The organism is uncultured Pontibacter sp. (assembly GCF_947502515.1).
GTDB lineage: Bacteria > Bacteroidota > Bacteroidia > Cytophagales > Hymenobacteraceae > Pontibacter.
In genome coordinates this window covers 57,672-173,014 of record NZ_CANNAI010000006.1, presented here as the reverse complement: position 1 = coordinate 173,014, position 115,343 = coordinate 57,672, and the positions used below count along the sequence as shown (strand labels likewise).

At 47.9% G+C, this 115,343-nt stretch carries 98 protein-coding genes and 1 riboswitch (1 of these 99 only partly in view); of the genes, 53 read left to right on the top strand and 45 right to left on the bottom strand.

What is annotated here, in order from left to right:
- Positions 1–45: 45 nt before the first annotated feature.
- The 3 genes from metH to rplU form a co-directional block, all read right to left on the bottom strand.
- Positions 46–3,753 carry a methionine synthase gene (gene metH / locus Q1A54_RS15620; RefSeq protein ID WP_299990092.1) on the bottom strand — a complete coding sequence of 1,236 codons (3,708 nt, stop codon included), beginning with the start codon at positions 3,751–3,753 and terminating at the stop codon, positions 46–48.
- A 72-nt stretch (positions 3,754–3,825) separates the two neighbouring features.
- A riboswitch (SAM riboswitch) is annotated at positions 3,826–3,935 on the bottom strand.
- Between the two features lie 320 nt (positions 3,936–4,255).
- On the bottom strand, positions 4,256–4,525 hold the full coding sequence (gene rpmA / locus Q1A54_RS15615) for a 50S ribosomal protein L27 (protein ID WP_076421363.1): 270 nt from the start codon (positions 4,523–4,525) through the stop codon (positions 4,256–4,258).
- 68 nt (positions 4,526–4,593) lie between these two features.
- Positions 4,594–4,902 carry a 50S ribosomal protein L21 gene (rplU, locus tag Q1A54_RS15610; protein WP_007657183.1) on the bottom strand — a complete coding sequence of 103 codons (309 nt, stop codon included), beginning with the start codon at positions 4,900–4,902 and terminating at the stop codon, positions 4,594–4,596.
- Between the two features lie 660 nt (positions 4,903–5,562).
- On the opposite strand from rplU, the gene Q1A54_RS15605 reads away from it, so the two are divergent.
- The 4 genes from Q1A54_RS15605 to Q1A54_RS15590 all read left to right on the top strand — a co-directional run bounded on the left by Q1A54_RS15605 (position 5,563) and on the right by Q1A54_RS15590 (position 12,093).
- Positions 5,563–6,522, top strand: coding sequence for a ribonucleoside-diphosphate reductase small subunit (locus tag Q1A54_RS15605; RefSeq protein ID WP_196116792.1), 960 nt, complete (start codon positions 5,563–5,565; stop codon positions 6,520–6,522).
- A gap of 349 nt (positions 6,523–6,871) precedes the next feature.
- A complete protein-coding gene (locus tag Q1A54_RS15600) occupies positions 6,872–9,253 on the top strand; it encodes a ribonucleoside-diphosphate reductase subunit alpha (RefSeq protein WP_299990088.1) in 2,382 nt (793 codons plus the stop codon).
- 134 nt (positions 9,254–9,387) lie between these two features.
- Positions 9,388–10,338: a restriction endonuclease gene (locus Q1A54_RS15595; protein ID WP_299990086.1), complete on the top strand. Its 951-nt coding sequence runs from the start codon at positions 9,388–9,390 to the stop codon at positions 10,336–10,338.
- Between the two features lie 318 nt (positions 10,339–10,656).
- Positions 10,657–12,093 (top strand): amidohydrolase family protein, encoded by a 1,437-nt coding sequence (locus Q1A54_RS15590; RefSeq protein WP_299990084.1) that lies wholly within the window; start codon positions 10,657–10,659, stop codon positions 12,091–12,093.
- A 12-nt stretch (positions 12,094–12,105) separates the two neighbouring features.
- On the opposite strand, the gene Q1A54_RS15585 is transcribed toward Q1A54_RS15590, so the two are convergent.
- From Q1A54_RS15585 to Q1A54_RS15570, 4 genes are all read right to left on the bottom strand, one after another.
- Positions 12,106–12,549, bottom strand: a complete 444-nt coding sequence (locus Q1A54_RS15585; RefSeq protein WP_299990332.1) for a hypothetical protein — start codon at positions 12,547–12,549, stop codon at positions 12,106–12,108.
- Between the two features lie 89 nt (positions 12,550–12,638).
- A complete protein-coding gene (locus Q1A54_RS15580; RefSeq protein ID WP_299990082.1) occupies positions 12,639–13,061 on the bottom strand; it encodes a hypothetical protein in 423 nt (140 codons plus the stop codon).
- A gap of 239 nt (positions 13,062–13,300) precedes the next feature.
- Positions 13,301–13,963, bottom strand: a complete 663-nt coding sequence (locus Q1A54_RS15575; RefSeq protein ID WP_299990080.1) for an OmpA family protein — start codon at positions 13,961–13,963, stop codon at positions 13,301–13,303.
- Between the two features lie 161 nt (positions 13,964–14,124).
- Positions 14,125–15,813: a T9SS type A sorting domain-containing protein gene (locus Q1A54_RS15570; RefSeq protein WP_299990078.1), complete on the bottom strand. Its 1,689-nt coding sequence runs from the start codon at positions 15,811–15,813 to the stop codon at positions 14,125–14,127.
- A 473-nt stretch (positions 15,814–16,286) separates the two neighbouring features.
- On the opposite strand from Q1A54_RS15570, the gene Q1A54_RS15565 reads away from it, so the two are divergent.
- The 6 genes from Q1A54_RS15565 (at position 16,287) to Q1A54_RS15540 (ending at position 20,241) form a co-directional block, all read left to right on the top strand.
- Positions 16,287–16,673 (top strand): Hsp20/alpha crystallin family protein, encoded by a 387-nt coding sequence (locus Q1A54_RS15565; protein WP_299990076.1) that lies wholly within the window; start codon positions 16,287–16,289, stop codon positions 16,671–16,673.
- Positions 16,674–17,522: 849 nt separating this feature from the next.
- Positions 17,523–17,828, top strand: coding sequence for a hypothetical protein (locus tag Q1A54_RS15560; RefSeq protein WP_196116750.1), 306 nt, complete (start codon positions 17,523–17,525; stop codon positions 17,826–17,828).
- Positions 17,829–17,868: 40 nt separating this feature from the next.
- Complete coding sequence (locus Q1A54_RS15555; RefSeq protein ID WP_196116748.1) at positions 17,869–18,618, top strand: hypothetical protein; 750 nt, start codon at positions 17,869–17,871, stop codon at positions 18,616–18,618.
- Positions 18,619–18,626: 8 nt separating this feature from the next.
- Positions 18,627–19,325, top strand: a complete 699-nt coding sequence (locus Q1A54_RS15550; RefSeq protein ID WP_299990073.1) for an alpha/beta hydrolase — start codon at positions 18,627–18,629, stop codon at positions 19,323–19,325.
- 39 nt (positions 19,326–19,364) lie between these two features.
- Complete coding sequence (locus tag Q1A54_RS15545; RefSeq protein WP_196116745.1) at positions 19,365–19,766, top strand: septal ring lytic transglycosylase RlpA family protein; 402 nt, start codon at positions 19,365–19,367, stop codon at positions 19,764–19,766.
- 118 nt (positions 19,767–19,884) lie between these two features.
- Positions 19,885–20,241, top strand: a complete 357-nt coding sequence (locus Q1A54_RS15540; RefSeq protein WP_299990071.1) for a hypothetical protein — start codon at positions 19,885–19,887, stop codon at positions 20,239–20,241.
- Positions 20,242–20,386: 145 nt separating this feature from the next.
- Here the strand turns inward: Q1A54_RS15540 and Q1A54_RS15535 are convergent, their stop codons facing one another.
- The 6 genes from Q1A54_RS15535 to Q1A54_RS15510 all read right to left on the bottom strand — a co-directional run bounded on the left by Q1A54_RS15535 (position 20,387) and on the right by Q1A54_RS15510 (position 24,438).
- Positions 20,387–21,142: a ZIP family metal transporter gene (locus Q1A54_RS15535; protein ID WP_299990069.1), complete on the bottom strand. Its 756-nt coding sequence runs from the start codon at positions 21,140–21,142 to the stop codon at positions 20,387–20,389.
- Positions 21,143–21,148: 6 nt separating this feature from the next.
- On the bottom strand, positions 21,149–21,883 hold the full coding sequence (locus tag Q1A54_RS15530) for a class I SAM-dependent methyltransferase (RefSeq protein WP_299990067.1): 735 nt from the start codon (positions 21,881–21,883) through the stop codon (positions 21,149–21,151).
- 174 nt (positions 21,884–22,057) lie between these two features.
- On the bottom strand, positions 22,058–22,357 hold the full coding sequence (locus tag Q1A54_RS15525; RefSeq protein WP_196116728.1) for a hypothetical protein: 300 nt from the start codon (positions 22,355–22,357) through the stop codon (positions 22,058–22,060).
- A gap of 101 nt (positions 22,358–22,458) precedes the next feature.
- Entirely contained in the window at positions 22,459–23,040 is a 582-nt protein-coding gene (locus tag Q1A54_RS15520) for a hypothetical protein (protein ID WP_299990064.1), read from the bottom strand.
- Positions 23,041–23,091: 51 nt separating this feature from the next.
- Positions 23,092–23,949, bottom strand: a complete 858-nt coding sequence (gene nadC / locus Q1A54_RS15515) for a carboxylating nicotinate-nucleotide diphosphorylase (protein ID WP_299990062.1) — start codon at positions 23,947–23,949, stop codon at positions 23,092–23,094.
- Positions 23,950–24,015: 66 nt separating this feature from the next.
- The gene (locus tag Q1A54_RS15510; protein WP_196116722.1) at positions 24,016–24,438 is read right to left on the bottom strand and encodes a DUF4783 domain-containing protein; all 423 of its coding nucleotides are present in this window, start codon (positions 24,436–24,438) and stop codon (positions 24,016–24,018) included.
- A gap of 318 nt (positions 24,439–24,756) precedes the next feature.
- On the opposite strand from Q1A54_RS15510, the gene gpmI reads away from it, so the two are divergent.
- The 3 genes from gpmI (at position 24,757) to Q1A54_RS15495 (ending at position 28,496) form a co-directional block, all read left to right on the top strand.
- Positions 24,757–26,289: a 2,3-bisphosphoglycerate-independent phosphoglycerate mutase gene (gene gpmI, locus Q1A54_RS15505; RefSeq protein WP_299990059.1), complete on the top strand. Its 1,533-nt coding sequence runs from the start codon at positions 24,757–24,759 to the stop codon at positions 26,287–26,289.
- Entirely contained in the window at positions 26,273–26,866 is a 594-nt protein-coding gene (locus Q1A54_RS15500; RefSeq protein WP_299990057.1) for a hypothetical protein, read from the top strand. The genes gpmI and Q1A54_RS15500 overlap by 17 nt, the downstream gene beginning before the upstream one ends.
- 136 nt (positions 26,867–27,002) lie before the next feature.
- Positions 27,003–28,496, top strand: coding sequence for a M43 family zinc metalloprotease (locus Q1A54_RS15495; RefSeq protein ID WP_299990055.1), 1,494 nt, complete (start codon positions 27,003–27,005; stop codon positions 28,494–28,496).
- 13 nt (positions 28,497–28,509) lie between these two features.
- On the opposite strand, the gene Q1A54_RS15490 is transcribed toward Q1A54_RS15495, so the two are convergent.
- From Q1A54_RS15490 to prfA, 4 genes are all read right to left on the bottom strand, one after another.
- Positions 28,510–28,935 (bottom strand): secondary thiamine-phosphate synthase enzyme YjbQ, encoded by a 426-nt coding sequence (locus Q1A54_RS15490; protein WP_299990053.1) that lies wholly within the window; start codon positions 28,933–28,935, stop codon positions 28,510–28,512.
- A 240-nt stretch (positions 28,936–29,175) separates the two neighbouring features.
- Positions 29,176–30,546, bottom strand: a complete 1,371-nt coding sequence (locus Q1A54_RS15485) for a hypothetical protein (protein ID WP_299990051.1) — start codon at positions 30,544–30,546, stop codon at positions 29,176–29,178.
- A gap of 137 nt (positions 30,547–30,683) precedes the next feature.
- The gene (locus Q1A54_RS15480) at positions 30,684–31,085 is read right to left on the bottom strand and encodes a hypothetical protein (protein WP_299990049.1); all 402 of its coding nucleotides are present in this window, start codon (positions 31,083–31,085) and stop codon (positions 30,684–30,686) included.
- Between the two features lie 149 nt (positions 31,086–31,234).
- A complete protein-coding gene (prfA, locus tag Q1A54_RS15475; RefSeq protein WP_196116699.1) occupies positions 31,235–32,311 on the bottom strand; it encodes a peptide chain release factor 1 in 1,077 nt (358 codons plus the stop codon).
- A 186-nt stretch (positions 32,312–32,497) separates the two neighbouring features.
- Between prfA and Q1A54_RS15470 the strand changes: the two genes are divergently transcribed.
- The 3 genes from Q1A54_RS15470 (at position 32,498) to Q1A54_RS15460 (ending at position 33,834) form a co-directional block, all read left to right on the top strand.
- The gene (locus tag Q1A54_RS15470) at positions 32,498–33,121 is read left to right on the top strand and encodes a DUF3365 domain-containing protein (protein WP_299990047.1); all 624 of its coding nucleotides are present in this window, start codon (positions 32,498–32,500) and stop codon (positions 33,119–33,121) included.
- 146 nt (positions 33,122–33,267) lie between these two features.
- On the top strand, positions 33,268–33,588 hold the full coding sequence (locus Q1A54_RS15465; protein WP_196116695.1) for a thioredoxin family protein: 321 nt from the start codon (positions 33,268–33,270) through the stop codon (positions 33,586–33,588).
- A gap of 3 nt (positions 33,589–33,591) precedes the next feature.
- Positions 33,592–33,834, top strand: coding sequence for a hypothetical protein (locus Q1A54_RS15460; protein WP_007659864.1), 243 nt, complete (start codon positions 33,592–33,594; stop codon positions 33,832–33,834).
- An 87-nt stretch (positions 33,835–33,921) separates the two neighbouring features.
- Here the strand turns inward: Q1A54_RS15460 and Q1A54_RS15455 are convergent, their stop codons facing one another.
- From Q1A54_RS15455 to rbfA, 9 genes are all read right to left on the bottom strand, one after another.
- Positions 33,922–34,530 (bottom strand): TetR/AcrR family transcriptional regulator, encoded by a 609-nt coding sequence (locus Q1A54_RS15455; RefSeq protein ID WP_299990044.1) that lies wholly within the window; start codon positions 34,528–34,530, stop codon positions 33,922–33,924.
- Positions 34,531–34,687: 157 nt separating this feature from the next.
- Positions 34,688–35,371, bottom strand: coding sequence for a carotenoid biosynthesis protein (locus Q1A54_RS15450; protein WP_299990042.1), 684 nt, complete (start codon positions 35,369–35,371; stop codon positions 34,688–34,690).
- Entirely contained in the window at positions 35,364–36,860 is a 1,497-nt protein-coding gene (gene crtD, locus Q1A54_RS15445) for a 1-hydroxycarotenoid 3,4-desaturase CrtD (protein ID WP_299990040.1), read from the bottom strand. Before crtD ends, Q1A54_RS15450 begins: the two co-directional genes overlap by 8 nt.
- Positions 36,861–36,997: 137 nt before the next feature.
- The gene (locus Q1A54_RS15440) at positions 36,998–37,408 is read right to left on the bottom strand and encodes a hypothetical protein (protein WP_299990038.1); all 411 of its coding nucleotides are present in this window, start codon (positions 37,406–37,408) and stop codon (positions 36,998–37,000) included.
- A 433-nt stretch (positions 37,409–37,841) separates the two neighbouring features.
- Positions 37,842–40,775, bottom strand: a complete 2,934-nt coding sequence (locus Q1A54_RS15435; RefSeq protein WP_299990036.1) for a DEAD/DEAH box helicase — start codon at positions 40,773–40,775, stop codon at positions 37,842–37,844.
- A gap of 180 nt (positions 40,776–40,955) precedes the next feature.
- The gene (locus Q1A54_RS15430) at positions 40,956–41,633 is read right to left on the bottom strand and encodes a hypothetical protein (protein WP_299990034.1); all 678 of its coding nucleotides are present in this window, start codon (positions 41,631–41,633) and stop codon (positions 40,956–40,958) included.
- 41 nt (positions 41,634–41,674) lie between these two features.
- Complete coding sequence (locus tag Q1A54_RS15425) at positions 41,675–42,898, bottom strand: FtsX-like permease family protein (RefSeq protein ID WP_299990032.1); 1,224 nt, start codon at positions 42,896–42,898, stop codon at positions 41,675–41,677.
- Positions 42,899–43,117: 219 nt separating this feature from the next.
- Positions 43,118–43,927 carry a class I SAM-dependent methyltransferase gene (locus tag Q1A54_RS15420; RefSeq protein WP_299990030.1) on the bottom strand — a complete coding sequence of 270 codons (810 nt, stop codon included), beginning with the start codon at positions 43,925–43,927 and terminating at the stop codon, positions 43,118–43,120.
- A gap of 17 nt (positions 43,928–43,944) precedes the next feature.
- On the bottom strand, positions 43,945–44,340 hold the full coding sequence (gene rbfA, locus Q1A54_RS15415) for a 30S ribosome-binding factor RbfA (protein WP_007652963.1): 396 nt from the start codon (positions 44,338–44,340) through the stop codon (positions 43,945–43,947).
- Positions 44,341–44,485: 145 nt separating this feature from the next.
- Here rbfA and Q1A54_RS15410 point away from each other — a divergent pair, with 145 nt between their 5' ends.
- Positions 44,486–45,850 carry a hypothetical protein gene (locus Q1A54_RS15410; protein ID WP_299990027.1) on the top strand — a complete coding sequence of 455 codons (1,365 nt, stop codon included), beginning with the start codon at positions 44,486–44,488 and terminating at the stop codon, positions 45,848–45,850.
- Between the two features lie 15 nt (positions 45,851–45,865).
- Here Q1A54_RS15410 and rpiB read toward each other — a convergent pair whose 3' ends face one another.
- The 9 genes from rpiB to Q1A54_RS15365 all read right to left on the bottom strand — a co-directional run bounded on the left by rpiB (position 45,866) and on the right by Q1A54_RS15365 (position 61,610).
- Positions 45,866–46,303: a ribose 5-phosphate isomerase B gene (rpiB, locus tag Q1A54_RS15405; protein ID WP_299990025.1), complete on the bottom strand. Its 438-nt coding sequence runs from the start codon at positions 46,301–46,303 to the stop codon at positions 45,866–45,868.
- A gap of 4 nt (positions 46,304–46,307) precedes the next feature.
- Positions 46,308–47,150 carry a twin-arginine translocase subunit TatC gene (tatC, locus tag Q1A54_RS15400; protein WP_196116673.1) on the bottom strand — a complete coding sequence of 281 codons (843 nt, stop codon included), beginning with the start codon at positions 47,148–47,150 and terminating at the stop codon, positions 46,308–46,310.
- A 35-nt stretch (positions 47,151–47,185) separates the two neighbouring features.
- On the bottom strand, positions 47,186–48,460 hold the full coding sequence (glyA, locus tag Q1A54_RS15395) for a serine hydroxymethyltransferase (protein WP_299990022.1): 1,275 nt from the start codon (positions 48,458–48,460) through the stop codon (positions 47,186–47,188).
- Positions 48,461–48,677: 217 nt separating this feature from the next.
- Positions 48,678–54,506: an IPT/TIG domain-containing protein gene (locus Q1A54_RS15390; RefSeq protein ID WP_299990020.1), complete on the bottom strand. Its 5,829-nt coding sequence runs from the start codon at positions 54,504–54,506 to the stop codon at positions 48,678–48,680.
- A gap of 1,070 nt (positions 54,507–55,576) precedes the next feature.
- Positions 55,577–58,837, bottom strand: a complete 3,261-nt coding sequence (locus Q1A54_RS15385; RefSeq protein ID WP_299990018.1) for a T9SS type A sorting domain-containing protein — start codon at positions 58,835–58,837, stop codon at positions 55,577–55,579.
- Between the two features lie 397 nt (positions 58,838–59,234).
- Positions 59,235–59,930 (bottom strand): metallophosphoesterase family protein, encoded by a 696-nt coding sequence (locus Q1A54_RS15380; protein ID WP_299990016.1) that lies wholly within the window; start codon positions 59,928–59,930, stop codon positions 59,235–59,237.
- Between the two features lie 94 nt (positions 59,931–60,024).
- On the bottom strand, positions 60,025–60,264 hold the full coding sequence (locus tag Q1A54_RS15375) for a hypothetical protein (RefSeq protein WP_299990014.1): 240 nt from the start codon (positions 60,262–60,264) through the stop codon (positions 60,025–60,027).
- Between the two features lie 97 nt (positions 60,265–60,361).
- On the bottom strand, positions 60,362–60,673 hold the full coding sequence (locus Q1A54_RS15370) for a hypothetical protein (protein ID WP_076421339.1): 312 nt from the start codon (positions 60,671–60,673) through the stop codon (positions 60,362–60,364).
- A 76-nt stretch (positions 60,674–60,749) separates the two neighbouring features.
- Complete coding sequence (locus Q1A54_RS15365) at positions 60,750–61,610, bottom strand: SDR family oxidoreductase (RefSeq protein ID WP_299990010.1); 861 nt, start codon at positions 61,608–61,610, stop codon at positions 60,750–60,752.
- 124 nt (positions 61,611–61,734) lie between these two features.
- Between Q1A54_RS15365 and Q1A54_RS15360 the strand changes: the two genes are divergently transcribed.
- The 6 genes from Q1A54_RS15360 (at position 61,735) to Q1A54_RS15335 (ending at position 65,813) form a co-directional block, all read left to right on the top strand.
- Positions 61,735–61,980: a 4a-hydroxytetrahydrobiopterin dehydratase gene (locus Q1A54_RS15360; RefSeq protein ID WP_299990008.1), complete on the top strand. Its 246-nt coding sequence runs from the start codon at positions 61,735–61,737 to the stop codon at positions 61,978–61,980.
- A gap of 94 nt (positions 61,981–62,074) precedes the next feature.
- Positions 62,075–62,767, top strand: a complete 693-nt coding sequence (rsmI, locus tag Q1A54_RS15355) for a 16S rRNA (cytidine(1402)-2'-O)-methyltransferase (RefSeq protein ID WP_299990006.1) — start codon at positions 62,075–62,077, stop codon at positions 62,765–62,767.
- Between the two features lie 153 nt (positions 62,768–62,920).
- Positions 62,921–64,159: a DUF4105 domain-containing protein gene (locus tag Q1A54_RS15350; protein ID WP_299990004.1), complete on the top strand. Its 1,239-nt coding sequence runs from the start codon at positions 62,921–62,923 to the stop codon at positions 64,157–64,159.
- A complete protein-coding gene (locus tag Q1A54_RS15345) occupies positions 64,156–64,959 on the top strand; it encodes an inositol monophosphatase family protein (protein WP_299990002.1) in 804 nt (267 codons plus the stop codon). Before Q1A54_RS15350 ends, Q1A54_RS15345 begins: the two co-directional genes overlap by 4 nt.
- A 122-nt stretch (positions 64,960–65,081) precedes the next feature.
- Positions 65,082–65,258 (top strand): FeoB-associated Cys-rich membrane protein, encoded by a 177-nt coding sequence (locus Q1A54_RS15340; protein ID WP_299990000.1) that lies wholly within the window; start codon positions 65,082–65,084, stop codon positions 65,256–65,258.
- Between the two features lie 216 nt (positions 65,259–65,474).
- Positions 65,475–65,813 (top strand): hypothetical protein, encoded by a 339-nt coding sequence (locus Q1A54_RS15335; RefSeq protein WP_196116639.1) that lies wholly within the window; start codon positions 65,475–65,477, stop codon positions 65,811–65,813.
- A 56-nt stretch (positions 65,814–65,869) separates the two neighbouring features.
- Here the strand turns inward: Q1A54_RS15335 and Q1A54_RS15330 are convergent, their stop codons facing one another.
- From Q1A54_RS15330 to Q1A54_RS15305, 6 genes are all read right to left on the bottom strand, one after another.
- Positions 65,870–66,796 (bottom strand): mechanosensitive ion channel family protein, encoded by a 927-nt coding sequence (locus tag Q1A54_RS15330; protein WP_299989998.1) that lies wholly within the window; start codon positions 66,794–66,796, stop codon positions 65,870–65,872.
- Between the two features lie 39 nt (positions 66,797–66,835).
- Entirely contained in the window at positions 66,836–67,858 is a 1,023-nt protein-coding gene (locus Q1A54_RS15325) for an SPASM domain-containing protein (RefSeq protein ID WP_299989996.1), read from the bottom strand.
- An 88-nt stretch (positions 67,859–67,946) separates the two neighbouring features.
- Complete coding sequence (locus Q1A54_RS15320; protein ID WP_299989994.1) at positions 67,947–69,134, bottom strand: hypothetical protein; 1,188 nt, start codon at positions 69,132–69,134, stop codon at positions 67,947–67,949.
- A gap of 205 nt (positions 69,135–69,339) precedes the next feature.
- Entirely contained in the window at positions 69,340–70,755 is a 1,416-nt protein-coding gene (locus tag Q1A54_RS15315) for a TlpA disulfide reductase family protein (protein ID WP_299989992.1), read from the bottom strand.
- Between the two features lie 194 nt (positions 70,756–70,949).
- Positions 70,950–72,335: a DNA repair protein RadA gene (gene radA, locus Q1A54_RS15310; protein ID WP_196116620.1), complete on the bottom strand. Its 1,386-nt coding sequence runs from the start codon at positions 72,333–72,335 to the stop codon at positions 70,950–70,952.
- A 64-nt stretch (positions 72,336–72,399) separates the two neighbouring features.
- A complete protein-coding gene (locus Q1A54_RS15305; protein ID WP_299989989.1) occupies positions 72,400–75,336 on the bottom strand; it encodes a CHASE domain-containing protein in 2,937 nt (978 codons plus the stop codon).
- A gap of 267 nt (positions 75,337–75,603) precedes the next feature.
- Here Q1A54_RS15305 and Q1A54_RS15300 point away from each other — a divergent pair, with 267 nt between their 5' ends.
- The 12 genes from Q1A54_RS15300 to Q1A54_RS15245 all read left to right on the top strand — a co-directional run bounded on the left by Q1A54_RS15300 (position 75,604) and on the right by Q1A54_RS15245 (position 84,686).
- A complete protein-coding gene (locus Q1A54_RS15300; RefSeq protein WP_299989987.1) occupies positions 75,604–76,320 on the top strand; it encodes a hypothetical protein in 717 nt (238 codons plus the stop codon).
- Between the two features lie 111 nt (positions 76,321–76,431).
- Positions 76,432–77,829, top strand: coding sequence for a class II fumarate hydratase (gene fumC / locus Q1A54_RS15295; RefSeq protein WP_196116604.1), 1,398 nt, complete (start codon positions 76,432–76,434; stop codon positions 77,827–77,829).
- A 515-nt stretch (positions 77,830–78,344) separates the two neighbouring features.
- The gene (locus Q1A54_RS15290) at positions 78,345–79,277 is read left to right on the top strand and encodes a hypothetical protein (protein WP_299989984.1); all 933 of its coding nucleotides are present in this window, start codon (positions 78,345–78,347) and stop codon (positions 79,275–79,277) included.
- A gap of 114 nt (positions 79,278–79,391) precedes the next feature.
- The gene (locus Q1A54_RS15285; RefSeq protein WP_299989982.1) at positions 79,392–80,258 is read left to right on the top strand and encodes a GIY-YIG nuclease family protein; all 867 of its coding nucleotides are present in this window, start codon (positions 79,392–79,394) and stop codon (positions 80,256–80,258) included.
- Between the two features lie 19 nt (positions 80,259–80,277).
- Positions 80,278–80,799: a YdeI/OmpD-associated family protein gene (locus Q1A54_RS15280; protein ID WP_366915833.1), complete on the top strand. Its 522-nt coding sequence runs from the start codon at positions 80,278–80,280 to the stop codon at positions 80,797–80,799.
- 50 nt (positions 80,800–80,849) lie between these two features.
- The gene (locus tag Q1A54_RS15275; protein ID WP_299989980.1) at positions 80,850–81,380 is read left to right on the top strand and encodes a GNAT family N-acetyltransferase; all 531 of its coding nucleotides are present in this window, start codon (positions 80,850–80,852) and stop codon (positions 81,378–81,380) included.
- Positions 81,381–81,518: 138 nt separating this feature from the next.
- Positions 81,519–82,295, top strand: coding sequence for an SDR family oxidoreductase (locus Q1A54_RS15270; RefSeq protein WP_299989978.1), 777 nt, complete (start codon positions 81,519–81,521; stop codon positions 82,293–82,295).
- A 105-nt stretch (positions 82,296–82,400) separates the two neighbouring features.
- On the top strand, positions 82,401–82,796 hold the full coding sequence (locus tag Q1A54_RS15265) for a methionine-R-sulfoxide reductase (protein WP_299989976.1): 396 nt from the start codon (positions 82,401–82,403) through the stop codon (positions 82,794–82,796).
- 23 nt (positions 82,797–82,819) lie between these two features.
- The gene (locus Q1A54_RS15260; protein WP_299989974.1) at positions 82,820–83,131 is read left to right on the top strand and encodes a peptide-methionine (R)-S-oxide reductase; all 312 of its coding nucleotides are present in this window, start codon (positions 82,820–82,822) and stop codon (positions 83,129–83,131) included.
- Between the two features lie 87 nt (positions 83,132–83,218).
- Entirely contained in the window at positions 83,219–83,605 is a 387-nt protein-coding gene (locus Q1A54_RS15255) for a diacylglycerol kinase family protein (protein ID WP_299989972.1), read from the top strand.
- 200 nt (positions 83,606–83,805) lie between these two features.
- Complete coding sequence (locus Q1A54_RS15250; protein ID WP_299989970.1) at positions 83,806–84,207, top strand: hypothetical protein; 402 nt, start codon at positions 83,806–83,808, stop codon at positions 84,205–84,207.
- Positions 84,208–84,209: 2 nt separating this feature from the next.
- Complete coding sequence (locus tag Q1A54_RS15245; RefSeq protein WP_299989968.1) at positions 84,210–84,686, top strand: DinB family protein; 477 nt, start codon at positions 84,210–84,212, stop codon at positions 84,684–84,686.
- Positions 84,687–84,823: 137 nt separating this feature from the next.
- On the opposite strand, the gene Q1A54_RS15240 is transcribed toward Q1A54_RS15245, so the two are convergent.
- Both Q1A54_RS15240 and Q1A54_RS15235 read right to left on the bottom strand, forming a co-directional pair.
- Positions 84,824–85,615, bottom strand: a complete 792-nt coding sequence (locus tag Q1A54_RS15240; RefSeq protein WP_299989966.1) for a DUF4382 domain-containing protein — start codon at positions 85,613–85,615, stop codon at positions 84,824–84,826.
- 149 nt (positions 85,616–85,764) lie between these two features.
- Entirely contained in the window at positions 85,765–88,788 is a 3,024-nt protein-coding gene (locus Q1A54_RS15235) for an AsmA-like C-terminal region-containing protein (protein ID WP_299989964.1), read from the bottom strand.
- Between the two features lie 107 nt (positions 88,789–88,895).
- Here Q1A54_RS15235 and Q1A54_RS15230 point away from each other — a divergent pair, with 107 nt between their 5' ends.
- Positions 88,896–89,912: a PorP/SprF family type IX secretion system membrane protein gene (locus Q1A54_RS15230; protein ID WP_299989962.1), complete on the top strand. Its 1,017-nt coding sequence runs from the start codon at positions 88,896–88,898 to the stop codon at positions 89,910–89,912.
- Positions 89,913–89,975: 63 nt separating this feature from the next.
- Positions 89,976–91,211 carry a gliding motility lipoprotein GldJ gene (gene gldJ, locus Q1A54_RS15225; RefSeq protein ID WP_299989960.1) on the top strand — a complete coding sequence of 412 codons (1,236 nt, stop codon included), beginning with the start codon at positions 89,976–89,978 and terminating at the stop codon, positions 91,209–91,211.
- A gap of 74 nt (positions 91,212–91,285) precedes the next feature.
- Here gldJ and Q1A54_RS15220 read toward each other — a convergent pair whose 3' ends face one another.
- Positions 91,286–91,879, bottom strand: coding sequence for a phosphoribosyltransferase family protein (locus Q1A54_RS15220; RefSeq protein WP_299989958.1), 594 nt, complete (start codon positions 91,877–91,879; stop codon positions 91,286–91,288).
- Between the two features lie 194 nt (positions 91,880–92,073).
- On the opposite strand from Q1A54_RS15220, the gene Q1A54_RS15215 reads away from it, so the two are divergent.
- From Q1A54_RS15215 to Q1A54_RS15160, 12 genes are all read left to right on the top strand, one after another.
- Complete coding sequence (locus Q1A54_RS15215; protein WP_007656658.1) at positions 92,074–92,427, top strand: carboxymuconolactone decarboxylase family protein; 354 nt, start codon at positions 92,074–92,076, stop codon at positions 92,425–92,427.
- A gap of 105 nt (positions 92,428–92,532) precedes the next feature.
- Complete coding sequence (locus Q1A54_RS15210) at positions 92,533–92,883, top strand: hypothetical protein (RefSeq protein WP_007656657.1); 351 nt, start codon at positions 92,533–92,535, stop codon at positions 92,881–92,883.
- 97 nt (positions 92,884–92,980) lie between these two features.
- The gene (locus tag Q1A54_RS15205) at positions 92,981–93,742 is read left to right on the top strand and encodes an exodeoxyribonuclease III (RefSeq protein ID WP_299989955.1); all 762 of its coding nucleotides are present in this window, start codon (positions 92,981–92,983) and stop codon (positions 93,740–93,742) included.
- A 157-nt stretch (positions 93,743–93,899) separates the two neighbouring features.
- Positions 93,900–97,208, top strand: coding sequence for a DUF4175 family protein (locus tag Q1A54_RS15200; RefSeq protein ID WP_299989953.1), 3,309 nt, complete (start codon positions 93,900–93,902; stop codon positions 97,206–97,208).
- 31 nt (positions 97,209–97,239) lie between these two features.
- Positions 97,240–97,665, top strand: a complete 426-nt coding sequence (locus tag Q1A54_RS15195; RefSeq protein WP_007656655.1) for an ATP-binding protein — start codon at positions 97,240–97,242, stop codon at positions 97,663–97,665.
- Positions 97,649–98,077: an rRNA maturation RNase YbeY gene (gene ybeY, locus Q1A54_RS15190; protein WP_299989950.1), complete on the top strand. Its 429-nt coding sequence runs from the start codon at positions 97,649–97,651 to the stop codon at positions 98,075–98,077. Before Q1A54_RS15195 ends, ybeY begins: the two co-directional genes overlap by 17 nt.
- 67 nt (positions 98,078–98,144) lie before the next feature.
- Positions 98,145–100,007 (top strand): tRNA uridine-5-carboxymethylaminomethyl(34) synthesis enzyme MnmG, encoded by a 1,863-nt coding sequence (gene mnmG / locus Q1A54_RS15185; RefSeq protein ID WP_299989948.1) that lies wholly within the window; start codon positions 98,145–98,147, stop codon positions 100,005–100,007.
- On the top strand, positions 100,008–100,895 hold the full coding sequence (locus Q1A54_RS15180) for a class I SAM-dependent methyltransferase (RefSeq protein WP_299989946.1): 888 nt from the start codon (positions 100,008–100,010) through the stop codon (positions 100,893–100,895).
- Positions 100,896–100,971: 76 nt separating this feature from the next.
- Positions 100,972–102,582 (top strand): Ig-like domain-containing domain, encoded by a 1,611-nt coding sequence (locus tag Q1A54_RS15175; RefSeq protein ID WP_299989944.1) that lies wholly within the window; start codon positions 100,972–100,974, stop codon positions 102,580–102,582.
- A 1,584-nt stretch (positions 102,583–104,166) separates the two neighbouring features.
- The gene (locus Q1A54_RS15170) at positions 104,167–106,245 is read left to right on the top strand and encodes a cation:proton antiporter (RefSeq protein WP_299989940.1); all 2,079 of its coding nucleotides are present in this window, start codon (positions 104,167–104,169) and stop codon (positions 106,243–106,245) included.
- A complete protein-coding gene (locus Q1A54_RS15165; RefSeq protein ID WP_299989937.1) occupies positions 106,217–106,723 on the top strand; it encodes a DUF4385 domain-containing protein in 507 nt (168 codons plus the stop codon). The genes Q1A54_RS15170 and Q1A54_RS15165 overlap by 29 nt, the downstream gene beginning before the upstream one ends.
- A 92-nt stretch (positions 106,724–106,815) precedes the next feature.
- Entirely contained in the window at positions 106,816–107,274 is a 459-nt protein-coding gene (locus tag Q1A54_RS15160) for a hypothetical protein (RefSeq protein ID WP_196116521.1), read from the top strand.
- A 309-nt stretch (positions 107,275–107,583) separates the two neighbouring features.
- Here the strand turns inward: Q1A54_RS15160 and Q1A54_RS15155 are convergent, their stop codons facing one another.
- Positions 107,584–108,720, bottom strand: coding sequence for a hypothetical protein (locus tag Q1A54_RS15155; protein ID WP_299989933.1), 1,137 nt, complete (start codon positions 108,718–108,720; stop codon positions 107,584–107,586).
- A 228-nt stretch (positions 108,721–108,948) separates the two neighbouring features.
- Here Q1A54_RS15155 and Q1A54_RS15150 point away from each other — a divergent pair, with 228 nt between their 5' ends.
- The 4 genes from Q1A54_RS15150 to ileS all read left to right on the top strand — a co-directional run.
- Positions 108,949–110,451, top strand: a complete 1,503-nt coding sequence (locus Q1A54_RS15150) for a glycine--tRNA ligase (RefSeq protein WP_299989930.1) — start codon at positions 108,949–108,951, stop codon at positions 110,449–110,451.
- Positions 110,452–110,898: 447 nt separating this feature from the next.
- Complete coding sequence (locus tag Q1A54_RS15145; protein ID WP_299989927.1) at positions 110,899–111,060, top strand: hypothetical protein; 162 nt, start codon at positions 110,899–110,901, stop codon at positions 111,058–111,060.
- 522 nt (positions 111,061–111,582) lie between these two features.
- Positions 111,583–114,075, top strand: coding sequence for an MMPL family transporter (locus Q1A54_RS15140; protein ID WP_299989924.1), 2,493 nt, complete (start codon positions 111,583–111,585; stop codon positions 114,073–114,075).
- Between the two features lies 1 nt (position 114,076).
- Positions 114,077–115,343, top strand: the 5' portion of a protein-coding gene (gene ileS, locus Q1A54_RS15135; protein WP_299989921.1) for an isoleucine--tRNA ligase. It continues 2,087 nt past the right edge of the window; the window shows 1,267 of its 3,354 coding nt (coding positions 1–1,267); it begins with the start codon at positions 114,077–114,079; its stop codon lies beyond the right edge, outside the window.

The window sequence follows — 115,343 nt, the reverse complement described above, 5'->3', positions numbered from 1 at the left end:
TAGTAAATTGTTAAATTGCTGTATTGTTAAATTGTTGGTGGGGTTCTACACCGCCTGCTGTGCTACTGGTTTCGGCTCGTAATTCAGGTTTGGCGAGAGCCAGCGCTCCAACTCCTCTTTGGCCATCCCTTTGCGCTGGGCAATGTCAGCCACTTGGTCTTCGCCTATCTTGCCAAGACCAAAGTAGCGGGAGTCCGGATGGGAGAAGTAAAGTCCGCTCACGGACGATGCCGGATGCATGGCTAGGTTCTCCGTCAGGATTACACCCGTTTCTTCTGCCTTGAGTAAGTTGAACAGCGTGATCTTTTCGGTATGATCCGGACAGCCGGGGTAGCCCGGGGCCGGGCGTATACCTTTGTATTGCTCCTTGATCAGGCCCTCGTTATCCAATTGCTCTTCCGGTGAGTAGCCCCACAGCTCTTTACGTATCTGCTCGTGCATGTGCTCAGCAAAAGCCTCAGCCAGGCGGTCAGCCAGCGCCTTGACCATGATAGACTTATAATCGTCATGCTCCGCCTCATATTGCTCCAACAGCTTCTCGATGCCAAAGCCCGCCGACACCACAAAACCGCCAATGTAGTCTGCTATACCTGTTTCTTTCGGTGCCAGGAAATCGGAGAAAGCAAGGTTAGGCACGTTGGCTCCTTTCTTGCCCTGTTGGCGCAAGGTATGGAACTCGGTGAGCACGTTTTCACGTGAATCATCGGTGTATACCTCGATCGTATCGTCGGCCGCCACGTTGGCCGGGTAGAAACCAACTACAGCACGGGCTTCAAGCAATTGCTTGTCCACAATCTCCTGCAGCATGGCTTGTGCATCAGCAAACAGCTTGGTGGCTTCCGCACCCAATTCCGGATCGTTCAGAATTTTCGGGTACTGTCGCTTGAGCTCCCAGGTATGGAAGAACGGCGTCCAGTCGATGTACGGGATGATCTCTTCTAAAGGGTAGTTGGTGTATACCTTGTTGCCCGTGAAGCTTGGCTTGGTTACTTCTGTTGCCGTCCAGTCTACCTGATACTTGTTTGAACGGGCTTCTTCTATGGTGGCGAAAGCGCGGTCTTTGGTGCGGTTCAGGTGGTCTTCGCGCAGCTTCTCGTACTCGGACCTGATCTCGGAAATGTAACTCTCGCGGTTGCCGCCCAAGAGGTTACTCACTACCGTTACGCTGCGGGACGCGTCGTGCACGTGCACGACCGGTCCGCTGTACTGAGGAGCGATCTTCACGGCGGTGTGCACCCGGGAAGTTGTCGCGCCTCCGATCAGTAGCGGAATTTTCATGCCCCGTCGCTCCATCTCCTGCGCCACGTAGACCATCTCGTCCAGCGACGGCGTAATCAGTCCGCTCAGGCCCAGTACGTCCACTTGCTGTGCTTCGGCCTCTGCCAGGATCTTATCCAGTTGCACCATTACGCCGAGGTCTATCACCTCGTAGTTGTTGCAGGCCAATACTACGCCTACAATGTTTTTGCCGATGTCGTGCACGTCGCCCTTCACCGTGGCCATCAGGATTTTGCCCTGTGCGGAGGCAGAAGAGCCGGCTTTTTCGGCTTCCATGAACGGCAACAAGTAAGCCACTGACTTTTTCATCACGCGGGCGCTCTTCACTACCTGCGGCAGGAACATCTTACCAGCTCCGAACAGGTCGCCCACTACCTGCATACCTGCCATCAGCGGACCTTCAATTACGTCCAGGGTTTTAGTGGCTTTCTGTCGTGCCTCTTCGGTGTCTTCTTCTATATAGTCGACGATGCCTTTTACCAGCGCATGCTTCAGTCGTTCTTCTACCGGAGCCTCACGCCAGGCATTGTCAGCGGCAGTAGCTGTTTTGCCCTTGCCCTTGATGGTCTCAGCATAGTTCACGAGCTTCTCAGTGGCGTCTGGGTGTCGGTTGAAAATCACATCTTCGATCAGGTTGCGGAGTTCAAGCGGCACTTCTTCGTAAATGCCCAGCATACCAGCGTTCACAATGCCCATGTCCATACCTGCCTGCACAGCGTGGTATAGGAATATCGTATGCATGGCCTCACGCACCAGATCGTTGCCACGGAAGGAGAAGGAGAGGTTACTCACCCCGCCACTTACCTGTGCATGCGGCAGATTGGCTTTTATCCATTTCACCGCTTCGATATAATCGACGGCATAGTTATTATGCTCTTCTATACCTGTGGCGATAGCGAGTATGTTCGGGTCAAAAATGATGTCCTGCGGCGGGAAGCCCACTTCGTCAACCAGAATGCGATAGGAGCGCTCACAGATCTCAATGCGCCGAGGCAAGGTATCTGCCTGCCCCTGTTCGTCAAAAGCCATCACAACTACAGCCGCACCATACTGGCGTACTTTGCGGGCAAGCTTCTTGAAAGCCTCTTCGCCTTCTTTCAGAGAGATCGAGTTTACAATCGATTTGCCCTGCACACATTTTAAACCAGCCTCAATCACGCTCCACTTGGAAGAGTCGATCATGATAGGCAGTTTGGCTATGTCGGGTTCGGAGGCAATCAGGTGAAGGAAGTCCGTCATGGCCTGCTCTGAGTCGAGCATGCCCTCGTCCATATTTACGTCGATGATCTGAGCGCCGCCTTCTACCTGCTGCCGGGCAACGGAGAGCGCTTCTTCAAACTTGCCATCGACGATCAGGCGGGAGAATTTCTTAGAGCCGGTGACGTTAGTGCGTTCACCGACATTCACAAAAAGGGTATCTTGGGTGATGGTGAGGGGCTCGAGGCCGCTGTAGCGAGGGAGGGGAGCTACGGGAGTGGGAACGTGCGGTTTATACCTGCGCACAAGGTCTGCGATAACTTTGGTGTGTACTGGCGTCGTGCCACAACAACCACCCAGTACGTTCACTAAACCTTCGTTCAGATACTCTTCCACAATGGCACCCATCTGCTGGGCTGTTTCGTCGTAGCCGCCAAAGGCGTTTGGCAGACCGGCATTCGGGTAAGCGCTGATATAACAGTTGGATATGCGCGACAGCTCCTGAATGTGCGTCTTCAGTTGTCGGGCGCCCAGCGCACAGTTAAAGCCCACGCTCAGGATAGGCGCATGTGAGATCGAGTTCCAGAAAGCTTCTACCGTTTGCCCGGACAAAGTACGTCCGCTGGCATCAGTGATCGTACCGGACACCATGATCGGAAGCTCTTTGCCACCATCGTTCACGTGCTGCTGTATGGCAAAGAGGGCTGCTTTACAGTTGAGGGTATCAAATACCGTTTCTACCAGCAATAAGTCTGAGCCGCCGTCTACCAGGCCGCGCACCTGTTCGTAATAAGCCTCCACCAACTGGTCGAAAGTAATGGCTCGAAAGCCCGGGTTGTTTACATCGGGGGAGAGGGAAGCTGTGCGGTTCGTCGGGCCGATGGCACCTGCTACGAAGCGTTTGTGCGCCGGATCGTTGGCCTCGGCTTCGTCCGCTGCCTCACGTGCGATCCTTGCAGACTCGTAGTTGAGTTCATAAACTATGTGCTCCAGCTTATAATCCGCCATCGCAATGCTGGTACCGCTAAAGGTATTGGTTTCGATGATGTCGGCGCCGGCTTCGAGGTACTCGGTGTGGATAGCCTTGATAATATCGGGCCGGGTAATGGAGAGCAGATCGTTGTTGCCTTTCAGGTCGGACGGATGATCCTTGAAGCGCTCGCCACGAAAATCGGCTTCGGAGAGCTGGTAGCGCTGGATCATGGTGCCCATGGCGCCATCGAGCACGAGAACGCGCTCCTGCAGCAAAGTATGGATCGGATGATGTGGTGTGGTCATGTTTGGTGTTCCCCCTCTTGGTTAAGTCTACATACGCGCTTATCAAGAAGGACACCCAAGGAAGGATATACTCTCTTATCTTTTCCCGGCCAAGGTATGGCTGAGAAGGGAATTAGCACCAAGCTGGTACAAGGTTGCTAAGACGTCATCGGGCCCTGTCCCTCGGTCTTTCTTGATAAGAATGCTGTAAAGATACACACTTATCCGCAAAAGGCGAATTTTTGTTGCGTTAGGATAGGATGAAATCGAGAACAGGTATGGAGCCAGGCTTTACAGCTGTGCACAAAAGGTATAAAAACAGAAAGGGACACCAAAAGTGTCCCTTTCCTAAAAGAGTTTAATTGTTTTCACTCTATAACTCTTTATACCTTATTATACGGGGGCAAAATCTGATTGTTCTCCCCATAAGCGAGTATTTTCGCTGGAGCAAAACAAAAAGGGACCACCTTGCTGGTGGTCCCTTTTTGTTTCAAAGCCCAAGGGCCTTTTGTATCGGTCAGAATTAAGCTTCTGCTTCTACTTTAGGTACTACAGAAACGAATGAACGGTTCTTAACACCTTTTTTGAATTGAACTACACCGTCAACCATAGCGAACAGTGTGTGGTCTTTGCCCATACCCACGTTCTTACCTGGGTGGTGTGCAGTACCTCTTTGTCTTACAATGATGTTACCAGCGATGATATCCTGGCCACCGTAAATCTTAACGCCAAGTCGTTTAGAATGCGACTCACGACCGTTGTTAGAACTACCAGCTCCTTTTTTGTGTGCCATTTTGTTTAACTATTTACTCAGGGCGATGAAACACCTGAAAAATTCAACGTTTAATTTCTTCTTACTGCTTAACCAATGCTCTCGATCAGGACCTTCGTGAAGTGCTGGCGGTGACCATTCTTCTTACGGTATCCTTTTCTTCTCTTCTTTTTGAAAACGATCACTTTGTCGCCTTTCACGTTGCCAAGGATTTTACCAACCACTTTAACACCGCTAACGAAAGGAGCACCTAAAGTAACAGTGCCGTTATCATCAGTAAGAAGAACATTGGTGAACTCAACGGCGTCACCATCATTGCCGGAAAGCTTGTTAGCGTAGATGAACCTTCCGGCCTCTACTTTGGTCTGTTGACCTGCGATTTCTACAATTGCGTACATCAGCTTCAATGTATGATTTAAAAAATTTTAAGTCTGCAAAATTAGCAGTCTAAAAATTAATATGCAAATCATTGTTCCTTAATTCCTTCTGTTTTTCCAGGCCTTATGCACAACTATGTGGATAACGATGTTGAAATCCACACCCCATAATTTTGCATCGTCTCAAAACACCCATAACACACTAGTCTGCAAACCCTTACAAGCAACCCCTTCGTTCCACGTTTTCCACAAACCGTAAAACCTTCCAGTACTGGACAACACATTTAGCCTGAACGCATGTCCTGATTTTGGATTTTTCACCCTCAGGAATACACCCGCTGCCTCTTAATCCGGCACTCGCTTGCACTTTACAGCACTCTACAACGATTTAATATTGAATTATATATATTTTGTCAAACATATATATTAACAAACACATGTTGATAAGCCTGTTGATTTCAAGTCAATTTTCAGACAATCAAACACTTAACAAAGTGTGTATAAATTGAACAACTTTAGCCCTCCAATTCAAGTTCTTATCACTATATTTGAAGACCTGTTACCTGTTTATCAGGCGGCAGAGAGACGACTTAATAAACAGGTCTGACATCATCAAAAAGCTTTGCAACAGCCTAACATGCTGTCATTCTGAATTTTAGATATCATTTAATGTTTACGCGTATGGAGCCAATACTACAAGAAAACCCGAATCGCTTTGTTTTATTCCCAATACAGCACGACGAGGTGTGGCAGATGTATAAGAAGGCAGAGGCCAGCTTCTGGACTGCCGAGGAGATCGACCTGTCGCAGGACCAGAAAGACTGGGAAAACCTGAACGACGGCGAACGCCACTTCATCAGCCACGTACTGGCATTCTTCGCCGCCTCTGACGGCATCGTAAACGAAAACCTCGCCATCAACTTCATGCAGGAAGTACAGCTACCAGAGGCGCGTTGCTTCTATGGCTTCCAGATCATGATGGAGAATATTCACTCTGAGACTTACTCACTCCTTATAGATACTTATATAAAGAAGCAGTCTGAGAAAGACTACCTCTTTAATGCGCTCGAGACAGTTCCTTGCGTGAAGAGAAAAGGCGAATGGGCGCTGAAGTGGATCAACAGTGAGAAATTCGTGGAAAGACTGATCGCGTTTGCGGCTGTGGAGGGCATCTTCTTCTCCGGCTCTTTCTGCTCTATCTTCTGGCTTAAGAAGCGCGGCCTAATGCCGGGTCTGACCTTCTCGAACGAACTGATCAGCCGCGACGAAGGCCTGCACTGCGATTTCGCCTGCCTGCTTTACTCTATGCTGAACAACAAGCTGCCGGAGAGCCGTGTGCACGAGATTATCCGCGACGCCGTTGAAATTGAGCAGGAGTTCGTAACAGACGCCCTTCCGGTTGACCTGATTGGCATGAACGCCAAACTGATGAGCCAGTACATCGAGTTTGTGGCTGACCGCCTGCTCGTGTCACTTGGTTGCAGCAAAATTTATAACGCCGCTAATCCATTCGATTTCATGGAAATGATCTCCCTGCAGGGCAAGACCAACTTCTTTGAGAAGCGCGTGGGTGAGTACCAGAAAGCAGGCGTGATGGGTGACAAAGACAAAAACGTTTTTTCGCTCGACGAAGATTTTTAGCAAACAAAATTTGTCGTAAGTTTAGGAGATAAAGGGCGCCGGGCTTTTGTCCGGCCGCTTCCTAAATTACCTTATACCATCCGGATGCAGGTATAGCCAACCGCGCCAACACCCGCAACACCGGACCTTATACCTGGCAATGATCGCCAGACGGAGCATCCGCCTCCGAATTTGTGAAAGCAATTGGCTTTAGCTGTTAAACTATAGTATTTCAACGGATTACGTCTATATACACGTATTTCCTTATGAAAATATTAGCATGTATCAAACCGCTGCATTGGTAGCGGCTCTCTTATACCTATACCTTATAATTAACCCGGGCTTTTGACTCCCGCTAAATGTATACGCTATGTTAGTAGTTAAACGAGACGGCAGACGCGAATCCGTCAAATTCGACAAAATTACCGCACGCATCGAAAAGCTGTGCTATGGTCTGAACATGGACTATGTGTCGCCGATTGAGGTGGCCAAGAAAGTAATTGACGGCATTTACGACGGCGTAAGCACCATAGAGTTGGACAACCTGGCGGCAGAAACAGCTGCTTCGCTCACGACCAAGCATCCGGACTACGCGGTGCTGGCGGCACGTGTGGCGATCTCCAGCCTGCACAAGGTGACGAGCAAGTCATTCTCCAACACCATGAAGCGCCTCTATACCTACGAGGACCCGAAAACAGGCGAGAACGCGTCACTGCTGGCCAAGGATGTGTACGAGATCATCCGTAAGCATGCCGCTACGCTGGACTCGACCATCATTTACGACCGGGATTACAACTACGATTATTTTGGATACAAAACGCTGGAGCGCTCATACCTGCTTCGCCTGGATGGCAAGATCGTGGAGCGCCCGCAGCATATGTTGATGCGTGTGGCCGTGGGTATCCATAAGGAGGACATCGAATCTGCCATCGAGACTTATAATCTCATGTCTGAAAAGTGGTTTACGCACGCCACACCAACATTATTCAATGCCGGCACACCAAAGCCGCAGTTGTCTTCGTGCTTCCTGCTTACCATGCAAGACGACAGCATACCTGGCATCTACGACACCCTGAAGCAATGCGCCCAGATCTCGCAGAGCGCTGGTGGTATCGGCCTGAGCATCCACAACGTGCGTGCAACAGGCTCTTATATCAAAGGTACGAATGGCACCTCTAACGGTATCATCCCGATGCTGAAGGTGTTCAACGACACAGCCCGCTACGTGGACCAGGGTGGTGGCAAGCGCAAAGGTGCTTTCGCGATCTACCTGGAGCCATGGCATGCCGACATCTTCGAGTTCCTGGACCTGAAGAAGAACCACGGTAAAGAAGAAAACCGTGCCCGTGACCTATTCTATGCCCTTTGGACGCCAGACTTGTTCATGAAGCGAGTAGAGCAAAACGGCGACTGGAGCCTGTTCTGCCCGAATGAAGCACCAGGCCTAGGCGACAGCTGGGGACAGGAGTTTGAGCGCCTGTACGAGAAGTACGAGCGTGAAGGCCGTGCCCGCAAGACGGTAAAAGCACAAGACCTGTGGTTTGCCGTGCTGGAGTCTCAGATCGAGACAGGTACGCCGTACATGCTTTATAAGGATGCCGCCAACAGCAAGAGCAATCAGCAAAACCTGGGTACGATCAAGAGCTCCAACCTCTGCACCGAGATCATGGAGTACACCAGCCAGGACGAGGTAGCGGTATGTAACCTGGCATCGCTTGCGTTGCCACGCTATATCAAAGAAGAAGGCGGTCATAAGACGTTCGACCACCAGAAGCTGTTCGACGTGACGTACCACGTGACGAAGAACCTGAACAAGGTGATCGATATTAACTACTACCCAGTGCCTGAGGCCCGCAACTCCAACATGCGCCACCGTCCGATCGGATTGGGCGTGCAAGGTTTAGCGGACACTTTCATTGCACTGCGTATGCCGTTTGAGAGCGACGAAGCCCGTGGCCTGAACAAAGACATCTTCGAGACCATTTACTTTGCCTCTATGACGGCGTCTAAGGACCTGGCGAAGAAAGACGGTGCTTACGAAACGTTCAAAGGATCACCTCTGTCAGAAGGTAAATTCCAGTTCGATATGTGGGGTGTAACACCAGACAGCGGTCGTTGGGATTGGGAAGAGCTGCGTCAGGAAGTAGTGAAGCACGGTGTGCGTAACTCCCTGCTGGTAGCGCCTATGCCTACTGCCTCAACAGCACAGATCCTGGGCAACAACGAGTCGTTTGAGCCTTATACCTCTAACATCTATGTGCGTCGCGTGCTTTCAGGCGAGTTCATGGTTGTGAACAAGCACCTGCTGAAGGACCTGATCAGCCTGGGTCTGTGGAATGACAAGATGAAGAACGCCATCATCGCAGCCAATGGCTCCGTGCAGGACATCCCGAACATCCCGCAAAACATCAAAGACCTGTATAAGACAGTATGGGAGATCAGCCAGCGTACAGTAATCGACATGAGTGCTGACCGTGGTGCCTACATCTGCCAGAGCCAGTCGCTGAACCTGCACGTGATGAACGTGAACTTCGGCAAGCTGACTTCGATGCATTTCCACGCCTGGAAGAAAGGCTTGAAGACAGGTATGTACTACCTGCGCACCAAAGCCGCTGTAGATGCCATCAAGTTCACGGTGGAGAAACAGGCCGCCGAAACACTGGAGCCGGTTTACAACAGCCAAGACCAGAATCGCAACGACATGAGTTGCTCCCTAGATAACCCAGACGCTTGCGAAGCTTGCGGATCGTAAATAACTGAAGAAGGAGGGCTTATTGTCCTCCTTCTTTTTTGCCCTCCGCAAGTGCACCCTGTGTTACCGCTGATTCCCCGTCAGTGGCTGGAATAGTGTTGTTTAGACTTTTAGAAAAAATCCCCATCGAGAAAATGAACCCATACATAATCCCTAAAGAAGTACTTGATGCATTACGCGAGTGTATCCTTAATATCTTTTGGCCAAAAAATGATGTATTAGATTTTTTAAAATCATGTGGTAGTCCAACTGTTATATTAAATAAGCTTCATAGCCAAAAGCACGAACTAACGCGTAAGGAAATAATAAATATTGCCTTTAGTCAGCTTTGTCAAAACCACGATAATGGAATTGGCCCAATAAGAAGAATGATTCATGAATTGAAGAGTTGGTCTACTTTTAACAGTATTCATTTTGAAGTTGGGGGTAACTTAGACGTTAAGAAAGCTCAACATGCTATTTCTCATTTGAGAAAATTACAGGAATCTAAGGATTCACAGTTAAGAGAAGCAGAAAAGGAAAGGCATAAAATACAACAAGCTACGCAGCGTGAACTGAAAGCGGAAACGCTCAAAAATAAGTTCTTCTTACTCTATAAGGGTAAAGATGAATATGAGAAAGAAATAAATTTTCAAAAACGTGGGTATTTATTTGAAGCATTATTGAAGGATTTAGCTGTACTAGAAGGTTTAACAACAACCGAGTCTTTCAGTTTTAATATTCTTGGTGAACAAATTGATGGTGCCATAAAATATGATGGAGAGCACTACATTATAGAGGCAAAATGGCAAGAAAAAGTGGTCGCCTCTAACGCACTATATCAATTTGCACATAAAATTGAAGGCAAAATGTATGGCAGAGGTATTTTTATATCTATTAATGGGTTTTCCCCTGAATCTGTTAATGCTTTAACAAAAGGCAAATCACTAAAAAGCATACTTGTCGATGGAGCAGATTTAATACTTGTTGTTGAAGGGCTTTATACTTTTTCTGAAATGCTAGATAGAAAGATTAAGGCAGCTCAAACTATGGGTAACATCTATGTTAGTGTATATGATTTGAAAGACAAATGCTTCGCTGCATAATTTTTTTAATCTAAATGCATCCTTAGTTCCACCTAAGGATGCATTTAGGTTAGGGATATGAAGGAATTGCAACTATTACATCAAGAATATGGATGTCATCAAAATTTTTAAAATAATTGACAGCTACTTGCTCAATATCACCTAAAAGCCATAAGCAGTAATATAGAATGGAATCCGTAAGCTTTTCGGTAAATTGAGTTTTAGGTCTACTACTCCATAACTACCTCCAACACCAAAACACTAAACAATTTGCTTCAGTAAAAGCTTTTATACCTTAAAAGCCGAAAGGGCTATACCTATCATACTGAAGCTATACCTGTGAGCGCACAACCTGACCAGAACGATAAAAACCGACACGGTATAAGCCGCCGCAGTTTTCTAGGCAGATCCATTTTGCTTGGTGCGGCTGGAGTCGCAGGCTATACCAACGCCTTTGCCGATACAATATCAGCACCCCTGCAGAAGCGAGACCTAAACCTTCCGCCCCAAGGCCACTACCTCATCAAGAACACCTATGTCCTCACCATGGACGCAAAGTTGGGAGACTTGAAGCAAGGCGATGTGCTGGTGCAGGGCGGCGAGATAAAGCAAGTGGGGCAGCAGTTAAGGGCAGCCGGTGCGGAAGTGATACAGGGAGAAGGCATGATCGTGATGCCGGGCCTGGTAGAAACGCACTGGCACCTCTGGACCTCCCTGCTGCGCAGTATGGCCGGTGACCGGGAGGGCAGGGGATATTTTGACATCACTCGTACGGTGGGTCAGCACCACACCCCAGAGAGCATGTATGCCGCTACACGGTTGGCGATTGCAGAGGCCATTCATTCAGGTATAACCACTTTGCACGATTGGAGCCACAATGCCCGCGGCCCGGCCTTTGCGGAGGCTAGCCTGCAAGCCCTGCGCGAAGCAGGTATACGGGGACGCTATTCGCTTGGTGTGCCGGCCGGAAAAGGTGGCGTAGTCGACCTGCAGCTGCTCGAAAGATTGAAGAAGAACTGGCCCAAGCTAGCCAGTGACACCTTGCACCTTGGCGTAGCCTGGCCAGGTATAAACGACAGAAAGGAACAAGGGATAAAAGAGTTGAAACTTGCCCAGCAGCTCGGTATACCTGTGTCTGTACATGCCAGTAGAGCAGGCGTGATCAGCGGACTGATGCGAGAGAACTTACTCGCTGAAGGTATGCAGCTCATCCATTGCAAAGATGCCACCTTAAGCGAAATACAAGGTATAGCAAAGGCCGGTGCGGTCGCCAGTTTATCGCCCTTCTCGGAGTTGCGCATTGGGTACGGCATACCTCCCGTAAAAGAGCTGCTGGATACAGGCGTTACCATCGGCATCTCAGCGGACACTACTACGCTCACAGGTAATGCTGACTTGTTTGCGGCGCTCAAGATACTTCTGAACCTGGCCAATGCACTTAACAGAAGTGAGTTTGCTCTCAGTGCTAAACGCACGTTGGAGATCGGCACAATCGAAGGGGCCCGTTCTCTTGGGCTATCAGATCATATAGGCTCCCTTACCCCAGGCAAGCGTGCAGACCTGATCATGCTCTCCACCAATGCCTTGAATCTGAGCTATGTTACGGAACCGTATCAACTGATCGTAGAAGCTGCACAACCAGCTAATGTGCACACCGTCATGATTGATGGGAGAATCCTGAAAAGGAACCATACCCTTACTCACTTGAAGAAGGATAAAATTATGGCAGAAGCCAAGGCTGAGTTCGGAAAGATAATGAGCAAGAGTGGCTGGTAAGAATACTTTACCTTATCCTAAATGGATCAGTTGGTGTTGCGGGACAAGAGATTTGGGGGTCTCCAGCAACCACTGCATCGCCTCATGCTCGTTTTCAAAATCTTTAAGTTCTAAAGGCTGCTCCAACATATATCCTCTGTCAATCATTGTATCTACCGCCTCCCGATTATGCTCAAATTTGGAAGGTATACGGGCTAGTCGCTTCAATGAGCTTTTAGCCATTTGAGGCACATGCACCTCCAAGCTCCATTTCAGGTCTGCAGGCGAAATAATACCCATCAGCCGATCATCAGCCAACCACCTTGTCAGAGAAAAACGGTTGATCATGTCATGGCAAAGCAGATAAGCCTCTCTAAGCTCGGCACCTTGTAAATGACCGCGCCATTCGGCTTTGCCTAGCTTTTGAACTTTGTCATACGAAAGCTTAACAAAGCTATTTTGAAAGTAGAGTTGCATCAAGAGAATTTCCTCTCAGGTAAAATTGTAAATAAGTTTTTGGAGTAGCTCAAGGATGAAGATGGTTGTGTGGCAAGGCCTGCTCAAAACTAAGCCTGGGCTTGCACAGGTAGTGGCTCTTGCAGCCATACCATCGCAGCTTCCAGTCTTTCAAAATCCCTAAACGCCATGTCTCCCAAATTATCAGCCCGTTTAATGATCTGCTCGACAGCCATCCTATTGAATAAATCTTCTGAAACGACTGATGCATTACGACGCAGTGTTCCGGCAGCAAGCCTGGGCATAACATACTCCACAAACCAGTCCTGATCAGCCTGCCGGATAGCCCTTAGCTTGCGGTTATCGCCAAGCCAACGCAGGAGCTTATGCTCCTCCATCAAATCAAGGCAGATTTCCACTGCTTTCCTAAACTCCGCACTACTCAAAAACCCGTTCCAGACAGCCATACCAAGCTGCTTGTCCAAATCATAAGAGATCGTTACGACGTCGTTCTGAAAGTAGGTAATCATCATAAGGCTGTCCCTGCAACTACTTTGGGGTGCAAATATACTTTGTAACCGTATACGAGCAATACTTAGAATTGCACTTTTACTTTACAAAAAAATTTAAGGAGCCCATTGATTCCGTCATCATAAATATAGTCTGCTTTGCTGAAAAATTAATGGCACAACTACTAATTTATTTAAATAAAAGCGCTGGATTCCTGTTCTACAACAGAAACCCAGCGCTTTATCAGTGTATCTATCAGCAACTATTGACGTTGCATATTCTGTCCATTGTCAGTGCGCGTCGCCACCATAATAGCCACACGGCGGTTTTTCTGCCTTCCTTCAGGAGTCTCGTTTGTAGCAATCGGTCTTTCCTGACCAACAGCTTCAATTGACATGCGGGAGGCATTGATATCTGTGTTATTTTGCAGCCAGTCCCTTACAGCATTCGCACGGTCTTCGGCGAGTTGCTTGTTATAGGATGCACTTGCAGTAGAGTCGGTATGGCCTACAATGCGGATAGGACCACGTGCGCTCATATCATTGATTGACTCGGCAATACTGCGCAACTTATCCTCTGCTCCATCACGGAGTGTAGCTTTGTCCAGGTCGAAGAGTACCTTATCTTCCATGGTATAAATAGTATAGCCTGGGTTGCTTCGCACTTCCACATCACGGTCTTGCACGCGTCGGTCCGTTACAACTGGAGCATTATAGTCTACACTGGACCAGAAGCTTTCGTCTACGCTAATGATTTCGGCACCATCAGCCTCTACAACACCAGGTAAGTCTCCATACATGACAGCTGTGTCTGCCGAGGCAATCTCCTGCACGTCCTCTGCGGTATCTACTCTTTTATCTGTTTCACTGCAGGCGGCAAAAGAGGCTGCAGCTATCAAGCATGCAAATGTTATTACTTTTCTCATATCTATCATTGTGTTTAGTCCTATTAAATCCTACGGGGTTAAACCTGATTCGTTTAATATGGCGACACACAAGCCACTTGAGCTGCTGCATATTTCATACATAAAAGAAAGGGGCTAGCCACACAGGCTAGCCCCTTTCTTTTATGTATGTTGATTACTGATTAACGCTTCATGAAACGGATTACTTCTTTCTGTGCACCTGTCGTCACCGTAACGAAGTATATGCCATTCTGCAGATGCTGCACTGGCAACACCACTTGACGCTCCGAAGGATTCTGAATCGCCAGCAGTTGCTTTCCAGTCATATCAGCCACTGAGATCATCACTTGCTCGTCAGATGCTGCTAATCTCACTGTAACTTCATGCGAGGCCAGCGTTGGGTATACAGTAGAGGAAGCAACAGCGGCATTGTTAACAGCGACTACTTTAGAGTATTCAAATGCTCCGTCAAAGTCAACTTGCTTCAGGCGATAATAGTTGATCCCGGCAGCAGCTCTTGTGTCAAGGTAGCTATAGTTTTGCACAAGGGACGTGGTGCCGACCTTACTTTCAATGAAAGCTATCTTTCTGAAATTTTTACCGTCCGCTGATACCTCTACTTCAAAGCCTTTGTTGTCTAGCTCGGATGCCGTTTTCCAGCTAAGCTGCACACCATCCTTCGTTGACTGGGCCTTGAAAGAAACCAATTCGACAGGAAGGGAAACGATTTCCTGAGAAGTTACATCTAGTGATGATTCATCATAGCATACTGATGAAATGGGAGTTATAATAGCGCGAAAATAAGTATCTGCCCCTGGTACACTTGAAATGTCAAAAGTTGCAGGAGATGAAGCAGGAGCTTCAGTAATACCCAAAATTGTAGGTTCTCCGTTCTTAACGGATTGCCAAGTAATACTAATAGCATGTCCACTATCAATGACCTCTGAATTTAGTTTGATAGTACCTGGTTTACCAACTTCCAAAGTTTGTCTGACGAACTCTGTATTGCCAAACTGTATGGGCCTTACAGTTGCTGTAATAGGCACTCTGGCACTTTCACAACCAGTTGCGTTAGTTACTATGCTGACATAATATGTTTTAATGCCAACAGAAAGTGATGAGGTTGTATAATCTTGACCAGTAGCCACAGACGTACCACCGGTAGAAGCTGTATACCAACGATAACCCTGTCCCGATACAGCACCAGATGCTGATAATACTAAACTTCCAACTCCGCAACGACTTCTGTTAGTAACTTTAGGACTAGTAGGCATTGCATTGATAGTGGCGGTAACAAGCCTCCTAGGACTTTCACAAGAACCTGGCACTGCCGTTGAAACATAATACTGACCAGCGCTAGCTGTTGTGTATGTTGCTCCTGTTGCTATTGCTATGCCACCAGTTGCCTGAGAATACCATTGGTAAACAGCTCCAGCAGGTGCGCCAAATGCACTAAGGGTAGCTTGCCCGCAACTCGCAATAGATGTAGCTGTTGGAGTACCTACCACTACTAAATTAATTGACGTAGGAGAAAACTTATTTGCTCTTGTTGTCTGTACTTCAATGACTCCTGCATTTGCTATAGAAGCAGCTGGAACTATCACACTGAATGTATTATCACTTCGTGTATAATTTGTAGCCATTACACCATTAAGCGTTACATAAGAACTTCCATTAAAATCATCTCCAACAACAGTAAGTATAAAGCTACCACCCCCTGCAACTACGCAGCTTGGCGAAATAGAAGTTATTTTTTGCCCATACCCATTGATGGTAGTTAATAATATAAAGCTAATAACTAATACTAGTCTAAAGCTAATATTTGCTTTCAGTGTATTAGAAGTAAGGGTAGATGTATAAATGTGTTTCATGGCTTGTCTCTTATACCGCTATATATGAAAGAAACATGCCAGCCTGCCATAACACCATTTTATTTCACTAAAATGCAACACTACATGGAAACCGAGTCTACCTGACGATACCGCAAAAAGGTGTTATTCAACAATTTGAAATAAACCTATCAATATCAAAATTTGCACAAGTACAACTACATTATAGCGCTATACCAAGAATTAAATTAATATATTTCCATGTCTGGGAAAAATTGCACCAATATGGGAAGCTTTTCCATGCTTACACCCTCTTCATATTGTATCACATTTCAGGGCTCATGATGCTATCCACTTTCCACTTATTATCTGAACGGCTTATATACTACCCATATAAAAAGGTCATTCTGGCATAGCCTAAGCACTTTTACTATGGTTTAACGGTCAATTTGGCGGTGTTATCCCTTGGCATTTGTTTTGCATCATTATTCATTGAAAAACTAGAGGAGAAAGAGATGAAGATTATAAAAGATAAAGAGTTTTTAAGATCAATTGCACACCAGATCGACTTACTGAACACAGTAGGCGGTGGTGTGAGTGAAACATACACTGAGGTTAAGAAGAAAAAGAAAAGCGCTGTCATTAATGTATGGGCAGCTGGTGTCAACCCAGAGTCATTCAGGATAGTGCTGCACCAAAATCAACTTACTATATTCTCTGTTTTGCAGAGTCAGGAAGACCCACAGATGGCGGTACCTATGTTTAACCGCATCTTTATGCTGCCACCGCAGGTAGATCAGGGTCGGATTGAGGCAATCTATAAGAATGGGGAGTTGCGGGTGAAGCTGCCCTATCATGACGCTGCGTTGCATCCGCGCCAAATTGATATCCAGCAGTTGTAATAAACATTACCGGCGTGGATGTTCTTTGCGCCAACCCACTACGGCAGTGATGCCCCACACAGCATAAAAGGGAGTAAAGACTGAAGCTAGATATGGATCTATGGCTAATGAGACGATCAACTGGGCTATAAACGTGAGAACAGCTCCCCAAAAGGCAATTCTGTAATACTTATTCCATTTACTCATAACAAGGTGTTAATAAAAATACCCGGCTTCAGGGCCGGGTATTCATTAATCTGAACGCTTCCGCGCGCGATATCTTTTTTTCTAGTATCAGCGGTGGATCGTCTTCTTTCGATATTACTAACGTATAGTTGTTGTTGTTATCCTGATAATAGATGAGCGTCGTCAGATCTTCATAGCCTATGCTAAAGATCTTTCGTGTCTTATCACCATAGTTAAAATAGTGATTGTCTAATTTAACATTCTTTAATAACCTCATATCCCTACATTCATCTGGTATTTTAACGGGTTGTGCCGCTAAAATTGTTTCACATTATTGCTCATGTGCAACCATATTCTTTTTATCTTACCATAAATTGCACTAATCAGACACACTTGCACAATACTTGTAGCAATTAAATCTATATATGTGTCTGATAATAAAAAGCAAACAACATGCCAGGCCTGATATATATATCACTAACAATATAACCTATACTTGCTTAGCGTATTAAATTAAGTATACGAGCAATTCTGAAAATAAACCTGTGTAGCAAGATATTAGCATCCAGTCACTATATTTAAGGTATGTCAGGTGCTTATACTCGTAACAACATAGTTCACTTTACATAACAGACTGAGGGCACTACTATCAGAGCTGTTTTTCTTACAAAATGATCCTGCAACATGGCTGAGCAAAAAAGCAACAGGCTTTATGGTTTGTTTTTCTTTATAGTTTTCGAAGTATTGGTCTTTTATTTGCTGAGCAATCTGGTGTCGGGTATGGGAATGGATAACCAGTATCAGGCAGAGAACACCATCGTGCCGAATTGGGTAAAAGCGGTTACTTTTATACTCTTATATATATTATGCGTACTGATAGCCGTTGTATTCGTGAGCAATGTTGTGCCCAGCAAGCACAGGGGCCAGCTGATGAGCTGGGTATACCTGGCACTGGCAGGCATGCTCGTCATGCTCGCGCTTATCTTCTAAGTCTAAGCCTATTTTAAGTTTTAGCTGAAATCACCCACACATGAACAAGACAATATTTGCACTTTTTGTCTGCCTGCTGTTTAGCTTTGGTTTGCAAGCACAGGAGTACTCTCAGGAAAACTACCAGCCACAACGCCAGAAAGGGCGTCATTTTCTGCAGCTCCGCAACGGCCAGGTGGTGTATGGCAACAGGGTCCAGTACAAGTCACCTCTCTTCAAGCAGGATTTCTTCCTGGTTGACGACACGCTGAAGTATGCTCCGGAGCTGGTAGATGTATACCAGAACAACGATGGATACTTTGCCAGAGTAGCTGCCGGCAACCGTTTTGATGCCTTTGCCAAGCGAATAATGGAAGGGCCACGTATCTCTAAGTTCTTCACGACTACAATTGATTACGCAGCCATGGGGTATCACCCATATGGGTACGGTATGCCTCGCACTAGTCGCCGCCGCATTTACTTCTTCTCCAAGGACAATGGACCGCTGATGACTTTTAACCAGCAAAATCTGGAGCAGGCGCTTGCCGACAACTCTTCCAGTATGCTGCTGATTCAGCGTCATAAGCGCGAAAAGACGATCTCGACTGTGATGGGTATAGCAGGCGCGGGTCTGCTTACCTATGGCTTGCTTTCTTCTTCTCAGAGCTCTACCAATCCGAATTCTGTTAGTGTGTCGCCAGCGGTGTATGCCGGAGCTGGCCTCATAGCCGTGCCACTGGTTATTCAGCTCTTCCGAAAAGACAAGCTGACACAAGCCGTTGATGTGTACAACTACCAGGTAAAACAGTAACACAGCACATGCCTGATCTGCTCCTGCTACACGGCGCCCTGGGGGCTGCCAGCACCCTGCAGCCCTTACAGCAACTGCTAAAGACAGACTTTACAGTGCACACAATGAATTTTCAGGGGCATGGAGGTAATGGGCTGCCTGATAAACCATTTCGGATTGAGCAGTTTGCAGAGGATGTGCTCCGCTACCTTGACCAGCATCAGCTACAGCGTGTAGATATATTTGGGTATAGCATGGGGGGCTATGTAGCGCTATACCTGGCGCTTCAGTACCCTGATAGGGTAGGGAGCATCTTTACGTTAGCCACCAAGTTTGCCTGGAGCCCGGATACGGCGGCCAAAGAAGTGAAAATGCTGCAACCTGATAAGGTACAGGAGAAGGTTCCAGCTTTCGCCGCTATACTTGCCGAGCGTCACCAGCCCACTGACTGGCGGGAGGTTATGCGCTACACAGCGGATATGATGTTGCACTTAGGCAACGATCCATTACTCACCGAGGAAGCCCTTTCGCGCATACAGCTGCCTGTCCGGGTCAGTGTTGGCGACCGCGACCATATGGTCAGTCTGCAGGAAACGGCCTGGGCGTACCAGCAGCTGCCAAACGCCAGCCTGCAGGTGTTTCCTAACACGCATCACCCGCTGGAGAGGGTTGACTTAGATCAGCTGCAGCACCAGATACGACAATTCTTTGGCAAACCCATCGTTTAAGGCTATATTAGGCATTAACAATACCTATTGCGAGTACTTATGCGATTAAAACACATCTCTGGCACCTTACTGATAGCAGCTTTATTGACAACCAGTGCCTGCACCACTTCTAAGCCCGCACCAGGTCAGCGTGGCTATACCGAAGCAGGAAAAGCCTCTTATTACAGCAACAAGTTGCACGGCCGCAAGATGGCCAATGGTGAAGCCTATAACCGCAGAAAGCTGACAGCCGCGCACCGCACTCTTCCATTCGGCACTAAAGTGAAAGTCACCAATCTGCAGACGAACAAAACAGTAAAGGTAAGTATAACAGACCGGGGGCCTTTTGTAAAAGGGCGCGTAATTGATCTGAGTGAGGCCGCAGCCAAACGGCTTGACTACATCAGCGCAGGTATAGTGCCTGTAGAAGTGAAGGTTGTAAAGCCTGCTCCTGTACGCTAACACATGACTTGCTTACATTTACCACCTTTGAGATAACCCTTACCCTGATCTTCCTAAAAACCTACAAATATTCCAACTAAACATTTGGAATACTGTATTTTAAATTATAATTTTGAGCATGCTTAAAAAGTGGAAATCCCTTTCAGTGACAACTGGTTTAGCAACATTACTGTTGCTGGGTGTAACTGCTACGCCTAATGCCGCTCACCTGAACAATGGCAATTCCACCGCTGAAGCCACCACTGTTATTGCGCCTAACACCAACAGCCCGGCTGCCACTAACGCCACAGAGCCTGCCACTCCTAAAAAGCAGAAATCGGTTCTGGATGCTGATGCTCTCGATAGCCCTTTTTCTTTTTTCAAAGATCTTTCTGGCTCAGACGAAGACGACTCATCTGATGTAACGGTGAAGTCGAGCACGGTAATATTGGCTTTGAAGGCACTCGCTGCTACATTGCTTTCCACTATTATGTAATTGCCCTTTACTCGCTTTATAAAAGACGCAAGGCTGACTTAGATCAGCCTTTTTTGTTTTTAACCAATTGCCTACCTGCTATACCTTAGGCGCCACATCAGTGAGGATCAGATAAGAGGCTTAAACTTCCACGCTTATACCTGCGCTATAACAAGTCGGTGAGTAGCGCCAGCGCTAGCCCGACAAGGGTTGCCAGCAGCTTGTTCCGGTTAAAGCGGTGATCAGGGCTTGTCTCGAAGAGAATAGTAGTGGAAATATGCAGGAAGTTGCCAGCCACCAAACCTGTAAGCGCAGTAAAGACTGCCTCACCACCTATGTTGTCCTTTATGATGTAGTTGCTTACCAGTATACCTAGCGGAGATCCTATAGCAAAGATAAGCAGCCACAAAAAGGCCTTACGAAAAGAGCCGATACGCGACATCAGCACCGACATCAGCGCAAAGGCAGCCGGCACGTGGTGTATGGCTATACCTAGCAGTACGGCGTAAAAGTTCTCGCCCGTGTGATGGTGCCCCACGTGGCGTTCGCCCCCCTCCACCAGTATACTTCCTTCCAGAAAAGAATGTATGAATAGTGAGCCAAGCAGCAGAAAGGGCATTGAACCTACATGCCCATGGCTGTGATGATTGGTTTGCATGTGCCCATGCTCCACACCGTGCGAAAACAGCTCCAGCACCAATTGCAGAAAGAAGCCGGCCAGCACCCAATACCCTACGCGATGGGGATTAGGGTTACCTAGCAGCACATCAGGCAGCAGGTGAACGATTGTGATCGTGAACAGGTATGCGCCGCTAAAAGCCAGCGCCATCTTTAGCCAGCGACTGTTATCTGGCGGAAACACCTTGACGAGGAAGCTCGAGAGCACCACCGTGAAGAAGAGCACAAGTATAGCTATGATCATACCGCGTTATTTTTTTAGCACGAAAATGATTCGCTCGCTTTTTTCCGGATCAAATGGATACAGCTTGTAGTCACCAAATACCTCCCCCAAACGCAACTTGGCAATGCTGAAGTACTCCATGAAGTTCTCTTGCCGCAATGCGCGCACACGCTCTTCAAAGCAGTAATTCCGTCCTTTATCCTCAAACCGGATGGTTTTCACAATGAAGTCGTGCTCCACCTTGCGACTGATATCAAACAGAATACCCTGCACCTCCTTTTGCTCATGTGCAACTAAACGCTCAATGGTGCGGTCAGTGTTCATGAAGTCGATCACCAGTTTACCACCGTGCTTCAGGTTAGCTGCCGCAGCCTTCAAGGCCACCACGTTTTCTGTCTCACTCTCGAAATAGCCAAAGCTGGTGAACAGATTCAGCACAAAATCGAAGCTTTCGGGCTTGTATACCTCTCGCATGTCGTGCACGTCGAAGTGCAGGTGCTCCTTTTCGTACTGCCGGGCATAGGCGATGCTTTTCTCAGACAGGTCTATACCTGTCACATCATAGCCCAGCTGGTTGAGGTAAAGTGAATGACGGCCTTTGCCGCAGGCAAGGTCCAGTATTTTGTGCTGTGGTTTGGGGTGCAGGTAGGCCAGCAGGTTGTCCATGAACAGCCGGGCATCGCGGTCGTCGCGGTTGCTGTAGAGGATGTGATAGTAAGGGGAGTCAAACCAAGTGCTGAACCACTCTTCCTGTTGGGCCATAGGAGCAATGAAAATGCAATAAGGGTGCAAATATACCTTTTATTTTTGGAACATGGGTATACGCAACCAAGCAGGCCAGGTATAGCCATTTTGCCTGTAAAGCAAAAGTCATAAAAAAACCTGCCGTCGCTGTTGATTATCAGCTACGGCAGGTCTTAGCTTTTTTACGCAGAACTATCGCTTCGTAGCTCCGGCAGGAGAGTTCACTTCTTCTGTTTCACGGATGCTGTCGCCTGGCTGGATGGTGTTTCCGCCCAAATCTCTGTCAGGCATGATGTTTTCACCTCCGTGTGTATCAGTATGCACAGTATGATCCTCACCGCCCATGTCAGACACATTGTTAGTGCTGCGAGTGCCAGGCTGTACATAGTCTACAGAGGCTTTACCGCTTGGTCTGTTATCTTTTGGCGTGTCGCATGAAATCATCGCCAGGCCACAAACTGCTGAAAATACTGCAAGTACGTTCTTATTCATCTCTATTTTTAGGTTATAAGTCTTTATTATAAAGCACTACTACACAATGCAGTAGCAAATCTATTCTTACGGTAGGTATACAGGCGTAGGTTCTGTAGTAACTAAGCGATCAACTCCTTACGGCGCAGCATCGACTCCAGCAACTTGATATCGTTCGGGTTGTTGAAGATGCGGAAAGGCAGCATCACAAACACCGGTGCCTGGAATGTCTTAGCCAGCCAGCCTTTCCAGCCGCCTGGCAGCTGGGCCTCGGTTGGTGGCTTGAGCCACATTACGTACGACTCGCCTTTACGCTCCACAGAGCCAATCATATCCCAGGTCAGGGTCATACCCTCGCGCTCGTTACGCTTCAGGATGATCTGGCGGGAGTCGATCTCGTAGCTCAATTTCTCAAACAGCGGATTGCCCTGCTCCATTTGCGTTACACCCATCACTTGAGCCGAACGGAGCAGCACAAAAATAAGGGTAACCAGAACAGCACCCGCTACCCACCACCAGGAAAAGCTAAACACAGCCGGCAGCAGGAAAAGCACCAGCGGTATAAGCGCCATCCACCAATCTTTGCGCCATACCTTCGCAAGGGCTATACCTGTAAAAGTATTTTTTTCCAGTTGGTACTTCTTGGTGCGAATGGCATTCGGAGCAGCATTTGACTGCATCCGGTAACGTTGATTTTGTTGCATAAAAAAATAAAATATAAGCGCCCGCTCCCCATGGAGCAGGTATAAGTTCAATTAATAAGCCTTCAGGCTGAGGTCCATGCTCTTGATAGAGTGCGTCAAAGCTCCTACCGATATAAAGTCAACACCGCACTTGGCCACCTCCGCAATAGTCGCTTCTGTAATACCGCCTGATGCTTCTGTTTCGAAACGGCCGCCGATAAGTGCTACTGCCTCCTTCATCATCTCCGGTGTCATGTTATCGAGCATGATCCGATGAATACCGCCGGTCTCGAGCGCCTCTTTCACCTCCTCCAGGTTGCGGGTCTCCACCTCAATGCGCAGGTCCTTGCCTTTTTCTTTGAGGTAGCGTTGCGTCGCTTCTATGGCTTCGCGTATACCTCCGGCATAATCCACGTGGTTGTCCTTTAGGATGATCATATCGAACAAGCCGAAGCGGTGATTCACGCCGCCGCCAATCAGCACTGCCCATTTTTCCATGATGCGGAAGTTCGGTGTGGTTTTACGGGTATCCAGTAGCTTAGCCTTCGTACCGGCAATCAGCGAATTCAGGTAATGGGTATAGGTAGCAATGCCGCTCATGCGCTGCATGCAGTTCAATACCAGTCGCTCGGCCGTGAGGATGGACTGTGCCTTGCCTTTTACGGTCAGGGCTATGTCACCAAACTTCACTTCGGCACCGTCCTGCAGCAGTACTTCCACCTGCAGCTCCGGGTCTACTTGCTTAAAGATGTAACCAGCCAGCTCCACGCCAGCCAGTATGCCGTCACCCTTCACCAGCAGTCTTGCCTGGTTCTGGGCATCGTTCGGAATAGAGGCCAGCGACGAGTGGTCGCCATCGCCTATATCTTCGGCCAGGGCCCTGGATATAAACTCGGCTATGCTTTGTTCTGTCAGGTATGATGCTTTCACGGTGCAAAAATAAAAAAAGGCCCGGTATATATCCCGAGCCTTGCTAAAAATCTCACTATTATCTGCTTAATCTTTTATGAAATCGACAGAATGGATCAGGAATTTGCCTCCTGCGTCCTTCACACGGATCAAAACGGTATAAGAACCGTTGCGATGCGTATAGGTGCCGATCACATAACGCTTGTCTTTCCGAACAGACTCACTCGGAGTCGGGAAGTTGTAAGCAAAACCTGTAGGCGGGTTTTTGCTGAAGAAATTCTTCATTACAAACTCCGCCTGCGTCTTGCTGTAGTCAGTGGCCTTCTCATCTGCAAACGACAAGCTTACCTTGCTGTCGAAGTGCCGGGCCAAATCTTTAGCCGATCCTGCACGCATGGCAGCCTCCACCCCGTCAAATACATCTTTCTGAGCAAGGGCCTGGCCAGATGCAAATAAGGAAGTGACAAAAGCTAAGAAAAGTACTACAGCAATGTTTTTAAAGTTTTTCATAAGGTGTGTAAGTAATCTCGTCCTCGTATCAGCTAAAACTATGCCAACAAAAGTCTTAAGCAAGGTCCCAAATTTATTAGGAATAATCAATATTTACCGATGTAACGGGATTAATATATCTGCCGTTACAGACGCATATCCGGTGTAGCTTTTTATTCACCAGGTCGACAGCTGCCACGCTGTTCTCTACAGTCCTATGCAGGACATGACTCCCGGCATCAGCTACAATTTAAGCATTTATGGCGAGGCGTCCCATTACCAATGCATAAATCAGCCATATAAGCCATAAGGCACCACAGATTATCTTATATTTGCACTATGGATAAAAAGGTAATGCTCATGATTCTGGATGGTTGGGGAATCGCTACCAACCCAGAGGTTTCAGCTATTCATAAGGCGCACACGCCCTTCTACGATCACATCATTCAGACCTACCAGCACACGACGCTGCAGGCTTCTGGCGAGGCAGTAGGGCTTCCGGAGGGGCAGATGGGAAACTCAGAGGTAGGCCACATGAACCTTGGCGCTGGCCGTGTGGTGTACCAGGACCTGGTGCGTATCAATAAATCCATCGCAGAGCATAAACTGGCTGCCATGCCGGCACTTGCTGGCGCTTATACCTTTGCCAAGGAAAACAAGAAGGACGTACACCTGATCGGTCTGCTATCAGACGGTGGCGTGCACTCCCATATAAAGCATCTCAAGGCGCTCTGCACAACCGCCTTCGACTATGGCCTGGACAAGGTATACATTCATGCCTTTATGGATGGCCGCGACACAGATCCGAAGGGAGGCGTGAAGTATATCAATGACCTGGAGCAGCACCTCGAAAACACAACCGGCACCATTGCTTCGGTGATCGGACGCTATTACGCCATGGACCGCGATAACCGCTGGGAGCGCGTGAAACTGGCTTACGACCTATTGGTGCACGGCAAAGGCACACCATCGCAAAACCTCATCAAGTCAGTCCTGGACTCTTACAATGCAGGCGTTACAGATGAGTTTATTCAGCCTATTGTAAAAGTAAACGACGATCAGCAGCCAATCGCCACCATCAAAGACGGCGACGTGGTGATTTGCTTTAACTTCCGCACCGACCGTGGTCGGGAGATCACGCAGGCACTTACGCAGCAGGACTTCCCTGAGCAAAATATGCACAAGCTCAACCTGCAGTACATCACCATGACCAACTACGATGAGACTTTCGTAGGCGTGGATGCCATATTTGAAAAAGATAACCTGAACAATACTCTCGGCGAAGTGGTGGCCAAAGCTGGCCGCAAACAGATTCGCATTGCCGAGACCGAAAAATACCCGCACGTCACCTTTTTCTTCTCTGGTGGTCGTGAGCTCCCTTTTGATGGCGAAAAGCGTCTGCTGTGCCCTTCTCCGAAGGTAGCCACCTATGACCTGCAGCCGGAGATGAGCGCCTACGAGATCCGTGATGCGATTGTGCCGGAGATCCAGCAGAAAACAGCTGACTTTATTTGTCTCAACTTTGCCAACCCTGACATGGTGGGCCATACCGGTGTGTTTGAAGCCGCTGTGAAAGCCTGCGAAGCGGTAGACCGTTGTGCCGAAGCCGTAATCAATGCAGCACTGGAAAGCAACTACGACGTGATTGTGATAGCGGACCATGGCAACGCTGATTTCATGATCAACCCGGACGGCACACCGAACACGGCCCATACCACTAACCTGGTACCCTGCGTACTGGTAAGCAATGACTACAAAGGCACCTTAAGGCCAGGAAAACTGGGCGATATGGCCCCGACTATACTGGACCTGATGGGTATAGCGCAGCCAGCAGAAATGACCGGCGAATCACTTCTTGAGAAAGCGCAATAAGTTGAGCAGCTATCGCATCATCGGACTATTTGCCTTGCTACTTGTACTAGTGGCCTGTGAGCGTCCTACACCGCCGCTTGCGGATGGGAAAGAGCCGGCCTATGATCTGACTGGTTACCTGCAAGAGCAGACTGCCCGCCTGCAACGGGAACAGCCGCCTGTGCTGAAGTCGGTTATCACCAAAGGGCAGCCTACTGAAACCGCTCAGATGGAGGAGATGGATTGGGAGAAAGAACTTGCTATTTTTCAGGAGGTAGATCTGAGCCGACCTGCCCTACGCGATTTTTACAGAGAGGAGCGTCATACCTTGCCTAATGGCAGCACAGTAAGCATTTTCACAAAAGATGCCGAAGCAGCCGCCCCTGTAGAACGCCTCCAGCTTACGGTGTCGCCGTTCCAGAAGCTGGAACGCCTCGAAGCGGTGGTGCTGGAAGAGAACTTACTGTTTTACTCTAAAAGAAACATCAGCCTGACTGCAGAGCCAGGATCTGGTAATTTGTCTGGTTACCGGGTAGAGGGTGTGCAGAAGCTTATTTTCGGAGATTCGCTTCGCTATCGTGTTGATGCCAACCTGTAAGCATACCTGTACAAGTAGCTTCCTCTTGCCTGATTTCATACTTAAGGGTTAAATTGCGTATATTGCTCTACTAAGCCGCTCAAGCTACGCACTTTATCTGCGCTTGTGCTCTTTGATGCCTGTTTGATCTGTGTGTATGCGTGTCTTTACCCTGACCCTGTTTCTAAGTCTTGCCTTTGTTCGTTTTGCTTTTGGGCAAACAACCGAACAAGGCCGTGGCTGCAGCACAGAGGCATACCTGGAGATTTTAAAACGACAGGACCCTGGCTTTGAGGAGCGGAGTTTAAGAACGCAGCAGGCCGTACAGCAGCTCATGCGCCAGCGCCCGGCCGGGCAGGCCATGCAACAGGCCACCATTACCATACCGGTGGTATTCCATGTAGTCTATAAAACCGGAAGCGAAAACATCAGCGATGCGCAGGTGCTCTCGCAACTTGCCGTCCTGAACGAGGACTTTCGTCGTCTCAATGCGGACACTACCAATACACCCGATTACTTCCGGCCTTTTGCCGCTGACACCCGCATCGAATTTTGCCTGGCCATAGTAGACCCGAATGGTAATCCGACATCAGGCATCACCCGTACCCAAACTACCAAAGAGAGCTTCAGCTATTTTTCGGATCAGATTAAGTCCACGGCTAATGGCGGCCTCGATGCCTGGGATACAAAACAGTATCTGAACATCTGGATAGGTAATCTGGGCACCAGCAGCATCGGATACGCTTCCTCACCCAGCGCCTTACCCGACCGTGATGGAGTGGTGCTGCACTATCGTACAGTGGGAGCGACTCCATTCAACAACAGCCTGTGGGCCTATAACCGGGGACGCACCGCTACGCACGAAGTAGGACATTGGCTGGGCCTGAAGCACATCTGGGGGAATGGGATGACCTGCAACGACTCCGATGACATTGACGACACGCCCAACCAGTTCACACAGACTGATGGCTGCCCTGACGGGATAGAAGTATCCTGTAACAATGGCCCTTATGGCAACATGTGGCAAAACTACATGGATTACTCCGACGATGCCTGTATGAGCCTTTTCACCAAAGGCCAGAGCGCTTACATGCAAGGTATACTGCAGTCAGCTCGTGGATATATGTTTGAGTCTACGGCCTGCACCGGTGAGTTGCGCTCCCGCTTCAGCACCGCTCAGCCTCAGGATACCCTGCTGGCTCCCGGCGATCAGGTTCAGTTCCTGGGTTCTTTTGCTGGCTTTAAACCCACGCAATGGCAATGGGAATTCGAGGGTGGCACACCGGCCACTTCCACAGCCCAGAACCCCACTGTCAGGTATAACCGGCCGGGCAGGTACCGCGTCACCCTCACCACCTCCAACGGAAACTCAAGTCATACCCTCACCAAAGAAGACTACATCTACGTGACGTCTGACGAAGTGAAGGTATATCCCAATCCGGCGAAAGGCTTTATCATATTGGAGCAGGCAGCCCGTCAGCAAATTCAGGAGGTCGAGCTAATAAACCGCCACGGGCAGGTACTATTGCGCGAACAGGTAGCAGAGAGAGTGATCAGACTGGATGTGCAACACCTGCCGGCCGGTATGTACCTGCTTCGCACAACCAGCACCAACGGCATCGCGGTTACCAAAGTGAGTATTGTAAAGTAACGGTGGCTATACCTTAGTATCCTTCGCCTTGTAGGGTGACTACTACTGTGCGTTTAGAGGCATGGTTGCGATGCTCGCACAGGTATACGCCTTGCCAGGTTCCCATATTAAACTCCCCATCCGAAATCGGCACTGTAACAGAACTACCCAGTAAGGCAGCCTTCAGGTGCGCAGGCATATCGTCAGGGCCTTCCATGGTGTGACGGTAATAGGGAGCATTCTCAGGCACCATGTGATTGAAGTGGCTTTCAAAATCCTGCCGCACGGTGGGGTCCGCATCTTCGTTGATGCAAAGGCTGGCAGAGGTATGCTTGATGAAAATATGCGCCAGCCCCACTCTGTAGTTCTCCAACTCAGGCACTTGTGCTGTCAGCAGGTCGGTGATCAAGTGAAAACCTCGTTTTACGGCAGGTAAGCGTATCTCTTTCTGAAACCACATGTCTTTTTTGAGTTGTAAATGAGTGATTGGCTTTGATTTAGTGAATGAGTGATTTTTGGTTGAGCGATTGAACAGTGTTTTTTTGTGTGACCTTCTGAATGATTCGATTGTTATGATTCATACGGAAATGCACTACTTGAGTAAACTTATTTAAAATCTCGGCGCTTCTTCAATCGCCGCCCTTCTGATTAAAAATTCACTCCTTCACTCCAACACTCATTCAAAAATCAGATTACTCGCTCAATCAATTACCCGCTCAAAGGCACCCATATCGGGCTTGCCGGAGCTGCGATTTGCACCTTTGAGGTCCTTGCTTATACCTGGCAGGGGCAGGGCAGCACCGCTGGCAGGGGAGAGCGTATCGAGCCTGAAGTCCTGTTTGCGGACATCTTTGAACTTAGGATCAATGTTGAGCAGGTTTCCGTTAATGTTGAGTGTGTTTTTATAAGCCTCCGTGCGAAGTATGTTGTGCGCTACCTCAGCGGATATATCACCTTCCAGCAGCACCTCGTTTGCGTAGCTGGAGCCGTCGCTATACACGATACTGTTGACCAGACGCAGCTGCGTGGGCTGGTTCCGGATCTCGGTGCCAGGTATAAAGTCCGCAACTACAAAGGCAGGGGTTTCGCGCTGCAGCTGGTTCTGGTAGTTGACAATGGTAGAGTACAGTATTTCGTAGTTGCCTCCACCTAAGCCTCCAAAACTGTATTGCCCGCAGTTCTGAATCAGGGTGTTCACTACTTTTACATCCGATGTGAAAGCCACGATGCCGTCGAGGAAGGCATATTGTATCGCACATCCCTCTACCAGGGTGCCGCCTTTCCCAGGATTGCCGATCCGGAGGCCGCGTATCGTGTTGCGAATGTCTGCATAGCGGATGGTGTTGTTCTGGCTGCCTATAAGGATGCGTATACCTTCCCACTGACCCGGCGCACTGACATAGGCTGGTTCGCGTCGTATACCTGAAAATGTAACCCGCTCCTCCGGCGTGCCCTCGACCTGCAGCGTACCGTTGATCAGCAACACAGCTTTGTTTGTGGCAAAAATGCGGGCCCCTTTCTCAATGGTCAGTGTCGCTCCTTCGCGCAAAAGCACCGTGTCGAGCAGCACGTGCGGTTTGCCTGCTGCCCAGATGGTATTTCCGATTACCCCCTTCTGATGAAACACCGCATCCTGCCCATAGGCTACCAGCTTCACATTTTGCTGGTTCCCGTTTGTGTGAAACAAGATAGAGTCAGCTACCAGGAAAGGCTGGTTCTGATCAGCCGGATTGATGTTCACCCGCACCAGCACATAGAGGCTGTCCTGTCCGCGCAACTCGAGGTTGTTTGCAATCGGGGTTTCCTGTCCGTTGATGATCAGTTTATAAGGAGAGGTATTAGCGTCCCCCAGACTGATGCTGCTGATGCGCACGGCATTCTTTTGAGGGTTGTATACCTTGAGGCGCCGGGTGACGCTGCCTTGCGTTACAAACACGGTATCAAACAGCACCGTATCTGCCGAAAAGCGCAGCATCGCATCCGGGTCGTTGGTCACGACCTCCTCTTTCGGCTCGCAACCTACCATTGAGAGCAGGAACAAGAGGGGCAATATGGCGAGGAGGTATCTCAAATGGATATTGGAGGTTAAATTACTGTAAGGCTAAATGGTTAATTGTTGTTGTTATACCTGAAGTTCAAATTCCTCATTATTGCAATAGGCATAACCTTAATCCACTTTTTGTTTTGCTTTGTTTTGGTGCTATCACATCAACTGACTTCTAAACGGTCAATTCGCCAATAAATATACTCGTTAATGACACGTTCATCACTAGTCCAGTTGCCTAGGTTAAGTTGAAAATCCCCGAAACACCCTATTACAGGATTTAGCTTCTCAATTTGCCCATACCCGATATAGCCCGGGCCATCTTCCAACTTTTCTAATTTCTTTTCCTTAAAGGGATTCAAGCTAAAAGTTTTTTCCCAATTGAAACGCTGGCCCAATTGACTAACCTTTAAATTTCTCTTTTCGCCTGGTTCAAATGTATTCCCCCAAAACATTGCATCATACACATTACTTGATTCAGTCTTAAACCGAACCATACCTTCATATTCATCAAGGTAATTCACATGAATAATTTCTACATGTAATGCATCGATGCTCTCTTTCACCTCTTATATATTTTTTTAAATGGCAGGTCATCACAGAAACCGTTCATCTAAACCTAGTTGCTGAAGCATTCACCAAGTTAAAACAAAAAAAGGAATGCAGCGCAGCTTTCGGCTGCACCACATTCCTAAATATATTTTACACTGACAGATTACTCCGCAGTGGCACCTTCTTTCAGACGCTCGGAGTTTTCTGCTATACGCAGCTCTTCCACGAAATCTTCAATACCGCCATCCATTACGCTAGGCAGGTTGTATACGGTATAACCGATACGGTGATCTGTTACACGGCCCTGCGGGTAATTGTAAGTACGAATCTTGTCGGAGCGATCGCCGCTGCCTACCATGCTCTTGCGCTGAGCACCTTCGGCTTCCAGCTTTTTGGCCAGTTCCTGCTCGTAGATACGGGAACGCAATACAGCAAGCGCTTTATCAAAGTTCTTCAGCTGCGACTTCTGGTCCTGGCACTGGGCCACCAAACCAGTAGGTAAGTGCGTCAGACGAACGGCTGAGTAAGTTGTGTTCACTGACTGACCACCCGGGCCTGAAGAACAGAACAGGTCCTTACGGATGTCGTTCATGTCGAGCTCGATGTCAAATTCCTCTACCTCTGGCAGCACTACTACCGAGGCAACCGAGGTATGGATACGGCCCTGCGTTTCAGTGGCAGGCACACGCTGCACACGGTGCACGCCCGACTCAAATTTGAGCTTGCCGTATACGTCCTCACCGGACATGCCCACGATAATTTCTTTGTAACCGCCCGATGTGCCTTCAGTGGCATCGATTAGTTCGGTGCGCCAGCCCATCTTCTCAGCGAAGCGGGTATACATGCGGTACAGGTCCCCAGCGAAGATAGAAGCCTCATCGCCACCGGCACCAGCACGGATCTCCATAATGATGTCCTTGCTGTCGTTCGGGTCTTTCGGGATAAGCAGTTCTTTCAGCAACTCTTCCATTTGTTCACGCTGTGGAATCAGTTCATCCAATTCCTCCTTGGCCATTTCACGGAACTCCTCGTCTTTCTCCGTCGCAATCACCTGCTTGGCGCTGTCGATGTTGCTCAGGATGTTGAGGTACTTCTTATACTCTACTACTATCTTGTCAAGGTCTTTATACTCTTTATTCAGCGCTTTGAATTTCTTCATATCGCTGGCCACATCAGGCTGGATAAGCAGCTGGCTTACCTCCTCAAACCGGTGATTAATGGCTTCTAATTTATCTAACATCGTTCTGTTATGGTTTTATAGCTGCAAAGATACTAAATTGGCGTTGAAGTAATAAAACATAAGTATCAAGCAATGGGTTTATCTCTAGCTTATCTTAATACAAATTTGCTCTGAAAGATGTTCAACAGCCGCTCTTTGTCTGCCATCATAACCCTAAGTATAGTCCTGTTAGTTTCAAGCTGCGATGTGAAAGTAAAACCCATAGAAGGGGGAAAGGAAATCGCACAGGAACTGGAGCGTCACAAAATCAAGCGCCTCACCCAGCAGGACATCCTCAATGCCGCCCTGAAACATGGCGATTCTATTGTGGTAGTGGCTCAGCGCCTGCACGTCCAACGCATGACCGAACACCTTGCGCAGGGCGGAGTGGAGGCGGCCATACCTTATTGCCAACCTGAGAACTACGAGGAAGTAGAAGCGCTGCAGCACAAGTTTGGCGCCATTTCGCGCCGCTTCAGCGAGCAACCACGCAACCCCCAAAACCAAGCCAAAGGAGCCACAGCCCAGGTGCTGGCCAGGTATAGCAGTAGGCAGGAGCGTGCGTCAAAGGTTGAGGCCCTGACCAATGAAGCGATTCGCTATACCTCCCCGATCTACCTGCGCGACGAGAGCTGCCTCAGCTGCCATGGCACGGTGGGACAGGATATCAGCGAATCCGACTACGCTCTGATCGAAGAAAAATACCCACAGGACCAAGCCATTGGCTACAGGAGAGGTGATCTAATGGGCATGTGGGAGCTTACATTCGATAAAATGGACCTAGTGGCCTACCTTAACGACCAACCCAAGAAAAGCCGCCGTCCCCGCTAAACAATCCTCCTGGGTTGCTGTTTTAGCCCGGACGACCGTGTAATGGTGACAAACATCACTGCATCTTTGGTCTGAAACATTTAACTTTGCACCTAGTATGATTAGGCAATACCTGATCTGATGTTTAATCTTATAAAAAGAATAACATGGCTGTAATAGTAGCAACCGATAACGATTTCAATAACGTACTCAACTCAAACCAAAACGTGGTAGTGAAATACTACGCGGACTGGTGCGGCAGCTGCCGTTTGTTTTCGCCTAAGTTCAAGCGCATGTCTGACGAAGAAGTTTTTGCCAACGTGGCCTTCGTGGACGTTAACGCTGAAACAAGCCCTGAGGCCCGCAAACTCGCTGGTGTGACCAACCTCCCTTTCTTTGCCGTTTTCAAGAGTGGCAAACTGGTTGACACAGTGGCTGCCAGCAAAGAAGAAGCTGTACGTGATCTGATCAACAAACTGACTGTTTAAGAAATGAAGATACCCGCAATCAAGAAACTGGTAGAAACTGAGTCGCTGGAAAACCTGACGGCTGCCGAAGAGGCCCTGATGGAGGAGCAGCCGCTTGCCATTGAAGTAGAAGGAGATGACGAAGGCGAACAGCTGACACACGTGATAGCTGCTGCCTGGATCCTGAACTACATGAACGACAATGGCGTCGATTTCAAGACGGCTCTGCGTGAGTACACGAAAAAGGTGCGCGTTTCTATCAGCTAAGCTTATAACTGATAATCTCTAAAAGCATCAGGCCCCGAAGCGCATTGTTTCGGGGCCTGATGCTTTTTTTTGTAGTATGCTTTCAGTTTACATGCTATTCTTTGCAAAATATGATTCTGCCAGTTTTCCTCCCAGGTCCGTACAAATGCCACGCACATAGTACAGGTAGATGCTGCGGAACACTTCTGCCAAATCATACTTTTCAGGCGGAAATGATACTGGGTTGATCATCATGAAGAATTGCTCCAGAATGATCTTTGTAACCAATTGCAGGTTAATGTCTTTGCGGAAGTACCCCTGCAGTATGCCTCTGTTCAGAATCTCAGCATTTATATGCTGGTTATTCTCGATCACATTCTGCATGCTCAACTGCCAGGCTTCCGAGTATCTTTGCAGATCTGCGATATAAATGGGGTTTACCTGCTTGATAGACCTGATACCATCCTGCAGGAGCAGCATAATTTCCTCTACAGGGTTCGTAGCCTTGGAGAGCATTTCCATCTGCCTCCTGTTTTCTACTTCCATATCGTACAGGATCACCTGCTTCACCATATTCTCGCGGCCCGAGAAAAGCTCCTGAAAAGTTGACTGACGGATGTCAAGTTTCCTGATCAGATCTGCATCTGAGTTTGCCTCTATACCTTCCTGCTTAAAGATCTGCAAGAGTTCACCTAATATGGTTTCTAAAAAAGTCATGGAGTAGGGTAAGTCATCAAGCTTGTGCATGGAATAGGTATGTACTCAATACGCAGTTAGATGCTTGATGTATATATTAACTTGTATTTTAAAGCTTGCAAATGTAACATAATGCAAGGCGCCTTACAAGCTATTCCCTAATCTGTTACGGGTAGGCCTATAGCAAGGTCCAGATACTGATGAAGAACACCGCCTGTACCAAGTAAACGTAAGGCGCCAGTCGGTTATGCTTGTAGATAGGGGCTTTTTGAAAATAAACCTGAAACAGGAAAGACAACCCCAGCCACCCTGTGTAATTAGACCATGGAATATGCCCTCCATGCCAGTCCCAGAAGTCAAAAGCCACAGCCACCGGCTCCAGAAAGAAGTCGAGCCCAACCATAAGCAGTGCAGCCAGCGCAGCTCTGGCAAGCCAATGCAGCTGCACCGTATTCACCAAATGCCCCGAAGTGTAAACGAGCATCAGCCAATTAAGCCCGATCAATAGCGGCACGTCCAGCACTTTTATACCTAAAGACTCCCCATAAGCATAGTCCCCAAACAGTAAGCCAGTGTGTATACCTAACACCTCTGCAAAGAAACCAGCTGCCATGATTGTAACCGCAAAGAGTATAAAGGCTACATTCCAGCGCCTATGAAAGGAAAAAAGCAGGAAGTTAGTCAGGAGCAGGTTCATGGGCGTGAGCCGCTGAAACTTTTCGGGTTCGCCACTAAACATCAGCCCCCAGAAGCCTACTGCATGAAAAATAGCCAACACACCTAAAGCTATGCCAAAAGCATAGGGTTTAAGCCGTTCTTGCAAAGGTATAGCCGGTTGGTATGTTTTAGTGGTATCAGGCATGCTGTTTAGATTTGTTAGCAGGTGTTACGACAGGCAAAAGATCTCCTACTATACGGGCAGAAAGCAGGCAGAGTGGTATGCCTCCCCCAGGATGCACACTGCCCCCGCAAAAGTAAAGCCCCGTGAGTTTAGAGCTGAAGTTCGGGTGCCGCAGAAATGCCGCCATGCGGTTGTTGGAGCTGCTGCCGTAGAGCGCCCCTGCATACGACGAAGTCTGCTGCTCGATCAGCAGCGGGTCCAGCACTTGTTCGCAGGCAATCACCTGTTGCAGATCTGTCTGTAACATGCGGCTCAGCTTATCAGTCACGGCCTGGCGGGTAGTGCTGATGAGCTGCTCCCAGTCCTGCCCTTGGTGGTGCGGCACGTTCACCATCACAAACCAGTTCTCAGAACCTGCCGGGGCATCACTCTTTTCCATTTTGGAGGTGATGTTCACATACACGGTCGGGTCCGGGCTGATGGACTTGAGCCGGAAAATATGCTCAAACTCTTGCTTATAGCCCTGACTGAAAAAGATGTTGTGCAGGTGCAGCTCCGGAAACTCACGAGCTATACCCCAGTAGTAGATCAATGCAGAGCTGGAGCGCGGCTGCTGTAGCGTTTGCTCGGGAGCAGGCTGGTCGGGCAGCAAGCGGCGGTAAGTCGGCACCACATCCATATTGCTCACCACTACCTCGGCGCTATACCTGCCCGAGCTGGTTTCTATACCTGTTGCTTTGCCATTTTGGGTGATTATCCGCTCCACCCGCTCGTTATACCTGAAGGCTACACCCAGCTCCTCAGCCAACTTTACCAGACTAGCGGCAATGCTATAAATGCCTCCTTTCGGGTAAAAAGCGCCTATGTTGTGCTCCAGATGCGGAATCAGGTTGAGCGTACCCGGCGCCTGGTAAGGGTCTGAACCGTTATAGGTGGCAAAGCGGTCAAGCAGCTGCACAAAACGAGGGTCATCAAATAGTCTGGCATTGGCGTCGTGCATAGTTGTCGTCAGCCCCAGGTCAGACAGGCAACCCAGCGCCTTGAGCAAATCGGCGCTCAGATAGGTACTGGCCTTGTGAAGCGACTTGTGCAGAAAAGTATCAGCGGTCCCTTTATAAAGCCGGGCGCTTTTGGCCAGCACATCCCGTACATCCTGCGCCTTTACACCCAGTTGTTGCTCTGCCTCACTCGCAAAGGTCTCGGCATCGGCGTAGGCTCTCAGACGGCTGCCATCAGGCCAGAAGTAGTGCGTGATCGGGTCGAGGCGGGTATAGGTGAAATAATCGGTAGGGTTGCGACCAGCCAAAGTAAAGAGTTCGTCGACCAGGTGCGGCAGCGTGAACAGCGAAGGCCCTGCATCAAAGCGATAGCCCTGCAGGTCGAACTGGTGCATTTTGCCCCCAAATGAAGCGTTGGCCTCAAATACCGTCACATCATAGCCTTTCACCGCCAGTCTGATAGCCGTGGCGATGCCCCCTATACCTGAACCGATGATGGCCGCTTTTGTCATACTCTAATTTAAGGAGATTATTTCTTCTCTGCACTTAACTGAAAGGGTATAGCAAAGGTTTTAATGATTTGACTCTTTACTATAGGGCTGATCCCGTTGTGGACCTATACCTCCGGCGCTTGTCTATACCTGAGGCTTCAGCCAAGCTCTACTTGTCTGAATAGCCTTCTGTAAACCGGCCTGCGCATGCCAAAGCCAGCCAGCATGAGCGGGTACAGCAGCAAGTCGAGGGCTTTATACCCTGAGCTATAGTCAATGATATCGTGTATCATGGCGCCGCTGCCCAGCTCTGTAACCAAATGCTTGTGTCGCCAGCTGCGGAGGGGCGGGGGCATTTCCTGGCCTTCGTCCACAAACCAGGCAGCTGTATCCGTTATCTCCCGCTCCGTGATCAGGCTGGTCCAGCGGAAGGCTTTTATCCCTGTCTGTAGCTCTACCTCCACCACGTCACCAGGAGCACTGCCATCAAACCGCAACAGCTTCAGCCGCGGGTAGGGTGGAGCCAACTCCCGGAACAGCTGCTCGTCAAAAGCATTAAAAACGCTCATAAAGTCTTGCTGTACTATCGTCTTCAGGTGGAGGCGCATTTTTTAAATGGTTGATGGTTAAATTGTTCGTTCTCTGGCTAAACTTTCTTTTTAGGGCAGGGTTATTTCATTCTCCAAAAACTATCCTCATGAGGGAGGGTCGTTTCATTCTAAAAAAGCATACTTTAAAATCATTGTCATTCAGAAAGAAACCTGGGCGGAGGGATGATAAGCCTTTAGTAAATTCGACCAAGATTCTTCCAGAATGACAGAAAGGATAAATTGCAACGCCCCTAGGTGGTACGAGCATATCTTTCACTCAAACCCAGTTTTACCCCAAAGGTTTATACCTGTTCTAAAACAAAAGCCGCAACACGGATCATGCTGCGGCTTTGGCAAAATCATTCGCTATCGAACCAACAATTTAACCTTCAACAATTTAACAATCAATTGTTTAACTCAATAGGTTGTCAATATCTTCTTTTGTCAGGCTCTTGATGATGTTTTCATCCGTGCTGATCAGATCGGTTACAAGTTGAATCTTGCGGTTCTGCAGGGCCAGGATCTTTTCCTCCACAGTGTCTTTGGTGATGAACTTGTAAGTAAACACCTTGTTCTGCTGCCCGATACGATGGGCACGGTCCACAGCTTGCGCCTCAACGGCCGGGTTCCACCACGGGTCTAGGATAAACACATAGTCAGCGGCGGTCAGGTTAAGGCCCACACCACCGGCTTTCAGCGAGATCAGGAACACCTGTATGCTTGGGTCATTCTGGAAAAGCTCTACCTGTTGCTGGCGGTTTTTGGTGTTGCCATCCAGGTATGCGTAGGTGATCTCCTTTTCATTCAGCACCTGCCGTATGATTTCCAGATGTTTCACGAACTGACTAAAGATAAGCACTTTGTGCCCCTTGGCCACTATATTCTTGGTCATGCGCATCACCTCTTTCAGCTTACCCGACTCGCCTTCATAGCTTGGATCGGTCATGGAAGGGTGATTGGCAATCTGGCGGAGCTTCATCAGACCCTGCAAGAGCATAAACTGGGTATTGCCCGGCCCGTTTTCCTCCAGGTTCGTCAGGATCTTGTTGCGGTAATACGACTTTGTTTCTTCGTAGGCATGCTCCTGCTCTTCTGTCATTTTGCAGAAAGTGGTGTGCTCAATCTTAGGCGGTAGCTCGCGAGCCACCTGCGATTTGTGCCTGCGCAGAATAAAAGGCTTGATCAGCGCATGCAATCGGCGTGTCTTGTGCTCGTCCTTCTCCTTCTCGATCGGCTTCAGGAACTCATTTCGGAAGAAGTGCTGATTGCCCAGCAAACCCGGATTGATGAACGACATTTGCGACCACAGGTCCATGGTGCTGTTCTCAACCGGCGTACCTGTCAGGATCAGGCGGTGACGCGATTTGAGTGATCGTACTGCTTTGGAAGTATTGGAGTCAGGGTTTTTAATAGCCTGTGACTCGTCCAGTATGATGTAGTCGAAGTAATAGGTCTTGAGCAGTTCCGTATCGAGGCGCACTATGCCGTAGGAGGTCAATATCAGGTCATAGTCCTTGAACTGCTCCACGTTTTTGTCACGGTAAGTGCCCGTGTAAGTCAGGATGCGCAATTCCGGGGTAAACTTTTGCGCCTCGTTCAGCCAGTTGTAGATCAGTGAAGTTGGCATCACCAGCAGGGAGGCCGATTCGGCGCCGTTCTCTTTGCGGTGCTGCAGCATAGCCAGGGTCTGCACGGTCTTACCCAAGCCCATGTCATCAGCCAGGCAGCCACCAAACTTGTAGTCCTTTACAAAGTGCAGCCAGTTGTATCCTGCCTTCTGATAAGGACGCAGCTCGCCCTGGAAGCCAGCTGGCAAAGGCTTGTCTTCTATTTCGTCAAACTCACGCAGCTTCTCCAACTTGCGCGTCATTGTTACCTGCGCCAGGTTACCGTTCTGTAGGTCGTTCACCAGTGCCATGTGGTGCTTGCGCAGCGTAAGCTGGTGCTCGCCCTCCGAAAAGGCAAACAGCTCAATATACTGCGTAAACCACTCTTCAGGTATAATGGCCACCTGCCCGTTTGGCAACAGGTACTCGTTGTTGCGGGTCAGGATATGGTTTTTGAGCTTGATAAAAGGAATTTCGAATTCGCCGAAACGCACCGTTCCATAAATGTCGAACCAGTCGTTGTTTTCGGTTATACCTACATTTACAGAGATCTCACCTATAAAATAGTTTTTACCGCTTTTCTCAGACTGCTCCACCGTAAACCCTAGTTCCTCCAGCGCCTGCAGGTTGTTGTTGAGCCATGAGAAAGCAGCGCCTTTATCCAGCACAGCCTGCCCATTCTTCACTTCCAGCTCACGATTGGCAAGCTCTTTTACGTACTGCTTTTCGTGCACTGCATCACGTATCAGCTTATGGAAAATGTAGGAATCCTCCGTCTTTTCCATGCTCACACTGATGCGCTTGGCATCCTGGGCCTCTACCATGTGGTCGCCATACCTGAACGACAGGTTAAACAGTATCTTGTCGGCAGCGGCAGCCTTATCCACTTTGCTCGCCTCACTGCCTCCGTTGCTCAGCAGCGCAGACACCTCAGCCGACTTGATCTCAGAGAAGTTCAGATGAGGCTTAGGCCGAAACTCCTGCGGTTTGATCTCAAAGCCGTTTGGTTTCACGTCAAAGGACTCCACCAGGGAGGTTACGAACTTACGGTAGTAATTCTCCTCTACCGATCGCGGAATCAGAATAAACTTCTTATTCAGGAAAGGCTGTAGCTTTTTGCCATCAATACCATTCTCAAAACTATAAACCACCCCATCCAGCATCAGCCACGCAGGCTCGTAGCAGATCAGGGCAGCATTGCGGTACTGGAAGTTCAGCTTTTCGCCTTTGTATTTGATGGTAGGGTAGTAGTGGGTATTGTCTTCGTTTCGGTGTAAGTGAAAGCGCACAGTCGCCTTGTCAGCCGCCACCTGAATCTCTTTCCAGGCAGGGTCACCGTCTTTACCCATAATGAATGTGCGCCGGTCCTCAAGCATTGCCAGAATTTTGCCCATGCGCACCTGTATGTAATGGCTGATCGCCTCCTGCATGTTTTTATCGCCCTTTTCTGGGTCGTATACCTTCAGGAAGAAATCAGCAGGGGATAGCTTCTTGGGAGAGAACTTTTTCAGTACAGCGTCCTGCTGGATCTGATCGATCAAAGCAATTAGCTTGAAATCTTTGTCATCGAGACGGGAAGCAAATTCATCGGCGTTTTTGGCAGAAATATTCTGGTGCTGTAAAGTCAGCTGCCCCTTGGTATTGATCTGCACCACAAAAGATTCGAACAGGTATCCCAGGTATTCGTGTTCAAACAACGAATAGATTACCTGAAACGGCTGTGTGGTGTATACTTTCATACAAGTACAATTTTAGGACTTCAAATTTACTCCCAAAACTCCTGATTTCCTACCTTGCACTCTTGAAATTACCGCCGCAAATCAAACTATTTTTATATTTTCAGTATATAATTACACGCAATAACACATTAAAGACTTTTAATCTCAATATATAGCGTTAATCATATATTAGATAGCGCTTTAAAACTCCTCGTCAAATTTAAGCTCGCTTCTGATCACCTCCGATTTATCTGCTCTTACCATGCTGATCGCATCATCCTGAGCCAGGAAAACATTCTCCTCCGTCCACTCCCAGGCAGCATTCATAGGCAGATTCACACCGCCTGCGCTGAACCACACTTTGATCGTATCGCCTTGGCTAGATAGGTATATATAATTGAAAGATTGCTGGCTTGAAGCAGTAAAAGGTATACGGGGGCAGGAAGCCAACTGTGCCAGCACTTCCTGGTCGTTCCGGAACCAGTGCTGCAGAAAGCCCAGGTGCTCGTTGGAGCACTGGTAACCCAACTTCAATGCAGAGAGGGCCTTGCATTTCAGGTTGCTGAATTCCGGGTCCACTTTGCCATCCCAGTCACACTCACTGCCGATAAAGGTGGCAACATAGCCTAACGCTGCCCGCTCGGCATCAGTCAGCTCCTCGGCCAGCTTCTGATCAATAGTGATGCTGCTAATAGAGTCCTGCAGGCTGGTATCGTATACCTTCTCACGCCACAAAAAAGGGACTTTGCTTCGAGTTACGGTATGGACTTCTGTTTCGGCCGGCGCTATACCTGCTGCAGTTTCTTCTGTCGAGGTATCGGTTTCGACTGAAGAGCAGCCAAACAGAAGGACTAAAGAAAACAGTGGAAGAGCTCTCAAGACAAGTAGCGTGAAGCGTGAAAAAGGGCGGAGGCTATACCTTACAGATTGTCCCGCACGGACATGGCTGCAGCTTTGCGAGCCGGACGTATAGACACCAGCATGGTGATGATTATGATGGCGGCACCCGTCAGCACAAAGTCCATCAATTTAAGCTTAACAGGGTAGGAGTCAACCACCGAAGTGGCCATACCCATCGAAACAATGCCGAAGGTCTGCTGCAGGTTGGCAATCAGCATCCCCAGCGACAGGCCATAGGACGCCCCGATAAAAGCCACCAAAGCGCCTTCAATCAAAAATATGTTGCGGATCTGCTCTTTAGTGGCGCCCATAGAAGCAAGCACTGCGATATCCTTTTTCTTATCGATGACAAGCATGGAGAGGGAGAAGAAGATATTAAGCGAGGCTATAAGCAGAATAAAGGCAAAGGTGATGAATACGAAAAGCTTTTCGACCTTTACAGCACGCAGCAGGCTGGTGTGCTGTTCATCACTATTCTGTACCAGGAAGCTCTCGCCCAGTACTTTCTGCAAAGAGCGTTTCACTGTTTCGATACGGTAGCCATCCTCTACCTTGATCTCAATGGCGGTTCGCCGCCGACCATACTCCATTAACTCCTCCGCAAACTGTATAGGCACAAACACATAGGCGTCATCATACTGCCGTTCGATGGCAAACACGCCTCCCGGAGTTATTTGTAGTGATTTAAAGGCCCCTTCGGGATTGAGTGGGTTAAATTTTGTATTGCGCGGATACAGGAACTGCATGTACGTGAACTGACTGCTCGTCCTGATGGAGAGCTGATACTGAACGCCCCGGCCTACCAGCGCGTAGTAGTTGTCGTTGGCATATAGGTTGTAGTCACCCTCCACTACCGAAGAGCCGATGCGGTTCTGCTCAAAGAAATTTTCACTCACGCCCTTGACCTTCACCACCATCTGGCGGTCATTGTAGCGCAGCAGCGCATTGTCCTCTATCACCTCAGTCACTAGCGCTACACCAGGGGTGCGGCGTATGCGGTTCATGAACTCGGTATCCGTTTCGAATGACTTGCCCTCTGCCGCCGATATTTTCAGGTTAGGGTCGAAGCTGGTGTAGATCGTGCGAATAAGGTCTTCGAGGCCATTGAACACCGACAGCACAATAATAAGGGCCGCCGTACCCACCGCCACCCCGATCATGGCAATGTTGGAGATAATGCTAATGATGTTCCTCTTCTTCTTAGAGAAAAAATAACGCTTCGCTATGAGATAAGGGACGTTCATTTAGCAGGTATGGGTGCTTGGGCTAAAGGTTGATTGTTCTTACAAAAATTAATTTCATTGACTGCCAACTCTCTTCTAATCGTCTAGGCTTTAGAATGAGCTAAGGTCTGCTATACCTTGCTGATGTGAAATCAGGTCTTTGGTCTCTTCCTGTCTTTCCAGCAATTTAATCATTTTGCGGGATCAACAATTTAACAACCTACAATTAACCTCTTTAATTTATTTCCAGGCCTTCACGATTAGGCCTGTGCCTGAGGCATGCTTGCCGTTTACATCAAACCAGTTCAGCACAAGGCTTATCGGGAAAGTAATCAGGTAGTAGAATGGCAGCAGAATAAAAAAGGCTTTGGAAGTATTAAGCATCAAAAGCGGGTATTTCATAGACAGCCGCCATGAGATTTGCCCTGGTTTGCCATAGGAATAGCGTGCTTCAACTTTGCTGAAGCCTGCAGAAAAGAGCTTATCCTGAATTTCCTGAATGTTATAGCCGTCACGCACGTGCTCTTCTATAAACGACGTTTCATCATCGCCATGCACATCAGAACCGCCCTGATCAGATGGGGTGGAAATAACCAGCATACCACCTGGTACCAGTGACGCCTGAAAGTTGCGGAATACTTCCACGTCTTCCAGGATATGCTCCATCACGTCTACTGAAAGAATCAGGTCGTAAGTGTTCTCTTCACGATATTTTACCAGGTCGCCTATGCGAAACAGCACGTTCTGCCGGCCTATGGCTCTGAAAAAACGATTGCTGTCAGATATCTGCTCCTCTTTTACGTCGACAGCCAGTATACTCCATTTGCTACTCTGACTGGAGAGCCAGTAAGTATACTGTCCGAAGCCTGAGCCTGCATCCAATATGTGTTGCTCTTCGTTTTTGCGGTTGGCAGCCCACTCGCGCAATTCCTTGTGCACGTGCCAGGCACGCAGCAGGAGCAGGTCCAGCATGTTATAAAATACGCGACGCAGGAATGGGGTCTTGTTGAACACATCGCCCAGCACGCGCTTGATCGGATCGTACTGCATAAGGGTGTTGCTGATTCTTAGCGGGTATAGGTATCGTCCTCCTCGTCTTCCTCGGGAGCAGGTGGTATGTCCAGGCCGGAAAACAGCTTGTCGATCTTGGCGGCATACTCAGCAGTATCGTCCAGAAAGAATACAAGCTCAGGTATAACGCGCACTTGCTTCTTGATGCGCTGGGCTAGCAGATGACGAATGGTTTTGGTATTAACCCGCAGTTCCTGCAGGAGCATTTCATTGCCGTCTTTGGCGTTCATTACGCTCAGGTATACACGTGCCAAACCAAGGTCAGGCGACATACGCACGACGCTTACCGATATATAGGCTCCGCCGAACAAGTGTGGCACTTCCCGTTGGAATATCTCTGCCAACTCCCTCTGAATAAGGCGCGAAAACTTCTGTTGTCTTTTACTTTCCATATTGAAGATGCAAATATCATATTAATTTCGCATTTTTACCCCAATTGTGCCGTACTCATTTCGGCTCAGGCTGGTGTATAGTTCTTTCTAACTCCGTCTTCCTTTGATTAGTTACTTCCGAAGCATACTGCCTTCCCGCTTATTTTTGCTGGTCTTACTGTTCCTGGCTATCCGGTTGCCTCTTATCTTTTTGGGTATACCTGCTACCGCATCCGAGCTATTGTATATGCTGGTAGGGGAGCGTATGGCCGATGGTTTTGCCATGTACCGCGACATCTACGACACCACGGCTCCGCTTTCCGCCTTTGTGTACTGGACCATCGATGTGATAGCAGGGCGCTCATACCTGAGTTACAGGCTCACTGCGACATTTCTGCTCCTCTTTCAGGCGGTTATGCTTAACCTGACACTTAACCGGCATCAGGTATACGCAGGCAAAGGCTACATCCCTGCCTTGCTATACCTGCTCATAGGCAGCCTTACCTTTGAGTTTGACATGCTGACGCCGCTGCTAATTGGCAATACCTTTGTTATCCTTTCACTCCCTTATATTATTACCATCTCAAGAGAGGGCTTTGAAAACAACCGACTGTTTGTAGGAGGGTTCATGGTGGGTCTTGCAGCGCTGAGCTATTTACCTTTAGCGCTTTTTCTGCTGGTAGCGGCCTTTGGAGTTGTACTTTTTGCTTCCAACACCTTCCGCAGCTTTCTGCTAATGCTTTGTGGCTTTGCCTTTCCTTACGCCGTGCTGGTGACTTATTACCTTTACACTAATACTGCGTCTTATTTTGCAGAGATGCACTTGCTGCAACCCTGGCAGTTCGGCATCAACCCGCTGGTTCCGCCGGCTCACCTGGCGATGGCACTGGCGCTGCCTGCAGGGCTTTTGCTGCTTTCGCTAATCAGCACTACCTCACTGCCCCAGCGCCTGGTATTCCAAGGCAAGTTTCAGCAACTTATGACGGTATGGCTCGTGGTGAGCATAGTAGTGCTGATCACCCGCAACGAGTTATCTGTAGGCTCCTTCGTAATCATACTGCCACCTATCGCCTATTTCGGCGAGTTCCTGTTTACAAGCCGCATGAAGAAATGGATACTGAACCTGCTGTTTTTTATCCTGTTAGGTGGAGTGGTGCTCATCCGATATCGGCAGCCACTAGGTTTAGCTTCTTTTGTGAAGATCGATGACTCACAGCTACTGTTGCCGCACAACAGTGCTGGAGATGAGATCAGGGGTAGCTCGGTATTGGTGCTTGGGTATGATCTGAGCTATTACGAGCACAACAAACTGGCTACGCCATACCTGAACTGGCAACTTTCACAGCGTCACTTCGGCCGACTTGACGAGTATCAGGCCGTGTATGACCTCTTTCAGAACTTCCGCCTTGAAACTCCTGAATACATTGTAGACCAGGCCGGCCTTATGCCACAGCTAAAACACAAACTGCCGTCCGTTTTCGAAGGATATGAACCTACTCAAACAGCGGCAGTTTATAGAAAAGCTCGTTAAGCGGCTATACCTAATTTAGCAAACCGGAATTTTATCTACACGATTCTGGTGGCGGCCACCTTCAAACTCTGTCTCTAAGAACACACGTGTCATATCAGCCGCTACGTCCTGCGACACAAAGCGGGCAGGTATGCAAAGGATGTTGGCATTGTTATGCTCCCGTGATAGCTTAGCCAGCTCTGTCTGCCAGCAAAGTGCTGCTCTTATTTCCTGGTACTTGTTGGCTGTCATGGCCACACCGTTTCCACTTCCGCAGATCAGGATACCAAAGTCAGCTTCTTTGTTTACCACAGCCTTCGCCAGCGGATGCACATGATCCGGATAGTCTACCGAAGCGTCTGAACCAGGACCAAAGTCTGTCACTTCGTGCCCTGCCGTCTCCAGCTGCTCTTTCAGCAAGCTCTTGTATGTAAAGCCGGCGTGGTCGCCGCCTATTGCTATTTTATATCCCATCGTTTTAAGCGTTATTTTCGTTCAGTCTTTTCAGATCGCGCTGTATAATTCTTCTTGATACGCTAATACTCACTTCATACAGAATGATTAGCGGAAAGGATATCAGCAACTGGCTAATCACATCCGGAGGAGTGATTACCGCAGACACAATCAGGATTACGATAATGGCGTGTCGGCGGTATAGCTTCATAATCTCCGGTGAAAGCAGTCCTGCCTTGGTGAAGAAGTATACAATAACCGGCAACTCAAACATAAAGGCACAGGCCAGGCAAAGCGTGGTCAGTGTCGAGATGTAGGAGGAAAGGTCAAACTCATTTACAATTGACGGATCCACCTGATAACCTGCCAGGAAGTTGATGGAGATAGGGGCTACTACGTAGTAGCCGAACAGCAGACCCATTGCAAACAGCACCGATACCCAGAACACCGCACCACGTGAGTTTTGCTGTTCCTGCGGGTATAGGCCAGGCTTCACGAAGCGCCAAATCTCCCAGAAGGCGTACGGAAAAGCCAATGCCAGTCCCAGCACCAGCGACACCATGATGTGCATGGAGAACTGGCCGCTCATTTGCCGGCTTTGTATCGTAAAGCCCAGGTCTTCTATACAGAATGCGCTTGATCCAAAATATTGACTGACCTTACACATCATCTGGTAGCTAAAGAAGTCCGTACGAGACGGAGCTAAGATGATATCATGAAAGACGAAGCCTTTGGCAAGAAAGGCCGCAGTAGCAAACACTAGGATGGAGGCTACTGACCGTATAATGTGCCACCGCAACTCCTCTAAATGGTCCACAAAGGACATCTCCTGCTGCTGTTCCGCTCCCTCGAGGTGTGGTTGGTCCATTAATGATGGCTTTTAAGTAAATTCTTATGATTGAATTAGTAAGCAAAAAGGGGATAGTCTTTCATCCAGCTGTTCACTTCTTTGCGCACAGCCTCTATTTTGCTTTCGTTATCGTGGTTAGTAAGCACATTGTCCATCAACTCAACTATGCGCGCCATGTCCGTCTCTTTCAAACCACGTGTCGTAATCGCAGCAGTACCTACGCGCATACCTGAGGTCACAAACGGCGACTTATCATCAAAAGGCACCATGTTTTTGTTGATAGTGATGTCTGCCTTTACAAGCGTATTCTCTGCCAGTTTGCCTGTTATACCTTTCGAACGCAGGTCGATCAGCATCATGTGGTTGTCTGTACCACCTGAGATGATGTTATAGCCACGCTCTACAAAAGCCGTCGCCATAGCTTGTGCATTCTGCTGCACCTGCTTGATATAGCCCATGTAGTCATCAGAAAGTGCCTCGTAGTAGGCCACTGCCTTCGCTGCGATCACGTGCTCCAGTGGTCCGCCTTGTGTACCCGGGAATACCGCACCATCCAGCAAAGACGACATCATGCGGATCTCGCCCTTTGGAGTCTTCAGGCCAAATGGATTTTCGAAGTCTTTGCCCATCATGATCATCCCGCCTCTTGGCCCGCGCAGTGTTTTATGCGTAGTGGTCGTTACGATATGGCAATGCTCAAACGGATTGTTTAACAAACCTTTTGCAATCAAGCCAGAAGGATGGGAGATATCGGCCAACAGCAGAGCACCAACCTCATCGGCGGCGGCGCGCAGTTTCTTATAATCCCAGTCGCGGCTATAAGCAGAAGCACCACAGATGATCAGTTTTGGCTTCTCGCGACGGGCTGTTTCTACTACTTTGTCAAAATCGATCAGGCCCGTCTCCTGCTCCACGCCATAAAAGCTTGGCTGGTACAGTTTACCCGAGAAATTAACAGGTGAGCCATGCGTTAAGTGACCACCATGCGACAGGTCAAAGCCCAGGATCTTATCGCCTGGCTGCAGTACCGCCAGCATTACCGCTGAGTTAGCCTGTGCTCCCGAGTGAGGCTGCACGTTTACCCAAGTCGCTCCAAAAAGCTCCTTTGCACGGTCGATCGCCAGCTGTTCCGACTGATCCACAATTTCGCAACCGCCATAGTAACGCTTACCTGGCAGGCCTTCGGCGTACTTGTTGGTCATCACACTACCCATGGCTTCCATCACCTGCTCCGAAACAAAGTTTTCGGACGCGATCAGTTCGATGCCGTGAGTTTGGCGTGCTTTTTCTTTTGCAATCAGGTCAAATATAGCTGTGTCTTTCTGCATGGCTGCTTTGGTTTGTTAATCTTTCAAAATTAAAGCTTGCACCTGAATAAACCAATGTTTCAAAAGTTTATCTACGACGACGGCAAAACTGCCTGCTTTCTTATCTTTAATCTCTTTGGGCTTTTGGTACCATTTACCTGTTTACAAACAGCAACTGCTATAAAGCAAGAAGGCCCGCCATTGTTGGCGGGCCTTCTTTATGATGGTAATTCTCAGATTACTGCTTCAGGAGTTTCACCTGTTCTGTCTTACCGTTAAACTCTGTCATCAGGATATAGATACCTGTTGGCAGGTTATTGTTCAGGTTCAGAATGATTGTGTTCTCACCCTCTTCGATGTCGTAGCTCAGGTTCTGAACAGCCGAGCCGTTCATATTCACGATGCGTACGTTCAACTTACCTGCTCTGTCTGCATTGAACACCAGCTTAGAGTCAGCATTAATTGGGTTAGGATATACTCTTGGGCCAACTGCCAGGTTCACTCCGTTAGACGATACGGCTACTACCTTGCTGTATTCAAATGTACCATCCAAGTCCACTTGCTTCAGTCTGTAGTAACGTGTACCGTTGAAGTTTCCTTTGTGGTTGAACTGGTAGTCCTGACGAAGCGAAGTCGTATTTACTTTACTGTTCACTTTGCCTACCGCCTTGAACTCACCTTTCAGGTCTTCCGTCATCTGCACCTCGAAGTAATCATTGTCAAGCTCAGAAGCCGTTGCCCATGTCAGCTGAACACCATTGCCTTGCTTCGTAGCATTGAAGGCGATGAGTTCTACTGGGAGTGGGGTGATTCTAGAATTTAGCGTAACATTTACTGACGCTGCGTCAAAAGCGCCATGGATGATTACACCATTTTGATCACTTTCTGCTTCCGCTGGTGGGTTGCTTCTTACGTAGATGGTGGTCGGAGCTAGTGTACCGTCTGTTGCACCAGTCAGCGTAATGCTTCTGCCCCAAGTTCCATCTTCCCCAGTACGTGACATCTCAAAGTTGTTTGGAACATTACCCGCCGAGATAGCTGGTAAAGCCAAGTTTACATCCAGTTCACCTACAGCTAGGTAACTTGCGCTAACAGTGTACTCTTGCATTTCAGATGTTTCACCTGCTACTACGTCAAAAGTAAGGCTAGACTTAGAAACTGTAATCGTTGGCCTTGCAATATGCAGCTCTACAGGAGCACTTGTTTCTTCATAACCTAGTGATGTAATCACAACAGGGTTTGTTCTAGCACCTTGTCGCACAACCATGCTAACTGTTGAAGGGTCGATTTCGGTAAAGCTGAGTATATTCCTAGTGTCTACTCTTATTGTTCCGATATCTTCCAACTGATAGCCTCTGATTCGAACCGTTTCGTTGATTCGGACTGGGTTAGCTTCTGTAATTACATCACCATTAGCTTTCTCGAATCTTACGATTACAGGGCTGGTTACTGTGAATGGAGCCGTTGTTACGAATGGTCCAGCAGCATTCTCAACCTCAATAACTCCTGTAATGGCATCTCTTGGAACTTGGACAGTTACCCAGTCGCCGTTTACATCATCATAATCTGTAACAGTTGCAGGAATTCTAACTTGCTCTGTTGTCGCAGGAATAATATTGCCACCGTGGCCTCTAAACCATACGCTGATGTTACCACCATTTCTACCGAGCAAATCCCACAGGTTAGCGCCATTTAAGGTAATGGTCTGCAATGCCTGCTGCTCTGTTTCGTCGATGCTCGTAATAACAGGAGCTTTCACGATTCGGAAGATATCGCTAGTCGCAGTATTAGTACCCGAAGTACGTGGCGTTGTTACCAGTATTCTTCCTGCAGTTGTGTTGGCTGGTACATTCAGGGTGATTTCTGTACCAGTTGCATTCACGGTAAAGCCAGTTGTTATTGTAAGGTCATCCTCAGTATTATCACTTCTACCTAAGAATGTAACACTAGTAGCCTGGTCGAGGTTAGTGCCTTTAATAGTAAGTGAGTTGTTTACTAAGCTCGAAGTAGGGTCGAGTGAAGTAATGGTTGGTGCACCGATGATGGTGAGCGAACCGCCTCTTCTTACACCACTACCGCTTTGCACTGTTACAGCTGCTGTTGACGATGTTGAAGCTCCAGCAGGAACAATAGCTACAATCTGCGTTTCTGTTGAGCTCACTACTGTAGCATCTGTTGTAGTGCCATTGAATCTTACAGTCGGAGCAGCTTCACTCATCCCTACTGCTCCATTGGCTGGATTGGTATTATAGAAGCTTCTAAAGTTGTTGCCAGTTATGGTTACTTCAGTACCTATACCTGCATACACTCTATTTGGAGTAACAGATGTAATGATAGGCTTGATAACAGTGAAGTTATTGTCTGCAACGCTGCTACCAGACAGGGTTCTCACTTCCAGTTTGCCAACTCCTGAATTTCCTGGGTCATTTGTGAAAGGTGCTACAAAAGTAATTACACCTTCTGTTTCTCCTGCGGTAACTACCGTGTAGTTCTCTATTGCTGTACCTTTGAAAGATACCCCTTGCACATCAATGAAGTTAGTACCCCTAATGGTAACCGTTTGGCCCGCATAAGCTGGGTTTGGCTCTATAGAAGCTATTACTGGAACCAGAATGGTGAAGTTATCGCTGTACCCTATACCGCTTCCTGATTCAACACTAATAGAACCTGAAGTAGCACCAACTGGCACTTTTACAGTAATCTCCTGATCTGTAAAATCATCTACTATCTCTGCCAATGTTCCGTTGAAACGAACAATTGGTGTAAAGTCGGTAGCTACAGATGTCCCATCAAAGTATGTGGTGAAGTTAGTACCCTTGATTGTAACAAGGGTAATCTCCGCATATCCCTGAGTAACTGTTATTTCGTCAATAACTGGCTCAATAACAGTATAATTACCCGTACTTGTACCTGTTCCAGCTGGAGTTGTTATAGCAATTGGTCCAACCCCTGCATCGAATGGTGCTTCTACAGTAAAGGACTCAATTTCACCATTTCTTACTACTGTTCCAATTATCTCAGCTCTAACACCATTGAAGGTAACACTGTCGATATTTGTAAAAAACTTTCCGCTAATAGTCACCAATTGGTCAGCGTAGCTTTCACTTGGAGTGAAAGTAATGTTAGCTGGCGCTGGCACTAAAAAGTCGTCTTCGCTCTCTACGGTACCTCCTCTGGCAATAATGGTAATTGGGCCAGTAGTAGCATCGGCAGGTACATTTACCTTAAATCGCTGGTAGGTTACGTTATCAATTACAACTGGATCAAGCACTATACTTGTCAGGTCTTCTACCTCTGCCTCGTTGAATAGGATTCCTGTTATACCTTCAAAGTTTGTACCTGTAATCGTTACCTCTGTTCCACCTACACCGCTTGTTGGGTCAAAGGAGTAGATGCTTGGCTCAGGTATAACTATAAAGGTATCCTCTGAGGTATGACCTCTCTCACCATTTACTATCAACGTAAGCTGTCCTGTTTGAGCTCCTGTCGGAACTGTCACTGTCAGGGTACCGTCAGGGTTGTAAGTAGCGGCAGCCTCTGCTCCATTAAAATCTACTGCAGTAACTCCCTGATTCAGCAGCCAACCTGTAATAGTTACTACTGTAGCTGGTGTCGCTGCTTTTCCTTGGTTAGGTGTGAAGCTTATGATTTCTGGATTTCTTACCACTTCATAAGTACCAGTACTTGGCGCACTGTCGCCTGCCGTGTTCGTTACCATTAGCTTGCCTGTAACAGCATCAGATGGTACAGTAACAGTTATCTTTTGGTCTTGAACATTTACTGCAGTAGGAGCAACGTTTATGGTTACATCATCATCTTCATCGTTCTCATCGCCCAGGAATGTTACTACCATACCTTGCGCATAGAAGTTAGTGCCTGTAATCTCCACTTCGTTGCCCACTATACCTCTTGCTGGAGTGAAAGACGTAATGGTTGGCAGTTGGTAGATAAAGAACTCTCCGCTTGCATCTGAGCCAAAATTATTCGCTACCGTAATTACGCCTGTTATAGCACCTGCTGGCACGTTAAAGGTCATGGTAGAGTCGCTGGCAATTTGCAGGTTGGCAGCAGGTATAGCCGTTGCGTCCTCACCCACGAAAGTTACAGTTGTAGCACCACCGTCTTCTACTTCATTTAAGAAGTTATACCCAGTCATGGTAACTGCTGTACCTGCTGCTCCTTCGGTAGGAGTTATAGCCAGGACTTCTGGGCTGCGCACGATGGTAAACACAGCGGTTTCGGTTTCGTCTGCTGGGTTTATCACAAGCAGCTCACCTGTTTCAGCATTGGCAGGTATAACAAACTTCAGTTCAGTATCGCTTGCGTTTGGCGCTGCAAAGATTACACGTGCATCACCTTCATCTGGAGTACCACTCTCGCCAAGGAAAACAACATCTGACACATACTTCAGGTTGCTACCTGTTAGGGTAATTTTTCCGCCTCTTGGTCCTCGTAGTGGCTCAACTGTACTGATCACTGGTGCCAGAATCACATCGAATGTACCATCCCATATTGCCTCACCACCCAGGGTGTTTACTTTCACAATGCCTGTTGACTTTGTAATAGTGGTAGGTACAGTGAATACAATTTGAGTACCTTCATTGATTACAGCAAAACCTCCTACATTCTCATCATTTGCTCTTTCAACTGTGGCATTGCCAATTGTAACTGTTGTTGCTGTTTCAAAGTTGGTACCTGTGATGGTTACTTCATCGCCTACCAGCGCGAATGTCTGTCCGTCTTCTACAGAGAGATCTCCTGTTGTATTGGCAACGCTAGCAATGGTTGGAGCTGCTACGAATGTGAAGGTTTGCTCACTCTCTACAGATACGATAGTACCTGACAGACCTGGCGCATCAATACGGATACGGCCTGTTTTAGCATCTGCTGGAACCTGTACAACTAATCTTGTATTGCTGTTCCCTGTTAGTGGTCTCTCAATAGCTACTTCTCTATCATCATCTGTGTCGTTTTCGTCGCCTAAGAACACCACCTGACTGGCACTCGCCAGGTTAGTACCCCAAAGTACGATTTGCATACCTGGGCCTGCTGATGTCGGCTCGAACTGAATACCTTCTCCTCCATTGTAATCAGCAAAAGCAGGGGCTGGCAATTCAAATTCAGTTGAGGTTATACCCTCGTCAGCAGCGCTCTTCACAGTTATAATACCTGTGCTGGCTCCCAGGGGAACAGTAGCTGTAATTTCGTTGTCGCTTACTATGTCGAATTCTGCAGGCACGCCATTGAAGAACACGTCTGTAGCTGCCAGGAAATACTTTCCGTAAATTGTTACTTCCGTATCTACTGCACCAGTAGCAGGTGTAAACTCCACTTCGCTTCCCTCTTCTTCAATTACTTGCCCAATCTGTGGGCCTAGCACCGTGAATTCAGTTGACGTTGCTGTGCCTGCTGGAGTAGCTACTGTTATCGGGCCTGATACGGCAGCGAGGGGGATGGTTATCGTTAATCGTGTATCTTTAGTGCCGTCTTCGAAGGTATAAGCTGCATCTACTCCACCAACCTTCACTCCTGTTACACCTGTAAAATAGCGGCCGTTCAATGTTACTTCATCGCCTGGACCAGCGGATGTAGGGCTAAACTCTGTTTCTGTAGTAAATTCAGCATCGGCAAACTCTGGAGCCGGCACTTCAAAGTCTGTTGCGCTGCTAGCCTCTCCGTACGGAGTTATTACTCTTATCGGTCCGCTTACAGCACCAGTCGGCACGTTCACTATTATCTGGTCAGACGAAACACTGCTTGGGTTCAGGGTAGCTGCTATTGCTCCAAAGAAAACTTGGCTTGTTTCATTCAGATGCACACCTGTAATGATTACTTCTGTACCTGGCACCCCGAAGGCTGGCGAGAAACTTCCGAACTCTGGCTGTTGGGATACTTCAATAGCATCTAAGAACAAATAAGGTGTTGTACCTTCTCCTATACGCTGGAATCTTACGTTTTTAGCATTACTTGGCAGGTATACACTGTCGCGCGAAGGAACTGTTGTTGCAGAGAATACTCCTTCTTCAGTATACCCCGCAGCTCCTGCCACACTATAAGCAACGCGCATACTGGTGGGAGCTGTTGATCGCAAGCTGAAGCTCACCTTATAACCCGTTTGGCCTGTACCCGCTGCGTCTTGTAGCTTTACATCAACAAATGCAGTTGTTGCTCTAAGCTGAGCAGAGCCCCCAGAGTTGCTTGGAGTAATTTCTGCTCCATCTGAACTTAGGCCCCCTGATGTTACAATGCCACCTGCTGGTAGCCCTCGCCAAGGTCCATCATGAGTAAAAGGTGTTTGTGCCACCACTGTGGAAGCCAGACCCAGCATAATCACACACTGCAGGAGCAGTGAACGTATAAGCCGGCCTAATGGGGGAGTGTAGATTTGTGCCATAGCTAAAAGTTAAGAGTTAATAAATTTTTGTGCAGTTTTAATGCTAAGTTAATTATCACAAAATAAGATAATTTATCTTTTACTTTTGCAATATTAATCCCTGTTTTTTTGTCTGATTTTAACTTCTCTTTTCTAATATGCATTTCTGCTAATTTAAAGGCTATTTTCTAAAAGGCGCCTTTGTTATGTTATTTGAAAACTTTTCATGTTTATTTTCTATCAATAGAATTAAATAGTGTTAACTCTTAACTTTTCAAGGATTGCATAAAAATATTATATATAGCCTTTTGGTATTATTTAATTTCTAGCTCTAATACAATCTCTGTTTTTTTTCAAGCATTCAAACTCGTGCAATTAATGCTGGATTGCATACTCCTATATGTATTTAAGCCAAAATATTGAAGGCTTTATTCAACCATACCGATTTATGCATTAATTATTTAATATTCAGCAAAAACCGCATCATTCATTATTTTTGGTTAACAGTTTAAGCATCAATTTAAATCAGAAATAAGTTCTTATTTGATGATATAGTTTGAAGTAAAATACACTACTTACGAAGACGCTTTATATCTAAAAATGTGTATATTATATTTAAATCAAAGTATATAGAAGTGTTTTAAAGCAAGTAGCGCTCTTCAGGTAGCATTCTCTTAGATGCTTAATCTATTAAGTTACTACCACAACAAAAAAGGGGCTGCAGAAATCTGCAGCCCCTTTTCTTTTTATAATGTAAGAACTTTCTATCGCTTCATAAGTTTGAAGGTATGCTTCGTATCATTGTCAAGCACATGGAGTATATACATGCCTTTAGTTTTTACACCCGTCATATCTACACTAATTGAGTTACCAGCAGTTTCTTCGGTGCGCTGCTGCAGTACTTTACCCATTGCATCAAGTAAAACCACTTGCACTGTACGAGCCTCAGATCCATTAAGTGTTACAACCACCACATCATCAAATGGGTTAGGGTATGCTGAAACATTTGCGCTATAACCATCAAGCGCTACAGCTTTAATAGCTGAAAACGAACTTGTACCGTCAAAATCAATCTGCTTCAGGCGGTAGTAGCGTGTGCCCGACACAGCCTTTGTATCCAGGAAGCTATAGTTTTGCTTCAGTGAAGTGGTACCCACCTTGCTCTCCACAAAATCAATTGCCTTAAAGTCTCTAGCATTAGTTGACACCTGTACTTCGAAACCTTTGTTATCCAGTTCCGAAGCCGTCTCCCATGTCAGCATCACGCCCTTGGTATGACGGCGGGCATTAAAGGAGGTGAGTTCTACTGGAAGAGGGATGATTGAACTACTATATAATGTATACATTCCCGCTATATCTGACGTAGTTATAATAGGAATGGAGCTATAAGGCACACTAGTTGCTAACCTCATAATATTATCCTGAGTAAATTTATACAAATCGTAAGTATCTTCTTTTGGCGCGTTCAAATCATATTCAGCAAAACTAAATGCTAAATTTGTACCTATTACTCCTGATCCTGCCGTGCTACTTACTATATATTGCCTATTCGCACTTTGTTCATTTCTTTCTAAATGTGAGGTTCCTGTTGTTCTACTAACAGTTACTTGACCAAAATCAGCGTTACTGTTGATAATAGAAAACCCAATACCACCGAAAGCTTGAGTTGCACTTGTTGTTACGGCACGTGTAGCTTCTACTGTCCCCATGATATTCTGATCAGCGCTTTCACCTAGAATGCTTGCTGTATTACCTAAAACAACTTTGTTATCTCCTGTGCTTAAAATGGCTGCGTTCAAGGCAATTGTACTATTTACTGTGACATTGCTTAGCAAGCTCTTTGCCCCATTGGACAATGTCAAGTTATTAAACACTAGCGCATTTGTTGAAGAAATTGATTTATCGACACCATTTAGCTCAATTGTACTTGCCCCTGCATTAAAGGCTCCTGTATTTGTGAAGTTCCCCCCAGTTCTAATGGTATTTGTGCTGGCGGTGAATGTTCCAGCGTTAGCAACATTGCCAGAAATAGTATGCGTACGATTGCTGCCAGCATTGAAAGTACTTCCGCTGTTCACAGTTAAATTGCCAGAAATAGGTAAGTTGCTGTCGGCAGTCTTTATACCAGAGCCAGCAACTATCAGATTATTAAAGCTGCCCTGACCAGTAAAAGATACCGTTCTATTGGCACTTGCATTCAACTCAACTGTACTTGTGCCTGGCGTGAGAGTTCCTGTACTTGAGAAGTTACCTCCCGTTCTGATGGTACTTGTGCTGCCATCAATCGTACCCGCGTTAGATACATTACCAGATACTGTATGGGTGAAGCTGCCCGCGTTAAACGTACCGCTGTTTACCGTTAAGTTTCCTCCGATAGGGAGATTGCTAGTGGCAGTTTTTATTCCTGTACCCGAAATTGTTAGGTTGTTCAGGTCACCAGCACCAGCAAAATATATAGTCTGATTTGCATTACCATTCAACTCTATTGTACCAGACCCTGAAAGGAAGTTTCCAGCATTATAAAAGTTTCCTGACACAGTATGGGTGTGACCGCCCGCATTGAAATAATGTAAATTCAACCAAGCACCATTAACAGTAAAATTACCTAAAATGCGAAGAGCATTATTAGCCGTTTTTAGACCTCCCCCTGATAAAATCAGATTATTAAAGCTACCAGTGCCGTTAAAGGTAATAGTATGTTGAGCTGTTAAAGGGAAGATGTTTACACCATTTAATTCAAAGGTACTTGTACCTGGGTTCAGGTTTCCAGAGTTCGTTAAGTTGCCAGAAACGGTATGGGTATAGCTTGCTGCATTAAATGCGCTGTTGCTATTTATAGTAAAGTCACCTGAGACAGGCAGATTACTGCTGGCCGTCTTTGTGCCCGCACCCGACATAGTCAGGTTGTTGAAATTGCCCTGGCCAGTAAAGGAAATGGCTTGTGCAGCTGCCCCATTCATCAAAACTGTACCATCACCCGAGTTGAACCTACCTGCGTTTACGAAGTTACCTGAAACAGTATGGGTGTAATCTCCTGCGTTAAAAGTGGTTCCGCTGTTCACGGTGAAGTTACCTGAGACATTAAGGGCCGCGCTGGGCGTTTTGGTGTTCGAACCCGCCAATGTAAGATTGTGGTAGCCTACGTTGGCTATTGTTTGAGCTGCTCCATTGTACTCTACGGTACTTGTACCTTTGTTGAAAGTACCCGTATTAGTAAAGGCACCTCCTATCTTAATGATACTTGTGCTAGCATTAATTGTTCCTGTGTTTATTAGATTACCAGAAACAGTGTGAGAGAAGTTCCCTGCATTGAGTGTGCTGTTCACGGTGAAGTTGCCTGAAATGTTAAGATCAGCACTAACAGATTTTTGACGCGAGCCAGTCAAAATCAAGTGATGGTAATCTACGTTTGCTATAGCCTGATTAGCTCCAGAAGTACCATTACCAGTATACTCGACTGTACCTGTGCCTTTGTTGAAAGTGCCAGCGTTACTGAAAGTACCTCCTATTCTGATTGTACCTGTATTCCCATTCAATACTGCCTTATCTATCTTTCCACCATTTGGCGCTAGAGACAAATCTCCTAAAACTTCCAACTCACCATTTATATTTAAAACTCTTGTTCTTTCTGCTCCTGTAGTTAAATTTAATCTACTAGCTGTTAACTTAATATTGTTATTGATTGTGAATGTATATGTATTTGGATTGCCATTTCCTGTCCCAAGATTCAATTGTGAACAACTAGCATTTGCTGTAACTGTGATGTCATGTGCTCCAATATTTACATTATCATTCGCATTAGGTAACCTTGTTGCTGCACGACCGTCCATATTCCATGTAGTGACACTATTCCATTCTCCACTGACTCTAGAAGTAAAATTCGCCCCCCAACTCTCCCCACTAACCAGCAGAAAAAAGCTTAAGAACAGTAACGTGAAGATTTTGCCACTAAGAGCCGTTCCCAGGGCTTTGGTAGCTGACTGCAGGGTGATAGCAGCCGAAGATGGATTGTAGATGTGTTTCATATAGAACATGTATGGTAAGTGAATTCCGTAAGGGTGTTTCGCGTACGCGCGCGTAAAATCATAGGCAATGGAATTCCATTATGCTTTTTCAAGCATTTCATTGCATATATCATGCAATAGAATAAGTATAGGCTAACTACTTAAAAGACAAGAACTAATGCCCTCGTTTCAAATCAAACCTTTACCTCAATAAATATTCTGGATTTATCTTTTGCCTTTCAACAAATAAGTGTAATTATTTATTTATATAAGGCAATATTAAAGATAAGGATGTGAAAAACCATACAATTGGTGTTATTTTTTTTATAACTTAAATGCAAATAGCACCAAATTATACCTAAAAAACTTAATTTGTATATTCAAAAAAATCTATTATAACGATTCAAATAATTAATTATCAGCTCTTTCTACGAACATTATAAGGTCGGTCTAAATTGCACTGAATATTCAATAAATTAGTGTCTAAATCCAACGCAACCATGTTGCCATAAGCAGCATTTTTGTAGTAAACACAACCGGCATCGAGGTTAATTCGGGCGTCTTGGTGTGCAACGCTTTTTTTGATAGAGTGGAGGGCAGTGGGGGTATGGCCGTGGAGAAGCCTCTTGTTATCCAGACGGTCCCAGTCAACTTCGTAGTGCCTTATGTTAAGCATGGCTTCTTTATCACTAAAAAGGTCAGTTTGATGGAAGTCGAAGCCTGCATGTACCAGAAAGTAATCGGGAAGTTCTAAGTAGAAGGGGAGAGACTCTATAAAGTTGGCATAGTTGGAGGGGAGTTTCTTGAAATCGTGCATCCCGAAGTTGTGAAGCACCATCTCTTTTTCCTGATCTGACAGATTTAAAGCTGACTCACCTTTTGAGGTGGCTTTGAGCAGCATCTGGTCGTGGTTTCCGCGCAAGCAGTGTACCTGGTATTGCTGCTTTTGGAGGTGGATGATAAAGTCCAGGACGCCTTTGCTGTCAGGACCTTTATTTACATAGTCACCCAGCAGGTATAGCTCATCTGTTTTCTTGAGTTGCAGTTGCTCGAGCACGAGCACTTTGAAGGTGCGGGCGCAGCCGTGTATGTCACTGATCGCGTATCGGGCCATGGCGGGGTACGTCTGGTCTGAACCGGTTTGAAACAGCTAAAAAAATAGCACCTGTTTCGTAAGCAGGTGCTATTCCTTTCAGCTGTTTTTCTGATTAGTTGTATTTATTGTTGTCCAAGCCTGGTTTGTGAAGATTGCGGTTCGGGTTGTTCACGCGCACATTGGCTCCTGTTTCATCCGCATCGTCCACGGTATACTTATTTTCCAGGTCTTCATGTTCAGCTCTTGTGCTGTTTGGATCTACTGGCTTGCCGCCAGCAGCTTTGTCCTGACCGCGGCCGGTTGGCTTTCCTGAATCAGCCCCGCCGGGCTGGGTATGCTTATATGATGGCATAATGTGTCTCCTTGTATTTAAGTTAAAAATAAAAGGCAAGCGACCTCGGTCTTTACCCGAGTGAAGCTATACCTGTTTTAAAAATCAGTTATGATGATCAGGTACCACGGCCTTCGTCTTCGGTACGCATGTTATCGGGCGGTGGCGTGCCATCGTCGGCAAAGTCGTTGACGCCGGTGGCTGATGGACCTTCTGAGGCCGTATCGCTGCCGAAGCCTTCCTTACCGTCGCGGTTGCCAAAGCCACCTCGCTGGTGTTCGTTCTTCGGCGGATCAGCACCTGGTATAATATGCCCCGCACGAAATTCCTGATCTGTCGTATCATCCTCTATCACGCGAACTGGCCTGTTTTTGGCCGCATCGCTGTGCTGCGATTCCCCTGCGTGTTTATCGTTTTCTTTATTTTCCATAGTTGTGTCTTTATCTTGCTCCACTTGAGAGCCATACCTGTTTTTACTCCATTTCGGCCGCTATGGTTTAGCTAGATTAGCTACCCACCAATTCACCACCGTTCACATGGATCACCTGTCCTGTTATATAGGATCCATCCTGAGAAGCCAGCAGCACATAGGCCGGCGCTACTTCCGATGGCTGCCCGGGACGCCCAAGCGGCACATCCTGGCCAAACTCTTTTACTTTCTTCTCATCAAATGAAGCAGGTATAAGCGGTGTCCAGATGGGGCCCGGAGCCACAGCATTCACCCGTATTTTCTTTTCCGCCAGGTTAGAGGACAGAGAACGGGTGAAGGAAGTGATCGCTCCTTTTGTAGAGGCATAATCCATGAGGTGATGACTGCCGCGGTAGGAGGTAACGGAAGTAGAATTGACAATGACACTGCCTCCTTTCATGTGCTCCAAAGCCGCTTTAGTCATGTAGAACATCGAGAAGATGTTTGTCTTAAAAGTACGTTGTAACTGGTCTTTTGATATGTCCTTCAGATCTGTCTGCTCGTGCTGTTCCGCGGCGTTGTTCACCAGTATATCCAGTCCCCCAAGGTCATTTACAGCCTGCTGGACAGCTTTTTTGCAGAAGGCCTCGTCTCCGATATCACCTGAAATGATCACCCCTTTGCGACCTTCCTTTTCTATAAGTTGCTGGGTGTCTTTTGCGTCCTTGTCCTCATTCAGGTATACGATGGCCACATCGGCGCCTTCACGGGCGAAGTGTACTGCCACGGCGCGGCCTATACCACTGTCACCGCCTGTGATGAGCGCTTTCTTGCCTTTAAGTTTATCACTGCCTTTGTAATTTTCGCGTATGTACTCCGGCTGCGGAGTCATTTTATGCTCCTTGCCTGGCTGTTGCTCCTGTTTCTGAGCAGGTACTTCTTCTGGTTTGTTTGCCATAGTTTTTATAGTTTTAGTGTGCTTGCAGTCCATACCTATACGCCTGCATTTTTGGCCTAGTTACCGGAGCCTGGTATCTTGCGAGGTAGCCAGCCGTTTATACCTTAAAATATACCCCTAGATTATGTGTAAAGAAACCGAAGATAAATTGACCCGCAGCTTTGAGTTCAAAGACTTTAGAGCGGCCATGGCTTTCATGAATAAAGTGGCCGATGTGGCCGAAGAGCTAAACCACCATCCGTGGTGGAGCAATGTTTACAACAAAGTGGAGATCGAGCTGACTACACATGACGCCGGCAATACCGTTACAGATAAGGATGTTGAATTGGCCCGGCGCATTGATCAGCTGTATGACGAGCTAATGTTCTGAGGCTGTATCACCAGAGTTGCTGTCAGGAGTTGGCTTATACCCCGACATAGCAATCAGTCCTTAACAATCGACAATTAAGTAATACCTTTGCTGCATGCAGGAACCTGAAAAAACCAATCTATACCTGGTGCCGACTCCTATCGGCAACCTGGAGGATATTACGCTGCGGGCTATACGCATATTAAAGGAAGTAGACGTTATACTGGCCGAAGACACACGCACCAGCGGCAAACTGTTGCAACACCTGGGTATAGAGAAGCGCATGCACAGCCATCACTTGCACAACGAGCACAAGGCCAGCGCCCATCTGGTAGAACGCATGAAGGCCGGCGAAGTAATGGCCCTGATCTCGGATGCTGGTACACCCGGAATTTCTGATCCCGGCTTCCTGCTCGTGCGCGAATGCCTGAAGGCTGACCTCAAGGTAGAGTGCCTCCCTGGCGCAACTGCCTTTGTGCCAGCCTTGGTTAAATCAGGTTTTAGCACCGACCGATTCACCTTTGAGGGTTTTCTGCCTTTGAAAAAAGGACGCCAGACACGCCTGATCAGCCTGGCAGAGGAGGAGCGCACCATGATTTTTTATGAGTCCCCGCATCGCCTGCTCAAGACGCTCACACAGTTTAAAGAGTACTTCGGGGGAGAACGTATGGCTTCTGTTTCACGTGAAATCTCGAAGATGTTTGAAGAAACTGTAAACGGAACACTCGACGAACTGATCGAGATTTTTACCACCAAGGCTATAAAAGGGGAATTTGTAGTGGTAGTTTCCGGCTCGGGGGCGAAGTAAACTGCTCATACAACAGGGCGCTATACCTGTGTCAGGAGGGAGACTTAATTAGAACATAGAAGATGCATGACCTTGAGATCCATTTTTCATCTAAACGCAGATAAGAGTAGAAGGATGAAATTGTGATTTCTATTTTGTGATACGATTAAATTTATGAAGCTATACCTTAAAAAGCTTTCACTGATTTTGATGTTGCTGCTTTTTGCCGTGCAGGCTAAGGCGCAGTTTGAGGGTACTCGTCTTTCGCCAGAGGCTAAAATCAGCCTGATCACCTGCTCGCCTGGTGATGAGCTTTATGCCATCTTCGGGCACAGTGCTGTGCGCGTCAACGATCCTACCACAGGTATGGACATTGTGTTCAACTACGGCACCTTCGACTTTAACGAGCCGGGATTTTATATCAAGTTCATACGGGGTAAGCTCAACTACAAGCTCTCCATTGCTTACTTCCAGGATTTCGCCTACAGCTACACCCTAGATAACCGCTCTATTTATGAGCAGGAGATGAACTTTACAGAAGCGCAAAAACAGCAGTACTGGCAGTTTCTAACCAACAACTACCTGCCCGAGAACCGTTTCTACCTATACGACTTCTTTTTCGACAACTGCGCCACACGCATCCGCGATGGTATAGAAGCTACTTTCCCTAACCAGATGGCCTTTAATGTGGCGCATTTGGATCAGGACATGAGCTTCCGCAACCTGATCGACCTATACCTGCCTCCGCAGCCCTGGTCCGACTTTGGCATCGACCTGGCCTTGGGAGCGCCTATCGACCGCAAAGCCACTCCTTATGAGTACATGTTCCTGCCCGATTATCTTTCAGAGGGATTTGCCAGCGCCACGCTCCAGCAGAACGGCCAGCAGGTGCCTTTGGTAGGTGAGCCAACAGTTATATTCCAAAATAGCCCAATGCCTGCCTCGGCTGGTAGCCTTTTTAACCCCGTGCTGGTGTGGTGGCTGTTTTTTGGCCTTGTACTGGCCCTCACGGTACTCGACTACAAGCGCCGCACACGCAGCCGCACGTTTGATGTGTTCCTGTTCCTGATCACAGGTCTGCTGGGTGTGCTGCTGTTCCTACTGTGGTTTGCCACAGACCACCAGGCAGCTGCGAATAACTTTAACCTGCTTTGGGCACTGCCTACCCATGTTGTAGCCGCTGCATTCCTGGCCAGGCCTGTACTACCGGGCTGGCTGCAGAAGTACATGCTGGCGACGGCTGCGCTGGCTTTCATCACATTGTTGTTATGGATGGTGTGGCCACAGCAGTTACATCCCGCAGTTTTTCCGATCGCTTTAGCCCTCCTGGTAAGAGCCGCGTATACGGTTTGGGCTGCCAGACAGCCGGCAGTGATCAGCAACACAAACCCTAAAATCAAAGAGCGTATATGAACTTGCAGCAACTTTGCCATAATGCCAATATCATCGTCAAAAGGGTAGGCGCCTTTATAAAGCACGAAGCCTCAGACTTTGACAGGGGCAGGGTAGAGCTCAAGGGCTTCAATAACCTGGTGTCGTACGTGGACAAGGAGGCCGAGCAGCAGCTGGTAGAGGCACTGCGCAATCTGTTGCCGGAGGCGGGTTTTATAACGGAGGAGGAAACGGACAACACCCGTGGCGAACGCTTCAACTGGATCATCGACCCGCTTGACGGCACCACTAACTTCACCCACGGCCTACCACTGTACTCTGTTAGTGTAGCACTGCTGGACGGCGACGAGGTGGTGCTGGGCATTGTGTATGAGGTGAACAAAGACGAGTGCTTTTATGCTACAAAGGGCAACGGTGCGTTCTTAAATGACAACCCTATCCAGGTTTCGCCTGCAGAAGGCTTAAAAGATTCGCTCATTGCCACAGGATTTCCCTATTATGAGTTTGGGCTCACGCAGCAATACCTGCAGGTACTGGGTGCCTTTATGGGCAAGTCGCATGGGGTACGCCGGCTTGGCTCTGCCGCATTAGACTTGGCCTATGTGGCAGCGGGCCGTTTTGAAGGGTTCTTTGAGTACAATCTGAATGCCTGGGATGTGGCAGGAGGTGCTATTATCGTGCAAGAGGCGGGGGGTCACGTTTCTAAATTCACGGCTGGCGGCGACTATATTTTTGGTCGCGAAATTGTGGCCAGCAACGGCAACATCCACCAGGAAATGCTCGACACCATAGCCGAGCACTGGAAAGAGCAACTGCCCTGATTTTTAAGCTGAAGGAGCTTTAGAAAAAAGACCTTTTAGAGAACTCCTTTTGTCTTTGGGTTAAAATCAAGAACGGACCCTAAACTTTTTGTATCTTTGCATAGTTGATAGAGCAGAACGATATGGTACAGCAAATCATCATTTTCCTGATATTCGCAGTAGCGGTAGGCTATATGGGCTGGGTAATTTACCGGAGTTTTATGCCTAACAAAAATGCCGGCTGCGCCAAAGGCTGCGGCAGCTGCTCAGCCATCGACTTCAGCAAGATCCAGAAAGAGCTTGATAAGAAGGTGGTATAAACGTCTTTATTCCCACTACTCGGTTTTTGGCTTAACGCCTCACCTGCATCCGTAGGTATAGCCCTCATACCTGCGTCTGTGAAGACGCCTCTATTGATCGCACCTTATACCTACCTGCGCCTGCTTCCTGAATAATTCCAGCCCCTTTTTCGTATCCATTGCCTGATTTTGCGTATAGTTCTATACTTAACAGAACATCCCTTAAAACTATACGCTATGCAAGATAAAGTAGAAGAAAGATCCCTGGTCAATGTGCTCAACCGCCTGCGCAAAGATGGCTATACCTATGACTTTAAAGTATCGGGTGAAGGCACGCTTTGCACAATGGAGGACAAGCACACTTTCGGACCAGACCAGGTACGCATCGTGGACTTTTACCGCTTCGAAGGTGAAAGTGACCCGGATGACATGTCGATATTGTATGCTGTAGAAACCAGCAATGGCTTGCGCGGCACGATTTCTAACTCTTACGGCCCATATGCCGACGAGAAGGTAGACAACTTCCTGAAGCAAGTAGAAGACCTTGGCAAGAACCTCGATAAAAAAGACAAATAAAACAGAAAGGGCCGATTGATCGGCCCTTTCTGTTTTAACTGCAGTATTTGCTATGCCTAATTATCTGACATCTTGCGGCCATTCTTCATCTGGGCCTGCAAGTCTTCCAAATGCTCGTTTAGCTTCTCGCCACCTTTTATGCCGAAGTCCAGCGTCCTGATCGGGAATGGAATCATGATATCATTCGCATCAAAAGCCTTCTTGATCTTGATAATTGCATCACTCTTAGCCGACACAAAATCTATCTGGCGGGAATAAGATATCCAGAAGCGGGCTTTGAAGTCAATAGAGCTGTCATTGAACGCATCGAACATCACTTCTACATCGCGTGTCTTCACACGATTTTTCACATCCTGCAACGCTTCTATTACAATTTGCTGCACCTTTTCCAGATCTTCACCATAGGACACCCCCACATCCAGGTCAAGACGCCGGATACCGCTACTCGAATAATTGGTCACCGGGTTCTCAAACACCATTTTGTTAGGCAGCTTTACCAACTCACCTGATGGCTTTCGGATATCCAGCGTACGCAATGACACGCGCTCAATTACTCCAAAATAATCATTGGTCTCAATCATATCGCCTACTCCGAAGGGCTTTTGCACCGCAATGATGATGCCCGAGATGAAGTTAGCGGCAATATCCTGAAAGGCAAAACCCAGGGCCAGACCAATGATACCCACACCAGCCAGCAAAGAGATAACCACCCTGTCGAGTTGCAGCACACTGAGCACAAAGAAGAAGCCGACGGCTAGCAAAGCCAGGTATAGTATAGTAGATATCAGATTATTGAGCGCTGCGCTGTGTGAGATGCGACCAATCACTTTATCGAGCCCATTACGGATAAAGCGAGCAACTATAAATGTGATTATCAGGAGGATAACTGCCACAACAATGTTCGGCAGCATCAAAATCAAATGCTCGCCCCAGCCTTCCAGCTTACTTAGCAGTAACTCAATCGCTTTGTTAATGTCGTTCATATACGGTATTTAATGTTCTACTTGATCGTCAGGTACAGCTTAGGCCCATACCCGTGTGCCCTCGGTGCAGTTGCGGCACATTTCTATTTCTTCCCGTGACTGTAACAGCGATCTCCGGAATTGGTTATACCCCGGGCTGCGCCATACCTGCCGGAAACTTTGCGCTTTCACGTCACCCATGCGGTATTCGGCGTCCTTATCAAAGCAGCAGGGAACTACCAACCCATCCCAGGTGATGACGCAGGAGTGCCACATCTTCCAGCACTGGTTAAGCAACTTGTTTTTGATGGAGTAACTGCCATCGCCGTTGTTCCTATACCTGGAGTAATAGTCGATGGTAGGTATAAGCGGCGAGCCCTGCTCATAATCGTAGATCTGCGCCGTCTTAAATACGACTTCGTCCACACCAAGTTCGTCGGCCAGCGCCTGCACCTCCGAAATCTGGTGCTCATTGGGTCGCACCACCAAAAACTGAAACATAATATGCGGTGTGCGTGACTTCAGTTCTTTTTTCCACTTCACGACCTGCCGCGTGCCCTCCAGCACCTTATCGAGTTTGCCTCCCACACGGTAGGAGGCATAAGTATCCTGTGTGGTGCCGTCTATAGATACGATCAGGCGGTCCAGTCCTGACTCCACAGTTTTGCGGGCGGTGTCGCTGTCGAGAAAGTGGGCATTGGTAGAAGTAGCGGTATAGATGCCACGGTCCGATGCGTATTTGACGAGCTCCAGAAACTGCTTGTGCAGGTAGGGCTCTCCCTGGAAGTAGAAGATCAGGTATAGCAGGCGCTTATGCAGCTGGTCTATGGTGTCTTTGAACAGATCGGCCTGTAGCATACCTGTGGGCCTGGTGAATGAGCGGAGCCCACTCGGGCACTCGGGGCAACGCAGGTTACAGGAAGTGGTCGGTTCAAACGAAATACTGAGCGGATCACCCCAGTGCACGGCCTTGCGCGAAGCCCTTGCATACCAGTAGCTGCCTGCCACCTGCAGGGCGTTTAGCACACGCAGTGGCGTTAGTTTCGACAGGAAATTGAGCTTATCAGAGAGGTGCAGCTTCATGTATAGGTATGCAAAAGAAAGGGCAGCCCACAAAGGCTGCCCCACTAAATTATACTTTATGGCGCTAACGGCCAAAAATAAGGTTCGCTTAGTAACGGAAGAGTGCTTTTACGCTACCGTTATCATCGCCTGCCTCCGACAAGCCATTGTAGCTGCTCACGTATACCTTACCACCCTGCGCCAGCGTCTTGATAGCTGCCAAGTTGATCAGGTCGTCGTCGCCGCGCTGGTAGTCTTTGTGCACCTCTGCTACGGCGCTCTTGGCATCGTAACGTCCCCATACCGGGCTGCTTGGCGCAATGAACAGCGTGTCTACACGGCCATGCACGGCCTCGGCAGCCACGGTGGCAATGTCCTCTGAAGTTACGCCTGTTCCGGCCACGTTTTCGTAGCGGCTCAACGAGTCAGTGTGGCTCTGCTGCATCAGCGGCTTCATCACATCCAGCGCCTTCTCGTGTATGGTCTGCGGACTCATACCTGCAGCTGTTTCATTCAGGTTGATATTCTGCGGCACGATGTGCTTATACTTGCTGTACTTGCGGAACAAAGCGCAGTAGTGGTCCACACCTGCCAGTACCAGTGGTTCTGTGGCGTTGTGCAGAATTTCCTGCAGGCTATTATCGATCTCGTGTATGAACTCACGCACTTCGTCATGCTCGTCGTCGCCTTTTACAGCACCGGCGCCATGCACGATGTTCGATCCGTTCACCGTCGTAGTGGAGTGATGGAAATCCTGATCGTTGCCTTTGATTGTGAATTTCAGGGCCTCATTCATGCTCTCCGGCGCAAAGGCACTGATATCGATCTGGCGGATGCGGTCGATCGTAGCCTCATAGAATCCGATACGCTCACGGTAGAGCGACAGGATGAAGAAGCGACCGTTCTGGCTCAGGATCGGGAGCATAGGCGTGAAGTAGAACTGGTCGAGCACGTACACCACATCCGGCATCGTGATCGGCAGGGTATAGTGTGCCGAGAAGCCTTTGGTGATAAACACAGCCAGGCCTTCAGACTGATGACGCCAGAAACCAGTATCATTCAGCAGTTCTTCAGCAGGCTTCAGGTAAGCGTCAATTTCAGCATCGGCCACATCATGCCTTGCCAGTAGTATGCGGGCTTCTTTCAGTTTGTTTTTGAATAGCGTGTGGTCCTGACCGTTCAGTGTTTCGTGGCCAGCTCGGTGCGTAGGTATGTAGATAGAGATGCAAAGTGCGCCTTTCGTGTTGTTCTGTACATTGAGAAGCTTCTCAATGTCGTTTTTGTTGATTAATGCCATATTTTTCTAGCTGTTAAATGAATAAGGATATCTCAAACAATCAATTCCTTTCTATCACCCCCTTGCATAAAGGGGCTAGGCTTTAATTACGCACTAAACAAATACACGGTTATTGATGCTCTCATAAACGGTGAAGTTAGACCCAAAAAGAAAGCCGCCCATGCTCGTGCACATAGGTGGCTTTGTATATAGTCAGGTATAGCTATTACCTGCGTGAAGCTCTGTTGTTCATGACATGCTGCAGGATTTCCTTTTCGGCTTCGCGGTCTATGGGGCGCCGCGGCTTCGTGCTCAGAATTGTGCCGTCTTCGTCTATCAGGAAATAAGCCGGTACATCTTTGAGGCCATACTGACGAGCCAGTTCGTGGCCCTGACCCTTTAGGTATAGCTGCACCCCTCCAAGTCCTCTCGATTGCACCACACTGCGCCAGGACTGCTCTTGCTCATCTACGCCTATATTGATGAGCACGACATCGTGTGGCTGTAGCTTTCGGGCCAGTTCCTGCGCATGCGGCTGCTCTACCATACACAGGCCACAGTCAGTACGCCAGAAACTCAGGTACACAATCTTGCCTTTAAAATCGCTGAGCGATACCAACTGCCCGTTTATATCACGCAGACTAAAGTCTGGAGCCGCGCTGCCTATACCTAAGCCCGGGTGGCTTTCGTACTGTTGCAGCAAAGTGGCGTACACGTCAGCTACGGCTTTGTGTTGGCGAAAGTCCTGCAGCATAGCAGGCACATGCAGCACATTGCCTTGCTGCAGCGACTGACGGATGAGGTAGGCCTGCGCCATTACCTTCGCCTGCCCTTGCAAGGTATGGCTCACCTGCTCGTATGTCTTTTTATAATAATGGATGTCGCCCGCATCCAGCTGGGCTTGCTCTCCTATAAACTTAATGTAATTGCGCAGGAAGGCAGGAAAACTGATGGCCTCCAGGCTTGCAAGCTGCTCCATGTCCAGCTGCTGCAGGAAGTCGAAGTAGCCTGTAGAAGGGGTAAGCTGCACCGGTAGCCTCATCAGCTCACGCATGTTAAAAAAGGTGAGGCGGTCATTGGCGTAGCTGTAGTCAATCTCCGCCAGTATGAGTTGTCTGAAATACTCGCTTACTGGCTTCGCTGCTATCCTCTTCTCAAAAATTGCCAGCTGATCTTCTCTGCGATAATCCAGGAACTGCAGAAACTCCTTCTCTGAAAGCTTTACATTGTCGGGCAGGGTCTGGTAGTCCTCCTCTTCATCGAAACGATAGGCATGCAGGGTCAGGTAGTTGTTTTCATTCGCACCCTGCCCGCTGTACTTCAGCGTTTTGAGCATTTTGCCAGCAGAAAACGTTACCTGTAGCTCAAAGCCCGGCTCCAGGTATAGCGGAGCAGATTCGTTGCCGTACACCAACTCTACCGTAAGGGGCTTGCTAACAGGCAGCTCAAGCCTGAAACGCCCGTTATTGATTTCGGCAAACGTGCGCTGTTCTTCCGGAAATAATAAAGAGGGGAGAGAGGCGATGAAGATGTCATCCTCCTGGCCTTTTTGGACTTTGCCCGTAATCGTAACGGTACCTTGAGCCAACAAGGAATGTGTTGCCAGCATACATGCCAGCAACAGTATAAGCATACGTTTCATAGGTACAGCGGGTAGAGGTGTCTTATAAAATCTAATTTTCAGTCCAACTTGCTTCTATTTTCGGCTTGCCGTTCATGGCCCGAAAATTTCAGTTAACGCACTGAACATTAATTTTATAGATTAAAATCCCAATTCCCAATACTGCCCTTGAAATTATACGAAAGATAGAACTACTTCCTGTTTAAAGCACAATTCTAACCAAAGAGTGACGCAAACACTTCCTCTAAACGTCCAAAAGCATGCACGTTGATGGAGAATTTGCTCAGATCCATTCCCTTCTTGTTGTATTTGGAGATGTAAATGTCCCGGAAGCCAAGCTTTTCTGCTTCGGTAATGCGGTTCTCAATACGGTTGACAGCTCTTACCTCACCACCAAGGCCTACCTCCGCTGCAAAACATGAGGTGCTAGGTATGGCAATGTCTTCGAAAGAGGAGAGGATAGAGGCGCACACGGCCAGGTCTAGCGCCGGGTCTTCTACTTTAAGTCCACCGGCTATGTTGAGGAACACGTCCTGCGTGCCCAGTCTATACCCACCGCGCTTCTCCAATACAGCCAGCAGCATGTTCAGGCGCTTGCCATCGAAGCCGGTGCTGGTGCGTTGTGGCGTACCGTAGGTGGCAGGCGTTACGAGGCTCTGCACCTCAATCAGTAGCGGTCGGTTACCTTCCAGCGTGGCACCAATGGCGATACCGCTGAAAGCGTCCTCCCGTTGTGAGATCAGGATCTCGGATGGGTTGCTCACTTCGCGCAGGCCTGTGCCCAGCATTTCGTATATGCCTAGCTCTGAGGTAGAGCCGAAGCGGTTTTTGGAGGTGCGCAGGATACGGTAGGTCATGTGGCGGTCGCCTTCAAACGTCAGCACCGTGTCTACCATGTGCTCCAGTATCTTGGGACCTGCCAGGTTACCTTCTTTGGTGATGTGACCGATCAGGAAAACGGGCGTGCCGCTTTCTTTGGCAAACTTGAGCAGCTCAGCCGTACACTCCCGCACCTGGCTCACACTGCCGGCCCCAGCCTCTATAAAAGAAGAGTGCAGCGTCTGGATGGAGTCAATGATGAGTACCTGTGGACGCAGCTGCTCTATTTGCTTGAAGATGTTCTGCGTGCCTGTCTCAGTCAGGATAAAGCAGTCTGAGGTCTGTGCATTGAGGCGCTCAGCCCGCATCTTAATCTGGTGCTCGCTCTCCTCACCGCTCACGTACAGCACCCGCAGCCCCGTCAGGCTCAGGGCGATCTGTAGCATCAACGTAGACTTGCCTATACCTGGCTCGCCGCCTATAAGCACCATGGAGCCTGGCACAATGCCGCCGCCCAGCACCCGGTTCAGCTCTTGGTCCACCGTCTGGATTCGCTGCTGCTCCTGGTAGCTGATATCAGCAATTGGCTTGGGCTTATTGGCCACCTGCGCCGAACTGCTGGTATTGCCTACTTTCCAGACACTAGAAGGGGTAAGTTCCTCGCGCTGCACCACTTCCTCCACGTAGGTGTTCCACTCGCCGCAGGCAGGGCATTTGCCGATCCACTTGGCCGACTGCGCCCCGCAGTTCTGGCAGAAATATGAGGTTTTAATTTTAGCCATTCCGCTTTATACCTATGCAGCCCTTTTACTCAGAGCTGGCTTGTTCTTAGAATAATTCTGAAAGCTATACCTGCTGTGACTGCAAGGGCGCCTGCACCGGCACCTGCTTAAAGTATACCCGGAAGGTAGTGCCCTGGCCTAGCTCACTTTCTACTTCTATGCGGCCACCGTTGTTTTCGATGATACGCTTCACAATATACAGGCCTATACCTGTACCCTCCACATGGTTGTGCAGGCGCTTAAACATATCGAACAGCTTGTGCTCCTGGCCTTTTTTGATGCCTAGTCCATTATCCTGCACCTGCAGTACTACATAATCATCCTCCAGGTATGTGCTGATGCGCACCTCCGGAGTAACCTCGGCCTTGCGGTATTTTATCGCATTCGACATCAGGTTGTAAATGATGCTTCGCAGGTTTTTACGGGCATAGAGCAGATCTTTCATCTGAAAATCAACCTCTACCTTCGCATTCGATTCCTTTATCAGGCTGTCAATATCCAGCATCACGTCCTGTAGCACCTGCTCAAACGACAGCGGCTCTACTTTGGCGTGGAGGCCTTTCTGCACTTTGGTGATTTCAGCCAGGTCGGCAATTGTGCGCTTTAGCTTGTCGATCGCCTCAGCCAGCATATCCAGCAACTGCTTGTCTTCGCTTTCCAACTTGCCTTCCAGTATATCACGCAGCATGTTCGAGAGTCCCTCCATGTTGGCGATAGGAGACTTTAAGTCATGCGAGGCAGTGTAGACGAAGTTATCCAGGTCATTGTTGGTGCGCAGCAGCTCCATGTTTTTGAGGCTTAGCTCCTCGTTTGTCGACACCAGTTTCGTGCGGGCCTTAACCAACTCTGTTACCTCCACCGCAAAAATGAGCACCGCCTCTGGCTTGCCTTTGGCGTCCATGAGCGGCTGTATCACCATGTTGAAGTAGCTCTGGGTAAGTTTGCCGTCGTTATGCCGGTCAATCATAAGCGGCACTTCCTTGCCCACGTAATGGGTGCCAGTACTGAATACCTTGTCTATCTCTTCCAGTATACCCTGGTATGCCAGCTCTGCATGGGCTTCATGCAGCGTTTTGCCTACTAATAAGCGGTTGCCGAAGAGCTTACGGTAAAGCGGGTTGGCCAACAGATACTGCTTGTCTGAAGCCCGTACCAGCCCCACCAATGCAGGTACTTCAACGAATAGCTTTTGCAGAAGCTCGGCATTCTGCTTCACCTTGCGGTCCGCTTCTTTTATATCGGTGATGTCGATGGTTGAGCTGATATATCCCAGGAAGTCACCATCAGCACCGAAGCGCGGCGTGCAGGTCGCTACCATCCAACGGTACTGTCCGTCATAACGACGCATGCGTACCTCAGCTCTGAAACCGGCCTCCGAAGCCTGTGCCTGGTTATACTGCTCCTCAAATGCTGCAACATCCTGCGCGTGAATAACCTGCTGCCAACCGAAGTTTATGCTGTCTTCGAAGGTGCGGCCTGTAAAGTCAAGCCACTGTTTGTTCACATACACACTCTGCTTCCAGATGTCAAGTATGCTGATGATCACCGGGGCATTGTCAGCCATAGTGCGGAAACGGGCCTCGCTCTCGATAATAGCTTGCTGGGCTCTTTTCTCTTCTGTAATATCGCGTACTTCAATAATGGCATAAGCATCCCTGCTTCCGTCCTCAATCGGATGCACCGAGCAAGACACATCAAAGAAACTTCCATCTCTCCGGATAAACACTTCGTCGTATGCCTGCTTCAGCTTTCGGTTGCGGAGGGCGTTACGAAGCGGGCACTCAGCTGCTGGGTAATGTGAACCGTCCGGCCTGCTGTGATGCACCATCTCATGCAACGATCTATTTTGCACCTCCTTAAAATCGTAGCCGGTCATTTCCTCAGCGGCCGGGTTCATGAACGTACAGTTGCCGTTTGAGTCGATGATAAACAGCGCGGCGGTAGCATTGTCGGTAATAGTCTGCTTGAGGCTGTTGGAACGGCGTGTGTTGATGAGCGACCAGATAATGAAGAACATGAGCAAACTGATGATCGTACCGCCCAGCAAAATAAAGTAAGGCAGCTCCGTATCGGCAGAGCGCACAAACGACGGCTTGGCAGAGCAATACACGCGCCAGGTATGGTTACCTATACTGAGTGTGCTTAGCATATCAAGCTCACGCTTTTTATTTGCATGAAAATACAGCTCCTCGCCTGTGCTGTAAAGCACGTCATTCTCCCCTAAGCGATTGCCATCGTATACCTCAATATCCAGGTCATTAAAGTTGCTCCCCCAGATGGCCATCATCAGGTCTTTGGCCCGGAAAGGGCTATACACAAAACCCTCGATCAGCCGCTGCCGCTCCTTTATAGCCTCGGGCTCGGCATTGTCCTGGTAGATGGGCAGGTAAATCAGAAATCCAGATTGCTCATCCACGCCTGTCTCCTGCACCAGCTTCACCTTGCCTGACATGGCAGGCTTGCGGGTGTCGCGGGCCATTTGCATAGCTGAGCGCCTCACCGAGTCACTAAACATATCGAAGCCAATGGCCCGCTGATTACGCGTATCAAGGGGCTCCAGGTAAATAATGGAAGTGTAGATAGGCCGCTGCCCTTCCGGACGGATGGCAAAGTCTTTAAAGCCTTCTTTACGAAGGCGGGAAACATGAGCGGGCAGCTCATTGGGCTTTACAATATGGGCATAGCCTACTCCCTGAATGCCGGGGTAGTTTTCTTCAAGCTTGAGTGTGCTGTAGTACTGCTCCCAGTCTTCGCGGGTCACTGTGTCGGAAGCCACAAAAAGGGCCTTGGCACCCACCAGGATCTGCATATAGTCACGCATGCGCAATTCCAACGCCTGGGTAGCCTGGGTAGCTTTTAGTTCAAAGAGTTTCTCGTTGCGCTCCAGTGCTTTCTTTTTCGTCTCTGAATAAATAAAAAGCGTGAGTAAAAAGATAAGCAGAAAAGATGAGATCGCGATCAGATACTCCCTGACAAACGCTACGAGATTGGAAAGTTTCATAGATAAATGAACAGGCTATTCAAAAAAACACCGGCCTTGCGCAAAACAACGGCCGGCAGAAGCACTTAGTTCAATGTTTAGGTCATCAAAAATAACTAAAATATTGTATCTCCTGCAACATTTCAGGGGCTTATTATCCGACCGCTGCAGTAAGTCATGCCATGTCATTCCTTTATGTCCGAACTATCACTTATTAAGTGGATACTGCTGTTTTTCTGCCGTAAATTGGGTATTGCGTGTTAATTTTACGCCAAATACCTTTTGACCATGATAGATATTCTGAAAAGCCTGCTGTTGAGTTTCATAGCCGTGGCCATATTGCTACCTGTGCTCCGTTATGCGCTACGCCGGCTGTCGCCGGCAGGGCAGCAGGCTCAATTAAGTGCTGACGAGTCCCGCTACCTGCAAAAGAAAGAGTGGCAGTTAACTTTGGCCTACTTTGTATTCGCTTCGGTGCTGTCCGTTTTTTTCTCCGGGGCGCTGGCCATGCTCTCCAGCATTCTGCACCTGTCTTCTGAGCAGATGTTCGTAATGACACCTAATTTCAAGGCTTTCTTTGCGCCAGGCCTGCTGTTAGGCCTCACCGTGGCGCTGCTACCGCTCCGACTCTCACAAAGCACGCTGCTCAACCAGGACTATGACCTGTACAAGCAGTACCTGCGCCAGCAGGAGGGGCTTCGTTCCATCCGCCTCTACAGCATCCTGTTTGGCGTCATGCTGGGTTTCTCGCTGGTTGTGCTTTGGTTTGCCATGCGCTGGCACGTCAACGTGGACGAAAACCAGGTGCAGGTGACCAACCTGCTCAATCAGGAACGCACTTACCCGCACGCCGCCATTGAGAGCATCCGCTACCTAGGCACAGAGGGAGAATACCTAATCACGTTTGAAGACCAGACGGTGCTAAACACAGCCTACTTAAAGCCTGTTTCGCTGGATATGATCGCCCTGATGGCTGACCGCTCCGGCAAGCGTGTGATCCGCTAAACTTGCAGGTATGCGCTATACCTTGATTATACCTGCAAAGCGGCCTTAAAAGAATATTTTTCGTAGTTTTGCCACAGTTAAACTGATCCTTTAAACCTAAGTATAAACGATATGCAAGTTCGCGTAGAGAAAGACACGATGGGCCCGATTGAGGTGCCTGCCGACAAATACTGGGGCGCGCAGACACAGCGCTCAAAAGAAAACTTCACCATCGGTGGTCAGCAGATGCCGAAAGAGGTCATTGAAGCCTTCGCTATCCTGAAAAAGTCAGCGGCGCAGGCCAATGCTGAGCTAGGTGTACTGGCGCAGGACAAAGCCGACATCATCTCGCAGGTATGCGACGAAATCCTGGAAGGCAAGCTGGACGACCAGTTCCCACTGGTGGTATGGCAGACAGGCTCGGGCACGCAGTCGAACATGAACGTGAACGAAGTGGTGGCCAACCGTGCACACGTGGTGCTGGGCGGCAGCCTGATGGACGAGAAAAAGAAGATTCACCCGAACGATGATGTGAACAAGTCACAGTCGTCTAATGATACCTTCCCGACAGCCATGCACATTGCCGCTTACAAAAAAGTGGTGGAGCATACACTCCCAATGGTGAAGAAACTGCACGACACGCTGAAGGCAAAGTCAGAAGAGTTTATGGATGTGGTGAAGATCGGCCGTACGCACCTGATGGACGCTACGCCACTGACACTGGGCCAGGAACTGTCTGGCTACGTGAAGCAGCTGGAGTATGGCATGAAGGCGCTGGAAAACACGCTGGACCACCTGAAAGACCTGGCACTGGGCGGCTCCGCCGTAGGTACAGGCCTGAACACGCCGGCTGGTTACGCTGAGCTTGTTGCCGAGAAAATCTCGAAGTACGCCGGCCACGACTTCCGCACGGCTCCAAACAAGTTTGAGGCCCTTGCTGCACACGACGCGATGGTAGAGACTTCTGGTGCCTTGAAGCAGCTGGCTGTTTCGCTGATGAAGATAGCCAACGACATCCGTTTGCTGGCTTCTGGTCCGCGCTCAGGTATAGCCGAGATCCTTATACCTGAAAATGAGCCGGGCTCTTCTATTATGCCAGGCAAAGTGAACCCAACTCAGGCTGAGGCCATGACAATGGTTTGCGCCCAGGTGATCGGCAATGATGTAGCTATATCAGTAGGTGGCATGAACGGCCATTTTGAACTGAACGTGTTCAAGCCGGTGATGATCTACAACCTGCTGATGAGTGCCCAGCTGATCGGTGATGCCTGCGACTCATTTGACAAGCATTGTGCCGTAGGTATAGAACCAAACAGAGAGCGCATCAAGCACAACCTGGAGAACTCTCTGATGCTGGTGACAGCCCTGAACCCGCACATCGGTTATGACAAAGCCGCAGCCATTGCGAAGAAAGCGCACAAAGAAGGTACTACACTTCGTCAGGCAGCCATCGAACTTGGTCATCTTACAAACGAGCAGTTCGACGAGTGGGTGAAGCCAGAGGATATGATTGGTAGCTTGAAGAAATAAGCAGGTCCTAACACGCAACATACGCACTAGCAAAAGGCAGCCCTGTGAAGGCTGCCTTTTTTATTTGCCATCAATTTCTGCACAAATTACCAGTCTTTGCTGAATTTAAAGAATCCTTTTAGAAATCAATTTTAGGGCAATTTCCCAGTAGCCTATCATAAAAAATTCAAATTTTAGCACAATTCCACAAACCGTTCTGAAAGATGTCACGTATTCCAATTCAGAAGCTTCAAATCAGTGGATTATCCCCTCGTGTTATAAAAACAGACATTCCGGTCAGTCGGACCGCATTGCAAAAGGTTCGCCTTCGCTTAATATTAATTAAATCAATTAACAATATATAATACAATTTATATGTGTATACCTGTGATCGGTTCACAGACTGCATTGTATTTATTTTTCACCCTAGTTTATTTCCTATGAAAGCATTCAGTACAAGAACTCTCGCCATAGCTTTTGCCAGTCTTTTCCTTTTTTCGTGTGAGCGCAACAATGAGCATGACTTTGCAGAACCCATGGCCGTTACTCAAGACGATAACCTAATTGGCTACGACCCGACAACCTGTAACCTGGTGCAGTCTTTTGGCGAAGGTACCCTGCCCCGCACTGCCGATGTAATAGAGGAGGACGGCGCTGTGATGATTGTGAAGGCTCAGAAAAGAGGACACAATGGCAAATACCTGCAAGAGACGCAGGCCCTTTTGCTCGACGCGCACGATCCCGCCACTGACCTTGTAAACAGAATGGATGCCAACATGATGGCCATGACAGGTCTGCTGACGGTAGGCGATGGCTCTGGCAAGCAGGCCAACCGCAAAGGTGGCCGGCTGATACTTGACTTCTCTCCTGTGAGCACCGTTACCATGAAGACCATGGTTTTCACAGATATTGCCGCCGAAGACAAAGGTTCTAAAGTAGAGCTTTACAGCCGCAACGGACAATTGCTAGAAAGTAAGGAGATTCCGACAGGAGAGAAGAACTCAACTGTGATCGTGTCTTTCAATAATATACCTAATGTGGCTAAAGCTATTGTCACCTTCGGAGATGAGCGTAGCAAAGTAGGTTCTGGTGCTGTGGCTCGTCTGCAGTTGTGCGTAGAAGGGCAGGGGCGCTATGATGATGCCCGCTACCAGGAGGTGCATACCCTGTGGCTGGAGTACACCGGTCAGCAGCCTGCCAACGTCACCGTTAAGTCAAAGCAAAATGGCCAGAGAGGCAGAGGCAACGTAATTTTTGAAGCAAAGGGCATGAAGCCCGGCACCATGTTCAAGATCGCAGCCACAGAGGCCAATGCTTTAGGCGAGACGCTCCAGATCGAAACGCAGCGCCGTGACAAGCAGCTTATACCAGTAAACGCAGACCCTACTGCTTCACTCAAGAAACAGTATGGCAACTTCAGAGTAGTAGAGGCCCGCTGCACGGATTACCCACTTAAATTAGAAGAGTAAGATTGGAATATAGTAAACTGGAAAGCAGCTCTGCAAAGGGCTGCTTTTCTTGTTTATAAAGTCTAAGTAGCTTTTGCTATATTTATAGCTCAGCTCTAAACAAACTCCATCATTATGAGTAGGCCACAGACAATCCAGATCTTTTTACCAGATGGTAATCCAACAAGTATTAAGATCGCAGACCTGACCAACAGAATGATTGTAGCTGTTCTAATTCCAAGGAAAAAGCTAACAGATTCTGGAGTAAGACCGGAAGTCAGGAAATCTGGAGTTTATTTCCTATTTGGAGTTAATGAAGATAAGGCAAGACCTATTTCCTATATAGGCGAAACGGAAGACTGTTTTGAGCGACTTAAAATGCATAATAAAGTCAAAGACTTTTGGAATTATGCTGTTGTAGTTACGTCTAAGTCTAATACGTTTACCAAATCTCATGTAAAGTATTTAGAACATATTTGTATAAAAACTGCAAATGAAATCGGCAGATATGATACAGATAATTTAGCAACGCCTGCAAAGCCATACATAACAGAAAGTATGGAAGCTGACTTACTTGATAATTTCGACACAATCAAAGTGCTTTTGTCTACACTTGGCTTCCCTATCTTCGAAGAAATAAGACAGCCCTCTACAAACAAGCGAGAAATTCTTTTCTGTAAAGGTAAAAATGCAATGGCTCAGGGTGAAATGGTTGATGATGGTTTTGTTGTTTTAAAAGGATCTGTAGCTAATAAAGAAGAAACGAAGACGGCAGGTAGCTGGGTAACTGGGATGCGAAAGAAATTACTCGATGATAAAATTCTAATTCTAGACAATGATGTTTTAATTTTTGCAGAAGACTTTATTTTTGGTTCACCCAGTGCTGCAGCTGCTGCCGTACTTGGACGACGAGCCAATGGATGGACCGAATGGAAGAATAAAGATAATAAGACAATTGATGAAGTATACAGAGTAGATGCTACCACAGACTTTGTCTCATAGCAATTATCTAAACCAAATTATGCTTCCCAAAAGCATATACAATAAATACATCAACTCTATCATGCCCCAACCCCTCACCGATAAACTGTACCTGCTCGAGAAATTCCCGGGCAAAGGCGGCTGGACCTATGCGGCTATACCTGAGGTATTACCTGACAAGCACACCTATTTCAACTGGGTCAGGGTGAGGGGCACCATCGATAGTTACGAAATAAAAGGCTTTCACCTGATGCCGATGGGGAATGGGCAGCTTTTCCTGTCTGTAAAGGCTGAGATCCGGAAGAAGATAAAGAAGGAGGCGGGTGATTGGGTCCGGGTAACACTATACGCTGACAACACACTGCAGGAAGTGCCCGAAGAGTTGTTACTCTGCCTGCAGGACGAACCCAATGCCTACCAAAAATTCCTGAAGTGTACCGATGGCGAGCAGAAAGCCATAGTGGACTGGGTATATGCTGCCAAAACCGACGAGACCAAAGTGGAACGCATTGTCCAGACGATCCAAAAACTGCTGAACAATCAGAAACTACACCAAAAGTAGTACTTAGCTTTGCTGCAGTAGAAAAGGCTATCGCTTTACAGCTAATCCAGATGGAGCATCTCCGATTAATAAACGCATCACACCATCTCTTTGAAGAAGCCTGGGAGCTGTACGAGCAGTCTTTCCCGTTGGAAGAGCGACGCCCCTTGCACTGGCAACTCGACATCATGTCCCATGCCAGCTACCATTTTGAGCTGATACTGCGGGAGGATGCGCTGGTAGGTATACTGCTGTGGTGGAGCTTTGAGGAGGTACGCTACATCGAGCACTTTGCCACGGTTCCGGCTTTGCGCGGCAGGGGCTATGGCAAACTTATATTGGAGGCCTTCACAAGTCGCAATACAAGGCCTGTGCTTTTAGAAGTAGAGCCACCGCTCGAAGAAATTCAGCAGCGCCGTATCCGGTTTTATGAGCAGAGCGGTTTTATACTGAATGATCACTTCTACCAACAGCCTCCTTACTACCCGGGTCTAAAGCCACTTACATTGCTGCTCATGACTTACCCAGCTGCCATTTCAGCCGAAACTGCGGCGCACTTTATAAACAATCGGCACCCGCTCATCTACCGGCTGCCGCAGTAGCTTTCGCCTATCTGGCTGCTTCCGTTCACGTACCTGTTTAGACTCCCTTCAACTTGCTTTCCACAGCATCACAACCATCTGCCATTACCACAAGTATGATTACGTATGCTTTATATCCATACCTCTAAAACCTAAGCAATGGACAAACTAAAAAACAAAGTTGCCTTGATCACCGGCTCTGACTCAGGCATTGGAAAGGCCACCGCAATTGAATACGCCATAGAAGGAGCTGACGTAGTGGTTACCTACCACACCGATAAGGAAGGTGCTGAAGAAACGTTGAGCGAAGTAAAGAAGCACGGCCGCAAAGGCTTGGTGCTGCAGGTGGATATCAGCGATGAGCAGGCTGTGGAAAAGCTCTTTGAGCAGACCCTGAAAGAGTTCGATTCCATCGATATACTTGTGAATAACGCGGCAGTAAACGGCTCTGGCATCAACGTAGCCGACATGGACACCGAAGTTTTCGACAGGACGATCAAGACCAACCTTTACGGTACTTTCTTCTGCTGCCGCACTTTTATCAGGCACCGCAAACAGAATGGTGGAAAAGGTAAGATCATCAATGTGTCGTCGGTGCACGAGGAGATCGTGTCTGCGGGTACGGCAGACTACTGCGCTTCCAAGGCGGGCGTGCGCAACCTTACCCGCACCCTGGCGCTGGAACTGGCAGAAGATGGCATCAACGTAAACAACATTTGCCCCGGCATGATCCTGACCCCCATGAACCAAGAGGCGGTAGATGACAAAGAGGCCCGTCAGGAAAGTGAACAGAACATCCCGATGAAGCGGGCGGGCAAACCCGAGGAGATCGCCAAGGTAGCGCTGTTTCTGGCTTCTTCTGACTCAGATTATGTTACCGGATCGAGCTACTTTATGGATGGTGGTCTGTCGCAGCATGTGGGGCAGGGTGCATAGCATTTGCCCGCCTGTACAGTAAGCGTGCGCCATCCTGTCATGGCAAGGTCTTGCGGTGCGTTATTTGTATACCTTCGTATACACAACTTAATTACTAATGAGCTTATGAAAATCGCGAAAGATCCCTCTGAGTATAACCAACTGACACCGGACGAAGAGCGCATCATCGTGCGCAAGGGCACCGAATACCCGGGCACCGGGGAGTACAATAACTTTAAGGGGGAGGGCGTATACCTGTGCCGCCGCTGCAATGCACCGCTGTATACCTCTGAGTACAAGTTTGAGTCGAACTGCGGCTGGCCAAGCTTTGATGATGAAATAACGGGTGCTGTGAAGCGTATACCTGACCCGGACGGATACCGTACCGAGATTGTTTGCGCCAACTGTGGCGGTCACCTGGGGCACGTGTTTGAAGGGGAGTACCTTACCCCGAAAAATATCCGCCACTGCGTTAATTCCCTCTCTATGAAATTTGTACCGGTCGAAGACCTGGAGAAGTAAACCGCAGGTATAGCCCTAAGCAAATGTTCAGGCACAGACAACAGGTATCGGCAGCGGATCGGGCACATGAAACCAGCTCCTACGTCTGTGCCTGTTGCGGCCTTGCGCTGTTTGATGCCAGCAAGAAATTTGAGGTAGGTTCCGGCTTCCCAAGCTTCTGGGCACAGATTGATGACCATATTATCCACAAGGAGCTTCGCACGTATGACCGGGAGCGCACGCAACTGCTGTGCAGCAAATGCGGCCAGCACCTGGGCCACTTATTCGAAGATTCACGCACTCCCACACAGCTTCGTTACTGTATTAATCAGGCAGCCATCCGTTTTGCAGAATAGCAAGGCGGGGCTGCCTCTTAACTTTATACCTGTATCTTCAGTATATTATAGCAGAAACTGAATATTCTCACCCTGATATATTCCCATATGAGCCGACCCTCGTTTATTAGAAGTCGCTATAACAGTTTCCGGTTTGCTTTTAAAGGCATGACAGCCGTATTCCGATCCGAGCCGAACATGCACCTGCACGTGTTAGCCAGTGTCATCGTGCTGGTCATGGCCTACCGATTTGAAGTCACGCGGGTGGAGTGGTGCCTGCTTATACTTTGCATCGGCCTGGTTTGGATGGCCGAGATCTTCAATACCTCCATCGAAACGCTTACCGACCTAGTGTCGCCGGAGCAAAATATATGGGCTGGCAAAACCAAGGACCTAGCTGCCGGTGGTGTGCTGATGGCTGCTATTACTTCCGTGGCTGTTGGGCTGTTCATCTTCATACCTTATTGGGTCGACTACGTAAACACTGAATTGTAATTGGCGCAAATAAAGGGACAAACCGGAAACATAGACCTGCTCATAATGCCAGGGCTTAGTTTGATATAATCCTGCTGGTCGTTTCGCTATACCTGGAGGGGTACTCTTTGTACTGACAGCATTAGGTATAATACCACAGCATGACCAGTGTTTAACCATAAATACCTACCTTTGCGCACCGTTTGAAAAAAGTGAACGCTATGCTTCTATTAAAAACCGTCAAGTGGGTGCTTGCCTTCTCCGTTTTGATCGCTTCGGTAAGTTGTCGGACGACAGAGGAGCCAGCAGCAGTTACTACTGAAGTAGAGCAGGAACGTGACACCCCAACGGGCTGGCTAAGCGAGCTTATCAGAGAGTTGGAAGAGGAAGAGGTGGCCAATCCGCCTGCCAAGGTATACCGCTATACCTATAATGAGCAGGAAGTTTACTACCTGACCAGCCGTTGCTGCGACATTCCTGCCAAAGTATACGACACCGATGGCAACCTGCTGTGTGAGCCTGAGGGCGGCATTACGGGTGAAGGCGACGGCCGCTGCCCGGACTTTGTAGATGCACGCACAAACGAGACCTTAATTTGGGAAGATAAAAGAGAATATAATTAAAGATGACTGGAAACGACGTATTAAAGAACCTTTCGGAATATAACATCTGGGCAAACCAGACGATGCTGGATGTATTCGACACGCTGCCAGAGGTGCCTTCTAACTCGGGCCGCCTATTCAGCCACGCCCTCAATGCGCAGGCCATCTGGATCGCCCGCATCACCGGCACCGAAAGTCCCGTGAAGGTATGGCAGGAACACACGCTGGAGGAGCTCCATAAGCTGCACCAGTACGCCTCTTATAAAATAGCCGAGCTGGTAGCCAAGTCCGATGAAGACGAGTTTAACCGCCTGATCGATTATACCAACAGCCAGGGCCACAAGTATAGCACTCGCGTACTTGATATACTGACGCACGCCTTCAACCACGCTACTTACCACCGTGCCCAGGTAGCTACTGACCTGCGCAAGAACGGCCATAACCCGCCCAACACTGATTACGTGACGTACGTGCGTGAGCTCATGGGCCAAGTATACTAATTGGTCAACAGAAGTTTTACGGCAGAAGAAATTATACTGCACACATAAAAAGGGAGCCCTTCGCTATGAAGGGCTCCCTTTTTATGTGTGGTTGATTTTAATTTATTGGCTATTGCCAAGCAGGTTGTTGTCCAGGATTACTCGGCCATCAGATCGATCGTGCCAATGTTTTTAACCTGATCTTGCGCTACGGTCACGTTTTCGACTGTTTTATTATGCTCGTCATTCTCGGTATAGAACTTAACGGTATAAGTGCCTGCTCTCACACCTTTAATCAGGAAGTCACCGTTTTCATTGGCAAATCCACCGATAGTGTCATTCGCAGCAGAGATTACATAGATGCCCGGCTTTAAATCGGCAGGTGTTACTCTACCTTGAATAGCACCTGCTATAGCTTGCGTCACGGTTCGGATAACCGGCTTCAGGTTATACTGCCCATTGCCTCTGGCCACAACCGATTTGGCTGCGTCGAAGTCCAGCAGTACCACGTAGGTCACGTCTTCTCTCAGATCGGCGTTCAGCTGCAACTTTACCCCTGAAGTCTGTCCACTTGGCGTCTTCAGATCGACTACAGTGCCATTCTTCAGTTTCACGGAGTTATTCTCGCCTAGTACCAGCCTGATCTGTGAAATAGTACCAGCCGGTAGGTTAGCAGAAGCCAGCAGTGTGTCACGTCCGTTGGCAAAATCAAGCAGGTTGTATATACCTGGGTTGATCTCGTCGAGTGTGAGCCAGCCGCTTTCACTGTCAGTATTCTCTTTGTGGATCTGCACGGAGCGTATGTCCACGTTCACCTCTTCATAGTCACCCGGCGCGTCCGTCATGCGCACCTCCATACGGGCGGTACCATTGCTGTCGGAGTCGCTGTCGCAGGAGCTAAACCATACCAGGCCACTCATCAAAAAAGGAATCAAGAATTTAGTTCTCATAGAAATTGGATTAAGTTTAAACCACTTCGGTGCTAAATAGCAACCATTATACGAATAAACGGGATAAAGTTGCACAAAAGTATATAGCTATAAAAAAATATAGGCCGCTAAGCTAAGCATAGCAGCCTATACAATGTTATAAGGTATTACTACTGAACTTTAGTAGTATCAGGCTTAGCTGGCTGTGTAGCTGGTTTGGTTCTCGGTTTCAGGAAATCGGTGATCTTGTCTGTTGCCTGCTTTTTAATCTGCTGCTCAGCTTCCTGTCGTTTCTTCTCCAGTTCCTGACGGGCTTTGTCCTCAGCTTCCGTCTTTCTTCTTTCAAGTTCGTTGCGTACGCTGTCCTGCACCTGCTGCTTCTTCTGCTCCAGTTGCATTTTAGCGTCATCTACTTTGCTCTTCACAACGCTTTCTACCAAATCTTTGGCCTGTCCCTTGGCACTGCCACCCGCCAAAGCCACACGTGGCTCAGAGAGTGTACCTCCAATGTTCAGGTTCAGTGTAATTCGATCAGAAGTCTTTAAGGCTTCATTGCCAATCAGGCTACCTAGTCGAGTATTGAGCTCACGGCCTATCTTGCCAGCCGGTACATTGAGTGCGGTGACATAGTCAATGTTGCCGTTCACGTTGTTGGAGCCACCCACGGTCATATCCACATCGCCCACTTTCAGGTCAAACGGACGAATTACCAGGCTACCGTCTATGATCTGGGCATCGATGCGCTTGTTTTCAACAACAAAGGTTCGCAGTTCATCAAAGTTCGTCAGCCTACTGATCTGGTCCACAATCTTCACATCGCGCACAGCAGCCTTCACCACATCGATTATACCTGAGCCATCCAGCGTATTGAACACCGGTGTCATATCCTGCCCGATCTCACCTGCAAAATTAAACTTGGTAGAGAAGGTACCGTCCAGCAGACCTGCGATAGGAGCAATCACTTTGATCGTGTTGAATGCATTGAAGGCTTCCTTGAAGCTCAGGTTCTGCACATCCAGTCGCATATCGAAAAGCGGCTGCTTCAGGTTCTGCGTATTATAGCTGCCACTGGTCACGAAAGTACCTCCTAATGTGTTGAACTTCACAGACTCCAGTCTGGCTACCTTATCTTTGATCAGCACACGGCCACCCACATTGTTGAGCTTCAGGTTGTCATAGAGCACCTGCTTGGCATCCACGTTCAGCGTGATATCGAGGTTGTCCGGCACCTCTACCACGCCTTCAGCTTCGTTGGCAGCGGTAGTTGTCTGGCCGGTGTTCTCGTCCACCATCCACTCGTTCACATTAAAGGTGTTGGAGCTCAGGTTGAAATTGCCACGCAGCGACTGGTTCTCGGCCATAGCATAGCCTATGTAGTTCGATACCGAGCCACTGGCTCTGAAATCGCTTTTACCCAGGAAGCCGTTCATGTCATTCAGCTGAATACGCTCATTGTTGAACACGGCGTCTGCTTTGCTGATTCTTATACCTTGCGGCATATCCGTGCTCACAAAGTTCAGGTTACTGATGCCCATGGTACCATTGGCCGTCACGTTGTTATACCTTTCAGCTTCGATATCAGACATCTTGCCTTTAGCAGCCACGTTGGCATTGATGCGGCCTGTCACGGTCATACCTTCCTGCGGGAAGATCTTAGTGAGTTTCTCCAGGTCCAGTATACCTTTGATCTGGCCATCGAAAGCGGGATGTTCTATACCTTGAACCAGCATGCGGCCTTCCAGCGGCTCACCGTCCAGCGTCATATTGAAGCGCTCTATGTTGATTCGGGTATCGTCGGTGTTGCCTGTCTTGTTCAGGATGTTGACCACCGCATTCAGATTCTGGATAGGAGCAGGGAAGTCAGCAGATTTCACAAAGCCATTGGTCAGGCGCATGTCAGCGTCTATCACCGGCATGCTCTTCTCGCTGTAGGTACCTTTGGCGTCTGCGTCCACCCTCAGGAGGCCACGCAGCGTCATACCTTCTATCGGGAACACCTTGGTCATCTCGTCCAGATCGATGCTGGCTTTCACGTTGCCATCCACCTGCATTACTTCCATACCTTTCACCAGCACACGAGCATCTACCGGGTTCTTACCCATATCCATGTGGAAGCGGCGCACATCCACCACCGTGTTTTCCATGTCACCATCCGGATTGTCGACGCGCATGTCTACGTTGATGTTACGGGCAGCCTGTGGCAGGTCTGGATATTTGAACATACCGTCCACCACTTTTAGCTCGGTTCCAAATCCAGGCATCGAGGTTTCGTTATACCTGCCCTTCACATAGCCGTCGAAACTCAGGTTGCCTTCTGTTTTGATATCCTTAAAGTCCTCTTTGAACATACCCGGCACCACCGAAAGCACACTACGGAAATCTGTGTTCACAGCCTTAAAAGTCAGATCCAGGTCAATATCGTCTTCTGGCATCAGTATCGTACCGGCAAACTGCACAGGCAGCTCGTTGATGCGGATGTTATTATCTTTAAAGGTATAGAGGTACTGATCAAGATCCATTTCCATGGTCACATCAGCGTCCAGCACAGCATTCTCTATATAATTCACGCCATCATAAGTCATCACGAAGCGCTCGGCCTGCGTGCTGGACTCCATGTCAAATACACTTTTTTCAAAGTCGCCGCTACCGGTATGGCGCACGTTATAGGCTGCCAACCCGAAAGGAATGCTCAGATCATCATAATAAAGTGTTCCGTTGTTGATATCCCACCGCTTGATTGCCATACGGAAATCACTGGCAGTTGTATCGGCCTCGGCGGTTGTAGTGGTATCCGTAATGAAGATATCCCAGTTTGCCTTGCCACTTTTGAGTACCAGCAGGCGGATAGTCGGGTCGTCAAGTTTGATGTTGTTAACCTTAACACGGTTGCCACTGATCACGCTCATCAGATCCAGACCCATCCGGAAAGAAGGGACCTTCGCCAGTGTGTCGGTCGCAAAAGAATCCTGGCCAACGACCAGCAGGTTCTCTACACCCAATGACATGTTCGGGAAATCTCTGAAAAGGGAAAGGCTTACATCATCTGTCGCGTATATCACAGATGCATTGATATTCTTGGCGATCTCTTTGTCCAGGGCCTCTTTAATTTTATCTTTGAAGAGCAGAGGCACCAGCGCCGCCGCTGCCAGCAGCACCGCCAGAAAGACGAAGAAACCAATAACTACTTTTTTCATATAGATGGTTGCGTTTAGTAAAAGCTAAGCTATATAATTTTATAGCTAAAACCATGCAGAATTTACACTAGCTCTAAAACTATAACCGTTTTAGGGTCTTATAAGGTATGCCTACAGCCCGGATAAAATATTTTTTTCTCTTTGCCCTATACCTGCTGAGCGCTGGCCTGGCTGTAGCACAGGATGCGCACTTCACTCAGCAGTACGCGAACCGGCTATACCTGAACCCTGCCTTCAGCGGACTGGGCCGCGACTGGAGCGTATCTGTTGCCCACCGCAACCAATGGCCATCGCTCAACGGATCCTTCATTACCAATCAGGTCTCTGCCGACTATCGCTTTGAAGGCACCAAAAGTGCAATTGGGATGGTACTGCAGCAGGACCGCGCCGGTATTGGCGGATTGCAAAAACTGCAGGCCGCTCTGGCTTACGCCTATCATACCCGCCTTACCGACAACCTGGCTTTTGCAGGAGGCCTTCAAACATCTATAGCCTCACTGCGTGTAAATTACGACAACCTGGTCTTCGGCGATCAGCTAACTGATTTTGGGCAAACCGCTCTTACTTCTGCAGAGGCCCATTATTTCGATCCAACCAACTATGTGAGCTTTGCTGTGGGCACGATCTTGTACAATAACAATTTCTGGGCCGGGCTGAACGTGTCGCACCTCAACCAGCCATCCTATGGTTTTGACGAAACGACCAGGCTGCCGTTGCGCTTTGTAGCAAATGCCGGTTACAAGTTCTACCTAGATACCGGTTTAAGACGCAGGAATGCTGAGTTTAGCATAAGTCCGGCGCTGAATTTTACACATCAGCAAAATTTTAATCGTATTGATTTAGCCTTGTATACTATCTATTCACCTTTGGCGTTAGGTGTAATATATAAAGGAGTACCTGCAACTGGCACAGACCAGGATCAGAGTTTAGGAGTGATAGCAGGCATCAGCCTGAACAGGCTCCGTATCGGCTTCAGCCACGACGTGGGAGTGAAGGGATTTGGCAGACAGGCGGGTGGCGCGAATGAAATTTCGCTCGTTTTTGAACAACTTAACTTAAATAATTTGTTCACAGGCCGTCGATCGTCCAAAATAAACCATAACATTGTTTGTCCGGCATTCTGAATTTAGTTATAATTGCACGTTAAATTACATTAAAAGAACCTTATCATTAGTAGGTCCTAATCTATGAAGCTTATTAAGTATGTATCAGCCGTTGTAGTAGGAGGAGCTCTCCTTGCATCATGCGGAAGAGGGGGCGGCTATCCAACTAGCACTGACCCAGGCGATTACAGCTCGGCCACGGGTATAGAATACAACGAGGACGAAACTGCGTTTCAGGTAAACGATTACGAAGACTTCCCTCAGGCTCCGGGTCTTGTATTTATTGAAGGTGGCCGTACCACACTGGGCTCTATGGAGGAGGACATCGCCATGACCCGTGACAATATCGAGCGCACGGTAACGGTAGCTTCATTTTACATGGACGAAACTGAGGTGGCTAACATCCACTGGCTGGAGTACCTGCACTACCTGAAGCGTGACTCTATACCTGAGGTATACGTAGCTGCCCTTCCGGATACGACTGTATGGTCGCGTCAGCTTTCTTTCAATGACCCTTACGTAACGTACTACCTGCGTTACCCTGGTTTCCGTTTCTTCCCGGTAGTAGGTGTTAGCTGGCTTCAGGCCAATGACTACTGCACCTGGCGTACAGCTAAGGTAAACGAAAACCTGGCTAAAGAAGCAACTGGCGGTACTGAAAGAAGAGGTCTTTTCGGAAGAAACCGTGGAACTCAGGAAACAACAGAAGCAACAGCACTTTCAATCGAGTCTGGCTATGTATTGCCGAACTACCGTCTCCCAACAGAAGCTGAATGGGAGTATGCTGCCCAAGCCCTGATCGGCACGCAGTACAACGAGGACGAGAACCAAAACAACAGAAGACTTTACCCTTGGGATGGTCATCAGCTGCGTAACCCGTATGGCAAGAAAATGGGCCAGTTCCTAGCTAACTTCAAGCGTGGCCGTGGTGACTATGCTGGTATTGCCGGTTCACTGAACGACGGTGCCATGATCACAGACTACATTTATGCTTATCCGCCAAACGACTTCGGTCTGTATAACATGGCTGGTAACGTAAACGAGTGGGTGCAGGATGTTTATCGTCCGCTTTCATTCCAGGACGTTGAAGACCTGAACCCATTCCGTAGAGACGGTTACCTGGACGAAGCTGAAAACTATGACACAGGTGAAGGTTTCCACTCACTGATCAGCAACGAGGTTCGCGTTTACAAAGGTGGTTCATGGAAAGACGTAGCTTACTGGCTGTCTCCAGGTACCAGAAGATTCATGGCGCAGGATTCATCTACAGCAACAATCGGTTTCCGTTGCGCGATGATCAACGCAGGATCTAACAGATAAGAACTAACAGTTAATACTATATTTTAAAGGGCCCGGGATTTACCCGGGCTTTTTGCATTTTTAGTCTTGCCGACTTAAAGTTGCGCTGCCGCAATGGTCGTCACACTTACTTCATGACACCCACTTTGCAATAAGGTATGGGCACATGCATCCAGTGTTGCTCCTGTTGTCAGGACATCGTCCACTAACAGTATCCGCTTTCCGCTTACTTCCTCAGCCTTCTTCACAACAAATACCTGTTCTACATTTTGCCAGCGATCCAGACGGCTTTTCTTTGTCTGAGAGTCCGTATCGATGGCACGCTCCAGCACTTTGTTACTCCACGGAATTTGCAGTGCCTCCGATAATCCCTTCGCAAAACCGTCTGACTGGTTATAACCACGCCGGCGTAGTTTCAACCGGTGCAGCGGCACAGGGATGATCAAGTCAAAGTGGGTTGCATACCCGTGGTCAAACAGGATGGAGCCGTAGCGTATACCCAAGTGCTCGCCAACTTCCTCAGCTCCTTTATACTTAAGCTTGTGCAAGAGGCGCTGCACCCGCCCTTTGGGCCTGAAAAGCAGGTATGAGAATGCAAACCGTACCGGCACCTTACCCCAAAACCGCTGCTGCAGGTAGTTCAACTCTGTCGCACCATGCAGGTGCAGGTCGGTGTAGGGGAGTTTCACATTACACTCTGTGCAGATATATCGCTCGCCACGAGTCAATGCCTGATCGCATGCATGGCATATTTCGGGAAAAAGTAAAGACAGAAAATCCTGTAACATAGCGGGACAGGCGTGATTAAGGTATTCTTGAGAATTTAGATTAACTTTAACTGTTATACTTTTAATAGCATAAAACAGTCACAGCACACACAACAATGAGTCAGATAGAAGAATTCAACGAATATCGTACGCGCATGAACGAGCGCATCATGTCTTACGATAACAAAGTAATCAAGCGATTTTTTAACCTCGACACCAACACCTACATGGAGGGTGCTTTGGACGTGAAAACGAAAGAAATGCTCGGTTTGGTAGCCTCTATGGTGCTCCGTTGCGACGATTGCATCAAGTACCACCTGGGCAAGTGCTTTGAAGAAGGCGTTTCGGATGAGCAGGTGTTTGAGGTGTTCTCCATTGCCAATCTGGTGGGAGGATCCATCGTGATCCCGCACTTCCGCCGTGCAGTAGAGTACTGGGAGGAACTTAAAGCACAGCAGAGCGCTTCTTAGACAAAGTATTTTCAAAGTTGATTTGTTCAGCCAGCTGCCCTTTACTCAGAAGCGAGTTTTATGAAGCAGGCAGTTGAACAATTCAGCTATTTAATAATTAAACATATGGCCGACGAATCATCTAACCTGGATCACAGATGGACCAACCTAAGGGCTTCGATGATGAAGACTTTCGGGAAAAAACCTGATCTGAATGCCATCCTGTTTCTGATAGGTATACAGGAATTGGGAAAGGGTATCTCGGATTTTACAAAAGAGGAGAAGCAGGACCTGATGCACATCGCTACCTGCAAGGTGTTCAGTCTGTCAGGTTTTTATGAACTAGAGCGGGTTGACGAAGAAGGTTGGCCCCATTACCGGTCTGTCAAGGCTATACCTTTCACTAATTTGAAAGATCAGGAGAGAATGCTGAAATGGCATATCCTGGAGTACTTCGACAGAGCTGACGAAATATAATATCTCAAAATTTTAAATTTTACCTGCACGGGTAGCATGTTTCTTCTTCCTATCGAAAGAGAGCTTGCTACCTATGTCAGGACGTGAAACAGTTAGTATGAAAATAATCACTTACAACGTAAATGGCATCCGTGCCGCCATTACCAAAGGATTTACGGACTGGGTAAAAGCTGCCAATCCGGATGTACTTTGCCTGCAAGAGATCAAAGCCTGCGAAGATAAATTTGACCGTGCCATATTCGAAGATATAGGCTACCACGTATACCTGCATCCTGCTGTAAAAAAGGGGTATAGCGGTGTGGCCATCCTCAGCAAAGACAAGCCCAAGCATGTGGAGATAGGCTGTGGCATGGAATGTTACGACAACGAGGGCCGCGTAATCCGTGCAGACTTCGACGATTATTCGGTAATGAGCGTATACATGCCTTCCGGATCCAGCGGCGATGAGCGGCAGGGTTTCAAAATGCAATGGCTCGATGATTTTTATGGCTACATAGGCGACCTGAAGCAAACGTTGCCAGGTATGGTAATCAGTGGCGACTACAACATATGTCACCAGGCCATCGACATTCACAACCCGAAATCAAATGCCAACAGCTCGGGCTTCTTGCCTGAAGAGCGTAACTGGATGACCAATTTTATCGAGAGTGGCTTTGTGGACAGCTTCCGCCATTTTAATAAAGAACCGCACAACTACAGTTGGTGGAGTTACAGGGCAGGGGCACGTGCCAAGAACCTGGGCTGGCGTATCGATTACAACATGGTGACGGGCAATTTGCAGGATCGTATGCAACGGGCAGCCATATTGCCAGAAGCCAAACACTCCGATCACTGCCCGGTTTTATTGGATATTATATAGTAGCACGCCCTGTACGTATACTAAATCGATCGTGCAGACAGTTTTATAACAGAGGCTTTAGGAGATTCTCTTAAATTTCTATATTTTAACAACTTATACCTCTCAGGTTAATCATTAGCTGTAAGCATGAGTTAGTAACGATTAAACAACTAGGCAGATGAATCAGCACGATGCGATGGACAAGCTGTTATACCAGCTGCAGGCCTTTAAGAAAAAGTTCTACCTCAACCTATTGTTGCGGGGGAGCATTTTCGCGACAGGCTTGCTGATGTCCATTTACATCGTGTATAGTCTGTTGGAGTATATCTTTTACTTCCCGGTGATCGTGCGGGCCTTTCTGCTGTTCTCTTTTGTAGGCCTCACGCTCTACGCACTCGTTCGCTGGATCATTCTCCCAATCTCAGCGCTGACCAACCTCCGAAAATTGCTTTCTGATGAGCAGGCTGCTGCCAGGGTAGGGGATCACTATCCTGAAATAAAGGATAAGCTGCTTAATGCTATTCAGCTAAAAGACCTTGATCGGACTAATGAACTGATTGCCGCCAGTATAGCCCAGCGTTCCTCACAGCTCGTCAATTATCCATTCGAAGAGGCCGTCACCTACCGAGAGAATAAGCCCCTTCTAAAATACATTGCACTGCCTGCTGTTATCATGCTGCTGATCGCCTTGCTGTACCCTACCATATTTGTGCAGGGCACGGAGCGCATCATCAATTACAAGAAACACTATACTCCGCTAGCACCTTTCCGGTTTGTGGTAGAGAATGAGTCGCTGCAGACTTACAGAGGAGAGGATTTTGAGCTGAAAGTGCAGTTGGAAGGCAAAACGATACCGAGTGAGGTATACATTCATTACAACGGTAGACGCCAGCGATTGCAGAAGGGCAGCAACGGCTATACCTATACTTTTAAGCAGTTGCAACGCCCTGTTGAGTTTCAGTTGGAGGGCTCGGGCTTTATGTCTGATGACTATAACCTGAAGCTGCTCTCGAGACCAAATCTGAAGAACTTCCATATGGAAGTGGCTTATCCTGCCTACCTAAAGCGAAAGCCTGAACTGATTCAGAATACGGGGAATGCGACTATACCTGCAGGCAGTACTATCACTTGGAATTTCGATGCAACCGAGACAGACCGTGTTGAAATCAATTTTGAAAACCCCTCTGAATCACTTGTAGCCCAATCTAAAGAAAACTTATTCACAGCCAGCAAGCAGTTTACCGAAAGCCAAAACTATGGTGTAAACCTTCGGAATGCGCATAGCTCAAATAAAGAAGAGATCAATTACCAGATCACCACTATACCTGACCGGCATCCGCTTATTTCTTTAGAACAGTACCACGACTCTGCTCTATACCGCTTTGTGGTATTGGCCGGCGAAATATCTGACGACTATGGGCTGACTCGACTCGTGCTGAACTACAAGGTGACGAATGATAAGAATCCGCAAGCCAAGTATAAGAGTGTACCGATCGGCCTCAACCGACAGCAACTCAGCCAGACCTATTACCATCAGTGGAACACCGCCAGTCTGCAACTCAATCCTGGCGATAAGCTGGAGTACTTTGTGCAGGTATGGGACAATGATGGCTTGAACGGACCTAAGAGTGCCCGTACCCGCTCCTTCGAACTGCGAGTGCCAAGCCGCCGTGACCTGGAGCAGGAACTGAATAGCAATGCCCAGTCGGTGGAAAGTCAGTTGAGCAAATCACTGGAAAGAAGTACAAAGCTGAAAGAAGAGCTGGCCCAGTCTGAGGAAAAAATGAAAACGAAGCGCGACCTGAACTGGCAAGACAAAAAGCAACTGGAGGATCTGGCTGAGAAGCGCAAACAGTTAGAGCAGGATATTTCTTCTATGAAGGAACTGTTTGACGAACTCAACAAGAAGCAAAACATGCTTTCGGAGCAGGACAAGCAGTTGGCTGAAAAAGCTCAAGAGTTAAAAAAATTGATGGACAGCCTGCTCGACGAAGAAACCAAAAAACTTTACGAAGAACTGGAAAAGCTATTGCAAGAGCAGAGCCCGAAAGATTCTGAACTGCAGAAGCTCTTAAGCAAACTCGATAACCGTGAACGCAACCTCGAGCGTGAATTGGAAAGGGCACTTGAGCTATTTAAGCAGCTTCAGTTTGAGCAAAAGCTCGACAACATCACTAATAAGCTGGAGGAAATGGCCAAGGAGCAGGAAGAACTGGCAGATAAAACCGCCCAAAAGCAGGAAGACAATAAGCAGTTACAGCAGGAGCAGGAAAGCATACAGAAAGAGTTTGAGCAGCTGAAGGAGGACATGAAAGACCTGAAAGAGCTTAACGATAAGCTTCAGAACCCGAATCAGATGGACGAGCAGCAAATGCAGCAGGAGCAACAGCAGATTGAGCAGGACATGGAGCAGGGACAGCAGCAGCTTGAAAAGAACCATAATAAAAAAGCCAGCGAGTCGCAGCAGAAAGCGGGGGAGAAGATGAAGCAGATGGCCCAGCAAATGGAACAGATGCAGAACAGCATGAGCATGGACGGCATGCAGCAGAACCTTGACAACCTACGCGACATCCTGGAGAACCTGATCAAGCTGTCATTTGATCAGGAAGGACTGATGAAATCTTTCCGGGGTGTCAACCAAAGCGATCCGCGTTTTATTTACCTATCTCAGCAACAGCTCTCACTCCGCGATAATGCCAAGGTAATAGAAGACAGTCTTTTTGCTCTTGCCAAAAAAGTTTTCCAGCTCGAGTCTTTTGTAACACGTGAGGTTGCGCAAATGAACGAAAGCATGGACAACAGCATGAAAGAGCTGCGCGACCGTAACGTGGGTCGTGCTACCGCTCAGCAGCAGCTCGCCATGACATCCATGAACAACCTGGCTTTGATGCTCAACGATGCGCTGAAGCAAATGCAGCAGGCCATGCAGCAAATGCAGGGCAGCATGGCCTCAAAACAGAAGGGAAGTAAGCCGCAGCCTGGTGATTTTGGTCAGGTGCAGGATGCTTTGAACAAAAAAATCGAAGAATTAAAAAAAGGTGGCAAGTCAGGTAAGGCACTGTCTGAAGAATTAGCTAAATTAGCTGCGGAGCAAGAGGCTTTGCGTAACGCCCTTAAAGAAATGGAGAAACAGGGACAGAAACCTGGCGAAAAGGGCGGCAACGGTGAGTTGGGAAATATCAGCAAGATGATGGAACAAAGCGAGACTGATCTCGTTAATAAACGTTTGACTGAGCAGACCATCATGCGGCAGCGCGAAATTCTTACTCGTTTGCTGGAAGCAGAGAAGTCAATGAAGGAGCGGGAACTGGATAATAAACGCGAGGCCAAGAGCGCTCAGGATGTTGCCAGAAGGGTTCCTCCATCATTCGAAAAGTATTTAAGAACAAAAGAGAAACAAACGGAATTGCTGCAAACCGTATCACCGGCGCTTACGCCCTACTACAAACAGAAGGTTAGCGAGTATTTCCAAAATATGAATAACTAATACGCACCTTATAGCATCACTAACAAGTAATATGAATCAGGTTAAAATTCAGATTCCTTCCTTAATCGAGAACATCCGAGTTATAGAAAGCTTCATAGACAATTCAAAGGAAGAATTCGAGTTTGAAGACGATGTGTATGGCAACATTATGGTAGCCGTTACAGAGTCTGTGAACAATGCCATCCGCCACGGCAATAAATTCGACAAGGAAAAACTAGTATACCTTACGCTCCAGGTAGAGAATAATCAGCTTCTTTTTGAAATTGAAGATGAAGGACCTGGTTTTGATTATGACACCCTGCCCGATCCTACGGCTCCTGAGAACCTGGAGAACCCTGGCGGCCGTGGTATCTTCCTGATGCGTAACCTGTGTGACGAAGTAAACTTCCTCGACAACGGTAAAAAGGTGCAGTTAATATTTAACATCACACAATCACAGAATGGATCATCCAATTGAGTTCTTCAGCGAGGATCTTGATTTCTCGCTGGAAAACCCAGAGCAGATTTCCGACTGGATTGCAGACATCATAGAGCAACACGAACATGAGCTGCTAAGCTTGACTTACATTTTCTGTTCTGACGATTACCTGCACCAGATCAATGTAGAGTATCTCGATCACGACACACTCACAGACATCATCACCTTCGACAATGCCGACATAGAAGGCACTATCGAAGGTGATATTTTTATTAGCATTGACCGTGTGCGCGATAACGCCATGACACACGGCACCTCTTTTAATGACGAGCTTCACCGCGTTCTCATCCACGGCGTACTTCACTTGCTTGGTTTTAAAGATAAAACCCCTGAGCAGGAAGCAGCTATGCGCAAACTCGAAGATTCTTCCTTATCTTTGCGGAAATTTTAATCGCAAATAAGGGAATTACCAACCTCCCTTTGATGTTTCACGTGAAACATCTCTAAATCCTGAATACATGTTTCCAGAATACGATATCATAGTTGTAGGTGCGGGCCATGCAGGCTGTGAAGCCGCTGCCGCAGCTGCCAAAATGGGCTCTAAAGTTCTTTTGGCGACCATGAATATGAATACCATTGCACAGATGTCCTGCAACCCGGCTATGGGTGGCGTAGCAAAAGGACAGATTGTGCGTGAAGTTGATGCGCTGGGTGGTATGAGCGGTATCATTACCGACGAGACCATGATCCAATTCCGCATGCTGAACAAATCAAAAGGCCCTGCCATGTGGAGCCCACGTGCACAGAGTGATCGCATGCGATTTGCTGAGGCCTGGCGTTTGACACTGGAGCAAACTGAAAACGTTGACTTCTGGCAGGAGATGGTGACAGGTATAGAAGTAGAGGGTGGAAGAGCCGTTGGCGTACGCACCAGCTTGGGGATAACTATACGCGGAAAGGCCGTCATTTTAACGAATGGCACTTTTTTGAATGGTATTATCCACATCGGGGAGAAGCAAATGGGAGGGGGCCGTTCTGCTGAAAAATCAGCTAAAGGTCTGACAGAACAACTAATCGAACTTGGCTTCGAGGCTGGTCGCATGAAGACAGGTACACCGCCACGTGTTGATGGCCGCTCACTTGACTATAGCCGTATGGAAGAACAGTTCGGTGATGAGAACCCTTCTAAATTCTCATACACTGAAACCACTCCATTGGCTAAGCAGCGCAGTTGCTATATCACCTATACTAATTCAGATGTACACGAGATCCTGAAAACAGGCTTCGAAAAATCGCCTATGTTCCAGGGACGTATCCAAGGATTAGGTCCTCGTTACTGTCCGTCTATTGAAGACAAGATCAACCGTTTCGCTGATCGTGACCGTCACCAGATCTTTGTGGAGCCGGAAGGATGGAGTACAGTAGAAGTATATGTAAATGGTTTTTCCAGCTCACTGCCAGAAGATGTGCAGCTGAAAGCACTCCGTAAGATCGTAGGATTTGAGAACGCCAAGATGTTCCGCCCTGGATATGCGATAGAGTACGACTTCTTCCCACCGACACAGCTGAACCTAACCTTGGAAACAAAACTGGTGCAGAATCTATACTTTGCTGGCCAGATAAACGGTACTACAGGATATGAAGAAGCAGCTTGCCAGGGATTGATGGCAGGTATAAATGCGCATAACAAGATAAACGAAAAAGCACCGTTTATACTGAAGCGATCAGAAGCGTACATCGGGGTGCTGATCGATGACCTGGTAAACAAGGGTACCGACGAGCCATACCGTATGTTTACTTCCAGAGCAGAGCACCGTATCCTGCTACGCCAGGACAATGCAGATATACGCCTTACAAAGCTTGGCTACGAGCTTGGATTGGCTGACGAAAGCCGTTTGGCAGCTGTGGATAAGAAGATCACCGAAACGGCTGAAATCATAGCTTACTTAAGTAACAAGCCGATTGAGCCGGGAGATATCAACAGCATGCTAGAGCAAATGGGCTCAGCCCCAATCGTTGAAAAGCAGCGGGCAGGTCAGTTGATCAAACGGCCAAACATCGAAATCAAACATATCGCAGAGGCCGTGCCTGCCGTAGCAGAGTATCTGAGCAAGTTCAAGGCTGACAGTGTGGAGCAGGCTGAGATTGCCGTGAAGTACGAGAGCTATATCGAGAAAGAGCACACCATGGCTGCCAAAATGGGTGAACTCGAGAACTATAATATCAAAGAGAAAATAGACTACCGCAACATACCTGCATTGTCAGCAGAAGCGCGTGAGAAATTGCTACGTATACAGCCTGAGACAATCGGGCAGGCATCACGTATCAGTGGTGTTTCACCAGCTGACATATCTGTACTAATGGTATACCTTGGAAAATAAATGAGCTACGAAAGACTGGAGCATTGCCCGATATGTGGCAAAGAAGATTTTAAAAACTTTCTGGTAGTAACAGACAATGCGGTCTCAAAAGAGAGCTTCGTAATTGTGGAGTGTGAGAACTGCACATTCAAGTTCACGAACCCACGTCCTGATGCCGCCAGTATTGATAAGTATTACGAATCTGAGGAATACATATCGCATAGCAACATAAAAACAGGCATTATCAACAGGGCCTATCATGTGGTACGCTCCATTACGACGAAGCAAAAGGTAGAGCTTATCAACAGGCATGCACCAGCCAAAGGATCTATACTGGATTATGGCTGCGGAACAGGCGTGTTCTTAAATGCCTGCAAAAACGACGGCTGGGAAATAAGAGGAGTGGAGCCCAATGCTCGTGCTCGTGAGGAGGCTTCAGGCCACACAGGTGAAATAATAGCGAAAGAACTTAGTGAGATAGCAGGAGAGAAATTTGAGGTAATCACGCTCTGGCATGTGCTGGAACATATCCATACCTTGAACGAAACACTTACAGAACTCATTAACCTGTTGCAGGAAGACGGCACCCTGATCATAGCTGTTCCCAATGCTGATTCGCATGACGCACAACAGTACAAAGCAGACTGGGCAGCGTATGATGTGCCACGTCACCTGTACCACTTTACACAACCAACCATGAAGCGCTTACTCAAGAAACACAAGATGAAACTAGAGGAAGTGCTGCCCATGAAGTTTGATGCCTATTACGTGAGCATGCTCAGCGAGAAACAGAAGGAAGGGAAGACAAAAGTCATCAGTAGTGTGGTCAATGGGTTTAAGTCTAACAGCTATGCAGAGAAAAACGGTAACGACTACTCGAGCCTGATCTTTGTAGCAAAGAGAAAATAAACACCACCAAACAGTGTTAATAAATAAGAACAAGGCAAGCGAAAGTTTGCCTGTTTTTCATTTAAACGAATATTAGATGAAAATTGTCAACAGCCTCTTACTAGCAGCTTCAGTCATTACTATCGCTTCTTGCGCCAGTATAAACAACCCGGAAGGAGGACCTAAAGATGAAGACGCACCGGAACTTCTGAATAGCAATCCGAAGTCGCAGGAACTGAATGTAAGTACCCGTACCATCACGCTTGATTTCAACGAGGAGGTCCAGCAAAACAACCTGCAGAAAGAACTCCTGATCACACCGTTTACCGACAACAAATATCAGGTGCGATCGAGCCGAACCAGAATGGAGTTAGTGTTTGAGCAACCATTTGAAGAAAACACAACCTATACTTTCAACTTCAGAAAAGGCATACAGGATATCACGGAAAAAAACATTGCAGAAGGATTAGTACTGACGTTTAGTACAGGCAGTTTCATAGACTCGAGCAGGGTAAGCGGGCAAGTAGTAAGACTGTTGACGCAGGAACCTGAGAACGAAGCCGTGGTGGCTTTATACCCTACAAGCGACACACTCAGTATCAGGAAAAGCAGACCATATTACCAGACCCAGACAAATGCTAATGGGGAGTTCACCTTCGAAAACATAAGAGATGGTGAGTATAGAATCTATGCATTGACTGATAAAAACAATAACTCCCTTTATGACACAGAAGAAGAGCGGATCGCTTATAAAGCAGAACCAATAAGAGTGACAAGCGAGGAACAGGAAATAATATTGCAGACTGTTAGGATAGATACCAAACGGCCCATCCTGCAGCGTCGCGAAAGGTATACAGATCGCTTTGTGGCCAATTATAATGAAGGTATAGAAAGCTTCGTGGCCATGCCGGTAGACTCACCAAAAGACACTTTGATTCATAAAGTATCAACTGATGGCAAGATAGTGGATCTATTTGGCGACAGCCGCTTTACGGGAGGAAGAGCTATACTGACGGCCCTGGACTCAGCTGCAAACCGCACAGTAGATACCGTACAGATAGTCTTCGAAGGCAAGAGAGCACAGCGCGTGCAGGGAGCACGTCTGAAAGAAAACGGTAATACAAGCAATGGGGCAATTAGTGAAGGGCAGCGTGTTATAATCGAATTGGAAACACCGGTTAGAATTCAATCAAAAACCCCAATACGCCTTTTAGCTGACAGCCTGGAGGTGGCCAGACTAACGTATCCGGAACAAGTGGTACTTGATCGTACGGCAACAGAGATGAGCTTTATTATGCCTAAATGGACAAACAGCAACCGTCAGGCAACCATTGTGCTGGACACTGTAGGTATAGTACCGGTGCAAGGGGAACGTTTTACGATGCCGACCCTGCAGGTCACTGTAGCAGAAGCAAGAGGAGCAGGAAGTCTGAGAGGAGCTGTGAAAACAGAGCAAAAGAGCTACATCATTCAATTAGTGGACAACCAATACAAGGTGAAGCACCAGGTGCGAAATACAAGGACATACAATTTCCGAAGCATTGAACCGGGCACTTACTTTATACGCGTGATACTAGATGCCAACAATAATGGCAAATGGGATGGGGGAGACCCTGAACTGGTAAGAGAGCCTGAGCAGGTATACCTCCATGAAAAGCCATTAGAGATAAGAGCCAACTGGGAGATGGAAGAGAATATTGAATTTTAGAGTTAGAAAGGGAGCCTAAGCAGCTCCCTTTTTTTGTGCCCGATTCATACCGTTCAACCGATAACACGTGGATAAAACGCAAATAAAATGGGGTGAAATCAACTGCAGAACCTTAATCAAAAGAATTGTCCACAAGGACCTATCACGCCAAAAAGAGTAAAGAAGAGAAGCTGGTGAATGATAAACCAAACCGCTAATCAGAATAGGTAACAAAACACATATATGAATTCAGCTTTGTACTCCCGGTACGGAATAGGCAATAGCCATCTATCAATCAGATGTAAATTATGAACTGGGAAGAGAGAACTGTTAAGCAATGATATAGTATTCAAATATCGCATTTAAAAGAAAACCTCAAGAGCAAGCGCCCCAAGGCCATGAAGAATGACTTAGGTTTGTAATAAGATCCAACTAAACTTAGGCTATAGAGAGGCAAATAAAAGTCATATAAGATCTACTTAGCGAACGTTTGGAAGACATTAAAAAAAACCAGTGAAATTCTCGCGTATGAACCTGTGCTAATTAGATCCGAGCGCAATGCTAGAGGTGGAAACACATACCTGCTACTCGTATCTTTAAAGCCCCACTTGTATAAAGGGAAAGCAAAAGAAAAGAGGTAAAATATACATGAGGGTAAGAGTAAAATTGGCGAAAAAATGAAAACTCTTTAAATAGAGTGGTGCCGATCTGAAACACAACTTACCTATTGCATCCCCAAGCAAATACATGACTCTCGATGTATCATAATTGAAAAAGGGCTAGCACTCTCCTAAAATTCGCATAGTCGGATTAAACATCTCCATTCCATTTCAGGATGCCTGGCAACAACTAACCTGTCCGCTACCAGATATAATACAACGGATATATCATTCGGTATTTATTTCAGTTTGAAATAGCCGTACCAGAGACCTGTGAAACATAATCACTAGCGACCACATCAAGACTTGCAAAGAAACCTGCTCCTCTTCCGTAATAGGTAAAATCGATTACCGTCAAAGGCGATAAAAGGCTTCAGAATACAGAATCAAAAAAGATGTTTAGAAATCCACAAAAAGGGTGGGTATAAATGTGGACAAGTGTGGACCAAATCTGATAACTCAGAGTGGGCATGTTCCACAAGTGGGGCCAAAGGGCTGTGGAACACACAAAAAGTGGAAAGGGGTTGACAAAGGTACATAGAAAAAAGGCTTTTCCACGGCAGTACATGTATGTGAAAAAAGTAATGCACACAAAATGGGCAAAAGTGGAAAAGGCAGTTAAGTGACTGAAAGATAAAAATTAACAAAAAAATAAATTGTGGGTAGCCAGGTGCAAAGCAAGGGTATATAAAATGAAAATGAGGACAATTCAGAATGTTCCACAGTTATTAACTTATGAACAGCCTTAATGATGAAAGAAGATTTATTTAAAAATTTATCTAATTAAAATTAATAAGGTCAGGTAAGATGTGGAAAGCTGGATAAGTCAGGCCAAAAAGAGAAAAGGGAGGATCAAAAAAGGGAGGGAAAGGTAGGGCGCAAGAAAAGGCAAAAAAATAAAAGCGCTATATTTATCTGGAGAAAAAGTGAACGCTAACATAAAACTATGACATTACTTCTAAAGCTGGTTCCTCCGTTTGAGGATCCGGTGCTGATATTTACGATGGTGCTGCTGATCATATTGGTTGCTCCTATCATACTCAACAAATTGCGCATACCTGGTATAGTAGGTTTGATCCTGGCAGGTGTGATAGTAGGACCAAACGGATTCAACCTACTTCTGCGCGACGCCAGTATTATACTGTTCGGAACGGTAGGCCTATTATACATTATGTTCCTGGCAGGGCTGGAAATCGATATGATCGATTTTAAAAAGAACCGAAACAGAAGCTTGATCTTCGGAGCGCTTACTTTCCTTATACCAATCACCACAGGAACACTGATCTTTTATTACTTGATGGATTATCAGTTGCTCTCAGCAATACTGCTGTCAAGTATGTTTTCGTCCCATACCCTGATCGCTTACCCCATAGCCAGCCGACTGGGTATAAGTAAAAACGAAGCAGTTACGATAACGATAGGTGGTACTATCGTGACAGATACAGCGGTACTCCTGGTGCTCGCTGTGGTGGCTGGTAGTTCACAAGGAGATCTGGATGTTTGGTATTGGGTGAAACTGGCAGGCTCCCTGGCCATCTTTGCCGGTATAGTCGTGTTTGTGTTTCCGCGCATAGCAAGCTGGTTCTTTAAGCAAATAGAAAGTGAAAAGGGAGCTCAGTACATATTCGTATTAACGCTGGTGTTTGCGGCAGCCTTTCTGGCAGAGCTGGCAGGAGTAGAAGCCATTATCGGAGCCTTTCTGGCAGGGCTGGCACTTAACCCGCTTATACCCCATACCTCGGCTCTGATGAACAGAATAGAGTTTGTAGGCAATAATATCTTCATCCCTTTCTTCCTGATTAATGTGGGTATGATCGTGGATCTGAGCGTGCTGTTCAGGGGACCTGAGGCGTTGATCATCGCAGGCGTAATAGTGGTAGTGGCGCTGGTAACTAAATTCCTGGCAGCCTGGATCACTCAAAAGATATTCGGGTATAGCGGTACGCAACGTAACCTGATCTTCGGACTTAGCAGTGCACACGCAGCGGCTACACTGGCTGTGATACTGGTAGGTTATAACATCGGCATCATCAATGAAGACGCCCTGAACGGTACCATCGTACTGATCCTGGTCACCTGTCTGGTGAGCTCTTTTGTAACTGAGAAAGTAGGCAAACGACTGGCTATCATAGAAAGCCGCCGCAAACCGAACCTGAGTGAGAAACCAGACCGTATCCTGGTACCCATCGCCAATCCGCAGAATATAGAGAACCTGATTGACCTTTCGGTAATGTTGCGGAACCCGGATTATCACGAACCGATTTATCCGTTGGCAGTGGTGCTGGATAATGAGCATGCTGAAGAGGAGATTTTCAAAAAGAACAAGATGCTGCAGGAGGCAATCACACATGCCTCAGCCACTGACAATGACGTGCAATTGGTATCCAAGATCGACATCAACATAGCCAGCGGTATACTCAGGGCTATAAAAGAGCTGATGATTACAGAGGTTGTGCTCGGATGGAATGCCAAGATCACAACCCGTGACCGGATATTCGGTACCATCCTGGACAACCTGCTTGAGAATACAGAGCAGATGATTCTGGTATGCAAGATTATGCAGCCACTGAATACGACAAGCCGCCTGGTTGTGATCGTGCCGGCCAATGCGGAGTTGGAGAGAGGTTTCCTGCGCTGGATGCGTGCCGTTCGCCTGTTGTCAACACAACTAGGAGCCAAGGTCGTTTTTATGGCCGGTAGAAGAACAAACAACCAAATAAAAAGTACTGTGAAGAGCAGCAAGCCTGCCATCGACGCTACTTACATGCAACGGCCAACTATGGCGGAGTTTGAAAACAACCAGACAGGTATAGGCAAGGATGACATGGTGGTGGTTATATCAGCCCGTAGAGGCACGGTGTCGTATAATGGCATGCTCGATAATGTGCCGCGGGTACTGTCGCGCAACTACAAAGACAACAGCTTCATTATCGTATATCCGGAGCAGCACCCGAATGTATACCAGGATAACCAGTTCAAGACAACAGGCTATACCAATGAAACAAGCGAAAAAGAAAGCTTTTAACTATGAACTGGATTTCAAAAAAACTGATTTCAGAAAGAATCCGGAGCTGTACCGTATAGGAAAAGGAGAGCAGGGAGTATTGCTGGTGGAGCCGTATAAGTCGGAGATATTGCCGCATTGGCGCTTTAAGACGCCCGAGATCGCACAAGAGTCATCGGAGCATATCTATGGGTTGTTTTTGGATTACCTTCGTCAGAACGACTTTGTAGGCGCTGATATGGCACGCAAGTTTTTGCAGATGGGCTATACCCGCTCACGCCGCTACGCAAACCACCGCACGGGTCAGAAGTATAAAGGCCCCGTACCGGATGATAAAAAAGGACAGAGCGGCGCCCATGGCCGTGATCAGTTGCCGTTGGACCCTGATCCGGTGAAAGCGGAGTCAGCACGCATTTTCAAAGAAAAATGGGATGAGGCAAAGGAAAATGATACGTATAAAAAGTTGATGGCCGAATTCAGGTCGAAATACGAATCTTAAAAAAATGAATTGTTCATTGTATCAATTAACCTTTTAATTCCGAAATTAGTAAATCACATATCTTTGCATACAAGATAAAACGAGAGAGCAACATGGTTAACAAAGAAATCAGGTTAGGCAAAGGGCTTGGGAAGATCAAGTTTGGCCTTACAATGGAAGAAGTAGAGCAACTACTAGGCGAACCTGAAGAGATTGAAGAGTCTGATGAAGAAGATGAGTTTGAGCATCAGGCCTGGAACTACTGGGAGGAGGGCTATTCGCTATACTTCGACAAAGAAGATGATTACAAACTAAGCTGTATCGAAACAGCCAACCGAGAGGTGAAGCTTTGGGAAGAGCGTATTTTCGAAATGAGCCAGGAGCAACTGAAACGGCTTTTCGCAGATCACGGGTATGAGGATATAGAAGAAGAAGAAATGGAGACAGGCGAGACCCGCATTTCTTACGAAAAGGAAATGATCGACCTGTACTTCGACGAAGACCAGCTGATCGCTGTGAACTTTGGGGTGTTCATCAACGACAACCTGGAAGTCGTTTGGCCTGAGAAATAAGGAAACAGTATTTCTACATAGATCCCGGTTTCTGCAAAGGAGCCGGGTTTTTTTTTTGCTCTTTCTGCAAGAGTAGCTAAGCATAATGTATGATTAAACCATCAGTTTAAAGGGTAGCTCAGAGTGTAGCTATACCTGTTTTAACTTTCACGGCATCTACATAGCGACTGTGGAAAATGTGACAGACAACGGTCTCTGCAGGTATAGAAAGACTATTTTTGCAAAAGACCATCCACAAAGTAGAACAGTTCTAAAACAGAAAGGGCCCGACTGATGCCGGGCCCTTTCTGTTTTAGAAACAGGTATAACCTATTCGAAGAAGAAATTCATGATCTCCTGCTGAATAACCGGGTTAATGGCAATGGCCATGATAACCGAGATAACCAGACCAATCGTGACAGACAGGATGTCCTTGCCGATCAGGTTGAAAGTCTTGGCAAGTTTAGCGCTGCCTTCCTGCGCTCTGATACGCATACCCAACTCACGGCCTGCCAGCAAACCGATGAACACCCAGGTGGTACTCATTGGCATGTTATTGAGCTCTTTAAAGAAGTAAAGGATGATGGCGTATACCAGGTCAATGATGGTGGCGCTGCGCACGTCACGCACATCCGATTTCTCGTTGATGATCTCCTGTATTTTTTCACCTTTCTTGAAGAAAAGGAAGCCCATACCCAGGAAGATAAAACCAGCGAAAGCGACAAACTCCCAAATGTTGAGCGAGCGCGGCAGGTATACAGCCACGTTAGCCAAGTCTTGGGCCAGCCATGTGTGCCATAGGAAACCTGAAACAACCCACTGCGCCACTGTCCAGAAGCTATGGGCCTCGCCCTTAACAAAGCGCTTGATAACTTTTGAGAGTGCAAGGTATAGGAGAAGTGCCGTACCAAAGGCAGCCACATAACCCAGTAAACTCTTTTCTATCATGCCCACAATGGCACCTGAGCTAACCGTAAACACGCTCAGGAGCATGAAGGTAGTGGAGACAGGTATACGGAAGCGGGTGAGAAGCAAAAGGATGATTGGAGCAGCCAGCTGCAGAAACACGAAATTGTCCGGTGTCTGGTCAAAACCTTTGGAGGAGAGACGCTGATAGGTCACGTCGCCGTTGAACATGTACCAGCTATAGAATACAGTACCCAGGAATATAGTGCCCATAAAGAGCCACTGCCAGTACCAGGCCCGCTTTTCGTTGGATACGATAAAAGTACCGATGGTCTGAATACTGTCGTTCGCTATAGCTGAGTAAGCGGCAAACAGGAAGCCTACCCACATCGCAATGGATGCATACGGATAAACAATGCCGGCAACAATGAAGGAGAAGGCGATGAAATAGAGGAACTTCTTCTCTTTCTGGAAAAGCACGTCCAGCAAACTGAAGCGCTTTCTGAACTTGTAAGGCTGGGTGGGTACGACTGCTTTTTTACCCTTTTTAGTCTTAGCCATTTTAAAGAATTGGGTGAGTTTTTAAAAAACGACGCAAGTTACCATAAAATAGGCGAGTAGTCTGGTTATCCAATGTTAAGAAATTATTAACAGATGCATCCTTATACCTATTTGGCAGTGTAGAGTTGTAAATGGCTAAGCATGAATGGGTACAGTGCCAAATGGTATAGATAAAAAACTATAAATCCCGTATGGCATAATCACACCTGAATCTTCTATCTTTGCAGCATGGCGACACAAGAGAAAACCCCTGTAGAAAACGCACAATTGAAAGATATCATCTCGCACGCAAAGGAGTACGGCTTCGTATTCCCGTCGAGTGAGATCTATGATGGTCTGCAAGCCGTGTATGATTACGGCCAGATGGGCGTAGAGCTGAAGAACAACCTCAAAAACCTGTGGTGGAAGTCCATGACGCAGCTGCACCAGAACGTGGTAGGTATAGACGCCGCCATTTTCATGCACCCGCATACTTGGAAAGCCTCCGGTCACGTGGACAGCTTCAATGACCCGATGATCGACAACAAGGACTCGAAGAAGCGCTACCGTGCCGACGTGCTGATCGAAGAGAAAGCTGCCCAGTACGAAGCCGATGGCCATTACGACAAAGCCAGCGAACTGTTAGTGGAAATGGGCAAGCTGCTCGGTGCTGAAGAGCTTGACGCGGTACGTGAGCTGATCATCCGTGAAGACATTAAATGCCCGATCTCCGGCACGACCAACTGGACCGAAGTACGTCAGTTTAACCTAATGTTCTCGACGCAGGTAGGTTCTGTGGCCGAAGACTCGAGCACCATTTACCTGCGCCCGGAAACGGCACAGGGTATATTCGTGAACTTCCTGAACGTGCAGAAGACCGGCCGCATGAAGGTACCATTTGGTATCGCGCAGATCGGTAAGGCTTTCCGTAACGAGATTGTGGCGCGTCAGTTCATTTTCCGTATGCGGGAGTTTGAGCAGATGGAAATGCAGTTCTTCGTGCGCCCTGGCACGGAGATGGAGTGGTACAACACCTGGAAAGAGAACCGCAAGAAATGGCACCAAGCTATCGGTATACCTGCCGACAGCCTCCGTTACCACGACCACGAAAAGCTGGCCCACTACGCCAACGCCGCCGTGGACATCGAGTTCAAGTTTCCGTTCGGTTTCAAGGAAGTTGAGGGTATACACTCCCGTACCGACTTTGACCTGACGCAGCACCAAGAGCTGAGCCGTAAGAAAATGCAGTACTTCGACAACGACCTGAACGAGGACGGCAAACCATACGGCAACTACATCCCTTATGTGGTGGAGACATCGGTAGGCGCCGACCGCCTGTTCCTGATGACGCTTTGCAGTGCTTATACCGAAGAGGAAATCACTGAGGGCGATTCTACAAAGAGCCGTACTTTCTTGAAGTTCCACCCGGCCTTGGCTCCAGTGAAGGCAGCTATCCTGCCGCTAACGAAAAAAGACGGTCTGCCAGAGAAAGCAACCGAGATCTTCAACTCGCTGCGTTACGACTTCAACATGATTTACGAAGAGCGTGACTCTATTGGTAAGCGCTATACCCGTCAGGACCTGATCGGTACGCCGTTCTGTATCGCCGTTGACCACCAGACGCTGGAGGACAACACGGTAACGGTACGTGACCGCGACTCTCGTGAGCAGGTGCGTATGCCAATCAGCGAGCTACACAGCTACATCGACAAAGCCGTTAACTTTAAGAGCATATTTGAGAAGCTTTCCTAAGGTATAGGTATAGCGCTCAACAAACAAAACAGCCTGCGACTTAAGTGTTGCAGGCTGTTTTGTTTTGAAGATATAGCTAGATGTGTTCTTTAGCTATACCTTGTAGGGGGTGTAAATTTGTTCCAAAACATATTAAAGTGCTGTTGTTATGTTAAATAAAGAATTGTTTCATGTGGAAAAATGGACATAAGATGGGATGTGATTGAAATTTAGTGAATTGATAATCAGTGAGTAGTATTCTGCCATGTTGCGATTTGTGCACATAGGTATAGCTTACAAGTTAATTGTAGTTAGCAGAAATGTATACAGGTATAGCAGATGTGAAAGTCTATACCTAATGAATGTGCAAAAGACAGCGTGTATAAACCTGTAGGAGACTAAAGCTCAATATAAAACAAAGGAGGCAAACCAGGAGTTATACACGTATGTACCATTAAACCAAAAGCTATGGCAAATACATCAAAATCGAAGAACAGCTCTGAAAAAGACCCATGTTGGAAAGGCTACGAGCAAGTGGGGATGAAAGAGAAGAATGGCAAACAGGTACCGAATTGCGTGCCTGAAAACAAGTCTTCTAGCTCGTCATCAAGCTCCAGCAAAAAGAAATAATTTACATCTACATAAAGAATCAAAAGCCCCTGCCAGATAAGCAGGGGCTTTTAATTCTCGGAGTATCCCCTTGAGGACAAGTGAGAACGGGAGTTCGAAACTAGCAACCCTAGGTCAATAGGGGTGCTAATTAGGTCTTTTAACGCGCTAAGTTGGCCTCTTTGCATTTGCTCCATACTTGAACCACTCTGCGCTCCGCTCAAGGGAAAGGCTGTTTCATTCTAAAAAGCTTACTCATAAATCACTGTCATTCTGTTAAGAAACTTGGTTAGAGGAGTGATAAGCCTATGCTACTTGCGAACAAGATTCTTTCAGAATGACAAAAATAGATTGAATGAAACGACCTTACTGCCAAGGGGAGGGTTTGCTAGATTGAAACAGCATTTCTGTTTGGTCGTCATTAGCTTTCTATACCTGTACATGCTATTCAAACCTAACAATCAAGTACTAGGGGCCATACAGCCCTAATCGAAGTCCCCCGAAAAATTAAAATTCCGTACCTTTGCCGCATTATTGGGGACCATGTGGAATAAGATTGCCATTTTCATTATCAAAAACAGGCTGAGACTCCTTATCCTGTTAGCGTTGCTTACTGCGTTTATGGGCTACAAGGCCAAAGACGCAGAGATGTCGTATGATTTCGCCAATGTCGTGTCGCCGGACGACCCGGACATGATGTATTTCCAGCGTTTCAAGCAGACTTTTGGCGAAGATGGCAATATTCTCGTGGTGGGCATGCAGAGCACGAAGACCTACAAACTTGAGAACTTCCGTCAACTCAAAGCCCTGTCTGATGAACTAGCGACGGTAGAAGGGGTGAAGGCGGTTATATCCCTACCTAACCTGATACAGGTTGTAAAGGATACTGCTGACCGCAAGTTCACTACCACCCCAATCTTCGACCCCATGCCGCAGACGCAGGCGCAGCTTGACAGCATGCTGCGGGTGGTGCGCAACCAAGGCTTCTATGACGGGCAAATCATCAACCCGAAAACAGGCGCCACTTTGCTGGCGGTTACCGTGGACCCTGAATTCCTGAACTCGGCACGACGGGTGCAGGTGATGGACGATGTGATGGAGCATACCGAGGCTTTTGCCAAGAAGACAGGTATAAAGCTGCACTATGCGGGTCTGCCGTTTGTAAGGGCTGTGATGACGACCAAAGTGGCCGCAGAAATGAAGATGTTCCTGATTCTGGCCTTGCTCGTGACAGGCATCACACTCTTCATCTTCTTCCGCTCATTCTACGCCGTAATCTTCCCACTCCTGATGATCAGCATGGTGGTGGTCTGGGTGCTCGGCACACTAGCTATACTCGACTACAAGATATCATTGCTCACAGGCCTTATACCTGCCATTTTGGTCGTGATAGGTATACCGAATACCACCTACCTGCTCACCCGCTACCACTACGACTACCGTCGGCACGGCAACAAAATTATGGCGCTGGCACGGGTGATTAGCAAGATTGGTGTGGTGAATTTGGTGACCAATACGACTACAGCGATTGGCTTTATCGTGTTTACTTTCACGCATGTGGCCATTCTGTATGAATTCGGAGTCGTGGCAGGTATCAACATCTTCGTGACCTACATTATCAGCATCGTGCTGATACCTGTGGTGTTCTCGTACCTGCCGCCCCCAACGCCACGTCAGCTGCGACATCTGGACGCCAAACCGCTCAACAAGTTTCTGGAGTTTCTGGACCACATCGTGCACCACAAACGCCACTTGGTTTACTTCTTTACGATCGTCGCTTTGCTGGCTTCGTTCTGGGGTATTTATAAGGTGAAGACGGTCTCTTATATGGTGGATGATCTACCGGAAGAGAGTAGCGTGAATGCCGACCTGGCTTTCTTTGAGCACCACTTCAGCGGGGTCATGCCACTCGAGATTATCGTGGACACAGGTATAAAGCAAGGCGTGATGCGGCTGCCGAACCTGAACAAACTCAACCAGCTCGAAGACTTCCTGCGCACGCAGCCTATCCTGTCAGCGCCCATCTCCATCGTGGGGCTGGTGAAGACAGCAACGCAGGCGTTCTACGAAGGGGACCCAGGCTCGTACCGCTTGCCTGACAACACGGAGCGCAACTTTGTGTTCAGCTACCTGACCAAGCAAGATGGTGGCGACAACCAGCGACTCTTGCGCTCGTTCGTAGACAGCACTGGTCAGACGGCCCGTATCTCGCTGAAAGTAGCCGACGCGGGCTCCCGAGAGCTCGACACGCTTATCATCAGCAAAATAAAACCCGAACTGCGCGACATCTACGGTGGCGAGGGCGTGACCGTGACGGAGGAGGGCAACACCATGACCTTTACCCGCGACGAGACGGGCGCCGAAACCAAGGTGAGCCTGACGGGAACGACGCTCCTGTTCATCAAAGGAAACGAATACTTAATCAACAACCTGCGCTCGAGCCTAGTGCTGGCCTTTGTGTTGGTAACTATTGTCATCGCTTTGTTGTTTAAGTCGGCGAGGGTAGTGATTATTTCGGTGATTCCCAACATGATACCGCTTTTGATTGCAGGCGGACTGATGGGGGTTTTCAACATACCGCTAAAGCCGAGCACAGCGCTGATTTTCAGTATTGCGCTAGGTATAGCCATCGACGACTCGATTCACTTTCTGGCCAAGTACCGCAGCGAATTGCTGAGCAACGGGTTCCACGTAAGTCGCGCAATCACGACCAGTTTGACGGAAGCGGGCACGAGTATGATTTACACGTCCATCATCCTGTTCTTCGGTTTTGTGATCTTCGCTTTCTCCGAATTTGGCGGAACCAAGGCCCTAGGCGTGCTGATGTCGGTGAGTTTATTGATTGCATTATTCACAAACCTGATTATATTGCCAACTTTGCTGATGAGCTTTGATAGCGGCAAGTACAAGCGTGACCCATACGCCCTGATAGAGCACTACGACGAGTTCTATCTGGAGCACGAGGACGAGGAGCTTGACCTGAACCAGCTGAAGTTGAAATTACAAGACGAATTACCTGAAGAAGTAAGTGCTTAACATGGCAAAGTATAACGAATACAAAAATCTGAATTACGCCAAAGTAGGCGAAGATGTACTGGCATACTGGAAAGAACACAACATCTTTCAGCGGTCAGTTACGACAAGAGAGGGGCATAAGCCTTTCGTGTTTTATGAAGGACCGCCGTCGGCGAACGGTACGCCGGGCATACACCACGTGATGGCCCGCGCCGTGAAAGACATTTTCTGCCGCTACAAGACCCTGAAAGGCTTTCAGGTGAACCGCAAAGGCGGCTGGGATACGCACGGTCTGCCCGTAGAACTGCAGGTAGAAAAGGAGCTGGGTATCACGAAAGAGGATATCGGCAAGAAGATAACGGTAGAGGAGTACAACCAGCGCTGCCGCGAAACGGTGATGCGTTTCAAGAGCCAGTGGGACGACCTGACCGAGAAGATGGGCTACTGGGTGGACCTTGACAATCCGTACATCACCTTCGAGAACGAATACATCGAGTCGATATGGGCCCTTTTGAAGCGCCTGTACGACAAAGGCTTTTTATACAAGGGTTACACCATCCAGCCATACTCGCCGGGCGCAGGCACGGGTTTGAGCTCGCACGAACTCAACCAGCCGGGTTGCTACAAGATGGTGAAGGATACGACCATTGTGGCGCAGTTCGAGGTGAAGAAAATCACCCGCAACATGTTCCTGTTCGAGTACGAGGAGGAAAAAGTGTTCTTCTTAGCTTGGACGACCACCCCTTGGACGCTTCCTGCGAACACTGCCTTGGCGGTGGGCAAAGGCATTAAGTACGTGAAAGTGCGTACCTACAACCCCTATACCTACGAGCCGATTTCGGTGATTCTGGCCAAGGACCTCGTGAGCCGCTTCTTCAATCCGAAGGCAGACGGCATTCCGTTGACAGAGTATAGCTCGGGCGATAAGCTGATTCCTTACAAGATAGTTGAAGAGTTTATCGGTGCCGATTTGGCAGGGGTGGAGTATCACCAGCTGATGCCATACGTGCAGCCAGAAAAGCCCGCTTTCCGCGTAGTGGTAGGCGATTTCGTGACGACGGAAGACGGTACGGGTATCGTACACATCTCGCCAACGTTCGGTTCGGATGACTTTAGGGTAGCTGCCCAGAACGACATACCTGCACTGTTGGTAGAGGACGAGAACGGCAAGCCATCGCCGCTCGTGGACAAGCAAGGACGCTTCGTGAAGGAAATAACCGACTTTGCGGGCATGTACGTGAAGAACTACACAGGCGAGGACGAGTCGGCCGCTGATTACAAGCCGACCG

Bases quoted from the DNA above. Each gene is read 5' to 3' on its own strand.
- metH (WP_299990092.1), bottom strand. From the start codon at position 3,753: ATGACCACACCACATCATCCGATCCATACTTTGCTGCAGGAGCGCGTT.
- rpmA (WP_076421363.1), bottom strand. From the start codon at position 4,525: ATGGCACACAAAAAAGGAGCTGGTAGTTCTAACAACGGTCGTGAGTCG.
- rplU (WP_007657183.1), bottom strand. From the start codon at position 4,902: ATGTACGCAATTGTAGAAATCGCAGGTCAACAGACCAAAGTAGAGGCC.
- Q1A54_RS15605 (WP_196116792.1), top strand. From the start codon at position 5,563: ATGGAGCCAATACTACAAGAAAACCCGAATCGCTTTGTTTTATTCCCA.
- Q1A54_RS15600 (WP_299990088.1), top strand. From the start codon at position 6,872: ATGTTAGTAGTTAAACGAGACGGCAGACGCGAATCCGTCAAATTCGAC.
- Q1A54_RS15595 (WP_299990086.1), top strand. From the start codon at position 9,388: ATGAACCCATACATAATCCCTAAAGAAGTACTTGATGCATTACGCGAG.
- Q1A54_RS15585 (WP_299990332.1), bottom strand. From the start codon at position 12,549: ATGCAACTCTACTTTCAAAATAGCTTTGTTAAGCTTTCGTATGACAAA.
- Q1A54_RS15580 (WP_299990082.1), bottom strand. From the start codon at position 13,061: ATGATGATTACCTACTTTCAGAACGACGTCGTAACGATCTCTTATGAT.
- Q1A54_RS15575 (WP_299990080.1), bottom strand. From the start codon at position 13,963: ATGAGAAAAGTAATAACATTTGCATGCTTGATAGCTGCAGCCTCTTTT.
- Q1A54_RS15570 (WP_299990078.1), bottom strand. From the start codon at position 15,813: ATGAAACACATTTATACATCTACCCTTACTTCTAATACACTGAAAGCA.
- Q1A54_RS15565 (WP_299990076.1), top strand. From the start codon at position 16,287: ATGAAGATTATAAAAGATAAAGAGTTTTTAAGATCAATTGCACACCAG.
- Q1A54_RS15560 (WP_196116750.1), top strand. From the start codon at position 17,523: ATGGCTGAGCAAAAAAGCAACAGGCTTTATGGTTTGTTTTTCTTTATA.
- Q1A54_RS15555 (WP_196116748.1), top strand. From the start codon at position 17,869: ATGAACAAGACAATATTTGCACTTTTTGTCTGCCTGCTGTTTAGCTTT.
- Q1A54_RS15550 (WP_299990073.1), top strand. From the start codon at position 18,627: ATGCCTGATCTGCTCCTGCTACACGGCGCCCTGGGGGCTGCCAGCACC.
- Q1A54_RS15545 (WP_196116745.1), top strand. From the start codon at position 19,365: ATGCGATTAAAACACATCTCTGGCACCTTACTGATAGCAGCTTTATTG.
- Q1A54_RS15540 (WP_299990071.1), top strand. From the start codon at position 19,885: ATGCTTAAAAAGTGGAAATCCCTTTCAGTGACAACTGGTTTAGCAACA.
- Q1A54_RS15535 (WP_299990069.1), bottom strand. From the start codon at position 21,142: ATGATCATAGCTATACTTGTGCTCTTCTTCACGGTGGTGCTCTCGAGC.
- Q1A54_RS15530 (WP_299990067.1), bottom strand. From the start codon at position 21,883: ATGGCCCAACAGGAAGAGTGGTTCAGCACTTGGTTTGACTCCCCTTAC.
- Q1A54_RS15525 (WP_196116728.1), bottom strand. From the start codon at position 22,357: ATGAATAAGAACGTACTTGCAGTATTTTCAGCAGTTTGTGGCCTGGCG.
- Q1A54_RS15520 (WP_299990064.1), bottom strand. From the start codon at position 23,040: ATGCAACAAAATCAACGTTACCGGATGCAGTCAAATGCTGCTCCGAAT.
- Q1A54_RS15510 (WP_196116722.1), bottom strand. From the start codon at position 24,438: ATGAAAAACTTTAAAAACATTGCTGTAGTACTTTTCTTAGCTTTTGTC.
- gpmI (WP_299990059.1), top strand. From the start codon at position 24,757: ATGGATAAAAAGGTAATGCTCATGATTCTGGATGGTTGGGGAATCGCT.
- Q1A54_RS15495 (WP_299990055.1), top strand. From the start codon at position 27,003: ATGCGTGTCTTTACCCTGACCCTGTTTCTAAGTCTTGCCTTTGTTCGT.
- Q1A54_RS15490 (WP_299990053.1), bottom strand. From the start codon at position 28,935: ATGTGGTTTCAGAAAGAGATACGCTTACCTGCCGTAAAACGAGGTTTT.
- prfA (WP_196116699.1), bottom strand. From the start codon at position 32,311: ATGTTAGATAAATTAGAAGCCATTAATCACCGGTTTGAGGAGGTAAGC.
- Q1A54_RS15465 (WP_196116695.1), top strand. From the start codon at position 33,268: ATGGCTGTAATAGTAGCAACCGATAACGATTTCAATAACGTACTCAAC.
- Q1A54_RS15460 (WP_007659864.1), top strand. From the start codon at position 33,592: ATGAAGATACCCGCAATCAAGAAACTGGTAGAAACTGAGTCGCTGGAA.
- Q1A54_RS15455 (WP_299990044.1), bottom strand. From the start codon at position 34,530: ATGACTTTTTTAGAAACCATATTAGGTGAACTCTTGCAGATCTTTAAG.
- Q1A54_RS15450 (WP_299990042.1), bottom strand. From the start codon at position 35,371: ATGCCTGATACCACTAAAACATACCAACCGGCTATACCTTTGCAAGAA.
- crtD (WP_299990040.1), bottom strand. From the start codon at position 36,860: ATGACAAAAGCGGCCATCATCGGTTCAGGTATAGGGGGCATCGCCACG.
- Q1A54_RS15440 (WP_299990038.1), bottom strand. From the start codon at position 37,408: ATGAGCGTTTTTAATGCTTTTGACGAGCAGCTGTTCCGGGAGTTGGCT.
- Q1A54_RS15435 (WP_299990036.1), bottom strand. From the start codon at position 40,775: ATGAAAGTATACACCACACAGCCGTTTCAGGTAATCTATTCGTTGTTT.
- Q1A54_RS15425 (WP_299990032.1), bottom strand. From the start codon at position 42,898: ATGAACGTCCCTTATCTCATAGCGAAGCGTTATTTTTTCTCTAAGAAG.
- Q1A54_RS15420 (WP_299990030.1), bottom strand. From the start codon at position 43,927: ATGCAGTACGATCCGATCAAGCGCGTGCTGGGCGATGTGTTCAACAAG.
- rbfA (WP_007652963.1), bottom strand. From the start codon at position 44,340: ATGGAAAGTAAAAGACAACAGAAGTTTTCGCGCCTTATTCAGAGGGAG.
- rpiB (WP_299990025.1), bottom strand. From the start codon at position 46,303: ATGGGATATAAAATAGCAATAGGCGGCGACCACGCCGGCTTTACATAC.
- tatC (WP_196116673.1), bottom strand. From the start codon at position 47,150: ATGGACCAACCACACCTCGAGGGAGCGGAACAGCAGCAGGAGATGTCC.
- glyA (WP_299990022.1), bottom strand. From the start codon at position 48,460: ATGCAGAAAGACACAGCTATATTTGACCTGATTGCAAAAGAAAAAGCA.
- Q1A54_RS15390 (WP_299990020.1), bottom strand. From the start codon at position 54,506: ATGCGCGTTGCTTATAGTGTGGCAGGAGCTGCGGGGTATACTGAAGAA.
- Q1A54_RS15385 (WP_299990018.1), bottom strand. From the start codon at position 58,837: ATGAAACACATCTACAATCCATCTTCGGCTGCTATCACCCTGCAGTCA.
- Q1A54_RS15380 (WP_299990016.1), bottom strand. From the start codon at position 59,930: ATGGCCCGATACGCGATCAGTGACATACACGGCTGCGCCCGCACCTTC.
- Q1A54_RS15375 (WP_299990014.1), bottom strand. From the start codon at position 60,264: ATGCCATCATATAAGCATACCCAGCCCGGCGGGGCTGATTCAGGAAAG.
- Q1A54_RS15370 (WP_076421339.1), bottom strand. From the start codon at position 60,673: ATGGAAAATAAAGAAAACGATAAACACGCAGGGGAATCGCAGCACAGC.
- Q1A54_RS15365 (WP_299990010.1), bottom strand. From the start codon at position 61,610: ATGGCAAACAAACCAGAAGAAGTACCTGCTCAGAAACAGGAGCAACAG.
- Q1A54_RS15360 (WP_299990008.1), top strand. From the start codon at position 61,735: ATGTGTAAAGAAACCGAAGATAAATTGACCCGCAGCTTTGAGTTCAAA.
- rsmI (WP_299990006.1), top strand. From the start codon at position 62,075: ATGCAGGAACCTGAAAAAACCAATCTATACCTGGTGCCGACTCCTATC.
- Q1A54_RS15350 (WP_299990004.1), top strand. From the start codon at position 62,921: ATGAAGCTATACCTTAAAAAGCTTTCACTGATTTTGATGTTGCTGCTT.
- Q1A54_RS15345 (WP_299990002.1), top strand. From the start codon at position 64,156: ATGAACTTGCAGCAACTTTGCCATAATGCCAATATCATCGTCAAAAGG.
- Q1A54_RS15340 (WP_299990000.1), top strand. From the start codon at position 65,082: ATGGTACAGCAAATCATCATTTTCCTGATATTCGCAGTAGCGGTAGGC.
- Q1A54_RS15335 (WP_196116639.1), top strand. From the start codon at position 65,475: ATGCAAGATAAAGTAGAAGAAAGATCCCTGGTCAATGTGCTCAACCGC.
- Q1A54_RS15330 (WP_299989998.1), bottom strand. From the start codon at position 66,796: ATGAACGACATTAACAAAGCGATTGAGTTACTGCTAAGTAAGCTGGAA.
- Q1A54_RS15325 (WP_299989996.1), bottom strand. From the start codon at position 67,858: ATGAAGCTGCACCTCTCTGATAAGCTCAATTTCCTGTCGAAACTAACG.
- Q1A54_RS15320 (WP_299989994.1), bottom strand. From the start codon at position 69,134: ATGGCATTAATCAACAAAAACGACATTGAGAAGCTTCTCAATGTACAG.
- Q1A54_RS15315 (WP_299989992.1), bottom strand. From the start codon at position 70,755: ATGAAACGTATGCTTATACTGTTGCTGGCATGTATGCTGGCAACACAT.
- radA (WP_196116620.1), bottom strand. From the start codon at position 72,335: ATGGCTAAAATTAAAACCTCATATTTCTGCCAGAACTGCGGGGCGCAG.
- Q1A54_RS15305 (WP_299989989.1), bottom strand. From the start codon at position 75,336: ATGAAACTTTCCAATCTCGTAGCGTTTGTCAGGGAGTATCTGATCGCG.
- Q1A54_RS15300 (WP_299989987.1), top strand. From the start codon at position 75,604: ATGATAGATATTCTGAAAAGCCTGCTGTTGAGTTTCATAGCCGTGGCC.
- fumC (WP_196116604.1), top strand. From the start codon at position 76,432: ATGCAAGTTCGCGTAGAGAAAGACACGATGGGCCCGATTGAGGTGCCT.
- Q1A54_RS15290 (WP_299989984.1), top strand. From the start codon at position 78,345: ATGGCCGTTACTCAAGACGATAACCTAATTGGCTACGACCCGACAACC.
- Q1A54_RS15285 (WP_299989982.1), top strand. From the start codon at position 79,392: ATGAGTAGGCCACAGACAATCCAGATCTTTTTACCAGATGGTAATCCA.
- Q1A54_RS15280 (WP_366915833.1), top strand. From the start codon at position 80,278: ATGCTTCCCAAAAGCATATACAATAAATACATCAACTCTATCATGCCC.
- Q1A54_RS15275 (WP_299989980.1), top strand. From the start codon at position 80,850: ATGGAGCATCTCCGATTAATAAACGCATCACACCATCTCTTTGAAGAA.
- Q1A54_RS15270 (WP_299989978.1), top strand. From the start codon at position 81,519: ATGGACAAACTAAAAAACAAAGTTGCCTTGATCACCGGCTCTGACTCA.
- Q1A54_RS15265 (WP_299989976.1), top strand. From the start codon at position 82,401: ATGAAAATCGCGAAAGATCCCTCTGAGTATAACCAACTGACACCGGAC.
- Q1A54_RS15260 (WP_299989974.1), top strand. From the start codon at position 82,820: ATGTTCAGGCACAGACAACAGGTATCGGCAGCGGATCGGGCACATGAA.
- Q1A54_RS15255 (WP_299989972.1), top strand. From the start codon at position 83,219: ATGAGCCGACCCTCGTTTATTAGAAGTCGCTATAACAGTTTCCGGTTT.
- Q1A54_RS15250 (WP_299989970.1), top strand. From the start codon at position 83,806: ATGCTTCTATTAAAAACCGTCAAGTGGGTGCTTGCCTTCTCCGTTTTG.
- Q1A54_RS15245 (WP_299989968.1), top strand. From the start codon at position 84,210: ATGACTGGAAACGACGTATTAAAGAACCTTTCGGAATATAACATCTGG.
- Q1A54_RS15240 (WP_299989966.1), bottom strand. From the start codon at position 85,615: ATGAGAACTAAATTCTTGATTCCTTTTTTGATGAGTGGCCTGGTATGG.
- Q1A54_RS15235 (WP_299989964.1), bottom strand. From the start codon at position 88,788: ATGAAAAAAGTAGTTATTGGTTTCTTCGTCTTTCTGGCGGTGCTGCTG.
- Q1A54_RS15230 (WP_299989962.1), top strand. From the start codon at position 88,896: ATGCCTACAGCCCGGATAAAATATTTTTTTCTCTTTGCCCTATACCTG.
- gldJ (WP_299989960.1), top strand. From the start codon at position 89,976: ATGAAGCTTATTAAGTATGTATCAGCCGTTGTAGTAGGAGGAGCTCTC.
- Q1A54_RS15215 (WP_007656658.1), top strand. From the start codon at position 92,074: ATGAGTCAGATAGAAGAATTCAACGAATATCGTACGCGCATGAACGAG.
- Q1A54_RS15210 (WP_007656657.1), top strand. From the start codon at position 92,533: ATGGCCGACGAATCATCTAACCTGGATCACAGATGGACCAACCTAAGG.
- Q1A54_RS15205 (WP_299989955.1), top strand. From the start codon at position 92,981: ATGAAAATAATCACTTACAACGTAAATGGCATCCGTGCCGCCATTACC.
- Q1A54_RS15200 (WP_299989953.1), top strand. From the start codon at position 93,900: ATGAATCAGCACGATGCGATGGACAAGCTGTTATACCAGCTGCAGGCC.
- Q1A54_RS15195 (WP_007656655.1), top strand. From the start codon at position 97,240: ATGAATCAGGTTAAAATTCAGATTCCTTCCTTAATCGAGAACATCCGA.
- ybeY (WP_299989950.1), top strand. From the start codon at position 97,649: ATGGATCATCCAATTGAGTTCTTCAGCGAGGATCTTGATTTCTCGCTG.
- mnmG (WP_299989948.1), top strand. From the start codon at position 98,145: ATGTTTCCAGAATACGATATCATAGTTGTAGGTGCGGGCCATGCAGGC.
- Q1A54_RS15180 (WP_299989946.1), top strand. From the start codon at position 100,008: ATGAGCTACGAAAGACTGGAGCATTGCCCGATATGTGGCAAAGAAGAT.
- Q1A54_RS15175 (WP_299989944.1), top strand. From the start codon at position 100,972: ATGAAAATTGTCAACAGCCTCTTACTAGCAGCTTCAGTCATTACTATC.
- Q1A54_RS15170 (WP_299989940.1), top strand. From the start codon at position 104,167: ATGACATTACTTCTAAAGCTGGTTCCTCCGTTTGAGGATCCGGTGCTG.
- Q1A54_RS15165 (WP_299989937.1), top strand. From the start codon at position 106,217: ATGAAACAAGCGAAAAAGAAAGCTTTTAACTATGAACTGGATTTCAAA.
- Q1A54_RS15160 (WP_196116521.1), top strand. From the start codon at position 106,816: ATGGTTAACAAAGAAATCAGGTTAGGCAAAGGGCTTGGGAAGATCAAG.
- Q1A54_RS15155 (WP_299989933.1), bottom strand. From the start codon at position 108,720: ATGGCTAAGACTAAAAAGGGTAAAAAAGCAGTCGTACCCACCCAGCCT.
- Q1A54_RS15150 (WP_299989930.1), top strand. From the start codon at position 108,949: ATGGCGACACAAGAGAAAACCCCTGTAGAAAACGCACAATTGAAAGAT.
- Q1A54_RS15145 (WP_299989927.1), top strand. From the start codon at position 110,899: ATGGCAAATACATCAAAATCGAAGAACAGCTCTGAAAAAGACCCATGT.
- Q1A54_RS15140 (WP_299989924.1), top strand. From the start codon at position 111,583: ATGTGGAATAAGATTGCCATTTTCATTATCAAAAACAGGCTGAGACTC.